Annotated in this window: 105 protein-coding genes, 1 other RNA gene, 2 pseudogenes and 1 riboswitch (2 of these 109 running past the window's edge); of the genes and pseudogenes, 60 read left to right on the top strand and 48 right to left on the bottom strand. The window is 71.2% G+C overall.

Annotated features, from left to right (window positions below; all coding sequences use genetic code 11):
* A protein-coding gene (locus tag EDD54_RS12250; RefSeq protein WP_126541442.1) for an SspB family protein crosses the window boundary here: on the bottom strand, positions 1-353 show its 5' portion. The gene continues 232 nt to the left of window position 1, outside the view; only the first 353 of its 585 coding nucleotides appear in the window; its start codon is at positions 351-353; the stop codon falls past the left edge of the window.
* Between the two features lie 430 nt (positions 354-783).
* Between EDD54_RS12250 and EDD54_RS12245 the strand changes: the two genes are divergently transcribed.
* From EDD54_RS12245 to EDD54_RS12190, 12 genes are all read left to right on the top strand, one after another.
* Entirely contained in the window at positions 784-1,089 is a 306-nt protein-coding gene (locus EDD54_RS12245; protein ID WP_126541441.1) for a hypothetical protein, read from the top strand.
* Positions 1,089-3,629, top strand: a complete 2,541-nt coding sequence (locus tag EDD54_RS12240; protein WP_126541440.1) for a DUF3987 domain-containing protein — start codon at positions 1,089-1,091, stop codon at positions 3,627-3,629. Before EDD54_RS12245 ends, EDD54_RS12240 begins: the two co-directional genes overlap by 1 nt.
* A 315-nt stretch (positions 3,630-3,944) precedes the next feature.
* The gene (locus EDD54_RS12235) at positions 3,945-5,117 is read left to right on the top strand and encodes a phage portal protein (protein ID WP_126541439.1); all 1,173 of its coding nucleotides are present in this window, start codon (positions 3,945-3,947) and stop codon (positions 5,115-5,117) included.
* Entirely contained in the window at positions 5,107-5,628 is a 522-nt protein-coding gene (locus tag EDD54_RS12230) for an HK97 family phage prohead protease (protein WP_126541438.1), read from the top strand. The genes EDD54_RS12235 and EDD54_RS12230 overlap by 11 nt, the downstream gene beginning before the upstream one ends.
* 2 nt (positions 5,629-5,630) lie before the next feature.
* The gene (locus EDD54_RS12225) at positions 5,631-6,827 is read left to right on the top strand and encodes a phage major capsid protein (RefSeq protein WP_126541437.1); all 1,197 of its coding nucleotides are present in this window, start codon (positions 5,631-5,633) and stop codon (positions 6,825-6,827) included.
* A gap of 61 nt (positions 6,828-6,888) precedes the next feature.
* Positions 6,889-7,299, top strand: coding sequence for a hypothetical protein (locus tag EDD54_RS12220; RefSeq protein ID WP_126541436.1), 411 nt, complete (start codon positions 6,889-6,891; stop codon positions 7,297-7,299).
* Positions 7,300-7,528: 229 nt separating this feature from the next.
* Positions 7,529-8,140, top strand: a complete 612-nt coding sequence (locus EDD54_RS12215; protein WP_126541435.1) for a hypothetical protein — start codon at positions 7,529-7,531, stop codon at positions 8,138-8,140.
* On the top strand, positions 8,140-8,499 hold the full coding sequence (locus EDD54_RS12210; RefSeq protein WP_126541434.1) for an HNH endonuclease: 360 nt from the start codon (positions 8,140-8,142) through the stop codon (positions 8,497-8,499). Before EDD54_RS12215 ends, EDD54_RS12210 begins: the two co-directional genes overlap by 1 nt.
* Before the next feature lie 158 nt (positions 8,500-8,657).
* The gene (locus EDD54_RS12205; protein WP_126541433.1) at positions 8,658-9,218 is read left to right on the top strand and encodes a head-tail connector protein; all 561 of its coding nucleotides are present in this window, start codon (positions 8,658-8,660) and stop codon (positions 9,216-9,218) included.
* A gap of 28 nt (positions 9,219-9,246) precedes the next feature.
* Positions 9,247-9,609, top strand: a complete 363-nt coding sequence (locus EDD54_RS12200) for a phage terminase small subunit P27 family (protein ID WP_245515735.1) — start codon at positions 9,247-9,249, stop codon at positions 9,607-9,609.
* Complete coding sequence (locus EDD54_RS12195; RefSeq protein ID WP_126541431.1) at positions 9,584-11,176, top strand: terminase large subunit; 1,593 nt, start codon at positions 9,584-9,586, stop codon at positions 11,174-11,176. Before EDD54_RS12200 ends, EDD54_RS12195 begins: the two co-directional genes overlap by 26 nt.
* Positions 11,173-11,469 (top strand): hypothetical protein, encoded by a 297-nt coding sequence (locus EDD54_RS12190; protein WP_126541430.1) that lies wholly within the window; start codon positions 11,173-11,175, stop codon positions 11,467-11,469. Before EDD54_RS12195 ends, EDD54_RS12190 begins: the two co-directional genes overlap by 4 nt.
* 164 nt (positions 11,470-11,633) lie before the next feature.
* Here EDD54_RS12190 and EDD54_RS23800 read toward each other — a convergent pair whose 3' ends face one another.
* From EDD54_RS23800 to EDD54_RS12170, 4 genes are all read right to left on the bottom strand, one after another.
* Positions 11,634-12,062 carry a type II toxin-antitoxin system PemK/MazF family toxin gene (locus EDD54_RS23800; RefSeq protein WP_126541429.1) on the bottom strand — a complete coding sequence of 143 codons (429 nt, stop codon included), beginning with the start codon at positions 12,060-12,062 and terminating at the stop codon, positions 11,634-11,636.
* A 23-nt stretch (positions 12,063-12,085) separates the two neighbouring features.
* A complete protein-coding gene (locus EDD54_RS12180) occupies positions 12,086-12,271 on the bottom strand; it encodes a YodC family protein (RefSeq protein WP_126541428.1) in 186 nt (61 codons plus the stop codon).
* Positions 12,272-12,475: 204 nt separating this feature from the next.
* Positions 12,476-13,150 carry a hypothetical protein gene (locus tag EDD54_RS12175; RefSeq protein WP_126541427.1) on the bottom strand — a complete coding sequence of 225 codons (675 nt, stop codon included), beginning with the start codon at positions 13,148-13,150 and terminating at the stop codon, positions 12,476-12,478.
* A 23-nt stretch (positions 13,151-13,173) separates the two neighbouring features.
* Positions 13,174-13,434: a helix-turn-helix domain-containing protein gene (locus tag EDD54_RS12170; RefSeq protein ID WP_126541426.1), complete on the bottom strand. Its 261-nt coding sequence runs from the start codon at positions 13,432-13,434 to the stop codon at positions 13,174-13,176.
* Between the two features lie 73 nt (positions 13,435-13,507).
* Here EDD54_RS12170 and EDD54_RS12165 point away from each other — a divergent pair, with 73 nt between their 5' ends.
* The 6 genes from EDD54_RS12165 (at position 13,508) to EDD54_RS12145 (ending at position 17,182) form a co-directional block, all read left to right on the top strand.
* Positions 13,508-14,053 carry a hypothetical protein gene (locus tag EDD54_RS12165; RefSeq protein WP_126541425.1) on the top strand — a complete coding sequence of 182 codons (546 nt, stop codon included), beginning with the start codon at positions 13,508-13,510 and terminating at the stop codon, positions 14,051-14,053.
* A 41-nt stretch (positions 14,054-14,094) separates the two neighbouring features.
* Positions 14,095-14,850, top strand: a complete 756-nt coding sequence (locus tag EDD54_RS12160; protein ID WP_126541424.1) for a hypothetical protein — start codon at positions 14,095-14,097, stop codon at positions 14,848-14,850.
* A gap of 100 nt (positions 14,851-14,950) precedes the next feature.
* Positions 14,951-15,706 (top strand): hypothetical protein, encoded by a 756-nt coding sequence (locus tag EDD54_RS23005; protein WP_165644330.1) that lies wholly within the window; start codon positions 14,951-14,953, stop codon positions 15,704-15,706.
* A complete protein-coding gene (locus EDD54_RS23795; RefSeq protein ID WP_165644331.1) occupies positions 15,696-15,875 on the top strand; it encodes a helix-turn-helix domain-containing protein in 180 nt (59 codons plus the stop codon). The genes EDD54_RS23005 and EDD54_RS23795 overlap by 11 nt, the downstream gene beginning before the upstream one ends.
* 4 nt (positions 15,876-15,879) lie before the next feature.
* On the top strand, positions 15,880-16,137 hold the full coding sequence (locus tag EDD54_RS23210; protein WP_207620237.1) for a helix-turn-helix transcriptional regulator: 258 nt from the start codon (positions 15,880-15,882) through the stop codon (positions 16,135-16,137).
* Between the two features lie 37 nt (positions 16,138-16,174).
* Positions 16,175-17,182, top strand: coding sequence for a tyrosine-type recombinase/integrase (locus tag EDD54_RS12145; RefSeq protein WP_245515734.1), 1,008 nt, complete (start codon positions 16,175-16,177; stop codon positions 17,180-17,182).
* Between the two features lie 54 nt (positions 17,183-17,236).
* Here EDD54_RS12145 and ssrA read toward each other — a convergent pair.
* Together ssrA and EDD54_RS12135 are read right to left on the bottom strand one after the other, a co-directional pair.
* Positions 17,237-17,593, bottom strand: a transfer-messenger RNA (tmRNA) gene (ssrA, locus tag EDD54_RS12140).
* Positions 17,594-17,595: 2 nt separating this feature from the next.
* A complete protein-coding gene (locus tag EDD54_RS12135; RefSeq protein ID WP_126541421.1) occupies positions 17,596-18,099 on the bottom strand; it encodes a hypothetical protein in 504 nt (167 codons plus the stop codon).
* A 104-nt stretch (positions 18,100-18,203) separates the two neighbouring features.
* Here EDD54_RS12135 and EDD54_RS12130 point away from each other — a divergent pair, with 104 nt between their 5' ends.
* Genes EDD54_RS12130 through EDD54_RS12115 form a run of 4 tightly spaced genes read left to right on the top strand, consistent with a single transcriptional unit; the run spans position 18,204 to position 21,225 of the window.
* Positions 18,204-18,425, top strand: coding sequence for a SlyX family protein (locus EDD54_RS12130; protein WP_126541420.1), 222 nt, complete (start codon positions 18,204-18,206; stop codon positions 18,423-18,425).
* A 9-nt stretch (positions 18,426-18,434) separates the two neighbouring features.
* Positions 18,435-18,914, top strand: coding sequence for a transcription elongation factor GreA (greA, locus tag EDD54_RS12125; RefSeq protein ID WP_126541419.1), 480 nt, complete (start codon positions 18,435-18,437; stop codon positions 18,912-18,914).
* A 23-nt stretch (positions 18,915-18,937) separates the two neighbouring features.
* Positions 18,938-20,752, top strand: coding sequence for a methanol/ethanol family PQQ-dependent dehydrogenase (locus EDD54_RS12120; RefSeq protein ID WP_126541418.1), 1,815 nt, complete (start codon positions 18,938-18,940; stop codon positions 20,750-20,752).
* A 32-nt stretch (positions 20,753-20,784) separates the two neighbouring features.
* Complete coding sequence (locus tag EDD54_RS12115; protein WP_126541417.1) at positions 20,785-21,225, top strand: lysozyme inhibitor LprI family protein; 441 nt, start codon at positions 20,785-20,787, stop codon at positions 21,223-21,225.
* A gap of 35 nt (positions 21,226-21,260) precedes the next feature.
* Here the strand turns inward: EDD54_RS12115 and EDD54_RS12110 are convergent, their stop codons facing one another.
* A complete protein-coding gene (locus tag EDD54_RS12110) occupies positions 21,261-21,713 on the bottom strand; it encodes a hypothetical protein (protein ID WP_126541416.1) in 453 nt (150 codons plus the stop codon).
* Positions 21,714-21,858: 145 nt separating this feature from the next.
* Here EDD54_RS12110 and EDD54_RS12105 point away from each other — a divergent pair, with 145 nt between their 5' ends.
* The 10 genes and pseudogenes from EDD54_RS12105 to EDD54_RS12060 all read left to right on the top strand — a co-directional run bounded on the left by EDD54_RS12105 (position 21,859) and on the right by EDD54_RS12060 (position 30,516).
* Positions 21,859-22,653: a thymidylate synthase gene (locus EDD54_RS12105; RefSeq protein ID WP_126541964.1), complete on the top strand. Its 795-nt coding sequence runs from the start codon at positions 21,859-21,861 to the stop codon at positions 22,651-22,653.
* A 271-nt stretch (positions 22,654-22,924) separates the two neighbouring features.
* The gene (locus EDD54_RS22995; RefSeq protein WP_165644332.1) at positions 22,925-23,134 is read left to right on the top strand and encodes a hypothetical protein; all 210 of its coding nucleotides are present in this window, start codon (positions 22,925-22,927) and stop codon (positions 23,132-23,134) included.
* Positions 23,131-24,108 carry a magnesium transporter CorA family protein gene (locus EDD54_RS12095; protein WP_126541415.1) on the top strand — a complete coding sequence of 326 codons (978 nt, stop codon included), beginning with the start codon at positions 23,131-23,133 and terminating at the stop codon, positions 24,106-24,108. Before EDD54_RS22995 ends, EDD54_RS12095 begins: the two co-directional genes overlap by 4 nt.
* A 105-nt stretch (positions 24,109-24,213) precedes the next feature.
* Positions 24,214-25,224, top strand: a complete 1,011-nt coding sequence (locus EDD54_RS12090) for a DUF4424 domain-containing protein (RefSeq protein ID WP_126541414.1) — start codon at positions 24,214-24,216, stop codon at positions 25,222-25,224.
* A gap of 76 nt (positions 25,225-25,300) precedes the next feature.
* Positions 25,301-25,813 (top strand): annotated as a pseudogene (locus tag EDD54_RS12085) (N-acetyltransferase family protein); the annotation flags it as partial.
* Positions 25,810-26,343: a dihydrofolate reductase gene (locus EDD54_RS12080; RefSeq protein WP_126541412.1), complete on the top strand. Its 534-nt coding sequence runs from the start codon at positions 25,810-25,812 to the stop codon at positions 26,341-26,343. The pseudogene EDD54_RS12085 and the gene EDD54_RS12080, both read left to right, overlap by 4 nt.
* A 180-nt stretch (positions 26,344-26,523) precedes the next feature.
* Positions 26,524-27,672 (top strand): FtsH protease activity modulator HflK, encoded by a 1,149-nt coding sequence (hflK, locus tag EDD54_RS12075; RefSeq protein ID WP_126541411.1) that lies wholly within the window; start codon positions 26,524-26,526, stop codon positions 27,670-27,672.
* The gene (gene hflC, locus EDD54_RS12070) at positions 27,672-28,625 is read left to right on the top strand and encodes a protease modulator HflC (protein ID WP_126541410.1); all 954 of its coding nucleotides are present in this window, start codon (positions 27,672-27,674) and stop codon (positions 28,623-28,625) included. Before hflK ends, hflC begins: the two co-directional genes overlap by 1 nt.
* Before the next feature lie 26 nt (positions 28,626-28,651).
* Positions 28,652-28,837, top strand: coding sequence for a DUF2065 domain-containing protein (locus EDD54_RS12065; protein ID WP_126541409.1), 186 nt, complete (start codon positions 28,652-28,654; stop codon positions 28,835-28,837).
* A gap of 176 nt (positions 28,838-29,013) precedes the next feature.
* Complete coding sequence (locus EDD54_RS12060; RefSeq protein WP_126541408.1) at positions 29,014-30,516, top strand: DegQ family serine endoprotease; 1,503 nt, start codon at positions 29,014-29,016, stop codon at positions 30,514-30,516.
* A gap of 668 nt (positions 30,517-31,184) precedes the next feature.
* On the opposite strand, the gene EDD54_RS12055 is transcribed toward EDD54_RS12060, so the two are convergent.
* Positions 31,185-34,877 (bottom strand): AsmA family protein, encoded by a 3,693-nt coding sequence (locus EDD54_RS12055; protein ID WP_483466549.1) that lies wholly within the window; start codon positions 34,875-34,877, stop codon positions 31,185-31,187.
* Positions 34,878-34,906: 29 nt separating this feature from the next.
* Entirely contained in the window at positions 34,907-36,346 is a 1,440-nt protein-coding gene (locus EDD54_RS12050) for an FAD-binding oxidoreductase (protein ID WP_126541406.1), read from the bottom strand.
* Positions 36,347-36,458: 112 nt separating this feature from the next.
* Between EDD54_RS12050 and EDD54_RS12045 the strand changes: the two genes are divergently transcribed.
* The 6 genes from EDD54_RS12045 to EDD54_RS12020 all read left to right on the top strand — a co-directional run bounded on the left by EDD54_RS12045 (position 36,459) and on the right by EDD54_RS12020 (position 43,377).
* Complete coding sequence (locus tag EDD54_RS12045; RefSeq protein ID WP_165644576.1) at positions 36,459-37,352, top strand: TraB/GumN family protein; 894 nt, start codon at positions 36,459-36,461, stop codon at positions 37,350-37,352.
* A gap of 89 nt (positions 37,353-37,441) precedes the next feature.
* The gene (locus EDD54_RS12040; RefSeq protein WP_126541404.1) at positions 37,442-38,344 is read left to right on the top strand and encodes a TraB/GumN family protein; all 903 of its coding nucleotides are present in this window, start codon (positions 37,442-37,444) and stop codon (positions 38,342-38,344) included.
* A 213-nt stretch (positions 38,345-38,557) separates the two neighbouring features.
* Positions 38,558-39,055 carry a thioesterase family protein gene (locus EDD54_RS12035; RefSeq protein ID WP_126541403.1) on the top strand — a complete coding sequence of 166 codons (498 nt, stop codon included), beginning with the start codon at positions 38,558-38,560 and terminating at the stop codon, positions 39,053-39,055.
* Positions 39,052-40,671 (top strand): chloride channel protein, encoded by a 1,620-nt coding sequence (locus tag EDD54_RS12030; RefSeq protein WP_126541402.1) that lies wholly within the window; start codon positions 39,052-39,054, stop codon positions 40,669-40,671. The genes EDD54_RS12035 and EDD54_RS12030 overlap by 4 nt, the downstream gene beginning before the upstream one ends.
* Before the next feature lie 100 nt (positions 40,672-40,771).
* Positions 40,772-43,162, top strand: a complete 2,391-nt coding sequence (locus EDD54_RS12025; protein WP_245515733.1) for an ATP-dependent helicase — start codon at positions 40,772-40,774, stop codon at positions 43,160-43,162.
* Complete coding sequence (locus EDD54_RS12020) at positions 43,159-43,377, top strand: cysteine-rich CWC family protein (protein WP_126541400.1); 219 nt, start codon at positions 43,159-43,161, stop codon at positions 43,375-43,377. Before EDD54_RS12025 ends, EDD54_RS12020 begins: the two co-directional genes overlap by 4 nt.
* Before the next feature lie 13 nt (positions 43,378-43,390).
* Here the strand turns inward: EDD54_RS12020 and EDD54_RS12015 are convergent, their stop codons facing one another.
* On the bottom strand, positions 43,391-43,987 hold the full coding sequence (locus EDD54_RS12015; RefSeq protein WP_126541399.1) for a LysE family transporter: 597 nt from the start codon (positions 43,985-43,987) through the stop codon (positions 43,391-43,393).
* A 121-nt stretch (positions 43,988-44,108) separates the two neighbouring features.
* On the opposite strand from EDD54_RS12015, the gene EDD54_RS12010 reads away from it, so the two are divergent.
* The gene (locus EDD54_RS12010) at positions 44,109-44,978 is read left to right on the top strand and encodes a 50S ribosomal protein L11 methyltransferase (protein ID WP_126541398.1); all 870 of its coding nucleotides are present in this window, start codon (positions 44,109-44,111) and stop codon (positions 44,976-44,978) included.
* A gap of 47 nt (positions 44,979-45,025) precedes the next feature.
* Here the strand turns inward: EDD54_RS12010 and EDD54_RS12005 are convergent, their stop codons facing one another.
* Positions 45,026-45,238, bottom strand: coding sequence for a hypothetical protein (locus EDD54_RS12005; RefSeq protein WP_126541397.1), 213 nt, complete (start codon positions 45,236-45,238; stop codon positions 45,026-45,028).
* A 256-nt stretch (positions 45,239-45,494) separates the two neighbouring features.
* Between EDD54_RS12005 and EDD54_RS12000 the strand changes: the two genes are divergently transcribed.
* From EDD54_RS12000 to ligA, 6 genes are all read left to right on the top strand, one after another.
* The gene (locus tag EDD54_RS12000) at positions 45,495-47,312 is read left to right on the top strand and encodes an aminopeptidase P family protein (protein ID WP_126541396.1); all 1,818 of its coding nucleotides are present in this window, start codon (positions 45,495-45,497) and stop codon (positions 47,310-47,312) included.
* 86 nt (positions 47,313-47,398) lie between these two features.
* Positions 47,399-48,043, top strand: coding sequence for a LysE family translocator (locus EDD54_RS11995; RefSeq protein WP_126541395.1), 645 nt, complete (start codon positions 47,399-47,401; stop codon positions 48,041-48,043).
* Positions 48,044-48,245: 202 nt separating this feature from the next.
* Positions 48,246-49,178, top strand: coding sequence for a UDP-3-O-acyl-N-acetylglucosamine deacetylase (lpxC, locus tag EDD54_RS11990; RefSeq protein WP_126541394.1), 933 nt, complete (start codon positions 48,246-48,248; stop codon positions 49,176-49,178).
* A gap of 169 nt (positions 49,179-49,347) precedes the next feature.
* On the top strand, positions 49,348-50,175 hold the full coding sequence (locus EDD54_RS11985) for an outer membrane protein assembly factor BamD (protein WP_126541393.1): 828 nt from the start codon (positions 49,348-49,350) through the stop codon (positions 50,173-50,175).
* A 34-nt stretch (positions 50,176-50,209) separates the two neighbouring features.
* Positions 50,210-51,874, top strand: a complete 1,665-nt coding sequence (gene recN / locus EDD54_RS11980) for a DNA repair protein RecN (RefSeq protein ID WP_126541392.1) — start codon at positions 50,210-50,212, stop codon at positions 51,872-51,874.
* A gap of 452 nt (positions 51,875-52,326) precedes the next feature.
* Positions 52,327-54,495: an NAD-dependent DNA ligase LigA gene (gene ligA, locus EDD54_RS11975; RefSeq protein WP_126541391.1), complete on the top strand. Its 2,169-nt coding sequence runs from the start codon at positions 52,327-52,329 to the stop codon at positions 54,493-54,495.
* 23 nt (positions 54,496-54,518) lie between these two features.
* Here ligA and EDD54_RS11970 read toward each other — a convergent pair whose 3' ends face one another.
* Positions 54,519-55,145, bottom strand: a complete 627-nt coding sequence (locus tag EDD54_RS11970; RefSeq protein WP_126541390.1) for a hypothetical protein — start codon at positions 55,143-55,145, stop codon at positions 54,519-54,521.
* A gap of 246 nt (positions 55,146-55,391) precedes the next feature.
* On the opposite strand from EDD54_RS11970, the gene pncA reads away from it, so the two are divergent.
* From pncA to EDD54_RS11950, 4 genes are all read left to right on the top strand, one after another.
* Positions 55,392-56,018 (top strand): bifunctional nicotinamidase/pyrazinamidase, encoded by a 627-nt coding sequence (gene pncA, locus EDD54_RS11965; RefSeq protein ID WP_126541389.1) that lies wholly within the window; start codon positions 55,392-55,394, stop codon positions 56,016-56,018.
* 71 nt (positions 56,019-56,089) lie between these two features.
* Entirely contained in the window at positions 56,090-56,935 is an 846-nt protein-coding gene (locus EDD54_RS11960) for an AraC family transcriptional regulator (protein ID WP_126541388.1), read from the top strand.
* An 80-nt stretch (positions 56,936-57,015) separates the two neighbouring features.
* The gene (locus EDD54_RS11955; RefSeq protein WP_126541387.1) at positions 57,016-57,723 is read left to right on the top strand and encodes an AzlC family ABC transporter permease; all 708 of its coding nucleotides are present in this window, start codon (positions 57,016-57,018) and stop codon (positions 57,721-57,723) included.
* Complete coding sequence (locus EDD54_RS11950; RefSeq protein ID WP_126541386.1) at positions 57,720-58,019, top strand: AzlD family protein; 300 nt, start codon at positions 57,720-57,722, stop codon at positions 58,017-58,019. Before EDD54_RS11955 ends, EDD54_RS11950 begins: the two co-directional genes overlap by 4 nt.
* Before the next feature lie 12 nt (positions 58,020-58,031).
* Here EDD54_RS11950 and EDD54_RS11945 read toward each other — a convergent pair whose 3' ends face one another.
* From EDD54_RS11945 to mraZ, 22 genes and pseudogenes are all read right to left on the bottom strand, one after another.
* Complete coding sequence (locus tag EDD54_RS11945) at positions 58,032-58,880, bottom strand: alpha/beta fold hydrolase (protein WP_245515732.1); 849 nt, start codon at positions 58,878-58,880, stop codon at positions 58,032-58,034.
* A gap of 100 nt (positions 58,881-58,980) precedes the next feature.
* Positions 58,981-59,523 (bottom strand): chromate transporter, encoded by a 543-nt coding sequence (locus tag EDD54_RS11940; RefSeq protein WP_126541384.1) that lies wholly within the window; start codon positions 59,521-59,523, stop codon positions 58,981-58,983.
* A complete protein-coding gene (locus tag EDD54_RS11935) occupies positions 59,520-60,104 on the bottom strand; it encodes a chromate transporter (RefSeq protein ID WP_126541383.1) in 585 nt (194 codons plus the stop codon). The genes EDD54_RS11940 and EDD54_RS11935 overlap by 4 nt, the downstream gene beginning before the upstream one ends.
* A complete protein-coding gene (locus EDD54_RS11930; RefSeq protein ID WP_126541382.1) occupies positions 60,101-60,934 on the bottom strand; it encodes a hypothetical protein in 834 nt (277 codons plus the stop codon). Before EDD54_RS11930 ends, EDD54_RS11935 begins: the two co-directional genes overlap by 4 nt.
* A gap of 230 nt (positions 60,935-61,164) precedes the next feature.
* On the bottom strand, positions 61,165-62,940 hold the full coding sequence (gene ftsZ / locus EDD54_RS11925; protein ID WP_126541381.1) for a cell division protein FtsZ: 1,776 nt from the start codon (positions 62,938-62,940) through the stop codon (positions 61,165-61,167).
* 106 nt (positions 62,941-63,046) lie between these two features.
* On the bottom strand, positions 63,047-64,330 hold the full coding sequence (gene ftsA / locus EDD54_RS11920) for a cell division protein FtsA (protein ID WP_245515750.1): 1,284 nt from the start codon (positions 64,328-64,330) through the stop codon (positions 63,047-63,049).
* Between the two features lie 29 nt (positions 64,331-64,359).
* On the bottom strand, positions 64,360-65,283 hold the full coding sequence (locus EDD54_RS11915) for a cell division protein FtsQ/DivIB (RefSeq protein ID WP_126541379.1): 924 nt from the start codon (positions 65,281-65,283) through the stop codon (positions 64,360-64,362).
* The gene (locus EDD54_RS11910; RefSeq protein WP_126541378.1) at positions 65,271-66,194 is read right to left on the bottom strand and encodes a D-alanine--D-alanine ligase; all 924 of its coding nucleotides are present in this window, start codon (positions 66,192-66,194) and stop codon (positions 65,271-65,273) included. The genes EDD54_RS11915 and EDD54_RS11910 overlap by 13 nt, the downstream gene beginning before the upstream one ends.
* Positions 66,195-66,259: 65 nt before the next feature.
* Positions 66,260-66,613, bottom strand: coding sequence for an HVO_A0114 family putative DNA-binding protein (locus tag EDD54_RS11905; RefSeq protein WP_126541377.1), 354 nt, complete (start codon positions 66,611-66,613; stop codon positions 66,260-66,262).
* Positions 66,610-66,909, bottom strand: a complete 300-nt coding sequence (locus tag EDD54_RS11900) for a toxin-antitoxin system TumE family protein (RefSeq protein WP_245515731.1) — start codon at positions 66,907-66,909, stop codon at positions 66,610-66,612. Before EDD54_RS11900 ends, EDD54_RS11905 begins: the two co-directional genes overlap by 4 nt.
* A gap of 42 nt (positions 66,910-66,951) precedes the next feature.
* Positions 66,952-67,905 carry a UDP-N-acetylmuramate dehydrogenase gene (murB, locus tag EDD54_RS11895; RefSeq protein ID WP_126541376.1) on the bottom strand — a complete coding sequence of 318 codons (954 nt, stop codon included), beginning with the start codon at positions 67,903-67,905 and terminating at the stop codon, positions 66,952-66,954.
* A complete protein-coding gene (gene murC / locus EDD54_RS11890) occupies positions 67,902-69,326 on the bottom strand; it encodes a UDP-N-acetylmuramate--L-alanine ligase (protein WP_126541375.1) in 1,425 nt (474 codons plus the stop codon). Before murC ends, murB begins: the two co-directional genes overlap by 4 nt.
* A complete protein-coding gene (gene murG / locus EDD54_RS11885; RefSeq protein WP_126541374.1) occupies positions 69,323-70,447 on the bottom strand; it encodes an undecaprenyldiphospho-muramoylpentapeptide beta-N-acetylglucosaminyltransferase in 1,125 nt (374 codons plus the stop codon). Before murG ends, murC begins: the two co-directional genes overlap by 4 nt.
* A gap of 7 nt (positions 70,448-70,454) precedes the next feature.
* On the bottom strand, positions 70,455-71,612 hold the full coding sequence (gene ftsW, locus EDD54_RS11880) for a putative lipid II flippase FtsW (RefSeq protein WP_126541373.1): 1,158 nt from the start codon (positions 71,610-71,612) through the stop codon (positions 70,455-70,457).
* Positions 71,613-71,624: 12 nt separating this feature from the next.
* A complete protein-coding gene (gene murD, locus EDD54_RS11875) occupies positions 71,625-73,013 on the bottom strand; it encodes a UDP-N-acetylmuramoyl-L-alanine--D-glutamate ligase (RefSeq protein WP_126541372.1) in 1,389 nt (462 codons plus the stop codon).
* Positions 73,014-73,027: 14 nt separating this feature from the next.
* Positions 73,028-74,110, bottom strand: coding sequence for a phospho-N-acetylmuramoyl-pentapeptide-transferase (gene mraY / locus EDD54_RS11870; RefSeq protein ID WP_126541371.1), 1,083 nt, complete (start codon positions 74,108-74,110; stop codon positions 73,028-73,030).
* A gap of 35 nt (positions 74,111-74,145) precedes the next feature.
* On the bottom strand, positions 74,146-75,567 hold the full coding sequence (locus EDD54_RS23790) for a UDP-N-acetylmuramoylalanyl-D-glutamyl-2,6-diaminopimelate--D-alanyl-D-alanine ligase (RefSeq protein ID WP_284288342.1): 1,422 nt from the start codon (positions 75,565-75,567) through the stop codon (positions 74,146-74,148).
* A gap of 18 nt (positions 75,568-75,585) precedes the next feature.
* Positions 75,586-76,962: pseudogene (locus EDD54_RS23785) on the bottom strand (UDP-N-acetylmuramoyl-L-alanyl-D-glutamate--2,6-diaminopimelate ligase); the annotation flags it as partial.
* Between the two features lie 209 nt (positions 76,963-77,171).
* A complete protein-coding gene (locus tag EDD54_RS11860; protein WP_126541369.1) occupies positions 77,172-78,899 on the bottom strand; it encodes a peptidoglycan D,D-transpeptidase FtsI family protein in 1,728 nt (575 codons plus the stop codon).
* A gap of 11 nt (positions 78,900-78,910) precedes the next feature.
* Positions 78,911-79,300 carry a cell division protein FtsL gene (gene ftsL, locus EDD54_RS11855; protein ID WP_126541368.1) on the bottom strand — a complete coding sequence of 130 codons (390 nt, stop codon included), beginning with the start codon at positions 79,298-79,300 and terminating at the stop codon, positions 78,911-78,913.
* Positions 79,297-80,301 carry a 16S rRNA (cytosine(1402)-N(4))-methyltransferase RsmH gene (gene rsmH / locus EDD54_RS11850; protein ID WP_126541367.1) on the bottom strand — a complete coding sequence of 335 codons (1,005 nt, stop codon included), beginning with the start codon at positions 80,299-80,301 and terminating at the stop codon, positions 79,297-79,299. The genes ftsL and rsmH overlap by 4 nt, the downstream gene beginning before the upstream one ends.
* A complete protein-coding gene (gene mraZ / locus EDD54_RS11845; protein ID WP_126541366.1) occupies positions 80,298-80,768 on the bottom strand; it encodes a division/cell wall cluster transcriptional repressor MraZ in 471 nt (156 codons plus the stop codon). The genes rsmH and mraZ overlap by 4 nt, the downstream gene beginning before the upstream one ends.
* A 548-nt stretch (positions 80,769-81,316) precedes the next feature.
* On the opposite strand from mraZ, the gene EDD54_RS11840 reads away from it, so the two are divergent.
* Both EDD54_RS11840 and EDD54_RS11835 read left to right on the top strand, forming a co-directional pair.
* A complete protein-coding gene (locus EDD54_RS11840; RefSeq protein ID WP_126541365.1) occupies positions 81,317-81,787 on the top strand; it encodes a MaoC family dehydratase in 471 nt (156 codons plus the stop codon).
* Positions 81,788-81,792: 5 nt separating this feature from the next.
* Entirely contained in the window at positions 81,793-82,233 is a 441-nt protein-coding gene (locus EDD54_RS11835) for a MaoC family dehydratase (protein ID WP_126541364.1), read from the top strand.
* Positions 82,234-82,438: 205 nt separating this feature from the next.
* Here the strand turns inward: EDD54_RS11835 and efp are convergent, their stop codons facing one another.
* Positions 82,439-83,008: an elongation factor P gene (gene efp, locus EDD54_RS11830; protein WP_126541363.1), complete on the bottom strand. Its 570-nt coding sequence runs from the start codon at positions 83,006-83,008 to the stop codon at positions 82,439-82,441.
* A 108-nt stretch (positions 83,009-83,116) separates the two neighbouring features.
* On the opposite strand from efp, the gene epmA reads away from it, so the two are divergent.
* On the top strand, positions 83,117-84,175 hold the full coding sequence (gene epmA, locus EDD54_RS11825) for an EF-P lysine aminoacylase EpmA (RefSeq protein WP_126541362.1): 1,059 nt from the start codon (positions 83,117-83,119) through the stop codon (positions 84,173-84,175).
* Between the two features lie 522 nt (positions 84,176-84,697).
* Here epmA and EDD54_RS11820 read toward each other — a convergent pair.
* The 6 genes from EDD54_RS11820 to EDD54_RS11795 all read right to left on the bottom strand — a co-directional run bounded on the left by EDD54_RS11820 (position 84,698) and on the right by EDD54_RS11795 (position 91,867).
* Positions 84,698-85,225, bottom strand: coding sequence for an adenine phosphoribosyltransferase (locus EDD54_RS11820; protein ID WP_126541361.1), 528 nt, complete (start codon positions 85,223-85,225; stop codon positions 84,698-84,700).
* A 250-nt stretch (positions 85,226-85,475) separates the two neighbouring features.
* A complete protein-coding gene (locus EDD54_RS11815; protein ID WP_126541360.1) occupies positions 85,476-86,531 on the bottom strand; it encodes a dienelactone hydrolase family protein in 1,056 nt (351 codons plus the stop codon).
* A 305-nt stretch (positions 86,532-86,836) separates the two neighbouring features.
* Positions 86,837-87,697, bottom strand: a complete 861-nt coding sequence (locus EDD54_RS11810; RefSeq protein WP_126541359.1) for a cytochrome c1 — start codon at positions 87,695-87,697, stop codon at positions 86,837-86,839.
* A 22-nt stretch (positions 87,698-87,719) separates the two neighbouring features.
* Positions 87,720-89,015 (bottom strand): cytochrome b, encoded by a 1,296-nt coding sequence (locus tag EDD54_RS11805; RefSeq protein WP_126541358.1) that lies wholly within the window; start codon positions 89,013-89,015, stop codon positions 87,720-87,722.
* Positions 89,016-89,043: 28 nt separating this feature from the next.
* A complete protein-coding gene (gene petA, locus EDD54_RS23435; protein ID WP_165644429.1) occupies positions 89,044-89,610 on the bottom strand; it encodes a ubiquinol-cytochrome c reductase iron-sulfur subunit in 567 nt (188 codons plus the stop codon).
* A gap of 358 nt (positions 89,611-89,968) precedes the next feature.
* The gene (locus EDD54_RS11795) at positions 89,969-91,867 is read right to left on the bottom strand and encodes an ABC transporter ATP-binding protein (protein ID WP_126541356.1); all 1,899 of its coding nucleotides are present in this window, start codon (positions 91,865-91,867) and stop codon (positions 89,969-89,971) included.
* 448 nt (positions 91,868-92,315) lie between these two features.
* On the opposite strand from EDD54_RS11795, the gene EDD54_RS11790 reads away from it, so the two are divergent.
* Positions 92,316-93,173: a DeoR/GlpR family DNA-binding transcription regulator gene (locus EDD54_RS11790; RefSeq protein ID WP_126541355.1), complete on the top strand. Its 858-nt coding sequence runs from the start codon at positions 92,316-92,318 to the stop codon at positions 93,171-93,173.
* Between the two features lie 17 nt (positions 93,174-93,190).
* On the top strand, positions 93,191-94,075 hold the full coding sequence (locus EDD54_RS11785; protein WP_245515730.1) for a helix-turn-helix domain-containing protein: 885 nt from the start codon (positions 93,191-93,193) through the stop codon (positions 94,073-94,075).
* Positions 94,076-94,310: 235 nt separating this feature from the next.
* On the opposite strand, the gene EDD54_RS11780 is transcribed toward EDD54_RS11785, so the two are convergent.
* The 4 genes from EDD54_RS11780 to EDD54_RS11765 form a co-directional block, all read right to left on the bottom strand.
* A complete protein-coding gene (locus EDD54_RS11780; RefSeq protein WP_126541353.1) occupies positions 94,311-96,125 on the bottom strand; it encodes an ABC transporter ATP-binding protein in 1,815 nt (604 codons plus the stop codon).
* 1 nt (position 96,126) lies between these two features.
* On the bottom strand, positions 96,127-97,038 hold the full coding sequence (locus EDD54_RS11775; RefSeq protein WP_165644535.1) for an ABC transporter permease: 912 nt from the start codon (positions 97,036-97,038) through the stop codon (positions 96,127-96,129).
* Between the two features lie 2 nt (positions 97,039-97,040).
* Positions 97,041-98,021 (bottom strand): ABC transporter permease, encoded by a 981-nt coding sequence (locus EDD54_RS11770; RefSeq protein ID WP_126541352.1) that lies wholly within the window; start codon positions 98,019-98,021, stop codon positions 97,041-97,043.
* A gap of 219 nt (positions 98,022-98,240) precedes the next feature.
* Positions 98,241-99,803 carry an ABC transporter substrate-binding protein gene (locus EDD54_RS11765; protein ID WP_126541351.1) on the bottom strand — a complete coding sequence of 521 codons (1,563 nt, stop codon included), beginning with the start codon at positions 99,801-99,803 and terminating at the stop codon, positions 98,241-98,243.
* A 320-nt stretch (positions 99,804-100,123) separates the two neighbouring features.
* On the opposite strand from EDD54_RS11765, the gene EDD54_RS11760 reads away from it, so the two are divergent.
* Together EDD54_RS11760 and cbiB are read left to right on the top strand one after the other, a co-directional pair.
* Positions 100,124-100,927 carry an HAD-IIA family hydrolase gene (locus tag EDD54_RS11760; RefSeq protein ID WP_126541350.1) on the top strand — a complete coding sequence of 268 codons (804 nt, stop codon included), beginning with the start codon at positions 100,124-100,126 and terminating at the stop codon, positions 100,925-100,927.
* Between the two features lie 367 nt (positions 100,928-101,294).
* On the top strand, positions 101,295-102,278 hold the full coding sequence (gene cbiB / locus EDD54_RS11755) for an adenosylcobinamide-phosphate synthase CbiB (RefSeq protein WP_126541961.1): 984 nt from the start codon (positions 101,295-101,297) through the stop codon (positions 102,276-102,278).
* A gap of 134 nt (positions 102,279-102,412) precedes the next feature.
* On the opposite strand, the gene EDD54_RS11750 is transcribed toward cbiB, so the two are convergent.
* Both EDD54_RS11750 and cobO read right to left on the bottom strand, forming a co-directional pair.
* On the bottom strand, positions 102,413-103,846 hold the full coding sequence (locus tag EDD54_RS11750) for a cobyric acid synthase (protein WP_207620532.1): 1,434 nt from the start codon (positions 103,844-103,846) through the stop codon (positions 102,413-102,415).
* 330 nt (positions 103,847-104,176) lie between these two features.
* A complete protein-coding gene (cobO, locus tag EDD54_RS11745; protein WP_126541960.1) occupies positions 104,177-104,860 on the bottom strand; it encodes a cob(I)yrinic acid a,c-diamide adenosyltransferase in 684 nt (227 codons plus the stop codon).
* A gap of 137 nt (positions 104,861-104,997) precedes the next feature.
* On the opposite strand from cobO, the gene EDD54_RS11740 reads away from it, so the two are divergent.
* From EDD54_RS11740 to cobN, 4 genes are all read left to right on the top strand, one after another.
* Positions 104,998-106,344, top strand: coding sequence for a Fic family protein (locus EDD54_RS11740; RefSeq protein ID WP_245515729.1), 1,347 nt, complete (start codon positions 104,998-105,000; stop codon positions 106,342-106,344).
* Positions 106,345-106,422: 78 nt separating this feature from the next.
* Positions 106,423-106,644: riboswitch (cobalamin riboswitch) on the top strand.
* A 110-nt stretch (positions 106,645-106,754) separates the two neighbouring features.
* Positions 106,755-107,120: a DUF1636 family protein gene (locus tag EDD54_RS11735; protein ID WP_126541348.1), complete on the top strand. Its 366-nt coding sequence runs from the start codon at positions 106,755-106,757 to the stop codon at positions 107,118-107,120.
* A complete protein-coding gene (gene cobW / locus EDD54_RS11730; protein WP_126541347.1) occupies positions 107,117-108,133 on the top strand; it encodes a cobalamin biosynthesis protein CobW in 1,017 nt (338 codons plus the stop codon). Before EDD54_RS11735 ends, cobW begins: the two co-directional genes overlap by 4 nt.
* A protein-coding gene (cobN, locus tag EDD54_RS11725) for a cobaltochelatase subunit CobN (protein ID WP_126541346.1) crosses the window boundary here: on the top strand, positions 108,133-111,206 show its 5' portion. The gene runs 187 nt beyond the window's last position; 3,074 of the gene's 3,261 nt are visible here — the first part of the coding sequence; its start codon is at positions 108,133-108,135; its stop codon lies off the right edge, out of view. Before cobW ends, cobN begins: the two co-directional genes overlap by 1 nt.

Raw genomic sequence — 111,206 nt, 5'->3', positions numbered from 1 at the left:
ACGACGTTGAAAGTCACGGCGAACTCGACGGACGGGTCGAAGAAGCCCTTCAGCGCGGTATAGGGCACCACCAGCTTTTCGGCGATGCCGGAGAAGGACAGCGACACCTCGAAGGCGTGGTCGTTGGCCGAGAGGTCCCAGTACTGGTGCTGCAGCACGATGGTCATCTCCTCCGGATAGCGCTCGCGCAGGCGCGAGGAGATCCGGACACCCGGGGCACGGGTGTCGAAGGAGATGAAGAAGTGGTGGTCGCCGGGCAGCCCGGCGTGCGCGACCTCGGTCAGCACCTTGCGGACGAGGCCGCGGAAGGCTTCCTGCGCGAGGACGTCGTATCGGATCAGGTCCTGGGCCATGGCTGCCACCCCGCTCGGGCGTCGTCGTTCCCGGGTCATATAGCCCCGGCCCCGGACGCTGTCGAGCCGCGCCGGGCAAGCGCTTGCGCCGCAACGGAAAGCCGTAGCGCGACGGCCCTGCGGCGGACGGAATCGGCGAGGAAGGGAAGTGGAGGTTTCTCCCGTTATACGGGAATACCTTGTCGGCGCAAGCGGATAGGTTTTTCAGCGCGACCGGGAACGGATGCGAACCGGACAAGAACAATCCGGGAGAGTGTAAAACCGCTGTCGCCGCAAAGAAAAGCGCCGTCCCGGCTGGTCCCCGGAACGGCGCTATGTGTCCCCACGTCCTGCCGAGGCATAGGCTGAACGGGTGCGCGGATGATATCCGCCGCGAGTCCGAAACGCCAGTGCTCGGCGGCCCGCCCCCTCTCATCCGGAGGGCCGCGGCATGACGTCGAAAGCGGCCCGCACCACCAAGCGCCCGGCGCCCAAACCGCCGGCCACGCCGATCCCGGATCACGCCCCCCGCGCTGCGGACGGGCGGCCCTTCACCTTCACGTTCGACAATATCGGCTGCCGCGCCGGCCCGAGCGATCGTCGCTGGTTGGTCGCCATCTGGCTCTCGGAGCCCGGCGCCAAGCCGAGCGAGGGCTTGGCCATCGAGGACTACGATGACGACGTTCGCGCGTTGCTTCGTGCCAACGAGATCGGCGTGATCGTCCAGCCGCGCCCGCGCAAGGGAGGGCCGGCTTGATGGTGGCCCTCTCGACTCGCTTCAACCCCGACGACCATCTCGAGCCGGCGGCGATGACCTGCGATCCGCCCAACCTCGCGGCGGCCCTGCGGCACGCCGAAGCCGGAATCCCGGTGTTCCCCGCGTTAGTGTCTCCCGGCGAGACTTCGTGGAACAAGCGCCCCGCCATCGCCGGGTGGCAGGCCGGCGCGTCGATTGATCCCGAGCGCATCCGCGCGTGGTGGCGGCAGTTCCCCCACGCCCTACCCGGCATCGAACTCGGCCGCGCCGGGCTGGTGGTGATCGACGCCGACCGCCACGGCGACGGCCCGGACGGCATCGCAGCGCTTGCCGAGTTGGCGGCACTCCATGGCGGGCTTCCCGTCGGCCCGATCGTCGAAACGGCCGGCGGCGGGCTGCACTACGTCTTCCGGAACGTGCCGGCCGATCCGCTCGGGAACTCGCCGGGCGCGCTTCCGGCCGGAGTCGACGTCCGCGGGGCCGGGGGGTGGATCGTCGCACCTGGCGCTGTTCGCTCCGACGGCGCGGCGTATCGGGAGGTCGACGGCGCGCCGTCGCTCGCCGAGGCGTTTGCCGAAGATGGCGCCGGTGACGAGCTGCCGACCATCCCGGCTTGGTTGGCCGAGATCATCAGACGGCCGAAGGCCCCGGCGAAGCCAGAGACGTGGCGCGCCCCGGCGCGTCCGGTGGCGGCCCCGGCCACCGTCGGCGATCGGGAACGCCGCTACGCGGCCAAGGCCCTTGCCGCCGAGGCCGCGAAGCTGGCGAGCGTGACGAGCGGCAGGAATTCCGCACTCAACGCGGCGGCCGTCAAGGTCGGGCACTACGTCGGAGCCGGGTGGATCGGCGAGGCCGAGGCGAGCGACGCCCTCGCCGAGGCCGCGACGGCAAACGGCTACGTCGCGAAGGACGGTTCCCGCGCGATGCTGGCGACGCTCGCCAGCGGGCTGCGGGCCGGCATGGCTGAACCGGCGGCGCCGCTCCCGGACCGGATCGACGACGACGCCGAGTTCGGGGCGGCCATCGTGGCGGGCCTGAAGCGCGGCGAGCGGATCGACCCGAAGACGGCCGAGGCCAATGCAGGTGAAGGACGTCCCCTCAGATCCGAGGGGGCATCGGCACCGGAGGCACTTTTCGACCCGTGGGAAGCCTACATCGTCCCGAGCTTCCCGCTCGACGTGCTGCCGCCGGCCATCCGGGGCTTCGTCGAAGAAAAGGCCGTTCACCTCGGGACGTGCCGCAGCGCGCTCGCCATGGCGGCGCTGGGGGCTTGCTCCGGCGCGATCGATCATCGGTGGAAGCTGCGGCCACGGCAGCACGGCGAGTGGAGCGTGTCGCCGCGACTGTGGGTCCTGCTGGTCGGCGATCCCAGCCGGGGAAAAACTCCCGCGATCAATGCGGCCTTGGCGCCGATCGAAGCCGAGGAGGCCGCGCGCCGGCAAGCCTATCTCAACGCAGTCGGCGAGCACGAGCGCGCGCCGGTGACCTCGCCGGAGCCGGAGAAACCGGACCGTCTCGTTGTCGGGGACGTCACCGTCGAAAAGCTCGGCGAAATCCTGTCGAGGCAGTCGCGCGGCGTCCTGGTGAAGCGCGACGAAATCGCCGGCTGGGTCGGCGCCATGGAGAAGTACAGCGGCGGCCGCGGGTCCGCGGTCGACCGGGCGTTTTGGCTTCAGGCGTACAACGGCGGCACGTTCACGGTCGATCGGCAGACGCGCGGCGAGCTTTACGTGTCAAACTTGTCGGTTTCGCTCATCGGCGGCATCCAGCCGGCACGCCTCGCCCAGCTTCGGGACCTCGAGGCGGACGGGCTGCTGCAGCGCTTCCTCCCCGTCATGATGGCCGCGCGAACCTATCCGGAAGACCGGCCGTTCCACCGCGACGGCGACCCGTATGGCCGGCTGGTGACCGCCCTGCTGCACGTGCATCCGGAATGGTCGGCGAGCGGCCCGGTGCCGCTCAAGGTACACGCCGACGGCGCGCGGATCGTCGAGGCGCTGATGCGGCATTTGTTCGACCTTGAACAGGTCGCCGACGTCTACGCGGCGGGCTTCCAAGCTTTCGTCGGGAAGCTCGGCGGCGTGTTCGGGTCGCTCGCCCTGGTGCTCCACTTGGCGCACCATCCCGAGGCGCCCCCGAGCTACGTCCCGGCCGACATCGTCGAGAAGGCGGCCCGGATCATCCGCGAGTTCATCATTCCGCACGCACAAGAGTTCTACCGCACGGCGGCGACGGTGACGGACGGCGATCGGACGGCGAAGGTGGCGAGCTGGATCTTGACGAGCGGCAAGACGCAGTTCGTGCCGTCCGACTTCGTGCGCAACGTCGCCCATTTCAAGAACTTGGGCGTGTGGGAGGTCAACAAGGCGCTGTCGCCCCTGGTGGCCGGCGGATGGTTGGTGCCGGCAGAGGTCGGCCCGCTGGCGAGGAAATGGACCCTCTCGCCGGCAGTCCCCGTGTTCTTCGCAGCGCGGGCCGCCGAGGAAGATCGACGGAAGGCCGTGCTCGCGGACTTGATGCGGAGCCCCCGCAAGCGCTGAACTCGGAACGACCTCTCGACGGCGCGCTCATTGGTTGCACCATTGGCGCGCCGTCTCTTTTTGAGTGAATTTCTCGATAATCTCGATACGCGCGTACGGAGACAGACGACATCTCTTTTTCCATACAAATACCTATGTCCTCATCCCTCGCGCGCGCGTATCGAGATCGTCGAGAAATGCTCCTTTAGATTGCACATCTTCAGACTTGTCGTCAGTGGTTGAAGGCGCCTGCCCCCCATGGCCGGCTGAAATGCGCCTAGTTGATCCGAGTTGCACACTCCCGGACGCGCTGCGAACGGCATGACAATCCCGGTCATGCTCGACCGCATCCGCGCCATCTTCGCCCGCGAGGGCCGCAGCCTCGCCGCCCCGTCGGAGGAGATCTTGCGGATCTTCGGCGTGCCGGCTGACGGCGCGTACCTTTCGGCCGAGGCGGCCCTCCGGGTGCCCGCTGTGGCATGCGCGGTGCGGATCCTCGCCGAGGCCGTGGCGACGCTCCCGATCAAGCTCTACCGGCAGGGTGACCAGGAGCCGGCGTTCGACCACCCGGCCTACACGCTCTTGCACGATGACGCGTCGGACTGGTGTTCCGCCTATGACCTGAAGCTCGCCGTCACGATCGACGCGCTCACGAACGACAAGGGCGGGTTCGCCTATGTGAATCGCCTCGCCGGCCGGCCCGTCGAGCTGCTGCGGCTCGACCCGGCGGCCGTGACGGTCACCACCGGCGCAGGCGGCGAACCGTCCTATGTCCTCGCCGAGGCCGGCGGCCCGCGCGAGCTCGACCGCCGAGACGTGATCCACATACGCGCCTTCGGCCATGTCGATCGCTGCCCATTGAGCTTGGCGCGCGAAGCGATCGCCACCGCAGCGGCCCAGGATCGGCACGCCCGCCGGCTCTTCACCCGGGGTGGCCGGCCGAGCGGCGTCCTGAAGGTGCCCGGCAAGCTCGCCCCCGACGCGGTGCGGCGCATCCGGGACTCCTGGCATGCTGCCCATTCCGGAGAAGAATCGGGCCGGACCGCAGTCCTGGAGGGCGGCGCCGAGTTCTCGCCCCTGACCTTCTCGGCCGTGGACCTTCAATTCGTCGAGGCGAGGACGTTCCAGATCCTGGAGATTGCCCGCGCGTTTCGCGTCCCGCCCCACATGCTCTACGAACTCGGCCGCGCAACGTGGTCGAATACTTCGGAGATGGGTCAGGATTTCTTGACCTATAGCCTTCTCCCATGGCTGGAAGTGTGGACCGGCGCGATCCGGCGCACGCTCCTCACTCCCGAGGAGCGCGCGACGATGAAGGTGGAGTTCATCACCGACGACCTTGTCCGCGCCGACCTCGCCGCGCGGATGAACGCGTATAGCGTCGCCATCGCCGCCCGGATCCTCAACCCGAACGAGGTGCGGGCGATGGAAAACCGGGCGCCGTACGACGGCGGCGAAGCGTTCGTTAACCCGAACACGACGTCCGGAGGGTCGCCGAATGCAGCGTGAGACCTCCGACATCGAAGTCCGCTTCGCCGCGCCCGGCGAGGACGGCACCATCGAGGGCGTCGCGATCCGCTTCGGCGTGGTCGACTCCTATGGTTCGCAGTTCGCGCCCTCGGCCTTCGCCGGCATGGAAGGGCGCACGGTGCCGATGCTGTGGAGTCACGACCGGGCGGACGTCATCGGTTCTTGGACCGTCACCCGGATCTCGCCGACGGACATGAAGGTCCGTGGCCGGCTGAACTTGGACGTCCAGCGGGCGCGCGAGGCGCGCGCGATGATCCAGGCCGGCGACGTCCGCGGCCTCAGCGTCGGCTTCTCTACCGTCAAGGACGAACGCCGCGGCGCGGTCCGCACCATCCTCCGGGCGACGCTCCACGAGGTCAGCATCACCGCCTTCGCGGCCGTGCCCGGTTCGGCCGTGACGTCCATTCGATCCGACCGCGCCGGCGCCGCGGTTCGACTCGCCGAGGCCGCGCTGTCGGCCGCTCGCGCCATCCGCAACCCGAGGCCTTGACCATGACCAACCATTCCCCGATCGAGACCCGCTCGGCGCTGCCGATCGAGACCCGCGACGACCCCGGCACCGGCGGCACCGGCGATCCGATCGCCGCGGCCGTCGCCGCGGTGGAGGAGATCCGCTCGGCCGTCACCGGCTCGGCGGCCGAAACGCGCACCGCCGTCGAGGGCCTGCGCACCGACCTCGCCGCCTTCCGCACCCGCCTGGAGGCCGTCGAGGTCCGCGCCAACCGTCCCGGCGCGACGGCCGCGAACCCCGCCGAACCGCCGATCGAACGGCGCGCCTTCACCGGCTTCCTGCGGGGTGGCCGGGAGATCCTGACCCCGGAGGAGGTCCGCACCCTGCGCGTCGCCGACGACACGGCCGGCGGCTATCTCGCCCCCACCGAGTTCGTCTCCGAGGTGATCAAGGGCATCGTCCAGTTCTCGCCCGTGCGGCAGGTCGCCACCGTCCGCACCACGGGCAGTGGGTCCGTCACGCTGCCGAAGCGCTCCGGCACCATCACCGGCCGCTGGGTCGACGAGACGGAGGATCGCACCGGCACCGAGGGCACCTACGGCGCGGCCGTGATCCCGGTCCGCGAGGCGGCGTTCTACATCGACGTCTCGACGCGCCTCCTGGAAGACGCCGCCGTCAACATCGAGGCCGAGCTCGCCGCCGACGCCGCCGAGGAAGCCGGCCGGCTGGAAGGCGCGGCCTTCGTCACCGGCGACGGCGTGAAGGCGCCGATGGGGTTCATGTCCGATACGGGCGTCGGCTACACCGCCAACGGCCACGCGACGACGCTCGGCGCCGACGCGCTGATCTCGCTCATGTACGCCATGCCGGCGGCGTATCGGAACGCCGGAACGTGGGTCATGAACGGCACGACCCTGGCGACGATCCGCAAGCTCAAGGACGGGCAGAACAACTATCTGTGGCAGCCGAGCTACACGGCCGGGCAGCCGGAGACGATCCTCGGCCGGCCCGTCGTGGAATCCCCCGACATGCCCGACATCGCCTCGGGTGCCTACCCGATCGCCTTCGGCGACTTCGCGCGCGGCTACCGGATCTACGACCGCCTGGCACTGTCGGTGCTCCGCGACCCCTACTCGCTCGCCACCGCCGGCAAGGTCCGCTTCCACTTCCGCCGGCGCACCGGCGGCGGCGTGGTGCTCGCCGAGGCCCTGCGCAAGCTGAAAATGGCGACCTCCTGACGATCCCGCCGGGCGGCTTCCTGCCGCCCGTCCTCTCCCCTCGTGACGAAGGAACCTCCCCATGCGGGACCTCATCCATTCCATCAAGCCGACCAAGGTCATCGCGCCGATCGTCGTCTCGGACAACACCGCGGCCGTCGGCGCCATCGTCGATCGCCTCGGTTACGACAGCGTCAGCTACGTCATCCAGACCGGCGTGCTCGCTGATGCTGACGCGACCTTCGCCGTGCTCCTCGAGGAATCCGACGCTTCGGACATGACCGGCGCCGCGGCCGTCGCCGATGCCGATCTTCTCGGCACGGAGGCCGCGGCCTCCTTCACCTACGCCGATGACGGCGCCGTCAAGACGCTCGGGTACATCGGGTCGAAGCGCTACACGAGGCTCACGGTGACGCCGACGGGCAACAGCGGCTCCGCACCGATCTCCGCACTGGCGATCCTCGGCCATCCGGCGAGCGCGCCGGTCACCTGAACCCGGGGGCCTCATTGACGGCGCGGCGTGGCGCCGAACAACCGCAAGGGACCTCGGCGCCCCCGGGTAGCTTCGGCGACCTGCAAGCCGTGAAGGTCTCGACCACGCGAGAACCGGCCGTGAACACCTGCGCGGCGCGGACTCCCCGAGCGCGATGCTCGGCGCACTGGCGGGCCGGCGAGCGCGACGCTAGGCCGGCCCGTCACACCCTCGGCGAGGTCCCGACAACATGATCCGCACAAGCACCATCACCGTCGCCGCGTCGGCTGCATTGGTCGAACTCGACGACGTGCGCGACGATCTCGGCATCTCCGGCACCGACGCCGACACCTTCCTCACCCGCGCAATTGCCCGCGCCTCCGGCGCCGTCACCGGCTACCTCGGCTTCAATCCGCTCGCCGAAACGGTGGTTGATCGGTTCGACGCCGAGACGGGATCATGCGGCGGCGCGCTCGTGCTGCTGCTGTCCAAGATCCCCGTGTCCGCCGTCGCGGCCGTCGTGGAAGGCGGCGTCAACCTCACGGCCGAAGACTACCGGCTCGACGCCCGAAGCGGCAGCCTGTACCGCCTCAACACGAGCGGCCGGACCTCGCGGTGGTCGGTCCTGCCCATCGTCGTCACCTTCACCGCAGGCCACGCAACCGTGCCCGGCGACATCGCCGCCGCGGTGCTGCAGATGGTCCGCGCCGACTACCACGGTCACGACGTCGACCCGGCGATGAAGAGCGAGGCCGTCGAGGGCGTCAGCGCTCGCAGCTTCTACGACCGCAGCCGCGGCCCGTCGCTCGGCCCGGACGTCGCCGCCGCGCTCGACCGCTACCGCATCCCGGGCGTGGCGTGATGGCGCGCCGGCCGGCTTCCATCTGCGGCTGCGGCCTCCGCATCGCCAGCGGCGAGCGGTGCCCGTGCGCCAAGCGCCGCAAGGCCGCGGCCGACGCCGCCCGGCCCTCGGCCGCAGCGCGAGGCTATGACGCCGAGTGGCGGAAACTGCGGTCCCGCTTCCTCGCGGCTCACCCGCGCTGTGAAGCCTGCGGCGCTGCGGCGCACGAGGTCGACCACGTCCAATCGGTCGCCGAGCGGCCCGACCTGCGGCTCGCGTGGCCGAACCTTCGGGCGCTCTGCAAGTCGTGCCACTCGCGGCGCACCGCTCGGGATCAGGCATTCGGACGCGGAAGCCCGATCGCCGGGCGCGGGACATGACGACGGCGCCGACGCGAACGCCCGCCAGCGGGGCGCGGACGGGCCGGCGCGCACCACCCCGGGGGTGGTCGACGACTTTCCCCGAGGGGGCCGGGACCGGTCGGGGTCAATCGCGCGAGATCGGGCCGAATTGGGCACTTACATAGGGAATTTCCTCAATGTCCGTTACGATCGTGACGCCGCCGACCGAAACGCCGGTCACCCTCGCCGACATCAAGGCGCATCTCCGGATCGACTTCGACGACGAAGACGCGCTTCTCGTGTCGCTCATCGAGGCGGCGACGGGGCAGATCGAAGCGCGCCTCGGCCGGGCGCTGGTGATGCGGACGGTGCGGCAGACGTTCAAGCGCTTCTCGCCCGTGCTCCGGCTCTCGGCCTCGCCCGTCCAGTCGGTGGCGAGCGTCGCCTATCTCGACGCGGCGAACGTGGATCGGACGCTCTCGGCCTCGGCCTATCGCGTCGAAGGCGTCGGCGACGTGGCGACGATCGCGCCCGTGACGCCGTGGCCGGCCACGGGAAGTGAACCGGATGCGGTCGCGGTGACCTACGTGGCGGGATACGGCGACGCCGAGGAAGTGCCGGGCGCGATCCGCAACGCGGTCAAGATGCTCGCCGGTGGCCTGTACAACCACCGCGAAAGCACGACGGCCGCGGACCTGATGCCGGCGATCGAAGGCGTCGAGGATGTCATCACCGCCAACCGCGAATGGGCGTTCTGAGATGCGTGGCAGAAAACCCGAGCTGCAGGTGATCGCCGGCGGCATGGCGAAGGCACCGCGCCCGCCCGCGTGGTTGCCGGAGGAGGCGCGCGCCGAGTGGCGACGGGTGGTTCCCGGCCTCGTGTCGCGGCGGGTGCTGACGGCGGACATGGTGAGCATCCTGGAGACATACTGCCTTCACGTCGGGCTGGTGAAGCGCGCATGGGCCGCCATCGCCGCCGAGGGCGAGTACGTCGAGGGCAAGCGCCACGCCGCTTTCACGACCCTCACGCAATCCACGGCCGAGGTGCGCCGCGGCGCGGCCGAGCTGGGTCTCACGCCGACGTCGCGGCCGAAGCTCCCGAACTTGCCGGAGGAGGAGGTGGATGCCTTCGCCGAGCTGGATATTTGATGATTCCCCGATCGACGACCCGTTCGGCTACGGCGAGCGGGCCGTCAGGTTCCTGCGGATCTTGAAGCACCCGAAGTCGACGGCGCCGGGCAAGGCGTTCACGCTCGACGCGTGGCAAGAGCGGATCGTCCGGCGGATCTACGGCCCGGCGCACCCGGATGGCCGGCGCATCGTGCGCACTGTGTTCATGCTGCTGCCGCGCGGGAACAGGAAGACGTCGCTCGGCGCCGGCCTCGCGCTGCTCCACGCCATCGGCCCCGAGCGGGTGGCCGGCGGGCAGGTCATTTCGGCTGCGGCCGACCGCAAGCAAGCCCGCATCGCCTATGAGGAAGCCCTCGGCATTATCCGCGAGGAACCGCGCATCTCGGCCGCGGTGCGGCTGCTTGACTATAAAAACCGGGTCAGCCATCCGAAGTCCGGCGCGGTCTACGAAGCCATCTCGTGCGACGCCGGCACGCAGCACGGCCGCACTCCGACGTTCGTGCTCGCCGACGAACTCCACGCGTGGAAGAAACGCGACCTGTGGGACGTGCTCCGGACCGGCCTCGTGAAGGTCCCGGGTGCGCTTCAGGTCATCATTACGACCGCCGGCCGGGGGCAAGAGAACGTCGCCTTCGACCTCTACGACTACGCACGGCGGGTCGCCTCCGGCGAGGTCGACGACCCCGGCTTCCTGCCGATCCTTTTCGAGGCGCCGCGGGATTGCGACTGGCGGGACGAAGCCATTTGGCACGACGTCAACCCGGGCCTCGCCAGCGGCTACCCGGATCTTGAGGGGCTTCGCCAGCTTGCGCGCGAGGCCGAGGCGCGGCCGGCGGACCGCGAGGCGTTCCGGCAACTTCACTTGAACGTGTGGTTGGATCACTCGGCCGACCCGTTCCTCGATATGACCGTCTATGACGAAGGCGCCGCGGCGATCGACGAAGCCGACCTTGAAGGGCTGCCCTGCTGGGTCGCCATCGACGCGTCGTCGACCACCGACCTTACCGCCGTCGTCGCGTGCTTTCGCGATGGCGACACGAACTTCGTCCTCGCCTGGTTCTTCGTCCCCGAGGACAACCTTCGTGCCCGTGCCGATCGCGACGGCGTGCCGTATCCCCGGTGGCGCGACGAGGGCCACATCACCGCCACGCCCGGGAACGTGATCGACTATCGCGCCGTCGAGGCACATATCCGCGACCTCTGCTCGCGCTTCGACGTCCAGGAGATCACCGCCGACCCGGCCTATAGCCGGCAGATCACGGGTCCTCTGGTCGATGACGGCTTCACGGTCACCGAATTCCGGCAGGGCTGGCGATCGATGGGGCCGGCCATCGCCGAGCTTGAGCGTGCCATCCTCGGCCGTCAGTTCGTCCACGGTGGCAATCCCGTGCTCCGCTGGTGCTTCGACAACGTCGCCGTCCAGGACGACGGCCGGGGCAACCGCAGTTTCCACAAGGGGAAGTCTCGCGACCGCATCGACGGCGCCGTTGCCGCGGCGATGGCCGTGGCGCGTGCGGCCCTCGCCGAGGGCGGGTCCGTCTACGACGACGTCACCGATCGGCCGGAGGGGCTGCTGTTCCTATGAGCGCGCCCGCCATCGCCGACGATGCCGGCCGGGCGCTGGTCAATGTGACCGTGGTGACCTTGCTGCGGGTCGACGGGCCGGGGCGCCTCGTTGCCCTGGCGAATGCCGAGATCGAAATCGATGGCGTTCCGATTCTCGTTCAAGGGGTTCGGGCGCTTCGGTCCGGCGCGGTCTTGACCGTCGAGGCGCCGCAGTTTCGCGACCGGGATGGCCGGTGGTGCCCTGGCGTCGTTCTGCCCGATCCCGTGCTCGCCGAGATCGCGGCGCAGATCCGCGAGGCGTTGGCGCAATAGCATGAATACATGAAGAAAAAGCTCCGCCCTTTAAGGGCGGAGCTTTCCAAACATGCTAGGATCTCGCGAGCTTGTTATCGCCTACGCGAGATCCGCTGCCTCCCGTAGAGACAGTCTCCAAGCCCGATGCCGAAGCAGCGCGGGAACGATACTTCATATAGGATTTAGACGTGAACCGTCAATGAACCTAGCCCGAGACCATGGAGCATCGCACTACGAATCTCCCGAAGCTGGTCGGCGGTCACCATCCCAGTTCTGAACCTGCGAGGTCCGCCGCCTGGCATCCGGCCGTCACGAAAACGATCGAGACGCGACAGCGCTACCGTTGCGATCATGTCGCACTTTGCCCACATCTGTGCATTGTCGAATGGCGCCGGCAACGGCACTGCCAAGGTCAGGCTACAATGGTACATCTCCAATGGCACCGGAGGTGTAGTGCTGAGCGGAACAACAGCAACCAAGTCATTTCTCCGCCGAAGTCTTGGAGATATAACTACGACGGGGCGCCGCTTCACCATTTCAGGCGGCACAAAACCAGTGCCATAGTCGCAAAGAACAATTTCTCCAGTTGCCGGATGATAACTAAGAGGCATTTAACCGACTCAAAGAATGATTTTCAATCCTTCAAAGGGGCCGACATAATCAATACATCAGCCCTAAAGGACGCCATCTCCCGACTAGAACCCTTAAACCAAACACATATATATGAACCTTCATCATAGATATCAGGCCGTTCAACTGTCATGGCGGGGCCACCAGATTTTAATTGAACTATGTCTCCTGCATTGAATTTCTGAGACATTCGACTCACCTCCATTGACCCAGAAGCTTAAGCTTCTCCTATTCGCCTGCATCCTTCAAGCGTATACCGCCTCCGCCACCGTTCTACAGATTGAATCAGACATCTACCACCATGACGCCAGTAGCTTCGTCCGCTCGTTGTGAACGAGGCTCACGTCTAGGGCCTTCAGTTATCGAGATGCATGCAGTTCTTCATACTCGACAATCAAAATTCCTCCGACTTCCATTGCAGTTCAAAATTCTTCATCTTAAGATCTTCCTGTTTCTTGTTTAGACATGGAAAAATATCCAAAGCAAATATATTAACTTCATTCTGTTCAAACAGACTAACTTCAAGCAGAATAGTCAATGCTCTGCGCAGTAATTCGTAGCCGAAAGAACCAACCCTCTCAATTGTCTCTTTCATAAGATTTACCTGCATAACAAAATAGCTATTCATAAACTCGGCATCATCGGATAAACTCTGACATTCAGCAATGGCATTAGAATAATTATCAAAATCTCGCAAATCGATAATCGGATTACGGCAATACAATATCAATAAATCTAAAGGCAACTTATCTATTGCACTATCGATTATAGATATGTAATTGCCACTAATAATTGAAAATACCTCCGATGGCCCCACCAAAGGATCATTTAATACAACCTGTTCAAGCATCATAGCTTTAGCTGTTGAATTTAGGAATATTATAGGCGCAACTCTATGCCTATATGAGCGTATGAGTTCTCCTCCAAAAGAATGATTGATTACTTTATAATCTATTTCAGACGCCTCAAATGCGCGCGATGAGCAAGGCACAAAAGAAACATTCGTCTTTCCATTCAATTGAAGTTCCTTATGCCGTGCGTACTCTGAATTCTCATGGATGTTCGACATAGGAACAATCTCCTAAAAACATATCAACTAACATTTGATACAGGAATACTATTACTTCGCTTCAGCCGCACCCCCGCACCTCCCCCGTTCTCCGGGATGAACTCGACGCCGGCCGCTTCGAGCGCGGCGCGGATGGCGGTGACGGCTTCCGCCGAGGCAGCTGGCTTTCCCGACCCTTCCGCGCGCTTAACGGTCATGGTGGACACACCGGCCGCTGTAGCTACGTCAGGCTGCGAAAGCCCCAAGAGGGAGCGCGCGGCCCTCAACTGCGCGGGTGTCGTCATTCCGACTTGACCTAATTAGAACAGCGTTGCTATGTTCTAATTGTATCACACGGGTTCAACGGAGCAACCCCACATGACGACGAACCATCGCGGTTCGGCGAACGCCGAACGCTTGCCGGCCTTCAGGCATCAACCCGAGCTGCGAGCGTTGATGCTGCTCGACGCCCTGCCGCCGGGATGCATTACCATTCACGTTCCCGACGACCGCTTCGGCCCGCACCTGCGGGAAGGCGAGCTGGCCATCGTCGACACCACCGACGTCGAGCCGACCATCGGCGAGTTCTTCGTGATCGCGTACGACGACCGGAGGCGTGCCAGCGGATACGTCCTCAAGTTCGTGGAACCCATTTGCCGCATGGTCAACTACGTCGTGTCCGGCAAGGACGGCGAGCGCGACTATTGGACAAGTGATCCGTCCAAGGGGACGCCGCGCGAGTTCTGGGAAGTGCTTCACGAACCGCTGGCGAATGTCGTTCTCGCCCGCCGCATGGGCCGCCCTTCGATGCTACCCAAGGAAGGACCTTTCACAACATACCACTTTCGGTCGAAGTTGCTCGGCCGCGTGGTCGGCATTTTTCGCCCCCAGCCGGGCGGCACGGCTCCCGCCCGCCACGGCTGACGGCCGCGCATACCACACGCACACGATCACGAGGAACCACAATGCTCGCCACCTCCTCCCCCATGCAGTCGCGCGACGTCGCGCCCCCGCTCGCCGGCACCTCCGCCGCCGAGACCGTCGCCGAGCTTGCCGAGGCATGGCAGGCGCAGATCGCCGCCGAGGCCACGCTCGACGCGCTCGACGTCCACGTCATCGGGCGCAATGCCGCCAACGCCGCCGAAGCAGAGTGGGCCGGCGAGATGAACCGCATCGAACGCGCGATCCTCTCGGCGCCGATCGCCTCGCCGGCCGATGGCGTCGCCGTTCTCGACGTGCTCGCCCGCCGCTTGGACGACCTCGATAGCGCCGAGGCCGGCGCCCTCGCGAACCTGAGGCGGTTCCTCGCCGGCACGCCGCCCATGGCCGGCCACCACGGGAAGTCGGCCCGCGTCCGCGCCGCACTGGCGGAACTGCGGGCTGCTGTCACCGACGCCGAACCGGCCCTGACCCGGTGGCACGTCGAGGGCACCGCGGCGATTCCGCTCGGCGCCGAGGACAACGAGACCGGCCGATCCTTCGTCGTCATCGCGTCTACGCCCAAGGCGCCGGCGCCGGCTTTCGAGGGGGCCGGCGTGTACGAGGTGGAACTCGTTCGCCCCGACGGGCGCCGCATCAGGCCAATTTTGTTCGTGGAATCGTCGCCGCGGAAACCCGGTTTCCTCCGGATGAAGCACTATTGGGGCGGCAAGCCGCACGGGCACTGGAAGCGCTTCCCGGCTGCTGACGTCCGGATCGTGCGGCGCGTCTCCGAGGCGTAGGGGTGCGAATTTCCGTGTAGGGGAATCAGGCACCGTTGACGCGGTGATGCTTTGAGGGCACGAATAGCGCATGGCTTACTCACGCGAAGCATGACGGCGCATGAAGCTCTCGCACTACACACCAAACCTCACGGTCGCAGAGGCGGATCGGTTCTGGATGACGCCGGCCGAGGTCTGCGAGCTGGCGGCGATCGGCGAATCCGAGGCCGCGGACGTTCGGAAGTTTCTGAGCAACCTGTCCGACCGCGGCTACATCCCTTGCGTCAAGTCCGGAACGGCCAAGACGAGCCCGAAGCTCTATTCGCTGGTCTCGGCCATTTGCCTCCGGGCTTTCAAGGAAATCACACGATCGGGACGAACCTACGACTTCGCCGCCCCGATCGTTGCCCACGTCGCCGACCTGTCCAGGGAGTTGATCGTCACTCACGACAATATCAATGACCTGGATACGGGGCCGGATTGGCTCGTTGTGTACGAAGCCAACCACAGAGGCGAGCCCAAGGTGAAGTCGACGGTTCGCGGTGACAACATCAAGTCGGAGCACTTCTATTCCGGCGGCGGGTACGACTTCGGAGTGTTTTCGTCTGGCGAAGTGATTTGGAACGTCGTCCGTCACTATGCCGATTATTGGGCAAATGACCGGATCCTGAAGGGGTTGGATCAGGTCGGACGATACGAGGGATGCGACGACAACGGTCGTCCGTTGGACCCGTCGCACCCGTGGAATGCGAACCTGCCGCCGCTGCAGCGAGCCAAGCGGATGGTCGAAATCGAGGAATACATCATCGAGCGCGATCGCCGGCACCTCGCCTCTGTCCTGGAATCGCAGGGAAAGAAGGTCGGCGATGACGAGTGAACTCCGCACCAGAAAGCAGATCGCGCACGAGGCCGGCGTCTCTGTGGCGACCGTGTCGCGGTGGGTCCGCAGGGGCATCCTCCCGGCGGCCAAGCCCGGTGGCGCCACGTCCCCGCTCCGCGTCGAGCGCGCGGACCTCGCGGCACTCATGCGCAACAAGAAGGGGTGAAACGGTGACCGCTCCCGACCGTCTCGATCGTCCGCCGGCCTACATGTCCGCCGCGACCTTGGCGCGGGAACTCGATGTGTCGGAAGAGACGGTGTACGCCATGGTCCGTCGCGGGTTGTTGCCGAAACCGATCAAGCTGTCCGCCGGGTGCGCGCGATACTCCTGGAACGACGTCCAGCGTGCGCTCGCCTCGATGACGCCGGAGCACGACGCCACGGCAGATCCGTTCCTCGTCGGGATCAAGAATGTCGCCGCGCCGTAAGGGACCCTCGGTCCCCCTCCCCGCGCACGTTCACCGCGTGGTTTCCAAGGCCCGCGAGTATTTCTACTACCAAGAGGGCCGCGGATCGAAGAACCCTGGCCAGCGGATCAAGCTGCCGAACGATCCGCACTCACCGGAGTTTTGGGCCGCGGTTCGGCAGGCGCAGGGGATCATGGGGAACCCCGCGGCCGACACCATCAACGCCCTCGCCGATGCCTACGAAGCGGCATGGCCGACCCTGCAACGCCGGCTCACCGAAAGCACGCGCGCCAAGTACCGCGGCTCGCTCAAGGTGGTCCGCAAGGCGTGGGGGAACCTGCCCGCCGCCGCCCTGCGGCCGTCTCACGTCCAGGCACTCATGGACAGCCTCGCGGCCAAGCCCGGTTCGGCGAACAACGTGCTCGACGCGCTCCGCTCCATGTGCCGATGGGCGATGGGGCCGCGCGAACTGCTCACCCGCGATCCGACGCAAGGCGTGCCGCACTTCGACCCGGGCGAGGGGCACAAGCCGTGGACGCCGGAACAACTGGCCATCGCCGACGCGAACTTCGCCGGCATGGTGCGGCGCGGCTACGTCCTGATGCGCTATACCGGACAGCGGATTTCCGACGTGGTCCGCATGGGCTGGACGGACCTGGACGAAGGCGGAATCAGCCTGCCGCAGAAAAAGACCGGCGTGCGGCCCTGGTGCCCGATCTTCCCCGAGCTGGAAGCCGAGATGGCCGGCTGGGAGAAGCGGCCGGGGCCGTTCCTCCTCCAGGACAACGGCAAGCCCTTCACGACCAACGGATGGTGGAAGGCGTTCGACGCGGTGCGAGCGGATCACCCTGCCCTCGCCGACGCTGTCCCTCACGGCCTTCGCGCCGTCGCCGCGATCGGCCTGCGGCAGCACGGCCTTTCGATCCCGCAGATCAGCGACATGGTCGGCATGTCGCCCGCCATGGTGGAGCGCTACTGCCGCCACGCCGACCGCAAGGCCGGGGGCAAGGCCGTCCTGCACTCCATCACCGAAGGGAGGAACAAGAACAGAACTGTAAAACCGTGAAAAACTGCAAAACCATTGTGCAGCGTTTTCAACAAATTAGGAGACATGAAATGAAGTGGAGGTTTCTGTTGCCAGGTACCTCCGAACCCCGCCTGAAAGTGCTACCCCTCAGGACTTGATTTCCGTTACCGGCACCGCATTACGCGGCGACGGCCACCGGAGCATAGTTGTCATTCGCAACTATAGGATCGGCCCGATGACGGCGGAACCATGCCGAGCGACCGCACTGCCTTTACGCCCTCGTCGATCCTATTTCGCCCCCGCCGGAACCCGCGTCGCGCGCGGGCTCGGGTGGAGGCGCCGGGTACCGCCCCCGGGTCCGATAGGTTTATTGCGCAGCCAGTTTATCGCCATATCCGGGTTGCCCCGGCACGGTCAGATATAGGCGATGGCGACGGTCTTGTGAAGGCGCCTCAGCCCGCATTCGACAGGATGCCGGACAGCGCGCAGTCGACGCGGGTGACCAGCGTGCCGGAGCCGCTGTAGACCACCTCGATGGTGGTGTCGGCCGGCACGAAGAAGTCGGGATTGCCCTCGACGACCCACCAGTTGTTGCCGTCGAGTTTCGCCTTCAGCGTGAACGGCTGCTGGAAGATCATGGTCTCGGCGGTCTTCCTCGAGGTGAGGCGCAGGTAGATCTGGCGGGTCTGGCGTGCGTCGGCGGCGACGAGGCCGCAGGAGAAGTGGCGCACCTGCATCACCTTGCCGGCCGGCACGTCCGGGAACGCCTTGGCGCATTCCGGCGTGCTGGTGCAGAAGCGGTTGACCTTCTCCTGGTAGACGTTGCCGAACGACCACGCGGAAGCGAGCGCGGTGCCCGCGGCGAGGAAGCCGGCGGCGAGGACGAGACGGGTGGCGAGGCGGGCGGCGGGACGCATGTCGAGGCGGATCCTGGTGATCGGGGCGATGCGGCGCATCGGGTCGGCGGGCCCTTACGGTCCGCTCCGTGCCGCCGCGGACTTCCCCTCGTCGCTCGGATGCGCCATCTAGTCGGCCGGACGGGAACGGGAGGCCCGACGCCATGACCGAAGACGCCACGGACCTCGTCGCCCGCATCGACGACCTCGAGATCCGCATCGCCCACCAGGACGGCGTCATCGCCGACCTCGACAAGGTCGTCACCGCCCAGTGGGCGGAGATCGACCGGCTGAAGCGCCTCGTCGGCAACCTCGCCGACCGCCTCGGCGAGGCCGAATCGCGGGTCGACGAGTTCATGCCGCAGAAGCGGCCCCCGCATTACTGAGAGACGATCATGAGCGTCGCCTTCACACGCGAGGAGGACCTCGAGTCCCGCGCGGCCCACCTGCCGGACCGTCCGGTCTCGCCGCACCGCAACCTCGTCACCGCCGAGGGCCTCGCCGCCATCGACGCCGCCCTCGCCGCCGCGCGCGAGGCCTATGCGGCCGCCCAGGCCGCCGGCGACGTCTCGGCCGACCGCATGGCCATGGCGGTCGCGACCCGCGACCTGCGCTACTGGACCGCCCGCCGCCGCACCGCCGAGTTGGTCGAGGCGAGCGCCGAACCCGGCGTCGTCGCCTTCGGCCGCCGCGTCACCTTCGAGCGCGAGGACGGCCGCCGCCAGACCTACCGCATCGTCGGCGAGGACGAGGCCGACCCGGCCAAGGGCTCGGTCAGCCACGTTTCGCCCGCCGCGGTGGCGCTGATGGGCCGCCGCGTCGGCGACCTCGCCAGCTTCGGCGGCCACGAAGTCGAGATCGTCGCGGTCACCTGAGCGCAACCGAACGGATCCCGCCGATGTCCCGCCGCCCGTCCACCGTTCTCGCCGCCGCGCTCGTCCTCGCCGCGGCGACCCCGCCGGCCGCCGCCAACGGCGATCTCCTGCGCCGCAGCGCCGATTCGGCCGAGTGGGCGCTGCCGACCGGCGACTACGCCGGCACGCGCTGGTCGGCGCTCGACGAGATCACGACGGCCAACGTCAAGGACCTCCGGCCGGCCTGGAGCTTCTCCACCGGCGTGCTGCGGGGCCACGAGGGCGCACCGCTGGTGGTCGACGGCGTGATGTATCTGGTGACGCCGTTTCCGAACGTCGTCTACGCCCTCGACCTCGCCCACGACGGCACCGTGCTCTGGCGCTACGAGCCGCGCCAGGACGCCCAGGCGGTGGCGGTGATGTGCTGCGACACCGTCCACAAGGGCCTCGCCTACGCCGACGGCGCCATCGTGTTCGAACAGGCCGACGCCACACTGGTCGCCCTCGACGCGCTGACCGGCGCGCTGCGCTGGAGCGTCCGCAACGGCGACGTCGGCCGCGGCGAGACCAACACGGCCGCGGTGATGCCGGTCAAGGACATGGTGATCGTCGGCATGGCCGGCGGCGAGATGGGCGCGCGCTGCCACCTCTCGGCCTACGAGGCGGCCACCGGCCGGCTGCGCTGGCGGGCGTGGTCGACCGGACCCGACGCCGACACGCTGATCGATCCCGCGAAGACCACCGAACTCGGCCGCCCGGTCGGCCCGGACTCCGGCACCGCCGGCTGGGACGGCGAGACCTGGACGATCGGCGGCGGCTGCACCTGGGGCTGGTTCACCTACGACCCCGACCTCGACCTCGTCTACTACGGCACCGGCAACCCGGCGAACTGGAACCCGGTGCAGCGGCCCGGCGACAACCGCTGGACCGACGCGCTGATCGCCCGCGACGCCGACACCGGCGTCGCCCGCTGGGTCTACCAGATGACCCCGCACGACGAATGGGACTACGACGGCGTCAACGAGCTGATCCTGACCGACCACGAGATCGACGGGACGCGGCGCAAGCTCGTCACCCACTTCGACCGCAACGGCTTCGCCTACACCCTCGACCGCGCCACCGGCGCATTGATCCGCGCCGACAAGTTCGATCCGTCGGTCAACTGGGCCCGCGCCGTCGACCTCGACCCGGCGAGCCCCGGCTACGGACGGCCGATCCTCGACCCCGCCTTCTCCACCGACGACGGCGGGGCCGGCGAGGACGTCAACCACGAGGGCATCTGCCCCGGCTCGCTCGGCGCCAAGAACCAGCAGCCTGCCGCCTACTCGCCGCGCACCGGCCTGTTCTACGTGCCGCTCACCCACGTCTGCATGGACTTCGAGCCGTTCCAGGTGAACTACACCGCCGGCCAGCCCTATGTCGGCGCGACGCTGAAGCTCTACCCCGATCCAGCACGGCCCGGCGCCATGGGCGGCCTGATGGCCTTCGACCCCGCCACCGGCAAGGCCGCCTTCGAGATCGACGAGCGCTTCTCGGTCTGGTCCGGCGCCCTCGCCACCGCCGGCGGCCTCGTGTTCTACGGCACGCTCGAGGGCTGGCTGAAGGCGATCGACGCCCGCACCGGCGAGGAGCTCTGGCGCTTCAAGACCCCGAGCGGCATCGTCGGCAACGTGATGACCTACGCCTTCGGCGGCCGGCAATACGTGGCGGTGCTCTCCGGCGTCGGCGGCTGGGCCGGCATCGGCCTCGCCGCCGGCCTGACCGACCCACTCGACGGCTCCGGCGCGGTCGGCGCCTACGAGGCCCTGTCCAAGTACACCACGACGGGGGGTGTCCTGACCGTGTTCTCCCTGCCATGATATTCCGATTGTAAACAGGGAGTTACAGAACCTTGACCCGCACCGCCGCCCTCCTCCTTGCGCTCGCCCTCGCCACCCCCGCCGCCGCCGGCGCGCGCGAGGACGTCGACGCCGTCGAAGCCACCGAGAAGGCCTGTATGGCCAAGGCCGGGTCCGATCCCGAATACGCCGACTGCGAGGCGACCGCCCACGCGGACGCCGACGCCGTCCTCAACGCCGCCTACAAGGTCATCGTCGGCGAACTGCCAACGAACACCGGCGACGCGTCCATCGACGCCGAAAACGGCGAGACGCTGCGCCGGCTGAAGGCCGCCCAGCGCGCCTGGGTCGCCTTCCGCGACGCCGAATGCGACCTCGAGGGCGCCGAGATGCTCGGCGGCACCGGCGAGAACCTGATGATCGAGGGCTGCCTCTTCCAGCTCACGGTCGACCGCGTCCGCGCCCTCGCGGACCGGTTCGACAGTGGGCGCTGAACGGGGTGGCGCAGGGCGCGGCGCGTCGGGATCGCTCAGGGCGTGGAGGCCAAGAGAGTGCCGGCGAGGACGCAGGCCGGAAAGAAGGGTCCCGTCGCGCTCGCATAGATGTCCACCTTCGGCGTCATGCCGGGCGGGATGATGAAGCCGGTTTCGCCACGCACGTACCAATAGGAGCTCGCCGAGTCACGGCCGACCAGTTCCGGACGCTGGTAGACGCTCTGCTGGACGGTGCCGGCACCCCAACTCACGCGAACGGTGAGAACGGCGCGTGTGGGCGATGCCGAGATCTCGCAAGAGAAGTGATCGACTTTCAAAGTGCTGCCCGCCGGCACGGGCTGAAAGGTCATGCCGCAACTGGCGGCGGAGCAGCCAGCCGGAAAATTGGCGGCGCTCTGATAGACGGTACTTGGCAAAGCGGCGGCGAATGCGGCGGTCGGCAGCAGGGAAAGCGCGGCGGCCGCGATGAAACGGCGGGTGATCGTCATGGCTGTCTCCCGTTGGGGGCAGACGGCGTCACCGCTGCCGCCGCAACTTTACGGTCTGCCTGTGGGCGACGGAAGGATGGGCCCCGAGAGCCTTGCATAATCGTGGAGATGGATCATGGATGAGCTCGACAGGGACGATGAGCCGATGAAGCAGTACCACGATCTCCTGGAGCGCATCCTCGCCACCGGCACGCGCAAGCACGACCGCACCGGCACCGGGACGCTGTCCGTCTTCGGCCACCAGATGCGCTTCGACCTCGCCGAGGGCTTTCCCCTGGTGACGACCAAGAAGCTGCACCTGAAGTCGATCGTGCACGAGCTGATCTGGTTCCTGGCCGGCGACACCAACGTCCGCTACCTCCGCGACAACGGCGTCACCATCTGGGACGAGTGGGCCGACGAGAACGGCGACCTCGGCCCCGTCTACGGCCGGCAGTGGCGGTCCTGGCCGGACGGCCGCGGCGGCGCGATCGACCAGATCGCCTGGGTCCAGGACGAGATCCGCCGCAACCCGGACAGCCGCCGCCTCGTCGTCAGCGCCTGGAACCCGGCCGAGGTCGCCGAGATGGCACTGCCGCCGTGCCACTGCCTGTTCCAGTTCTACGTGCTGGACGGCCGCCTGTCCTGCCAGCTCTACCAGCGCTCCGGCGACGTCTTCCTCGGCGTGCCCTTCAACATCGCCTCCTACGCCCTCCTCACCGTCATGATGGCGCAGGCGACCGGCCTCGCCCCCGGCGAGTTCGTCCACACGCTCGGCGACGCCCACCTCTACGTCAACCACGTCGAGCAGGCGGAGCTGCAGCTCTCGCGTCCGCACCGGCCGCTGCCGACGCTGGTGCTCGACCCCTCCGTGCGCGACGTCCGCGACTTCCGCTACGAGCACGTCCGCTTCGAGGGCTACGACCCGCACCCGGCGATCCGCGCCGCCGTCGCGGTCTGACCGCGGCCGGTCCACCGCGTCGTGCATGGCTGCGTCGCGGAACGCTTTTTCGCTCGAATCCGCTTGACGGCATCGGCGGTTTCGACGATCTACACCTCATCGTTCGGCGAGGAGTGTGCTCCATGCCCGACGACCCAACCGGAACACCGAAGGCCAATGCCAACCGACCCCGACAGTAGTCGCAGGGACGCGCCGTCGCCGACCGGGTTCAGGATCTGATCGTTCGATCGGGTCCCGGACCGGCCGATGCGGCCGTCCGAGGAGACCCGACATGACCAACACCCTCGCTGCCGGCCGCAAGGCCCGTGCCATGGCTCCCCGCCGCCGCGTCTCCGACGTCGGCGTCGTGCTGTGGCTGAGCTTCGTCGTCGTCTTCGGACCGATCGTGGTCCTCGACGTCGCCGCCATCGCCACCGGAATCGGCACCGCCTCCGCCTCCACCGAGGCGCCGGCCAAGGCCGCGCGGACCGCGGCCGAATGATTGGCTGCCACCGCCTCGTCGGCGGCCGGCTCGAGCGTCGCGAGATCGCCGAGGCCGCCGACGACCCGCTGTGGATCGACCTCTGCGACCCCTCCCGCGAGGAGGAGCTCGAGGTCGAGCGCATCCTCGGCTTCCAGGTGCCGACCCGCCAGGAGATGGCGGAAATCGAGGAGTCCGCCCGGCTCTACACCGAGGGCGGCGCCCTCGTCATGACCGCCGTCGTGCTCGACGGCGTCGCCGAGGGGCGCCCGAAGCGCACCGAGGTAACCTTCCTGCTCACCCGCGAGCGGCTGGTCACGGTGCGCTATTCCAACCCGATGCCGTTCCGCACCTTCGACGCGCGGGTCGCCAAGCAACCCGAGGACAACGGCAGCGCCCAGGCGGTGTTCGTTTCGCTGTTGGAGAGCTTCGTCGAGCGCATCGCCGACGTGCTGGAGATCGTCGCCGGCGACCTCAACCGCATCGCCGACACCGTCTTCTACGAGGAGGAGGACGCCGCCGACGGCACGCCCGGCGCGAAGACCGACCTCCAGGCCCTGATCCGCCTGCTCGGCCGCAAGAACAGCATGCTCGCCGTGCTGCGCGAGAGCCTGCTCTCCTTCGGTCGCATCGTGCCCTTCGTGCGCCAGGGCGCGTCCGAGTGGGTCAAGAACGGCCCGTCCGTGCGCCTCAAGGCGGTGGAGCGCGACATCAAGTCGCTCGCCGCCTTCGAGACCCAGCTCGAGCAGCAGATCTCGTTCCTGCACGAGGCGACCCTCGGCCTGATCAACATCGAGCAGAACGCCATCATCAAGGTGTTCTCGATCGCGGCCGTGCTGTTCCTGCCGCCGACCCTGGTCGGCACCGTCTACGGCATGAACTTCAACTTCATGCCCGAGCTGTCCTGGAAGTTCGGCTATCCCTTCGCCATCGCCACCATGGTGCTGTCGGCCTTCGTGCCCTACTGGTGGTTCAAGCGCCGCGGCTGGCTCTGAGGCCCGCCTTCCCCTGAGAAAGGCCGCCCCCGAACGGGCGGTGACGGCGCCGTGCCGGCCGGGTAGGCTGCGCCCGGTTCCGATCCAGGGGGAAGCCGCCAGCCCATGTTCCGCGCGCTCGTCATCGCCGCCGCCGTCGGTCTCTCGACGCTCCCGGCCCTCGCCAACGATTCGATGGCCGAGCTCCGCCCGGGCGGGCTGATCTTCGTCCAGACCGGCGACGTCGCCATGGTTTCGGAGGATCTGGCGATCTCCACCAACGACGTCCGGGTCGACTACGTCTTCCGCAACGAGACCGACAAGGACGTCAGCACGGTCGTCGCCTTCCCGATGCCGGATCTCGACGCCTCGCCCTTCTCGCCGGTGGCGGTGCCGGACACCGAGAGCGACAACTTCCTCGACTTCTCCGTCGCCGTCGACGGCAAGCTGGTCGAGCCGAAGCTGCAGATGCGCGCCGTCGTCGCCGGTATCGACGTCACCGACGACCTCGTCGGCCACGGCGTGCCGCTGATGCCCTTCTCCGACAAGGCGATGGCCGCCACCGACGCGCTGCCGCGCGAGGTCCAGGAGGACATGGCCCGCCGCGGCATCCTGCTGCGCGACGAGTACGACCAGGGCAACGGCCCCGAGACCCACTTCGTGCCCTATTGGACGCTGCGCGCCACCTACTGGTGGGAGATGACCTTCCCGGCCGGACGCGAGGTCCGCGTCCAGCACCGCTACAAGCCGAGCGTCGGCGGCACCGTCGGCCTGACCTTCCTCGAGGAAGGCAAGATGAAGGGCGAGCAATACGATCTCTACCGCGAGCGCTACTGCTTCGACGCCGGCTTCGAGAAGGCGGTCCTGAAGACGGTGCCCGCCGACAATCCCTACGGCGCGCCCTATTTCGAGCAGCGCCTCGCCTACGTGCTGAAGACCGGCGGCAACTGGGCAGGCACCATCGGCAAGTTCCACCTGACGATCGACAAGGGCGACCCGAAGAACCTCGTCAGCTTCTGCGGCACCGGCGTGAAGAAGACCGGCCCGACCACCTTCGAGATCGAGGCGACCGACTTCTACCCGCGCCGCGACCTCGACATCCTGATCCTCGACTTCCAGGAGCCCCAGCCGCAGTGAGGCGGCCGCCGACGCGGACGGCGACCCTGGCGCGGCCGGCCCCGCCGGGTTAGTCAGGCCCGACCGCCGGCGCCCGCGCCGGCCATACGGACGAGCCCGACCCATGACGCTGACCATCCGCCCGGCGACCCCGGACGACGCCGAGACGATCGCCGCCTTCGTACGGGCCCTCGCCGCCTACGAGAAGCTCGCCGACGAGGCGCGCGCGACCGGCGCCGACTTCGCCGCCGCCCTGTTCTGCGAGGCGCCGAAGGTATTCTGCGACATCGCCGACGTCGACGGCCGCCCGGCCGGCATGGCGCTCTGGTTCTATTCCTTCTCCACCTTCGCCGGCCGCCACGGCCTCTACCTCGAGGACCTGTTCGTGCTGCCCGAGCACCGCGGCGCCGGCGTCGGCAAGGCGCTGCTGGCGCGGCTGGCGAAGCGCTGCGTCGACGAGGGCCTGCCGCGCTTCGAGTGGGAGGTGCTCGACTGGAACCGCCCGGCCATCGACTTCTACGAGGCCAAGGGCGCCGTGCTGATGCGCGGCTGGGAACAGGTGCGGCTGTCCGGCGAGGCGCTCCGCCGGCTCGCGGAGGAGGCGCCGTGACCGCGCCGAAGATGACCATCGTGGTCGCTCTCGGCGAGAACGGCGTGATCGGCCGCGACGGCGATATGCCCTGGCAGCTGCCGAGCGACCTCCGGCGCTTCAAGGCGATCACCCTCGGCAAGCCGGTGGTGATGGGCCGGCGCACGCTCGAATCGATCGGCCGCCCCCTGCCCGGCCGCGACAACCTGATCGTCTCGCGCGATCCGGACTACCGCCCGGACGGCGTCACGGTGTTCGCCGACCTCGACGCCGCCGTCGCGGCGGCCCGGCGCATCGCCACCGACAAGGGCCTCGACGAGTTCGTCGTCGGGGGCGGCGGCACGCTCTACGCCGCCCTGATCGGCCGCGCCGACCGCCTGCGCGTCACCCGCGTCGCGGCGAGCCCGGACGGCGACACCCGCTTCCCGGCGATCGATCCGGCCGACTGGGACCTCGTCCACGAGGAGCCGATGCCGCGCGGCGAGCGCGACAGCACCGACGCGCTCTGGCAGGACTACGAGCGCCGCGCGCCGAAAGCGGCGGATCGGTGACCGCCCGCGGTTGACTTCGCCCCGGCCGAGCCCCACCTGACGGCGGCGCGCCCGACGCCTTGGAAGCGTTACCCATGCCGCCCGACGGCCGGGAACGGCGGTTTCCAAGGCCGCGGCGACCCCGTATAAGCCGAGAGGCCACAGCGGGAATTCCCCACTCGACCGGAGGACCAGGACCTCATGCCTTGGAGCAACCAGAGCGGCGGCGGATGGAAGGGCGGCGGAAACGGGCCCTGGGGCCAGCCGCCGCGCGGCGGCGGCGGTGGCGGTGGCGGCAACAATCCCCCCGACCTCGAGGAACTGCTCCGGCGCAGCCAGGACAAGCTCCGGCGCCTGTTGCCCGGCGGCTCGCGCGGGCCGGGCGGCCCCGGCGGTCAGGGCGGCGCGCGTCTGTTCGCGCCGCTGGTGCTGGCCGTGGTCGGCGCCTTCTGGATCTACGAGTGCGTCTACGTCGTCCAGCCGGACGAGGTCGGCGTCGAACTGCGCTTCGGCGAGGTCAAGCCCGAAATCAACGAGCCGGGCATCCACTTCATGTTCTGGCCGATCGAATCGGTCGAGAAGCCGCCGCTGCGCAAGGAGAACCAGGAGAACATCGGTTCGGCCGCCCGCGCCACAAGCGACGGCTCGATCATGCTGTCCGGCGACCAGAACCTCGTCAACGTCGAGTTCTCGGTGCTCTGGCAGATCGACGACCCGATCAAGTACCTGTTCAACATCGCCGATCAGCAGAACCTCGTCCGCGTCGTCTCCGAATCGGCGATGCGCGAATACGTCGGCCGCACCCGTGCCGACGAGTTCCGCACCACCGGCCGCGACGCCGCCCAGGTCGCCGTCGCGCAGCTGATCCAGTCGACGCTGAACACCTATCAGGCCGGCGTGCGCGTCAAGGGCGTCAACGTCACCCGCGCCGACCCGCCGCGCGAGGTGTCCGACGCCTTCGGCGAGGTCCAGCGCGCCCAGCAGGACCAGGACAAGGTCAAGCAGGACGCCCAGGCCTACGCCAACAAGCGTCTCGGCGACGCCCGCGGCGAGGCGAGCCAGATCCGCGAGAACGCCATCGGTTACCGCGACCGCGTCATCGCCGAGGCAACCGGTGCGGCCCAGCGCTTCCGCGACGTCTACGAGCAGTACGCCAAGGCGCCGGAGGTGATCCGCAAGCGCATCTACCTCGAAACCATGGAAGGCGTGTTGTCCAAGTCCGACAAGGTCATCCTCGGCGAGAACGCCGGCAACGGCGTCGTGCCCTACCTGCCGCTGCCGGAGCTGCGCCGTGGCGCCGCGGCGGCCGCCGCCGCTCAGGGCACCACCACCGAAGGCGAGGTCCGCTGATGCGCCAGATCGCCCTGCCCTTCGTCCTGATCGTCGCCGCCGTCCTCGCGCTGATCGCCTATTCGGCGACCTTCGTCGTCACCGAGCGCGACCAGGCCATCCAGCTGCGCTTCGGCGAGATCCAGCGCGTCATCACCCGACCCGGCATCTACTTCAAGGTGCCGACCAACGTGGTCGACACCGTCCAGATCATCGACAAACGCCTGCAGACCCTCGAGCTCGACAACAACATCGTCCAGGTCAAGGACAGCCGTCAGTACGTCGTGGACGCCTTCACGACCTACCGCATCACCGATCCCCGCGCCTTCAGGGAATCGGTCGCCGGCAACCTGACCTTCGCCGAGGAGCGCCTCAAGACCCGCCTCGACGCCGCCCTCAAGCGCGTCTACGGCAACCGCACCTTCGACGCCGCCCTCTCCGACGCCCGCTCGGAGATGATGAAGGAGGTCAGCGACCTCGTCCGTCCGGAGGCGGCCACGCTCGGCATCGAGATCGTCGAGCTGCGCATCCGCCGCACCGAGCTGCCCGAGAACGTGCTCGACCGCACCTTCGACCGCATGCGCTCCGAACGCCTCGCCGAGGCCTCGGAACTGCGCGCGGAGGGCACCCAGGAGGCGCGCCGGATCACCGCCGAGGCGGACCGTCAGGCCACCGTGCTCGTCGCCGAGGCCAACCGCGACGCCGACATCCTGCACGGCGAGGGCGACGCGGAACGCAACCGCATCTTCGCCGACGCCTACACGCTCGACACCGAGTTCTTCGAGTTCTACCGCTCGATGCAGGCCTACGCGGACGCGCTCGGCACCGGTACCACCATGGTGCTGACGCCGGACACGGAGTTCTTCCGCTACTTCCGCGACAGCGGCAAGTCCGCGGTGCCTCCGGCGACCGTGCCGACCGCACCGTCGGTGGCGCCGCCGGCCGCGGCGGCCCCCGCCGCCCCGGCGCCCTGAGGCGCCGGCGGACCGAGGGCGACGCCATGACCGATTTCCTCGTCGCCCTCGGGCTGATGGCCGTGGTGGAAGGCGTGCTCTACGCCGCCGCCCCGGCCGCCATGAAACGGGCGCTGCGCCACGTCCTCGACATGCCCGACGCCACCATCCGGATCGGCGGGCTGGCGGCGATGGCGATCGGCGTCGCGCTGGTCTGGGCCGCGCGCGGCTGAGCACGACGGGAGCCTCGCGAATCCGACAAGGGATCGCCGCGGTGTCGCGGGGGGCTTTCCCCGCCGCCGCGGCGCCACACTTTCGTCCGCAGCGTGGTGTCGCTATTGCTTGAGCGACAGGGATCGACGGCTGCCCGGGCGAGGTCCGGCGGCCACCATTCGGAGGGTGCCGGCCCATGGCCATCGACGTCAAGAGAGCCTTTCTCGCCCGCGGCTTCGCCGTGGCGGTCGCCGCGGTGGTCGCGGTCGGCGGCCTCGCCGGGCCGCTGGCGCCTTCGCCGGCCTTCGCCCGCGGCCCGGAATCGGTCGCCGACCTCGCCGACGGCCTGATCGACGCCGTGGTCAACATCTCGACCTCGCAGAACGTCGCCGAGCAGCGCCAGGTGCCGGTGCCGCAGATGCCGGAGGGCTCGCCCTTCCAGGACTATTTCGACGAGTTCTTCGGCGACAAGAACGGCGGCGGCGAGGGTCGCGGCGGCGGCGAGCCGCGCAAGGTGCAGTCGCTCGGCTCGGGCTTCGTGATCGATTCCTCCGGCATCATCATCACCAACAACCACGTCATCGAGGACGCCGACGAGATCGTCGCCAACTTCAACGACGGCTCCAAGCTGAAGGCCGAGATCGTCGGCCGCGACCTGAAGACCGACCTCGCGGTGCTGCGCGTCAAGCCGGACAAGCCGCTGAAGGCGGTCAAGTTCGGCGATTCGATGCACCTGCGCGTCGGCGACTGGGTGATGGCGATCGGCAACCCGTTCGGCCTCGGCGGCACCGTCACCGTCGGCATCGTCTCGGCCCGCAACCGCGACATCAACTCCGGGCCCTACGACAACTTCATCCAGACCGACGCCGCCATCAACCGCGGCAACTCCGGCGGTCCGCTGTTCAACATGGACGGCGACGTCGTCGGCATCAACACGGCGATCATCTCGCCGTCGGGCGGCTCGATCGGCATCGGCTTCGCGATCCCCTCCGAGATCGCCGCCGGCGTCGTCGACCAGCTGCGCAACTTCGGCGAGACCCGCCGTGGCTGGCTCGGTGTCAACATCCAGCAGGTCACCGACGACCTCGCCGAGAGCCTCGGCCTCGACCGCGCCAAGGGCGCGCTCGTCGCCGGCGTCACCGAGGGCGGCCCCGCCGCCGCGGCCAAGATCGAGCCGGGCGACGTCATCGTCTCCTTCGACGGCAAGCCGATCCACGAGATGCGCGAGCTGCCGCGCCTCGTCGCCAACACCCCCGTCGGCAAGGCGGTCGACGTCACCGTCGTCCGCAAGGGCAAGGAGGAGAAGCTCTCCGTCACCCTCGGCAGGCTCGAGGAGGGCGAGAAGCTCGCCGCCGCCGCCGGCGACCAGGGTGCCGCCGAACCGGCGCCGGTGAAGGTGCCCGAGAAGGTGCTCGGCCTCACCCTCGGCGCCCTCGACGACGACGCCAAGGCCAAGTTCAAGATCGGCGCCGACGTCAAGGGCGTCGTCGTCACCGACGTCGAGAGCGGCAGCCCCGCCGCCGACAAACGCATCCAGGCCGGCGACACCATCGTCGAAGTGGCCCAGGAGCCGGTCTCCAAGCCCGAGGACGTCGCCGCCGCGGTGAAGAAGCTGAAGGACCAGGACCGCAAGTCCGCCCTCCTCCTCCTCGCCAACCCCGCCGGCGAACTCCGCTTCGTCGCGGTCAAGATCGACTGACGGGACGGCCTCCCACCCTCCTCCTCGCGGGGGAGGGCCAGGTCACGGCTCGCGCCGGTGCGACCTCCTACCCTCCCCCTCGTGGGGAGGGTCGGCGGCCGAAGGCCGGCGGGGTGGGGTCGCGCCCGCGCTTTCGGCGAACCTCTCTCCCCGCCGAAGAGAGCGCTTCCCACGACCCGACGCGCCACCCCACCCCGGCCCTTCGGGCCGACCCTCCCCACGAGGGGGAGGGTAATTCCCCTGTCCGCGACGGTGCGACCTCCTACCCTCCCCCTCGTGGGGAAGGCAAAATCCCTGCACGAGGCGGCGCGACCTCCTACCCTCCCCCTCGTGGGGAAGGCAAAATCCCGGTCCGCAGCGGTGCTACCTCCTACCCTCCCCCTCGTGGGGGTGAGGCGAAGCCGAACGCCGAGGAGGCACGTGACTCCGAGGCAGGCCGGTCGACGGCCGAAGGCCGGCGGTGTGGGGTGGTGCCGACGCCTTTCGCCGAACCTCCTTCGCCGCCGAAGAGCGCGCTTCCCCCAACCCGCCGCGCCACCCTACCCCGGCGCTCCGCGCCGACCCTCCCCACGAGAGGGAAGGTAAAAATCCCCGCCGGCGTCGGCCTTCGCGCCTCAGCCCGACGGCGACCTCGCCCGCTCTCAGCCCGACGGCGGCCTCGCCCGCCCTCAGCCCGGCGGCGGCTGCACCGAGACGCCGGGGAGCGCGCCGGGATCCGGCGTCGCGGGTGCGGGCGTCGTCGCCGGGATCCGTTGCAGCCGCTGCTCGATCTGGCGGGTGAAGTCGTCGGGCGCCGCGGTGGCCCCGCCGCCCGCCCGGCGGCGCTCCGCCTCTGCGGCCTTGGCGGCGGCCTTCTCGGCCTCGGCGGCGAGGCGCGCTGCTTCTTCAGCCGCGGCCTTCTCCGCCTCGGCGCGCCGGCGCGCCTCCTCCTCGGCCCGGGCGCGCCGTTCGGCCGCCTCGCGGCCGCGCAGCACCGTACGGGTCAGAAGCTCGCGCTCCAGGATGTCGGCCTGCATCAGCAGCACGCGCTGGGTCTCGCGCTCGAAGCTGCGGATGCCGAGGAAGTTGGAGAAGGCGGCGACGTCGATCTTGCGCGTCGGCGCGTCGAGGGCCCCGCGGAACAGGATCTCGGCCTGCGGCGGCGGCGAGCCCGCCGAACGCTCGACGTCCGCGGCGACCAGGGTCCAGTCGCTGGCGAGGCTGTCGTGCGGCAGGTCGACGGTGGCGGTGCCGGTCAGGTCGGCCGGGCCGCCGGAGACCTGGACGGCCGGCGCGCGCAGCGTGCCGCCGGCGAGCGTGAACGTGCCCTCGAGCCGTGCGAACGGCAGGTCGGCGGCGTCGACGGCGGCGGTGAACTGCTCGGCGATGCGATCGTCGGTCATCGGTTGGCCGGCGTCGGCGGCGCGGATCACCGCGGCGAAGGCGTTCGGGTTGAACGAGCGGACGCGGCCGTCCGCGACCGCGAAGCTGCCGCCGCCGCTCGCCGACGCCATCAGCCCGGCGACGGTCCGCCCCGACGCGGCGACCTCGAGTTCGGCCGTCGCGGTGCCGGTCACCACCGGCCGGTCGCCCGATCGCCAGACCAGCGCACCGACGTCGGCGCCGTCGAGCCTGAGGGTGCCGTTCAGCGCCGCGGTGCCCTCGAGATCCTGCTTGACCACGAGGTTGCCGGTGAGCGTGCCGCCGGCGAGGCGGGCCGAGATGCCGTCGAAGCCGACGCCGGAGGCCGAGGCGCGCAACGCGAAGCGGGCGTCGTCGGCGACCAGCCCGTCGGCGAGGTCGACCCGGCCGATCGAAAGCGCGAGGTCGGCGTCGACGCCGTCGAGGACGGTCGGCCCGAACGGCGCCTCCGGCCACGGACTGCGGCTCGCCACGATCGGCATGTCGAGCGTGCCGGGGCCGAGCGCGAGCTCGCCGAGCCCGACGAGGCTCGCGGTCTCGAGCGCCAGCGTGCCCTTCAGCGCCGGCACCGCCGGCGAAAAATCGGCCGCGACGTCGCCCTCGACCCGCTGGCCGGCGACGACGCCCTTCAGGCCCCCGACCGCGATCCGCGGGCCGTCGACCGCGACCTCGGCGGAAAGATCGGCCGGGGTCGAGGCGAGCAGGTCGCCCATCACGCCGCCGCCGAGCGCCAGGATCGGCCCGACGTCCGGGCTCGCCAGCGACACCTTCAGCGCCGCCGTCGCGTCGGCGTCCGGCGCCGCGCGGGCGGTGCCGGCGACCGCGACGCGGGTCGGCCCGAGGTTGCCGTCGAGGTTGACGGCGAGGCCGTCCGCCGGCCGGCCCTTGGCGGCAACGGCGAGGCTGCCGACCGTGGCGGCGCCGGCGTCGGAGAGGCCCGGCACGTCGATGCCGAGCTGGCGCATCAGCCGGACGCCGTCCGGCCCGCGCACGCCGGCCTTGAGGTCGACCGTCGCCTCGCGCCAGCGGTCGACCCGACCGTCGAAGGCGAGGCTGCCGTCGAGCGAGGAGCCCCCGGCGTCGCCGGTCACGGTCACGCTCGCGCGGGTGCGGTCGGACGCGCGCTGCGCCGTCACGGTCGCCTCCACCATCGCCGGGGCGAGCACCGGCGCGGCGACGGCGAGCATCCGCGCCGCCTCCGAATCGGGCGCCAGTGCCGCCACCAGCCGGGCGACACCGTCGAGCTTCTCGGCCGACAGCCGCGCCTGGATCGAACCGTCGGGCGTCGAGGCGACGTCGCGGATCTCGCCGGAGACCGCGACGCGCGCGCCGGCGAGGTCGCCGATCGAGAGCCGATCGACGCGGAGCACGCCGTCGGCGAGGCCGGCGGCGACGTCGATCTTGCGGGCGGTGGCGTCGCCGGCGGCGAGCGCCTCGGCGGTCAGCGACAGCGTCAGGTCGGCTCCGCCGAGCGCTCCGCCGTCGCCGGCGACGAAGCCGGCGACCGCCGCCACCTGGTCGGCGTCGACCGAACCGGCGGACAGGTCGAGCGAGACCCGCGACCGCTTGGTCCCGACCGCCGGCACGTAGCCGACCGCGCCGGTGACGCGGGCCTCGCGCAGGCGTGCGTCGAGGTTGGCGAGCGTCAGGCCGGCGGCGGAGGCCGAGACCTGGGCGCGTGCGGAAAAGGCGTCGAGCGTGGTCTTCGGCCGCTCGGGCAGCCACCAGCCGACCAGCGTCGCCGGCTGTTCCGACTGCACCGCGAGACTGCCCTCGAAGGCGATCGGGCCGTCGGTGACGAGGTCGCCGGTAGCGACCACGGTGGTGCGGCCGGGCAGGCCGGCCTCCAGCGTCTCCACCGTCCAGCCGGTCTCGGCGACGGCGACGTCGAGCCGGAGGTCGGAGACGATGCCGCCGCCGACCACCACGCCCGGGATGTCGAAGCCGATCCGCCCGTCGATCGGCGGCCGCGGCAGCGTCGCCAGCGTGTCGCGCATGGCGGCGAGCACCGCCTGGAACGACACCGGCGCCTCAGGCCCCTTGCCGAGCGTGCGGTCGAGGTCGATCTGTCGGGCCGAGAGGACCGCCTCGAAATAGGGGGGATCGACGAGGTCGACCGTGGTCGCCCCGGTGATCGAGAACGGCCGGTCCTCCGGGCCGTAGCGGAAGTCGAGGTCCTTGGCGAGCAGGCGCGCCGGATCGAGTTCGACGTCGGCCGCGAGCGCCCAGGGCATGGTCTCGCGGTCGTCCTTGGCGATCGCGCGCTCCACCCTCGCCTTGCCTGCGAAGCGCGGTACGCCGGCCGCCGCCGACAGCTTGCCGTCGAGCGCGATCGACACCGGCCGGTCGGCAGGCGTCGCCGCGAGCTTCAGCACCACCGAGCCGTCGGCCTCGCGGGTGCCGGTGGAGGCGCGCACGCTCACCGCCTCGCCGTCCACCACCATGGCGCCGTCGATCTTGTAGGGCCCGACCAGCGAGCGGGCGTCGAGCCGGGCGTCGATGCCGGTGATCACGAGCGGCGCCGGCCTGCGCGCGTCGGCGACGACGACGCGGCCGTCGACGATCTCGACGTTGGCGAGCGTCACCCGCGCCGGGTCGAGCACACCGTCGGCCCGCCCGGCGGCGGCCCAGCCGGTCGCGCCGCCGGCGTCGAGCGAGACGGTCACCTCCGGCCGCTGCAGCCGCATGCTGGTGACGTTGACCTCGCCCGAGAGCAGCGGGAACAGCTCGACCTCGAGCTCGAAGCGCGCCACCTTCATCATCGGCCGCTTCGGGTCCGGGCCGATTTCGACGTCGGTGAAGTCGAGGGTCGGGATCGGGATCAGGCGCATGTCGGCCGTGCCGGCGACGTGGACCGGCTGGCCGAGGATTTCGCCGGCGCGCGCCTCGAAGGCCGCGCGATAGGTGGTCCAGTCGACGAACAGCGGCCCGACCAGCGCCGCGGCGAGCGCCAGGATGATCGCGAAGCCGATGCTGAAGTAGAGCGAATTCAGGGCCCCGGCTCCTCTGCGGCGACAGGCTTCGGCATCGCGAAGATCTTGCCGGGGTTCATGATGCCGTCCGGGTCGAGCGCGGCCTTGATGGCGCGCATCAGCGCCATCGCCCCGCCGTGCTCGCGGTCGAGATACTGCGTCTTGCCCTGACCGACGCCGTGTTCGCCGGTGCAGGTGCCGCCCATCTCGATCGCCCTCAGCGCAAGCCGCTCGACGACGCCGTCGACCGCCGCGTCCATGGCGGGATCGTCCGGGTCGATCATCGGCTGGAGGTGGAAGTTGCCGTCGCCGACGTGACCGACGATCGGCGCCACGAGGCCGTGACGCTCGACGTCGGCGATGGTCTCGTCGACGAGGTCGGCGAGCCGCGAGATCGGCACGCAGACGTCGGTCGCCATGCCGACCCAGCCGGGCCGGAGCGCGTTGCAGGACCAGTAGACGTCGTGCCTGGCCTGCCAGAGCCGGGTGCGCTCCTCGGGCCTGGTCGCGAAGGTGAAGCCGGTGCCGCCGAAGTCCGCCGCGATCGCACCGAAGCGGCGGGCCTGCTCGGCGACGCCCTCCGGCGTGCCGTGGAACTCGAGGAACAGCGTCGGCGCCTCGACGAGGCCGAGCTTGGAGTAGTTGTTGACCGCGTGGACCTGCAGGGTGTCGAGCAGTTCGATCCGCGCCACCGGGATCGCCGACTGGATCGTGGCGATCACGGTCTCGCAGGCGGCGCGCACGGTCGGGAAGGTGCAGACGCCGGCGGCGATCTCCTCGGGGATGCCGAACAGCTTCAACGTGATCTCGGTGACGACGCCGAGCGTGCCCTCGGCGCCGACGAAGAGCCGCGTCAGGTCGTAGCCGGCCGACGACTTCTTGGCGCGCGAGCCGGTGTGGACGATCTCGCCGCTCGCCGTCACCACCGTCAGCGCCAGCACGAGGTCCTTCATGGTGCCGTAGCGCACCGCGTTGGTGCCGGAGGCGCGCGTCGAGGTCATGCCGCCGATCGAGGCGTCGGCGCCGGGATCGACGGGGAAGAACAGTCCGGTGTCGCGCAGGTGCTCGTTGAGGCGCTTGCGGGTGACGCCGGCCTCGACGGTGCAGTCGAGGTCCTCCGGGTTGACCGCGACGATGCGGTCCATCCGCGACAGGTCGATCGAGATGCCGCCGCCCGGCGCGTTGACGTGGCCCTCGAGCGAGGTGCCGGTGCCGAACGGGATCACCGGCACACGGTGGGCGGCGCAGATCCGCACGGTCTCGGCGACCTCGGCGGTGGAGGTGGCGAACACGACGCCGTCCGGCGGCTGGTTCGGAATCCGCGAGGTGGTATGGCCGTGCTGCAGGCGCACCGCCATGGCGCGGCTGAAGCGGTCGCCGAACCGGGCCGCCAGCGCGTCCACCGCGGCGGCGATGCCCGCCTCGTTGCGCTCGACCGCGATGATGCCGCTGCCCATGTCCCGCCCTTTACCACTCGTATACGCTTCGCCCGGGACCGTATCAAAGGACCGGCCGCCGATCCAAGGGCGCGCCGCGTGTTTTCCCAATCGAACCGGGAGAATGGCTGGGATGCAGAACCGCCCGGGCCGTGCCGCGGCGCCTCACCGCTGGCGCACCCTCGCCGCCGCCGCCGCGATCGTCGCCGGTGTCGCGCCGGCCGCCGCCGATCCGGCGCTCTGGGTGGCGCGCGACGCCGATTCCACCGTCTGGCTGCTCGGCACCGTCCACGTCCTCGAGACCACGCGCGAGTGGCACACCGCCGCGATCGACGACGCCTTCGACGCATCCGACGAGCTCTGGCTCGAGATCGACCTCCTGAACGACGACAGCGCCGGGTTCCTCGCCATGGCGAAGCACGGCACCAGCCCGGACCGCAGCCTGACGAGCCGGCTCTCCGCCGCCGAGCGCGCGAAGCTCGACCGGGTCGCCGCCGCGGCGGGGATGACGGTCGCCTCGCTCGAAGGGCTCAGGCCCTGGCTGGCGGCGGTGCAGCTCACCGTCGGCCTCGCCAAGGGCGCCGGCCTCGACGGCCCCGGCACCGACCTCCAGCTCGCCCGCCTCGCCGCCATGCGCGACAAGCCGATCCGCGCCTTCGAGACCGGCGAGGCGCAATTGAAGCTGTTCTCCTCCCTGACCGACGAGCAGGAGCTCGCGCTGTTGCGCCAGACCCTCGACGAGGCCGAGGGTGGCGCCGCCACCCTGCGCCGGCTGGTCGCGGCCTGGGCCTCCGGCGACGTCGACACCCTCGAGACGATCGGCGACGGGGCCATCCGCGACAGCGACCCCGGCGCCTACGAGGCCCTGATCGTGCGCCGCAACCGCGCCTTCGCCGACCGCATCGCCGCGCTGATGGCCGGCTCCGGCACCGCCTTCGTCGCCGTCGGCGCCGCCCACCTCGGCGGCCCGGACAGCGTCCAGCGCCTGCTCGCCGACAAGGGCGTCGCGACCGAACGGGTGGAGTGAGCGACGCCCGCCGGCGTGGAACGGGACGGCCGTTCGCGCCGACGCGATCCCTGGTTGCGACCATCGCCGGATGGTGATTTCCTGCGGCCATGGACAACCCTCGCGCGTTCCTCCGCTCCCTCCTCCGCCTCGCGATCCTCGCCCTCGCCACCCTGTCGCCGCACGCGGCCGGGGCCGTGGAGCCCGGATCGCCGCCGCTCTGGCGCATCCGCGACGCCGACACGACGATCGTGGTCCATGCCCTGCCGATGGCGATCGAACCCGGCATGGAGATCCTCGGCACCGCCGCCCGCGCCGCGATCCGCGCGGCCGACGAGGTCGCCGTCGTCGACTTCACGGACGCCGGCAGCGCCGGCCTTCTCACCGGGCTGACTGCGCTCGCCGCCGGATCGAAGGCCAGTGGAACCCTCGCCGACGACCTGCCGCCCGATCTCCTGGACCGGCTGAAGCGGCGTTGCGGCGAGATCGGGCTCGACTTCGCCACGATCGAGCGCGCGCGCGGCTGGATGGCGGCACTGACGCTCCTCGACCGGGCCGTGCGTCACGCCGGCCTGGAGAGAGCCGGGATCCGCGCGGCCGTGCGCCGCTTCTCGCGCGAGGTCGGCACGCCCGTCGTCACCGTCTCCAACGGCGCGGCGTATCTCGCCTTCGCCAAGGACATGACCATCGACGAGGACGTCGCCGGCCTCGAGCAGGTGCTCGCGGTGACCGCCGACGACGGTGCCGCGATCCGGCTGCAGGCCCGGGCGTGGTGGAGCGGCGACGTCGCGCGCTGGAGCGCCGTCGCGCCCTCGTTCCAGGTCCGCGGCTCCAAGCTCGAGACCTTCGACCGCCGGCAACCGCTGATCATCGCCGGCTGGATCGTCGAGCGCCTCGAACGACCCGGCCTGGCCGTCCTGGTGGTGGACCTCGATTCCTTCGTCGGCGCCGGCGACGTCCCGGCCCTCCTGGCGCGGAGCGGCCTTGCCGTCGAACGGGTTTTCAGCCGCTGAGAGCCTGCTTCAAAAGTCGGCGACCGAGGGGCGCCTGGGGGTTTTTCGTCGTCGGCAGGAGCCAAACGCAGCCGATGCCGGAAGCATCGGCGAGGATTGGCGACGAACCGACGGCGGAAAAGCACCGGCGGACCGACCCGGCCGGCTTTTGAAACAGGCTCTGAGACGATCGGGGTGCTTCAACGGCGGGCGCCGCTCCTGTATCCCGGAGGCATGTCCCACGCCGTGCCCTTCACCACCCCGCCCACCGGTCTCGAACCCGGGTGGATCGACTACAACGGCCATCTCAACATGGCCTATTACAACGTGCTGTTCGACCGCGCGGTCGACCTCGCGCTCGACGCGGCCGGCCTCGGCGAGAGCTGGCGCACGGCCGGCGGCGGCACCTTCTTCACCGTCGAGGTGCACCTGCGCTACCTCGCCGAGGTCCCGCCCGACGGCATCGTGCGCACCTCGGTGCGGCTGGTCGGCCACGACGCCAAGCGCGTCCACCTCTTCCTCGAGATGCGCGACGCCGTCTCCGGCCTCCTGCACGCCACCTCCGAGCAGTTGCTGCTCCACGTCGATCCCGCGACCCGCCGCGTCGCCCGCTTCCCCGACGAGGCGGCGGTGAGCCTCGCGGCCTGGGAGCTGGCGGAGTCCGGCCTCGCGCCGGTCGAGGACATCGGCCGCCGCATCGCGCTGTCGTCCGCCCGGCCCGCCTCGGCATGAACGCGGTCCGCCGCTTCCTGTCGGGCTCGGTCGGCGTCCATCTCGCCGCCTTCCGGCGCGAGCGGAGGCCGCAACTCGCCGCTCTCGCCCTCCTCGTCGGCCTCGCCGCCTGCGGCGCGGCGCTCGCCTTCCACGCCGGCGTCGAGGCGCTGCAACGGCTCTGGCTCGGCACCGACACGGCCGGCTTCCTCGCCGCCGCCTCCGCCGCGCCGTGGTGGCGGGTGATGGCCGGGCCGGTGCTCGGCGGCCTCGCCGTCGGCCTGTTCCTCACCGTCTTCCTGCCGAACCAGCGCACCTCCTCGATCGCCGACGTCGTCGAGGCCCGCAGCACCGGCAGCGCCGACCGGCTCGCCTTCTGGCCGGGCGTCGCCAGCGCGGTCGCCACCGTGGTCTCGCTCGGCGCCGGCGCCTCGGCCGGCCGCGAGGGGCCGATGGTCCACCTCGGCGGCACCATCGCGACCTCGCTCGGCAACCGCTTCCGGCTGCCGCCGGACGGCGCACGGACCTTGATCGCCGCGGGCGCGGCGGGTGCCATCGCCGCCTCGTTCAACACCCCGCTCGCCGGCGTGCTGTTCGCCCACGAGGTCATCCTCGGCCACTACGCCCTCGGCGCCTTCGTGCCGACGGTGATCGCGGCGGCCGCCGCCGTGGTGCCCTACCGCGCCCTCCACGGCGACGTCTCGGCCTTCGCCATGCCCGACGTCGCGGTCGCCTCGCTGGCGGAGTTCCCGGCCTTCGCGCTGCTCGGCGTCGCCGCCGGCGCGGCCGCGGTATTGTTCCAGTGGACGCTGGTCGGCACCGACCTCGCCGCCCGCCGCCTGCCGCTGCCGCTGTGGGCGCGGCCCGTGCTCGGCGGCGTCGTGGTCGGCGCCATGGGCCTCGCCTTCCCGCAGGTGCTCGGCATCGGCTACGCCGCCGTCGACGCGGCGCTGCGCTCCGACATGGCGGTGCCGCTGCTGCTCGCCCTGATCGCGGCCAAGATCGTCGCGACCGCGGTGACGCTCGCCTCGCGCTTCGGCGGCGGCATCGTGTTCCCCTCGCTCTACGTCGGCGCCATGACCGGCGGTGCCTTCGGGCGGATCGCGTCGTCGCTGGTGCCGTCGCTGGCGTCGAGCCACCCGGTCTATGCCGTGCTCGGCATGGCCGCGGTCGGCTCGGCCATGCTCGGCGCGCCGATCTCGACGGCGGTGATGGTGTTCGAGCTGACCGGCGGTTTCCAGCTCTCGATCGCGCTGCTGCTCTGCGTCGCCATGGCCAACGCCACCACCCACGCGCTGCACGGCCGTTCGCTGATCGACTGGCAGCTCGAGATGCGCGGCATCCTGCTGCGCGACGGCGCCCACCGCCACACCATGCGCGCGCTCAAGGTCGAGCGCTTCATGAGCCCGCTGGTGACGCCGGCGCCGCTGCCCGAGGACTATCCGCGTGGCACGGTGCTGCACCCGGGCGACAGCCTCGCCCGGGCGCTCAAGCTGTTCGACTTCACCCGCGCCGCCGAGATCGCCGTGGTCGATCCCGCCGCGCCCGACCGGATGATCGCCTGGGCGACCCACGTCGAGGCGCTCCGGATCTACAACGAGGCGCTGGTGGCCGAGGCCGCCGAACGGGTCCGCTGACGCCGCAGCGCACCTGTGCTTCGCCGCGACGTGCCTCGCCGTCGCCGCGGCGTTGCTATATCGTTCTTCCATGCAGCTTCCGAAGAATCAGTCCGCCGCCATGTCCGCATCCGAGTTCCAGGGTCCCCGTCCCGGCGGCATCGCCGCCCGCGCGATGGGTGCGGCGGCGGCCCCCGCGGCCGGCGGCTATCTCGCCGGCATGAATCCCGAGCAGCGCGAAGCGGTCGAAACCCTCGACGGTCCGGTCCTGGTGCTGGCCGGTGCCGGCACCGGCAAGACGCGCGTGCTCACCACCCGCATCGCCCACATCCTGGCGACGCGCCGCGCCTTTCCCTCCGAGATCCTCGCGGTCACCTTCACCAACAAGGCCGCGCGCGAGATGAAGGAGCGCATCGGCCATCTGGTCGGCGGGGCGGTCGAGGGCATGCCCTGGCTCGGCACATTCCACTCGATCGGCGTCAAGATGCTGCGCCGCCACGCCGAGCTCGCCGGGCTCCGCTCCGACTTCACCATCCTCGACACCGACGACCAGCTGCGCCTGATGAAGCAGCTGATCCAGGCCGAGGGCATCGACGAGAAGCGCTGGCCGGCGCGCCAGCTCGCCTCCGCCATCGACGGCTGGAAGAACAAGGGCCTCCGGCCCCACGAGATCCCCGAGGGCGAGGCGCGCGCCTACGTCAACGGCCAGGGCCGCAAGCTCTACGCCGACTATCAGGCCCGCCTGAAGGTGCTGAACGCCTGCGACTTCGGCGACCTGCTGCTCGAGACGCTCGCCGTCCTGCGCGACCACCCGGACGTGCTCGCCGAGTACCACCGCCGTTTCAAGTTCATCCTGGTCGACGAGTACCAGGACACCAACGTGGTGCAGTATCTCTGGCTGCGCCTGCTCGCCCAGGGCGCGCGCAACATCTGCTGCGTCGGCGACGACGACCAGTCGATCTACGGCTGGCGCGGCGCCGAGGTCGACAACATCCTGCGCTACGAGCGCGACTTCCCGGGCGCCAAGGTGATCCGGCTCGAGCGCAACTACCGTTCGACCGGGCACATCCTCGCCGCCGCCTCGCACCTGATCGCCCACAACGAGGCCCGCCTCGGCAAGACGCTGTTCACCGACGCCGCCGGCGATCCCGAGGATCCCAAGGTCTCGGTCGCCTCGTCCTGGGATTCGGAGGAGGAGGCCCGCGCGATCGGCGAGGAGATCGAGCGCTGCCAGCGCCGCGGCGTCGGCCTCGACGACGTCGCGATCCTGGTGCGCGCCTCGTTCCAGATGCGCGAGTTCGAGGACCGCTTCATCACCATGGGCCTGCCCTACCGGGTGATCGGCGGCCCGCGCTTCTACGAGCGCCTCGAGATCCGCGACGCCCTTGCCTATTTCCGCCTCGTCTCGCAGCCGGCCGACGACCTCGCCTTCGAGCGCATCGTCAACACCCCGCGCCGCGGCCTCGGCGACGCCACGCTGCGGGTGCTGCACGAGTTCGGCCGCCGCGAGCGGGTGCCGCTGACCGAGGCGACGCGCCAGCTGATCGCCACCGAGGAGTTCAAGGGCCGCACCCGCGTCGCGCTGCGCGACTTCGTCGAGAGCATCGACCGCTGGCGCGACCAGCTTCCCACCATGAAGCACACCGATCTCGCCGAGCTGATCCTCGAGGAGAGCGGCTATACCGAGATGTGGCAGAACGACCGCTCGGCGGAGGCGCCCGGCCGGCTGGAGAACCTCAAGGAGCTGATCCGCTCCATGGAGGAGTTCGACGGCATGGCCGGCTTCCTCGAGCACATCTCGCTGGTGATGGACCGCGACTCCGGCGACGCCGGCGAGGCGGTGTCGATCATGACGCTGCACTCGGCCAAGGGCCTCGAGTTCGACACCGTGTTCCTGCCCGGCTGGGAGGAGGGCCTGTTCCCGCACCAGCGCGCCCTCGACGAGGGCGGCCGCTCCGGCCTCGAGGAGGAGCGCCGGCTCGCCTATGTCGGCATCACCCGGGCCAAGAAGCGCTGCGCCATCTGGTTCGCCTCCAACCGACGCATCCACGGATCCTGGCAGTCCTCGATCCCCTCGCGCTTCCTCGACGAGCTGCCCGAGGCCCACGTCGAGATCGCCGAGACCGGCTCCAACTACGGCGGCTACGGCCGCCAGAACCCCTACGGCGCCTCGCGCTTCGATCAGGTCGAGCGCTTCTCGTCCAACTACGAGACGCCCGGCTGGCAGCGCGCCCAGAAGGCGCGCGCCGCGGCGGGCGGCGCCGGCGGCGGGCGCGGCGGCTTCGCCTCGCCCGGTCAGGCGCCCTACGGCCGCGCGCCGCGGACGATCGAGGGCGAACTGGTCGCCAAGTCCGTCACCACCGGCGAGGCCCGCTTTTCGATCGGCGACCGGGTGTTCCACCTGAAGTTCGGCGGCGGCACCGTGTCGGCGGTCGAGGGCAACAAGCTCACCGTCGAGTTCGACAAGGCCGGCCAGAAGCGCGTCGTCGAGAGCTTCGTGGAGAAGAAGTGACGACGCCCCCGCCCCCGCCGCGTCCGATGGTCTGCGAGACCTGCGGCGCGCCCTTCGAATGCCTGAGCGGGCGCGGCCCGGACGCCTGCTGGTGCGCCGGCCTGCCGTTCCGCCTGCCGATGCCGCTGCCACCGGAGGCCGGCCCGGTCGCCGACTGCCTGTGCCCGCGCTGCCTCGCGGCCCTCGCCGAACGCCTCGCCGCGACGCGGGACTGACGGCTCGGGCGTTTCAGCCCGCGAGCACCGCCGCCGAGGCGTCCGCGACCAGCAGCACAGAGAACAGCGCCAGCACCGCCGCGGCCACCCGCGACACCCGCGCCGGCGTAACCACACCGCCCGGGCTGCGCGCGATCGCGGCGCCCGCCGCGATCCATCCCGTGGACACCGCCACCACCGCCGCCGCGAAGGCGAAGAAATGGAGCGCGAAGGAGGCCGGCGATCCCGCCGGGAAGATCGCGAAGGCGAAGACGAGGGCCTTGGGGTTGAGAAGCGTCGTCGCGAACACCCGCGCCGCCGTCGCCGGTGCCGGTACGCCCGCGAGCGCCGCGCCACCGGCCCGCCACAGCCGCGCCGCCGACCACGCCAGATACACCGCCGCCGCGGCCTTCAGCGCCGCCGGCAGCAGCGGCGCCGCCACCGCGGCCGGACCGACCACCGCCGTCAGCAGCCCGATCGCGAGGCCGTAGCCCGCGATCTCCGCCGGCACGAGGCGCAGCGAGCGCGGAAGCCCGGCGGCGGCGCCGGAGGCGGCGAGCAGGGTGTTGGTGGGGCCGGGGGTCGCGAGCAGCGTGACGACGGCGAGGAGGAAGGCGACGGGATCGGTCATGGTCCGCCGGTGATGGCGTCTTCGCTGCGTCGCCGCCTTGATCGAACGCAATCGACGTCTGGACAAGGATGCCCGGGGCACCCTACACCACCGCGCGCCGCCGCCGAAACGGGATCCGTCCATGCCGCAGTTCCAGGTCCGTCTCCTCGCCGGCCGCGAGGAAGCCGAACGCATCGCCACCCTGATGGAGGCGGCCTTCGAGGACGAGGGGCCGGTGTCCTGGTTCGAGGACGGCGACGACTGGGCCGTCGAGGCGTGGTACTTCGCCGACGACGCCGAGGAACTGGAAGCCCGCGTCAAGGACGCGCTCGGCTCCGACGCCTTCGCCGCGCCGCTGTCGGTCACCGAGGTGCCTGATGTCGACTGGGTCGCGCTGAGTCTGGCCGGCCTGAAGCCGGTGGTCGCCGGCCGCTTCGTCGTCCACGGCGCCCACGACCGCGCCAACCTGCCCGCCGGCCTGATCGGGCTCGAGATCGAGGCCAACCAGGCCTTCGGCACCGGCCATCACCCGACCACCTGGGGCTGCCTCGTCGCGCTGTCTCGGCTCCTGCGCACCCGCCGCTACCGGGAGGTGTTCGATCTCGGCTGCGGCTCGGGCGTGCTCGCCATCGCCGTCGCCAAGGACGGCCGCCGGCCGGTGCTCGCCAGCGACATCGACCCGCTCGCTGTCGGCATCGCGCTCGAGAACGCCGAACTCAACGGCGTCGGCGGGCTGTTCCGCTGCGTCACCGCCGCCGGCTTCGACCACGCCGCGATCCGCGGCCGGATCTTCGACCTCGTCGTCGCCAACATCCTGGCCGGGCCGCTGAAGCAGCTGTCGCCGCGCTTCCGCGCGCAGACCCGCCCGGGCGCGACCGTCGTGCTGTCGGGCATCCTGACGACCCAGGCGCCGAGCGTGCTCGCCGCCTTCCGCGCCCAGGGCTTCGCCCGCGAGCGCGAGATCCGCCGCGAGGGTTGGTCGACCCTGGTGCTACGCCGCATCGCCGGCTGAGGGCGAACCCCGGCGAACCGGGGCTCGCCGCAACCTGCGCGACGAGATCAGAGCGGGTGCAGGTAACCCTGCGCCTCGAGCGTCGGCCGGTCGTAGCCGAGCCGGTCGAGGGCGACGTCGTCGAGGGCGAGGATGTAGCGGCTCGCGACCTGCCGGGCCTGACGCTCGCGGGCGCCCAGCATGGCTTCGTAGGTGCGGCGGAAAAGACCGGCACCGCGGCTGTTGGAGACGACGCGCGGACCGTGATCGTAGCGGAACATGGCGAAATCCTCGTGGATGTGAACGGCGAAGACCGTTCCCGACGGCGATTCCTCCTCCCGATGTTCGCCATCATGGCGAAGGCGTCGCCGCACCGCCAGCCCCGTCGCGGCGGGGCAGACCCGCGCGCTCCGCATGAGAACCGACATGATCGCGCCATGTGATGCGCACGGCGCGCATCACCGTTCGGCCGTCTTGACCCCCGCCCGGCCCGGGGTCTTGATACGCGCCCCTGAGGTCCGCCTGCGGAGACGTTCCATGTTCCAGACCTTCGAGACGGTGGGCGATCCGACCGCCGGCCCGGCTCGTCTGAAGGCGCTGCGCGCCGAGCTGTCGCGCCGCGGCCTCGACGGGTTCCTGGTCCCGCTCGCCGACGAGCACCAGGGCGAGTACATCCCGGACTCGGCCAAGCGCCTGCAGTGGCTGACCGGCTTCGCCGGTTCGGCCGGCATCGCCGTCGTGCTCGCCGGCGAGGCCGCGATCTTCGTCGACGGCCGCTACACCCTCCAGGTCCGCACCCAGGTCGACACCGCCGCCTTCGTGCCGCACCACCTCACCGACGAGCCGCCGCACGCCTGGCTGAAGACCCGCGTCGGCGCCGGCGCCCGCGTGGGCTACGACGCGTGGCTGCACACCGCCGCCGAGGTCGAGCGCTTCGAGAAGGCGCTCGCCGAGGTCGGCGCCACGCTGGTCCCGGTCGAGGGCAATCCGGTCGACGCCGTCTGGGCCGACCGGCCGGAGCCGCCGCTCGGCGCCGTCACCGTCTACCCCGCCGCGCTCGCCGGCGAGGAGGTCGCCGACAAGCTCGCCCGGGTCGGCCGCGCCATCGCCGAGGCCGGCGCCGACGCCGCCGTGATCACCCAGCCCGATTCGATCGCCTGGGCCTTCAACATCCGCGGCGCCGACGTCGCCCACACCCCGCTGCCGCTGTCCTTCGCGATCCTGCGCGCCGACGGCCGCCCCACCCTGTTCGTCGACGGCCGCAAGCTCTCCAACGCCGTTCGCGACACCCTCGCGGAAGTCGCCGACGTCGAGGCGCCCGCGGCGCTCGAGCCGGCCCTCGCCGCCCTCGGCGCCGGCGGCGCCCGCGTGCTGGTCGACCGCGCCACCGCCGCCGCCCGCGTCGCGGCGCTGGTCGCCGGGGCCGGCGGGCGGATCGTCGACGGCCGCGATCCCGTCGTGCTGCCGAAGGCGCGCAAGAACGCCGCCGAACTCGCCGGCACCCGCGGCGCCCACGTCCGCGACGGCGCCGCCATGGTCCGCTTCCTCGCCTGGTTCGACCGCGAGGCGCCGAAGGGCGGCCTCGACGAGATCGCCGCCGCGACCGCGCTGGAGGGTTTCCGCGCCGAGACCGGCGCGCTGCGCGAGATCTCCTTCGACACCATCTCCGGTGCCGGCCCCAACGGCGCCATCGTCCACTACCGCGTCACCACCGAGACCAACCGGGCGATCAGGCCGGGCGAACTCTACCTGATCGATTCCGGCGCCCAGTACGAGGACGGCACCACCGACATCACCCGCACCCTCGCCGTCGGCGAGCCGACCGCCGAGATGCGCGACCGTTTCACCCGCGTCCTGCAGGGCCACGTCCGCATCGCCCGCGCCGTGTTCCCGAAGGGCACCCACGGCGGCCATCTCGACATCCTCGCCCGTCAGGCGCTGTGGGAGGCCGGCCTCGACTTCGACCACGGCACCGGCCACGGCGTCGGCGTGTTCCTGTCGGTGCACGAGGGCCCGCAGCGGATCTCGCGCATCGCCAACGTGCCGCTCGAGCCGGGCATGATCCTCTCCAACGAGCCCGGCTACTACCGCACCGGCGCCTACGGCATCCGGATCGAGAATCTCGTCGTGGTCGGCGAGCCGCAGACGCCGCCCGGCGGCGAGCGGCCGATGATGGCCTTCGAGACCATTACCTTCGCCCCGATCGACCGCCGGCTGATCGAGCCGGCGCTGCTCGCCCCGGTCGAGCGCGCCTGGGTCGACGACTACCACGCCCGCGTCCGCGACACGCTGATGCCGCACCTCGCCGAGGCCGACGACCGCGCGTGGCTCGCCGCCGCCACCGCCCCGCTCTGAACGCCCCACCCGCGCGAATCGGGTGGCGCGCGCCCGTCGACGCGCCATCCTCTCCCCGCCCCTTCCCCGACCTTCCCGGATCCGAGATGACCTTCCTGCCCGACTGGCCGACGCTCGCCACCTTCACCGTCGCCGTCTGGCTGCTCGCCGCGACGCCCGGGCCGGACATGACGCTCTCGGTCGGCCGCGCCATCGCCGACGGCAAGGGCGCGGGCATGATGGTGGTGCTCGGCACCTCCACCGGCATCGTCCTGCACACGCTGCTGGTCGCCTTCGGCGTCTCGGCGCTGATCGTCGCCTCGCCGACCGCCTTCACGCTCCTGAAGACCGGCGGCGCCGCCTACCTCGTCTGGCTGGCGATCGGCGCGATCCGCCACGGCTCGACCTTCACGCTGGGCAGGGAAGAGTTCGGGCGGCGCAACTCGATGGCCTCGAACTACCTGACCGGCCTCTGGGTCAACCTCCTCAACCCCAAGGTCGTGATCTTCGTCATGACCTTCCTGCCGCAGTTCGTCGACGCCGCCGACCCGCACGTCACCGGCAAGCTGATCTTCCTCGGCCTCTGGATGATCGTGATGGCGATGCCCTTCAACGCCGCCGCCGTGCTGCTCGCCGAACGCCTCGCCGGCTGGCTGCAGTCGAACCGGCGGGTGATGCGCGCGGTCGACTACGTCTTCGCCGGCGTGTTCTCGCTGTTCGCGGTCAAGGTGCTCACCGCCCACGCCCGCTGAGCCGCGCCGCGCCGCGCCGCGCCGGCAGGCGTAACATTGGGTTACCAAGAGTGATTTTTCCTTGCGGGAGGCCCGTGGTCTAACGGATCCGACTTCAACGGTCTTCGTTAACGTGACCGTTCGATTCTGACAGGCGAGCGGGCGCCCCGCGGCGAACGCCCTCCGGAACCGGACAACGGAGACCCCGCAGGTGATTTCGCGAATGCGCTTCGATCTCGGCAGGCAGACCACGCTGGCGCGGCGCGCCGTGCTCTCGGGCGTCGGCGTCCACTCCGGCAAGCCGGCGACCATCGCCGTCTCCCCGGCCGAGGCCGACCGCGGTATCGTCTTCGTGCGCGCCGACGGCGCCCGCGAGGTCGAGATCCCCGCCCGCTTCGACCGCGTCGTCGCCACCGAACTCTGCACCGTGATCGGTGCCGAGGGCCTTTCGGTCGCCACCATCGAGCACCTGATGGCCGCCTTCCGCGGCGCCGGCGTCGACAACGCCCTCGTCGAGATCGACGGGCCGGAGATGCCGATCACCGACGGCTGCTCGGAGGCCTTCCTCGGCCTGATCGAGGAGGCCGGCGTCGTCCGCCTGAAGGCCGGCCGCCGCGCCGTCCGCGTGCTGCGCCCGGTCCGGATCGAGCAGGGCGACGCCTACGCCGAGTTCCTGCCCTTCGACGGCACCCGCTACGACGTCACCATCGACTTCACCTCGCCGCTGATCGGCCGCCAGGGCTACGTGTTCGACCTCGTCCCCGGCGCCTTCCGCCGCGAGATCGCCCGCGCCCGCACCTTCGGCTTCATGAGCGACGTCGAGAAGCTGTGGAAGCTCGGCTACGCGCTCGGCTCCTCGCTCGAGAACTCCGTCGCCATCGGCGAGGACCGCATCCTCAACCCCGAGGGCCTGCGCTGGACCGACGAGTTCGTCCGCCACAAGACCCTCGACGCCGTCGGCGACCTCGCGCTCGCCGGCATGCCCTTCCTCGGCCATTTCCGCTCCTACAAGGGCGGCCACAAGTTGAACTGGATGGCGCTGAAGGCCCTGATGGCCGACGCCTCGGCCCACGAGATCGTCCGCGACGCCGAGACGCGCAGCGCCGGCGAGGCCACCGCCTTCGCCGCCGCCGTGCTCGCCCCCGCCAAGATCTGACCGGCCGCGCGTCGCCCCGTTCGCGGGGCGCCCGCCTGCCTTATTGTCGTCAGAGACCGCGGGCACGTAGCGTGCGGGATCGGTTTGCGCTAGAACCGCAGCGGATTCACGATACCAGGATCGGGCGGGGCCGCGTCGGGCCGCCGCGCGGGACCATCACGGGGTCTTCATGAGGCAGTCCTTCGTTCGCTCCGTCGCCGCCGTCGTCCTCCTCGCCGGCGCCTCTGCGCTCGCGGGCTGCTCCTCCGACGAACCGCTGGAGCCCTTCGTCGAAATCCCCGCCGAGGTCTCCTACAACGCGGGCATCGCCTACCTGCAGCAGGGCGACTACAAGAACGCGACGAAGAAGTTCGAGGAAGTCGACACGCAGCACCCCTATTCGGAGTGGGCGCGCAAGTCGCTGATCCTGACCGCCTACACCAACTACACCCGCGGCAACTTCACCGAGGCGGTCACCTCGGCCAAGCGCTACGTTACGCTCTATCCCGGCTCCGAGGACGCGGCCTACGCCCAGTTCATCATCGGCCAGTCCTATTTCGCCCAGATCCCGGACGTCACCCGCGACCAGGACATGACGAAGAAGGCGATGGACGCCATGTCGGAGCTGGTCCAGCGCTATCCCGACAGCCCCTATGCCGGCGAGGGCCGCAAGAAGCTCGACGTCGCCCGCGACCAGCTCGGCGGCAAGGAGATGGAGATCGGGCGCTACTACCTGAACCGTCGCCAGTACATCGGCGCGATCAACCGCTTCCGCGTCGTCGTCACCGAGTACCAGACCACCCGCCACGTCGAGGAAGCGCTGGAGCGCCTGACCGAGGCCTATTACGCCATGGGCGTGGTCGACGAGGCGCAGACCGCCGCCGCGGTGCTCGGTCACAACTACCCCGAGAGCCGCTGGTACAAGGACGCCTACAAGCTCCTGCAGACGCAGGGCCTGGAGCCGCGCGAGAACACCTCGTCGTGGATTTCCAAGGCGTTCCGCGCCGCCATCCTCTGACCGGCCGCCCGCCGGCCCGACCTGCGGACGAGCCATGCTGCAGACGCTTTCGATCCGCGACATCGTCCTGATCGAACGGCTGGAGATCGAGTTCTCGCCCGGCCTCACCGTGCTCACGGGCGAGACCGGCGCCGGCAAGTCGATCCTCCTCGACGCCCTGTCGCTCGCCCTCGGCGGGCGCGGCGACGCCGGGCTCGTGCGCCACGGCGCCGATCAGGGCCAGGTCACCGCCGTCTTCGCGCTCCGCCCCGACCATCCGGTCCGCGCCGTCCTCGCCGACAACGACATCGACGACGACGGCGACCTGATCCTGCGCCGCGTCCAGTCGGCCGACGGCCGCACCCGCGCCTTCGTCAACGACCAGGCCGTCGGCGCCGCGCTGTTGCGCCGGATCGGCGCCGGACTCGTCGAGATCCACGGCCAGCACGACGACCGCGCCCTCGTCGACGCCGCGATGCACCGCAGCCTGATCGACGCCTTCGGCGGCCTCGAGGCCGACGCCGTCGCGGTCGCCGCCGCCCACGGCGAGTGGCGACGGGCCGAGCGCGCCGTCTCCGAGCTCGAGCGGCGGATCGAATCGGCCCGCCGCGAGGCCGACTACCTGCGCGGCGCGGTCGAGGACCTCACCAAGCTCTCCCCCGAGCCCGGCGAGGAGACCGACCTCGCCGCCCGGCGCCAGGGCATGATGCGCGCCGAGAAGGTCGCGGTCGACCTGCGCGAAGCCTGGGACCAGCTGAACGGCTCCGGCTCGCCGATCCCCGAACTGTCGTCGCTGATGCGCCGGCTGGAGCGCAAGGGCGAGGTCGCGGCGCTGGTCGGCGGCGCGCTCGCCGCGCTCTCCGGCGCGCTCGACCAGCTCGAGGAGGCCCGCGCCGGCTTCGAGCAGGCGCTGCGCGCCGCCGACTACGACCCCGCCGAACTCGAGCGCGTCGAGGAGCGGCTGTTCGCCATCCGCGCCGCCGCCCGCAAGTTCTCGGTCCAGCCCGACGACCTCGCCGCCCTCGCCGCCCGCATGGCCGCCGACCTCGCCGACCTCGACGCCGGCGAGGACCGGCTCGGCGAACTCGCCCGCGCCGCCGCCGCCGCCCGCGCCACCTACGACGCCCGCGCCGCGGCGCTGTCGCGCGCCCGCGAAAAGGCCGCCCGCCAGCTCGAGGCCGCGGTCGCCGCCGAACTGCCCGCGCTGAAGCTCGAACGCGCCCGCTTCATCGTCACCACCACCACCGACCCGGAGGCGCGTGCCGCCGAGGGCATCGACGTCGTCGAATTCTGGGTCCAGACCAACCCCGGCACCCGCCCCGGCCCGATGCTGAAGGTCGCCTCCGGCGGCGAGCTGTCGCGCTTCCTCCTGGCGCTGAAGGTGTCGCTGGCCGACAAGGGCTCGGCGCCGACGCTCGTCTTCGACGAGATCGACACCGGCGTCGGCGGCGCCGTCGCCGAGGCGATCGGCACCCGCCTCGCCCGCCTCGCCGGTGGCGTCCAGGTGCTCTCGGTCACCCACGCCCCCCAGGTCGCCGCCCGCGCCGGCAACCACCTCTTGATCGCCAAGGAAGCCGTCGAGGGCGGCGCCCGCGTCGCCACCAGCGTCCAGCCGATCGGCGCCGACCGCCGCCGCGAGGAGATCGCCCGCATGCTCGCCGGCAGCCGCATCACCCCCGAGGCCCGCGCCGCCGCCGACAAGCTGATCGCCGGGGAGTGATCGGCGGAGGGGCCGAAGCCGACTTGTCCCCCCAAGGCCGACTTGGTCCGCGTGAGGCTGACCATCCACGTCCCGACGGGGCCGCCCGGCCGGGAGGGGAAGGCGCGAGCGGAACCCCGTGGATGGCCCGCCTCCGCGGACCAAGCCGGGTCGGGAGCGGAATGGCCGCCGCACCTAGCTGTCATCCGCGCACCGACCGGCGCTCCCCTTGCTGGCACAGAGAACGAGGCGCGACTCCTTCGGTGACCTGGTCCGCGCAGGCGGGCCATCCACGGGAGTCCGGGCGCAACGGCGACATGCCGCCGTGGGCATGGCAAGTCGTGGGTGGTACGCCCTGACGAACCAAGCCGGCGGCACCCGGCGGCGCATCCACCATTCCCCCCCGCCCCGCTCTTGATCCCCAGCCCCGGCCGTCGTCTAAATCCCCGCTCGCAGAGGACCCGGAAGGCACGATGGCGGACAACTCCCTGGCGCTGAAACCCGTGGACGAGCTGACCTTCGAGGAGGCGGCCGCCGAACTGGCGCGGCTCGCCGCCGAGATCGCGCACCACGACGCGCTCTACCACGGCGAGGACGCGCCGGAGATCTCCGACGCCGCCTACGACGCGTTGCGCGCCCGCAACCTCGCCGTCGAGACCCGCTTCCCCGACCTCGTGCGCGACGACAGCCCGTCGCGGCGGGTCGGCGCCGAACCGTCGGGCGCCTTCGACGAGGTGCGGCACGTCCGGCCGATGCTGTCGCTCGACAACCTGTTCAAGGACGCCGACGTCGTCGACTTCGTCGACACCATCCGCCGCTTCCTCGGCCTCGCCGCCGACGAGATGCCCGTGATGACCGCCGAGCCGAAGATCGACGGCCTGTCGCTGTCGATCCGCTACGTCGGCCGCCGGCTCGAGGTCGCCGCCACCCGCGGCGACGGCTTCACCGGCGAGAACGTCACCGCCAACGTCCGCACCATCGCCGACGTGCCGCAGCTGCTGCCGGCCGACGCGCCGGACGTCGTCGAGGTGCGCGGCGAGGTTTACATGGCCCGGCCGGACTTCTTCGCCCTCAACGAGCGCATGCGCGCCGAGGGCGGCAAGGTCTTCGCCAATCCGCGCAACGCCGCCGCCGGCTCGCTGCGCCAGCTCGATCCCGAGGTCACCGCCAAGCGCCCGCTGCGCTTCTTCGCCTACGCCTGGGGCGACCTGTCGGCCCCTCTGGCCGCCACCCAGTACGACACCGTCCGGCGCTTCGCCGACTGGGGCTTCCCGGTCAACCCGAGGATGGTGCGCTGCGCCTCGGTCGCAGACCTGATCGCCCACTACCACGGCATCGAGGCCGACCGCGCCGCGCTCGACTACGACATCGACGGCGTGGTCTACAAGGTCGACGACCTCGCCCTGCAGGAGCGCCTCGGCTTCCGCTCGCGCAGCCCGCGCTGGGCCACCGCCCACAAGTTCCCGGCCGAGAAGGCCTTCACGGTCCTGCGCGACATCGAGATTCAGGTCGGCCGCACCGGCAGCCTGACGCCGGTCGCCAAACTCGAGCCGGTCACCGTCGGCGGTGTCGTGGTCTCCAACGCCACGCTGCACAACGAGGACTACATCCGCGGCCTCGACCAGTCGGGCCTGCCGATCCGCGAGGGCCGCGACATCCGCGTCGGCGACACCGTGATCGTCCAGCGCGCCGGCGACGTCATCCCGCAGATCGTCGACGTGGTGCTGGAGAAGCGCCCCGCGGACGCCGAGCCCTACCGCTTCCCGGACGTCTGCCCCGCCTGCGGCAGCCACGCCGTCCGCGAGCAGAACGAGAAGACCGGCCGGCTCGACGCCCGCCGCCGCTGCACCGGCGGCCTCGTCTGCCCGGCGCAGCAAGTGGAGAAGCTCAAGCACTTCGCCTCCCGCAACGCCTTCGACATCGAGGGCCTCGGCGATCGCCAGATCGAGTTCTTCCACGCGGTCGACGACCCCAACCTCTGGATCCGCACCCCCGCCGACATCTTCACGCTGAAGCGCCGCGAGGAGGCCGGCGGCATCCGCCGGCTCCAGAACATCCCCGGCTTCGGCGCCGTCTCGGTGCGCAACCTCTTCGCCGCCATCGACGCCCGCCGCACGATCGCGCTGCACCGCTTTGTCTTCGCCCTCGGCATCCGCCACGTCGGAGAGCAGAACGCCAAGCTGCTCGCCCGCGCCTACGGCACGTGGGAGCACCTCCAGGAGGCGATGATCGCCGCCGCCGACCCTGCCTCCGACGCCCGGCGCGAGTTCGACGCCGTCGACGGCATCGGCGACGTCGTCGCCAACGCGGTGATCACGTTCTTCGCCGAGGCGCACAACCGCGAGGCCGTCGCCGCCCTCCTCGCCGAGGTCACGGTCGAACCCGACGTGCCGCCGGTCGCCACCGACAGCCCGGTCGCCGGCAAGACGGTCGTCTTCACCGGCACGCTCGACAAGATGACCCGCGACGAGGCCAAGGCCACCGCCGAGCGCCTCGGCGCCAAGGTCGCCGGCTCGGTCTCGAAGAAGACCGACCTCGTCGTCGCCGGCCGCGACGCCGGCTCCAAGCTCGCCAAGGCCACCGAACTCGGGATCGCCGTGATCGACGAGGACGGCTGGCTCGCCATGATCCGGGGCCTCTGAGCCCCGCCGCCCCCGACCGGCACTCAGGGATCGCCGATCCGAACCTCCAGCTTGAGCGCGGTGCTGTCGAAGAGCCAGTTGCCGAGGGCGTTGACGCCGAAATAGACCGGCTGGCCGGCCTTCAGGGTCCGGGTGAAGGTGAAGGCCTTCGAGCCGCCCGGCTTCTTCTTGGCGAGCACCGCCCCGGGACCGGTGAGCGCGACGTCGATCTTGCTCCCGAACGCGGCCTTGGTCACGTCGGTCGCCCCGACGAAGATCTTCGGCGCGATGCCGGTCGGGCTCGTGTCCATGATCGCGTACGAACCCTTGAAGGTGTAGGTCCCCGCCCGCGGCGCCCGGAAGCGCACGATCGCGTCGACGCCGTCCGCCGGATGCAGCATCAGCACGTTGTCGCCCACCAGCACCGTCCCCGACCCGGGGTCGGCGAAGGCGTTGCCCGACGTGTTGATGTACACGATCGCGTTCCCGACCCTGAAGCAGTCGGTGCGGCCCCCGGGCGTGCCGCAGCCGTCCGTGATGGACGGGACGAGCGTGAACGAGCGTCCCGTGTCGCCGGACCCGTAGGACCACACGCCGCCCGGGTTCAGGTAGGAGAAGTCGCGCACGACCTTGTAGGTCTCGGCGGCCGCGGGCAACGGCGAGGCGAGCAACGCGAGAAATCCCAAGACGAATGCATTGGTCCGGCAATTCATGACGATCCTCCAATGTATGAGTCACTCTCATCCACGAACCCGGACGGGTCAAGCGACCGCCGGGAATCGGCGCGAGCGCGCATCGTGGCGGTCGGCGAGCGCCCGGAGGCGGAACGACGTCCGCCCGCGGGGACGGGTTGAGCCGATCCAGCGCCTGCATTACCAACGAGATCGCCCTGCCCCGCCTGCGACCGGAGGACCGCCATGTCGCCCAGACCCACCGACGCCCTGATCGTCGTCGACGTCCAGAACGACTTCTGCCCGGGCGGCGCCCTCGCCGTCGCCGACGGCGACGCCGTCGTGCCGGTCGTCAACGCCCTCGCGCGGCGCTTCGCCAACGTGGTGCTGACGCAGGACTGGCACCCCGCCGGGCACGCCTCCTTCGCCTCGGCCCATCCCGGCAAGGCACCGTTCGAGACGACCGAACTCGCCTACGGCACCCAGGTGCTCTGGCCCGACCACTGCGTTCAGGGCACGCCCGGTGCCGAACTCCACGCCGGCCTCGAGGTGCCCCATGCCCAACTGGTGATCCGCAAGGGCTGGAACGCCGGCGTCGACAGCTACTCGGCCTTCCGCGAGGCCGACCGCGCCACCCGCACCGGCCTCGCCGGCTACTTGCGCGAACGCGGCGTCGAGCGCGTCTTCGTCGTCGGCCTCGCCACCGACTATTGCGTCGGCTGGACCGCGATCGACGCCCGCGCCGCCGGCTTCGCCGCCGTGGTGATCGAGGACGCCTGCCGCGGCATCGACCTCGGCGGCTCGCTGGCGCGGGCGTGGGCGGACATGGCGGCCGCCGGCGTCGAGCGCGTCACGTCCGCGGCGCTCGGCTGAGCATTTTCGTCCAAGACGGCCGGCACGGGATCGGTCACCACGGGCAGAGTGCGGACGGAACGGAACCGAGGATGGACCAGCAGGCCTCGATCGACCTCGACAGCTTCGGCGGCGGCGACCGCGCGCGCTTCTTTCGCGCGACCCGCCACGGCGGGCTCGAGTGCCTGACCGCGTCCTTCCGCGAGCACCGCTACGCCCCGCACAGCCACGAGACCTTCGTGGTCGGCGTGATCGAGGCCGGCTGCGAGGCCTACCGGCTCGGCGGCGTGCGCCACTACGCCGGCCCCGGCGAGGTCTGCTTCGTCAACCCCGGCGAGGTCCACGACGGCGAGCCCGCCGACACCGGCTACGCCTACCGCATGACCTACCCGTCCGAGGACATGATGCGCGCCGTCGCCGCCGAGGTCACCGGCCGCGACCGCGTCCCGCGCTTCCGGAGCCCGCTGGCCGCCGACGCCGAGGCGGCGGCGCTGTTCTCGCTCGCCCACCGCCGGCTCGAATCGGGCGTCTCCGCCCTCGGCGCCGACGAGGCGCTGGTCGGCGCCTACGCCGTCCTGATCGCCCGCCACGCCGACGTCGGCGTCACCCGCACATCCGTCGCCGACGCGCCCGACGCCGTCGCCCGCGCGCGCGACTATCTCGACGCCCACCACGGCGACGACGTCGATCTCGACACGCTCGCCCGCGTCGCCGGGCTGTCGCGCCACCACCTGATCCGCGCCTTCAAGCGTGCCACCGGCCTGACGCCGCACGCCTTCCTGACCGACCGCAGAGTCCGGGCCGCCCGCCGCCTGCTCGCCGGGGGCAGGCCACCGGCCGAGGTCGCGGCGCTCTGCGGCTTCTGCGACCAGAGCCACCTCAACCGCGCCTTCAAGGCGCGGGTCGGCGTCGCCCCCGGCGCTTTCCGGGTGGCGTGACGGCGTCACTTTCGTCCAAGACGGCCATGGGCGCGCCGGGTTATCCCGCCGCGGCGAAACCCGGAGAGCCGATCGGACCGATGCGAGACCTTGCCCGAAGACCCGCCGCCGAGATCCGCGCCGGCATGCTCGCCATCCTGCCGGCGATCGTCGCCATGGTGCCCTTCGGCCTGCTGCTCGGCCAGCAGGCCGCCGCCAAGGGCCTGACGCCGCTCGAGATGCTGGCGATGTCCTCGATCGTGTTCGCCGGCTCCTCGCAGTTCCTGGCGGTGAGCCTGTGGACCTTCCCCGCCCAGGCCTCGGCGCTGGCGCTCGCCGCGCTGCTGATCAACCTCCGCCACGTGCTGATGGGCGCCTCGCTGTCGGCCAAGATCGAGCATTTCGGCTGGCTGCGCTTCCCGGCCGTCCACGTCATGGCCGACGAGGTCTGGGCGGTCGGCGAGCGCCGGGCCCTGGAAGGACCGCTGACGGTGCCGTTCTGGTTCGGCGCCGGCCTGTTCCTGTTCCTCTCCTGGCAGTGCATGACCGTGCTCGGCACGCTGCTCGGCTCGCTGATCCGCGAGCCCGAGCGCTTCGGCTTCGACTTCGCCTTCCCGGCGATCTTCATCGCCCTCGCGCTCGGCTTCTGGAAGGGCTGGCGCACCGCCCCGGTGATGGCGGCCTCGGCGCTGGTCGCGGTCGCGGTCCACGCCGCGGTGCCGGGCGCGTGGTACGTCGTCGCCGGCGCCGGGGCCGGCATCCTCGCCGCGGTCCTCGCCGCCCCCGCCGACGCGGAGGTCCGGCCGTGACGATCGATCCGCACAACCTCCTCGCCATCCTGGCGATGGGCCTCGCGACCTACGCCACCCGCGTCGCCGGCCTGTTCCTCGCCGGCCGCCTGCCGCGCACCGGACGCGTCCGGATCGCGCTCGACGCCCTGCCGCCGGCCGTGCTCACCGCGGTGATCGCCCCGGCCCTGGTCGAGGGTCCGGCCGAGGCGGTCGCGGGCGCCGTCACCGCCCTCCTCGCCTTCCGCCTGCCGCTGATCGCGACCGTCGCGATCGGCGTCGCCGTGGTGGCCGGGCTGAGAGCGATCGGCTGGTGACGGCCGCGCTCCTCACGGCGCGTCGATGAAGTCCCGGATCGCCTGGGTGTAACCGGCGGGGTCCTGCAACATGGCGAAGTGGCTGGCGTCCTCGAGGATCAGTTCCTTCGCGCCGGGGATGGTCGCGGCGAGGTAATCGGTGTGCTCGCGGGTGATCGCCTCGTCGTGGTCGCCGAGCACGATCAGCGTCGGCGTCCGGATCGTCTTCAGCTGGTCGGCGGTCCAGGCCGGCTCGCTCTCCCACATGTGGGAGATCTGGGCGACGAAGGCGTCGTACTCGCCGGGCGTCGGCGACATCTTGGCGTAGGCCTTGCCCATGCGCTCGATGTAGGCGCCGAACACCGGGTCGGTCGCCACCGACGGCTTGACGCCGTCGACCGTGGCGTTGGCCGCGTGGGCGAACAGGTGCTTCAGCCGCTCCGGGTGCTTCATGGCGATGTCGAGGCCGATGATGCCGCCGTCGCTCCAGCCGACGAGGTCGACCGCGTCGATCTTCAGGTGGTCGAGCAGCGCCACGTAGTCGGAGGCCATCAGGTCGTAGCCGAACGGCGCCTCGGTGCGGGTCGAGCGGCCGTGGCCGCGGCTGTCGGCGACGATCACCTGGTGATCGCGCGCGAGGTCGGCGACCTGGTTGGCCCAGATGTCGCCGTGGCCGAGGCCGCCGTGGATCAGCAGCACGGGCGCGCCCTTGCCGTAGACCGCGTAGTACATCCGGATGCCGTTCACCTCGGCGTTGCCGGTCTCGACCGCGGCGGGCATCGCCGGCGGCTCGGGGATCTCCATCCAGCGCTCCGCCGCCCGGGCGGGCAGGGCGGCGAGCACGACGAAGGCGGCGGCGGCGATCTTGGCGACGAGGGACATGGCAACGGGATCCGTCGAATTGGCGACGGCGGAGTTCATCACGGCCCCGGCGCCCTGTCGAGACGTCCCCGCTCGCCCCGGAACTCTCGCGACCACCGTATCACCCCCCGAGACCGAGACCCAGCCCCACCACCCCGGCGGCCAGCACCAGGAGCGCCGGATTGAGCCGGCGCAGCCCGAGCACCCCGGCGAAGACCGCGACGGCGATCGCCACCGTGGCGGCGCCGTCGATCGCGGTGCGGGCGACGGCGATCGTGCCGGCCGCCATCAGCCCCACCACCAGCGGTGCCAGCCCGCGCTCGACCGCGGCGCGCCAGGGCGATCCGGCGAAGCGGTTCCAGAGCCGGCCCGCACCCCAGGCGATCGCCGACGACGGCCCGAAGAAGCCGGCGATGGCGGCGAGCGCCCCCGCGAGACCGGCGACCTGGTGGCCGATCACCATCACCATCAGCATGTTCGGCCCGGGCACCACCTGCCCGAGGCCGTAGGCGTCGCGGAAGGCGTCCGCGGTCATCCAGTGGTGGCGCTCGACCACCAGCGCGTGGGTCTCCGGCAACACGGCGGCGCCGCCGCCGACCGCCATCACCGAGAGCAGCGCGAACACGGCGAAGACGGCACCGGCGCCGCCGTTGTCGTCCGTCATGGCCGGCCCTCCCCGCCGGTCGGCCGCGGCCGGTGCAGCAGTACCGCGACCGGGCCGAGGGTGACGAGCACCAGCGGCAGCGGCAGCTTCAGCCAGGCGACCGCCGCCACGGTGGCGAGCGCGAGCACGACGTCGGTCGCGCCGTGCACCGTCCGCCGGCCGATCTGCACCACGGTCGCCGCCAACAGCCCGACCGCCGCCGCGCCGACGCCGATCAGCGCGGCGTTGACGCGCGGGTCGCCGGAATGGGCGGCGTAGACCGCGGCGAGGCCGGTGACCGCCACCGCGCCCGGCAGCACCAGCGCCACCAGCGCCACCACCGCGCCGATCGGCCCGCGCAGCCGGTCGCCGACGATCACCGCGAGATTGGTCGCGTTCAGCCCCGGCAGCGCCTGCGCCACCTCGAGGGCGGAGATGAAGCCGTCGTCGTCGACCCAGCCGCGCCGCGCCACCAGGGCATGGCGGAGATAGGCGACCACGCCGCCGCCGAAGGACGTCGCGCCGACGCCGAGGAAGGTCAGGAACATCGCCCCGAGGCCGACGGTCTCGGCGCGGGCGGGTGCTGCGGCGGCCTCGCTCATTCGTGCCCCCCGACCGCACGGCCGGCGATGCCGTAGACCAGCGCGGTCTTGGTGGTGCCGAGCTGGATCCACTCGGCGGTGCCGTCCTGGGCGGCGAGGAAGAACTCCTCGGCCCGGCGCCGCGCCTTGCGGCCGAGGTCGTCGAGCTGCTCGAACTTGGCCTGGAAGGCGAATTCGCCGACCAGCGTGCGTTCGCTCGCCCGGTCGCGCCAGACCGCCACGGTCGCCTTCGCGGTCATGCCCTTGCCGAAGTCGAGCCGGCCGGGGGCGACCTCGACCTCCTCGACCGCGAGGTTGTTGACGAGCGCCACCGGCTTGTCGCCGCAGGCGAGCGGCGCCAGCGCCGGGAACACCCCTGCCACCCGGTCGAGGCCCTCGTCGAGCACGATGCCCGGCGTCGTCAGCACGCAATTGTGGGAGTAGAGCCGGCGGGCGGCGCCGACCCGGTCGGCGAGCGGCAGGATCTCGCACTTGAACTTGATCTCGGCCGCGCCCGACAGCCGCGGCGTCACGTCGACCTTCGCCGCCTCCGCGAGGTCCGGGTGGCGGAACTTGAAGGTCAGTTCGTGCTCCGGCGCCGGCCAGCCGTCGTCGTAGAAGGTGCGACGGCGCAGGATGAAGGCGTTGCGGTAGAGGTCGAAGTCGGGCGTGTCGTAGAACAGCACCTCGCGGACGTGGCGTTTGAACGGCCGGTCCGCTGTCTCGACCGCGACGCCGTGCTCGGCGGCGATCCGCGCGATCTTCTTCCAGTAGACCTCGAACTGGTCGGGATGGAAGAAGCGCTCGGGCCGCAAGAGGATCTTGTACTCGAGGTATCGGATGTCGTCCATGGCGCCCCCCGGCCGCTCGGGGGAACCCGCGTTCGCCGCACCGCGGCGCGCCCTTCCCCTCGCCCGTCGGCCAGCGTGGGCCCGATCCGTGAAAATTTCGGGCCGGCTCGCCGCTCGTCCGCCGCGCCGTCGCGATCACGGTGAACGAATTCCAACACGCGGAAAACGAAGCGGCCCGCGGCGTCTCCGCCGCGGGCCGTTCCCGTGTCGTGTCTCCGCTCGTGCGCCGCTCAGTTCTGGCGGCGCAGGAAGGCGGGGATCTCGAGCTGCTCGTCGTCGCTCATGCGCGCCTGCTGCGGGGCGACGCGGCCCTGCGGGTCGAGACGGCCGGCGGCGCCCTGCGGCTGCGGGTTGGCGCGCTTGGCGTACTCGTTGACGGCCGGGCGGGCGGCGGGCGCCTGCGGCACCGCCGGGCGGGCCACCGGCGCCGGCTCGTCCTCGCGGCGACCGAGGCCGACGCTGGCGAGGCGGCGCAGGATGCTCATCGGGCGGTTCGGCTCGGCGTGCTCCTCCGGAGCGGCCTGGGCGCGGGCCTCGCGCTGGACCACCGGCGGGAAGTCCTCGATCGAGGGCATCCGCGGACGCTGGGCCGCGGCCGGACGCTCGGCCACCGGCGGCACGTAGGGGGCCGGGGCGGGCTCGGGATCGTGCGGCACCATCGGCTGGGCGACGGCCTCGGGCGCGCGGGGCGCCTCGTAGGCCGCCATCGGCGGATGGTAGGGCTCGATCGTCACGCGCGGATCCTGCGCGGACTGCACCGGGCGCATCGGCTCGGCTTCGGGCTTCGGCAGGTCGAGCGCGGCCTCGATGGCGGCCGTGGCGACGGAAACCGGGGTCGCCGGCACGTACGTCGGAGCCGGGGCGGGTGCCGGGGCCGGCTCACGCACCGCCGCCGGCCGCACGGCCGGCTGGGTAAAAGACGAGCGCATCTCCTGCGCGGCCACGGCGGCCGGCGAAGCGGCCTGCGTCGGGCGGACGGCGGCGGCGCGGCTGGAGATGTCCGCGAGGCGGCTCTCCTGGGTGTTGCCGGCCTGGATCGCCTCCTGGTCGATGCCGGTGGCGACCACCGACACGCGGATCACGCCCTCGAGGCTGTCGTCGAAGGTAGCGCCGAGGATGATGTTGGCGTCGCTGTCGACCTCCTCGCGGATCCTCGTCGCGGCCTCGTCGACCTCGAACAGGGTGAGGTCCTTGCCGCCGGTGATCGAAATCAGCAGGCCGCGCGAGCCCTTCATCGAGACTTCGTCGAGCAGCGGGTTGGCGATCGCCGCCTCGGCCGCCTGCAGGGCGCGGCGGTCGCCGGAGGCCTCGCCGGTGCCCATCATCGCCTTGCCCATGCCGCGCATGATCGAGCGGACGTCGGCGAAGTCGAGGTTGATGAGGCCCTCCTTCACCATCAGGTCGGTGATGCAGGCGACGCCCGAGTAGAGCACCTGGTCGGCCATCGCGAAGGCGTCGGCGAAGGTGGTGCGCTCGTTGGCGATCCGGAACAGGTTCTGGTTCGGGATGCAGATCAGCGTGTCGACGGCGGCCTGCAGTTCCTGGATGCCGGCGTCGGCGATCCGCATGCGGCGCGCGCCCTCGAACTGGAACGGCTTGGTGACGACGCCGACCGTGAGGATGCCGTGCTCACGGGCCGCGCGGGCGATCACCGGCGCGGCGCCGGTGCCGGTGCCGCCGCCCATGCCGGCGGTGATGAACACCATGTGCGAGCCGGCGAGGTGGTCGTTGATCTCGTCGATCACCTCTTCGGCGGCGGCGCGGCCGACCTCGGGCTGCGAGCCGGCGCCGAGACCCTCGGTGACGGCGACGCCCATCTGCACGAGCCGCTCGGCCCGCGAGGACGCCAGCGCCTGCGCGTCGGTGTTGGCGACGACGAACTCCACGCCCTGCAACCCGGCGTTGATCATGTTGTTCACGGCGTTGCCGCCGGCGCCGCCGACACCGAACACGGTGATCCGGGGCTTCAATTCCGTCAGATCGGGCATCTTCAGGTTGATAGACATGGCATCCTCGTCAATTCAGCCGGTCGCCGCCGGTTTTGACCTTCTTCAACGCACCGGTCGTTTGAGCGACCGCACTTTCGACGCCTCCGTCGGCTCCCGAGGGGGCCTAGAAGCTTTCCCTGAACCACTGCCCGACCCGCGAGACGAAGCCGCCGTTGGCGGCGAGCGTCAGTCCCTTGCGCCGGGAGGAGAATTGTTCGATCTGCGCCACCTGCGGATAGATCAGCAGGCCGACCGCCGAGGCGAAGGCGGCGCCGCGCGCCGCCTCGGGCAGACCGGTGATCCCGACCGGACGCCCGAGCCGCACGTTGCGGCCGAGGATGCGGCGGGCGAGTTCGGTGAGGCCGGTCAGCTGGCTGGCGCCGCCGGTCAGCACGATGCGGCGGCCGACGCGGCCGGCGAAGCCGGAGCCGTGCAGGCGGTCGCGCACCACCTCGAGGATCTCCTCCACCCGCGGGCGGATGATCTGGACGATCTGCGAACGCGGCACGTGGTTGGCGACGTCGTCGTCGCCGACCGGCTCGACCGTGACCATGTCGCGGTCGTCGCTGTCGGTCCCGATCACCGAGCCGTGCAGCGTCTTGATCCGCTCGGCGTCGACCAGCTTGGTCGAGAGCCCGCGGGCGAGGTCCATGGTGACGTGGTGGCCGCCGACGGCGAAGCCGTCGACGTGGACGAACTGGCCGTCGGCGAAGACGGCGATCTTGGTGGTGCCGCCGCCGATGTCGACGCAGGCGACGCCGAGTTGGGCCTCGTCGTCGACCAGCGTGGCGATGCCCGAGGCGTAGGGCGAGGCCACCATGGTCTCGACCTCGAGATGGGCGCGGTTGATGCAGATCTCGAGGTTGCGCAAGGGGGCGGCATCGGCGGTGACGACGTGGGTGTCGACCGCGAGCCGCTCGCCGAGCATGCCCTTGGGGTCGCGGATGCCGCGGTTGCCGTCGAGCGCGTAGCCGATCGGCAGCGCGTGCACGACGGCGCGGCCCTCCTTGACGGAGTGCTGGCTGCCGACCTCGAGCACGCGCTGGATGTCGGCCTCGCCGACCTCGCGGCCGGAGAGCTCGAAGCCGGCCGAGAAGGTCTCGCTGCCGAGCCGGCCGCAGGACACCGACACGATCAGCGATTCCACCGTCAGGCCGGCCATCCGCTCGGCGGCGTCGACGGCGAGGCGGATCGACTTCTCCGCCTGGTCGAGGTCGACCACGGCGCCGGCCTTGATCCCGCGCGAGCGCTGGTAGCCGAAGCCGAGCACCTCGATGGCGTGAGTGCGGCCGGGCAGCACGTCGCCGACCGGCCGCGGGGTCAGCCGCGCGATGACCGAGCAGATCTTGGAGGTGCCGACGTCGAGCACCGACACGATCACCGGCCGCTTCGGCGGCAGCGGGCGCATGCGCTGGACGCGGTTCTCGGGAGCCTGGGTCATGCGTCCCTCGCCCGCTGCTTCATCGCCTTGGTGCGCGCCTGGACGAGTTCGTCGCGCGCGGCCTTGGCCGTGTCGGTGAGGCGGACCACGAGGCGGTCCGAGAGGCGCAGGTCGACCAGCGTCAGGTCGCGGTCGAGCAGGCCGCCGTCGTGCTCGAGCCGCTGCAGTTCGGCGAGCGCGGCCTCCGGGTTCCGCTCGGGCAGCATGACCTGGACCCCGTTGTCGAGGAACAGGTCCCAGCGCCGGTGCGACACCAGCATGGACGCGCGCACGCGCTTCTGGACGTCGGGGGCGTCGTCGAGCAGGCCGGTGATCTCGTGGACGCGCGTCTCGGCGCCGTCGCCGATCACGCGCGGCAGCTTGACGAAGCGCGCTTCCAGGTGGTCGGTGATGACCTTGCCGGCGCCGTCGACGATCTCGACGGGCTCGTCGAGCGACTTCTGCCACAGCGCGGCGGGGGTGCGTTCCTCGATGATGACCCGGAGCTTGTCCGGATAGAACTTCATCACCGAGACGTTGGAGATCCAGGGATTTCCGGCGAGCCGGTCGCGCGCGCCCTGCGCGTCGTAGAAGAACAGCGATTGGCCGGAGTGGATCGACAGCGTGTCGAGCACGTCGATCTCGTCGAGTTCGCGCTGGCCGGTGATGCGCACGGCCGAGACACGGAATCCGAGCTCCGAGGTGGTGTCGTTGAACACTTCCTCGGTCTTGCCCGAGTAGACCATGCCGTAGGCGCCGCAGGCGATCAGGTAGAGCACCGAGGCCGTCAGGCCGGCGCCGCGCGGCAGGCGTCCGAGGAAGCCCGCCGCCCGCCACACCGGCTGCCGATGGAGCCGGGCGACGCCGCGTCGTCCGGGGATCAGGCCGGAAAGGCCCTGTCCCCTGGCGCGCCCGAACCACCGTGACGTCAGCGCTTGCAACTCGCGTCCTCCACGATCCAACTCACCAGGGCCCCGAACTCGATGCCGGCGTGCGCCGCCATCTCCGGAACCAGCGACGTCGCGGTCATGCCCGGCTGGGTGTTGACTTCCAGGCAGTAGACCTCGCCGGTCCCGTCGCCGCGGTCGTCGAACCGGAAGTCGGCCCGGCTCACTCCGCGACACCCGAGGGCCCGATGCGCCTCTAAGGCCAGTCTTTGGACATTTTGGTAAATAAAGGGTGAAAGCGGGGCCGGCAGGATGTGCCGGGATCCGCCCGGCCGGTATTTCGCGTCGTAGTCGTAGAAGCCCTCGCCGGTCGGCACCACCTCGATGATCCCGAGGGCGTCGTCGCCCATCACGCCGCAGGTCAGCTCGCGGCCGGGAATGTAGCGTTCCACCATGACGTTGTCGCCGTAGGGCCAGGCGTCGGTGCCGAGCTGCTGCGGCGGCGCGGGCGAGTCGGCCGGCACGATCAGCACGCCGAAGCTGGAGCCCTCCGCCGGCGGCTTGACAACGTAGGGTGGCTTCAGGACATGCGCTTTCACCGCATCGAAACGGTTAACGAGCGCGTGCTCGACCACAGGAATTCCCGCGGCCTTCAACACGTGTTTCGCCTTGGGCTTGTTCATGGCCAGCGCAGAGGCGAGGACGCCCGAGTGCGTATACGGAATGTCCAGGATTTCCAGGATCCCCTGGATGGTTCCGTCCTCGCCGTAGGGGCCGTGCAGGGCGTTGAAGCAGACGTCGGGTCGGAGTTCGTCGAGCAGCGTCCCGATCCCGCGGTCGACGTCGATGCGGGTGACGCGGTAGCCGCGCTCCTCGAGCGCGTCGGCGCAGGCCTTGCCCGAGTTGAGGCTGACCGGTCGCTCGGACGACCAGCCTCCCATCAGGACGGCGACGTGCTTGGTCATGAATGGAATCCTTCTGCGGCCCGGGAGGGGCGTGATGTGGTCGATCGTCGAAGTGGCGCGTCGCCTCAGGCGGCGTTCTCGGTGGATCTCAGGCCGAAGTTGAACCGGACCTCGTCGTAGGGGCAGACGACACGGCCCTCGTCGGTCTTCTCGAGCACGCCGGTCTGGAGCAGCTTCTGCACGTCGCCGTGGACGGCCTTGACGTCGCGATCGACACGGCGGGCGACCTCGCGGATCGAGAGGGCTCCCTGCCCCATCATCGTCTGCACGATCTCCACCCGCTTCGGGTTCATGACCGTGGCCAGCCGTTCGTAGGTTGGAAAGCAGATGAACTCGCCCTGGACCTCGCCGGCGAAGGCGGCCATGGCCCTGGCGCGGTTGATCTCCGGGGGAGCGACTTCGATCGTGATCGTCCTCATGTGCGCCGCCTCCAGGCTTCCACGTCGAGATCGAAGTCGAGGAACAGTTGCCGCAGCCCTCGAAACGTATAGGCGAGCTCCAGATCTCCGACGTGCTTGTGGTCGCCCTTGCCCGCCTCGTTGTCGTACCGGATCACGCAGACGCCATCTTCGATGTAGGCGATCCGGTACTTGAAGAGATGCCCGCTGCCGCGGAGCGGTTCGGGCACCTGCCAGATCACGTATTCGGTGAAGGCGTCGTCGCCGACCTCGTCGCGCGCCCTCAGGACCAGCCGCGCCTTCATGTTGGAGATCATACCAACACCCCCGCGTGTTGTCGACCGATCCAACGGGCCCCGCTACCGCCCCAGGAACGGCTCCACCGCCCGCCCCGGCTCGAACACGCCCAGCCGCTTGATCTCCCATTCCAACCGCACGCCGCTCGTCTCCAGCACCCGCGCCCTGACGGTCTCGCCGAGCAGCTCGATATCGTGCGCACTCGCCGCGTCGGTGTTGATGAGGAAGTTGCAGTGCATCTGCGAGACCTCGGCGTCGCCGATGCGGAGGCCCCGGCAGCCGGCGGCGTCGACCAGCTTCCAGGCCGAATGCCCCGGCGGGTTCTTGAAGGTGGAGCCGCCGGTACGCGAGCGGATCGGCTGCGACTTCTCGCGGTGCTCCTGCACCGCGTCCATCTCGGCGCGGATCGCGTCGCGCTCGGCCGGCACGCCCTCGTAGACGGCAGCGGTGAAGATCAGCTCCGCCGGCGCGTCCGAATGGCGGTAGGAATAGCCCATGCCTTCGTTGGAGAGCGTCACCGCCTCGCCGGCACGCGTCACCGCGCGGACCTCGACGACCCGCTCGCGCGTCTCGGCACCGTGGGCACCGGCGTTCATCCTGAGCGCGCCGCCGATGCCACCGGGGATGCCGTGGTAGAAGGCGAAACCGGAGAGCCCGGCGTCGAGCGCGGTCGCCGCGAGATGCTTGTCCGGCACGCCGGCACCGACCTTCAGCCGCGTCGCGCCCAGCCGCTCGACCCCGCCGAAGCCGCGCACCGACAGCCGGATCACCACGCCCGGCACGCCGCCGTCGCGGACGATGAGGTTGGAGCCGAGGCCGATCACGGTCACCGGCACGTCGGCCGGCACCTTCGGCAGGAAGGCGCGGAGGTCATCCTCGTCGGCCGGCTGGTAGAGCACCTCGGCCGGACCGCCGGCGCGGAACCACACGAGGTCCTTCAGCGCCCGCTCCGGCTCGATCCGACCGCGGATGGCCGAGAGGTCGCCGAGCCGCGCGATCAGCGCCGCGCCGTTCATGCCGGTCCCCCGCGCGAGACCGACAGTTCGGAGAGCTGCTTCGGCAGGGCGTAGGCCCAGGTGGTGATGCTGCCGGCGCCGAGGCAGACCACGATGTCGCCGGGTCCGACCGTGCCGATCACCTGCGCGGCCAGCGTCTCCGGCCCCTCGAGCACGCGCGCGTCGCGGTGGCCGGCCGCCTTGGTGCCGGCGACCAGCGAGGCCTTGTCGGCCCCCTCGATCGGCTGCTCGCCGGCGGCGTAGACGTCGGCGACGAACACCGTGTCGGCGTCGTTGAAGCACTTGCAGAAGTCGGCGAACAGGCTGGCGAGGCGGCTGTAGCGGTGCGGCTGCACCACGGCGACCACGCGCCCCGTGGCGCTCTCGCGCGCGGCCCTCAGCACCGCCATGATCTCGACCGGGTGGTGGCCGTAGTCGTCGTAGACGGTGACGCCGTTCCAGACGCCGGTGCGGGTGAAGCGGCGCTTGACGCCGCCGAAGGCGGCGAGGCCGCGCCGGATCGCGTCGGCGGGAATGCCGAGCTGGCGCGCCACCGCCACCGCGGCGGTGGCGTTGGAGACGTTGTGGCGGCCCGGCATCGGCAGTTCCAGCGCCTGGATGATCTCCGAGGTGCCGGTGATGCGGTTGCGGATCTCCACCGAGAAGCGCGACGCCCCGCTCTCGAAGCGCAGGTCGGTGAAGCGCACGTCGGCCTGCGGGTTGGCGCCGTAGGTCAGGATGCGGCGGTCCTCGATCCGGCTGACCAGCGCCTGCACCTCGGGATGGTCGAGGCACATCACCGCGAAGCCGTAGAAGGGCACGTTCTCGACGAACTGCTTGAAGGCGGCGCGGGCGTTGTCGAACGAGCCGTAGTGGTCGAGGTGCTCGGGGTCGATGTTGGTGACGATGGCGACGTCGGCCGGCAGCTTGACGAAGGTGCCGTCGCTCTCGTCGGCCTCCACCACCATCCAGTCGCCGGCGCCCATGCGGGCGTTGGTGCCGTAGGCGTTGATGATGCCGCCGTTGATCACGGTCGGGTCGAGCCCGCCGGCGTCGAGCAGCGCGGCCACCATCGAGGTCGTGGTCGTCTTGCCGTGGGTGCCGCCGATCGCGATCGCCTGCTTGAAGCGCATCAGCTCGGCCAGCATCTCGGCGCGCCGCACGATGGCGAGGTGGCGCTCGCGCGCCGCGACCAGTTCGGGATTGTCGCGCTTGATCGCCGAGGACACCACCACCACCTCGGCGAGGCCGAGATTCTCGGCCTTGTGGCCGACGGTGACGGCGATGCCGGCCTTGCGCAGGCGCTCGAGGTTGTAGCCCTCGGCGACGTCCGAACCCTGGACGCGGTAGCCGAGGTTGTTCAGCACCTCGGCGATGCCGCTCATGCCGATGCCGCCGATGCCGACGAAATGCACGGGGCCGATGTCGTGGGGCATCTTCATGGGGTCGGGCGTCCTCGGGCGAAGTCGGCGGGGCGGCCGCCGGCGCCGACGTGCTCGACGAGGTCGGCGAGACGCTGCACCGCGTCGGGCCGTCCCTCGCCGCGCGCGGCGGTGGCCATGGCGGCGAGCCGGCCGGGGTCGTTCATCAGGGTGGAGAGGTGGCCGGCGAGCACGTCGGGCGTCAGGCTCGCCTGCTCGGCCATCAGCGCGCCGCCGGCGCGCTCCAGCTCGAGCGCGTTGGATTTCTGGTCGGCGTCGAGCGCGTGCGGCAGCGGCACCAGGATCGAGGGCCGGCCGATGACGGCGAGTTCCGACACCGACGACGCCCCGGAGCGGCACACCACCAGATGGGCGCCGGCGATGCGCTCGGGCAGGTCGGGGAAGAAGGACAGCAGTTCGGCTTCGATGCCGAGCTCGGAATAGCCCGCGCGCACCCGCGCCATGTCCTCCGGCCGGACCTGCTGCACCAGCCGGAGCCGGGCGCCGAGGTCGGGCGCGAGCAGCGCCAGCGCCGGCGGAACCAGTTCGGAGAACACCCGCGCGCCCTGGCTGCCGCCGAACACGACGAGGCGGAACGGCCCGGCCGCGGCCGGCACGTCGTAGGGGGAGGCGGCCGCGACCACGCGCGGGCGCACCGGGTTGCCGGTCGTCACCGCCTTGGCGGGATCGTCGAGCAGGCGCGTCGTCGCGAAGGACGTCGCCACCGCGGTGGTGCGGCGGGCGAGGAAGCGGTTGGCCCGGCCCATCACCGCGTTGGCCTCGTGCACGACGGTCGGCACGCCGCGCAGCGACGCCGCCAGCAGCGGCGGCAGGGTCGGATAGCCGCCGAAGCCGATCGCGGCCGCCGGCTTCAGCCGACCGACCAGTGCCAGCGACTGCAACTGGCCCGTGGCGATCCGCACGGCCGAGCGCGCGAGTCCGAGCGGCGAGCGGTCGCCGAAGGTGGCGGAGGCGACGACGTGCACGGCCGCGGCCGGGAAGTCGCGGCCGTAGTCGGTGGCGCGGTGGTCGGTGGCGAGGTGCACCACGTGGCCGCGGCGGCCGAGTTCGTGCGCGAGCGCCTCGGCCGGGAACAGGTGGCCGCCGGTGCCGCCGGCGGCGATCAGGAAGGTCGAGCCCATCGCCGGATCAGGCCTGCGTGCCGAGGGCGTGGTAGCGGATCGGCGCGACGTAGCGGGTCTGCTCGGGCCGGCGCCGGGTCAGCGCCAGCAGCATGCCCATCGACATCGCCACCGCGATCAGCGACGAACCGCCGTAGGAGATGAACGGCAGCGTCATGCCCTTGGCCGGCATCAGGTGCAGGTTCACCGCCATGTTGATGCAGGACTGCAGGCCGAACAGGATGGCGAGGCCGGCGGTCGAGAGCCGCACGTAGGCATCGCTCTCGCGGACCGCGTGGGAGAAGGCCCTCAGCACCGTGAAGGCGAACAGGCCGGCGAGCGCCATGCAGAGCACGAGGCCGAATTCCTCGCCGAGCACGGCGAACACGAAGTCGGTGTGGCTGTCGGGCAGGATGCGCTTGAAGGTGCCCTCGCCGGGGCCCGTGCCGAACCAGCCGCCGTTGACGAAGGCCTCCTGCGCGGTCGAGACCTGATAGGTGTCGCCCTGCTCCGGGTTGAGGAAGCGGTCGATGCGGCTCCTGACGTGCGGCACCAGCGAATAGGCCGCCAGGATGCCGCCGACGCCGGCCCCCGCGAGACCGAAGATCCAGAACCACGACATGCCCGCGAGGAACAGGAGGCCGGCCCAGGCGAGACAGGTCAGCATGGTCTGGCCGAAGTCCGGCTGCGCCACCAGCAGCGCCACCACGATGCCGAGCACCATGAAGGAGAACACCCGCCCCGGCACGTCCGGCCGCTTCTGCGCCTCGGCGAGCAGGAAGCCGATCACCACGGCGAACATCGGCTTCATGAACTCGGACGGCTGGATCGAGATCACCTTGAGGTCGAGCCAGCGCCGCGAGCCCTTGATCTCCGGGCCGATGAACAGCGTCGCCACCAAGAGCACCACGCAGATGCCGAAGCCGATCATGGCGAAGCGGCGGATCTGGCGGGCGTCCATGAACGACACCCCGATCATCGCGACGATGCCGGGCACGGCGAAGAAGGCCTGCCGCTTGACGAAGTAGTAGCTGTCCTGGATGCCGATGCGCTCGGCGACCGCCGGCGAGGCGGCCAGCGACAGCACGATGCCGCCGAAGATCAGCGCCAGGAAGGCGGTCAGCAGCAGCTTGTCGACGGTGAACCACCAGTCGGCGACACGGCTTCGTTCGGCACGGGAGACCATCGCACGCTCTCCTCAGAACGGACCGACCGCCGGATCGGCGGCGACCAGCGAGCGGAAGTGCTCGCCGCGGACCTCGAAGTTCCGGTACTGGTCGAAGGACGCGCAGGCCGGCGACAACAGCACCGTGCCCTCGCCGCCGTCGGCGACCGCGTCGGCGACCGCGGCGGCGACCGCCGCGTCCATCGTTCCGACGATCGCGTGCGGCACGCCCGCGGCCGCCAGCGTCGCGGCGAAGGCCTCGGCGGCGACGCCGATCAGGTAGGCCTTGCGGATCCGCGGGAAATACGGCGCCAGCGAGTCGATGCCGCCGGTCTTCGGCTTGCCGCCGGCGATCCACCAGATCCGCTCGAAGCTCGCCAGCGCCCGCGCCGCGGCGTCGGCGTTGGTGGCCTTGCTGTCGTTGACGACGACGATCCGGCCGGCCCGGCCGATCGGCTCCATTCGGTGGGCGAGGCCCGGGAAGCTCATCAGCCCGGAGCGGACCTCGTCGAGGCCGAGGCCGAGCGCGCGCACCGCGGCGACCGCGGCGGCGGCGTTCTGGGCGTTGTGGACGCCCTTCAGCACCGGATGGGTGTGCATGTCGGCGACCACCGTCTGGGCGAGGCCGCGCGGCTCGATCACCCGGCCGCCGACCGCCCAGACGCCGGTCTTGACCGCGCCCATGGTGGAGATCCGAAGCGTCTCGCCCCCCGCCGCCTCGCGCCGCTCGGCCATCGCGAGCGACCAGGGATCGTCGATGCCGACCACCGCGACGCGGGCGCCGGCGACGAGGCGCTCCTTGGCGGCGGCGTAGGCCTCGATCGAGCCGTGGCGGTCGAGGTGGTCCTCGGAGAGGTTGAGGTGGATGCCGACCGTCGGGTCGATCGTCGGGGCGAGGTCGAGCTGGAACGAGGAGCACTCGACGACGTAGGTCCGCTCCGGCGCCAGTTCGCGGAGGCCCAGCACCGCCGGCCCGAAGTTGCCGCCGATCTCGACGTCGCGGCCGGCGGCGCGCAGGATGTGCGCGATCAACGCCGTGGTGGTCGACTTGCCGTTGGTGCCGGTGATCGCCACGAAGGGCGAGGCCGGGCTGACCGCCCGCCGCTCGCGCGCGAACAGCTCGACGTCGCCGATCACCTCGACGCCGGCCTCGCGGGCGAGCTTGACCGACCAGTGCGGCTCGGGATGGGTCAGCGGCACGCCCGGCGCCAGCACCAGCGCGGCGAAGGCCGAGAACTCCGACTCGCGCCAGTCGGCGACCGTCAGCCCGCGCACGGCCGCGGCCTCGCGGGCCGCCTCGCCGTCGTCGTAGGCCACGACCTCGGCGCCGCCGGCGGCGAGCGCCTCCGCGGTGGCGAGGCCCGAGCCGCCGAGGCCGAACACCGCCACGCGCCGGCCGTTGTACGTGGTGATCGGAATCAACGGGCGATCCTTCCTCAACGCAGCTTCAGGGTGGCGAGACCGATCAGCGCCAGCACCACCGAGACGATCCAGAACCGGATCACCACCTGCGCCTCGGTCCAGCCGAGATGCTCGAAGTGGTGGTGGATCGGCGCCATCTTGAAGACGCGCTTGCCGGTCATCTTGAAGGAGCCGACCTGGATGATCACCGACAGCGCCTCCAGCACGAACAGGCCGCCGATGATCGCCAGCACGATCTCGTGCTTGGTGGCGACGGCGATGGTGCCGATCAGGCCGCCGAGTGCCAGCGAGCCGGTGTCGCCCATGAAGATCGCCGCCGGCGGGGCGTTGAACCACAGGAAGCCGAGGCCGGCGCCGAGCACGGCGCCGCAGATCACCGCCAGCTCGCCGGTGCCGGCGACGAAGTGGATCTGCAGGTAGGAGGCGAAAACCGCGTTGCCGGCGACGTAGGCGATCAGGCCGAACGAGGCGCAGGCGATCATCACCGGCACGATGGCGAGGCCGTCGAGGCCGTCGGTGAGGTTCACGGCGTTGCCGGCCGCCACCACCACGAAGGCGCCGAACGGGATGAAGAACCAGCCGAGGTCGAGCAGCACGTCCTTGAAGAACGGGAAGGCCAGCGAGGTCGCGAAATGCGGCTGGCCCGCCTCGGCGATCACCAGGCACGCGAGGCCGGCGATCAGCGCCTCGAGGCCGAGCCGGGCCTTGCCCGAGAAGCCCTTGTGCGACTGCTTGGTGACCTTGAGGTAGTCGTCGTAGAAGCCGATCGACCCGAAGGCGAAGGTGACGACGATAACGGTCCAGACGTAGGGGTTCCGAAGGTCGGCCCAGAGCAGGGTCGAGACCAGGAAGCCCGACAGGATCATCAGGCCGCCCATGGTGGGCGTGCCCTTCTTGGTGAGGTGGCTCTGCGGGCCGTCGGCGCGGATCGGCTGGCCCTTGCCCTGGCGCACGCGCAGGGAGGCGATGATGCCGGGGCCGAACAGGAAGACGAACAGCAGCGCGGTCATCACCGCGGCTCCGGTCCGGAAGGTGATGTACCGGAACACGTTCAGGACCGAGACCTGACCTGCCAGTTCGGCCAGATAGACCAGCATCTTTCGTCGTTCTCCGCGGCGTTCGTGGGCAGGCTTCAGCGACCGCTCGACGGTTCGCCGTGACGCTTGATCAGGGCCTCGACCAGCGGACCCATGCGGCTGCCGAGCGAGCCCTTGACCATGATCACGTCGCCGGCGCGAACGTCGTCGACCAGTGATTCGAGGCCCGCCGACGTCTCCGCATACGATCCCCGCATCGGGCGGGGCAAGAGTTTCCAGAGTTCGCGCATCTGCTGACCCGCGCAATACACGCGATCGACGCCGGCATCGGTGAGCGGACCGAGCAGGCCGGCGTGGAGGGCCGGCGACTCCGGTCCGAGTTCCAGCATGTCGCCGAGAACCGCGATGCGGCGGCCGCCCTCGGCGCGCGCCTGCTTCAGGAGCGCGATCGCCGCCCGCATCGAGGTCGGGTTGGCGTTGTAGCTCTCGTCGATCAGCGTCGCGGCGCCGCCGCCGATCCTGAGGGTGTGGCGCTTGCCGCGGCCCTTCGGCGGCTCCAGCCGCTGCAGCGCCATCATCGCGCGGCTCAAGTCCGCGCCGACCAGCTTGACGGCGGCCAGCACCGCCAGCGAGTTGTCGACCAGATGCCGGCCCGGCGCGCCGATCTTGTAGCTCACCGTCTCGCCGAGGATGTCGGCGGTCACCGCCGAGCACTCCTCGTGCAGGGCGAACTTGATCAGCCTCGCGTCGGCGTCCGCCACTTCGCCGAAGCGGATCACGGTGGCGCCCTGCTCGCGGGCGGCGTCGGCGAGCAGGCCGGCCCAGCGGTTGTCGCCGTTGACGATCGCGGTGCCGCCGGGCTCGAGCCCGGTGAAGATCTCCGCCTTGGCGCGCGCGATCCCGGCCTCGTCGGGGAAGTGCTCGAGGTGCACGGCCGCGACGTTGGTCACGATCGCCACGTGCGGGCGCACCAGCTGGGTCAGCGGGGTGATCTCGCCGGCGTGGTTCATGCCGATCTCGAACACGCCGTAGGCGACGTTCTTCGGCATCCGGGCGAGCGTCAGCGGCACGCCCCAGTGGTTGTTGAACGAGGCGACCGAGGCGTGGACCGCGCCCGAGCCCGACAGGGCGGCGCGCAGCGCCTCCTTGGTCGAGGTCTTGCCGACAGACCCGGTCACCGCGACCACCTTGGCCTTCGTCCGCAGCCGGGCGTAGGCGGCGAGGCGGCGCAGGCCCGCGAGCACGTCGTCGACCGCCACCAGCGCGCCGTCGGTCTCGACCTCGCCGCGTCGGTCCGCGGCGATCACGCCGACCGCCGCGCCGCGCCGCAGCGCGTCGGCGACGAAGGCGTGGCCGTCGAGCCGGTCGCCGGTGATGGCGAAGAAGGCGTCGCCCGGCTCGACCGAGCGGCTGTCGATCGAGATACCGGTGATCGCCGCCGGCAGCGCGCCGATCGCGGTGCCACCGACGCCGGCGAGGAAGGAGCGGCCCGGCCACAGCACGCGGTCGTCGGCCACGCCCTCGGGCAGGGAATGGCGCACCGTCTCCTGGTCGGAGAACGGCAGCACGGTGTCGCCGACGATCTGGCCGGTCTCGTGGCCCTTGCCGGCGACCAGGAACACGTCGCCGTCGCCGAGCAGCGCGATGCCGCGCCGGATCGCCTCGGCGCGGTCGCCGATCTCGATCGCCGACGGCGCGGCGGCGAGGATGGCGGCGCGGATCTCGGCCGGATCCTCCGAGCGCGGGTTGTCGTCGGTGACGATGGCAACGTCGGCGAGCCGCTCGGCCACCTCGCCCATCTGCGGGCGCTTGCCGCGGTCGCGGTCGCCCCCGGCGCCGAAGGCGACCACCAGCTTGCCCTCGACATAGGGCCGGAGCGTCGAGAGCGCGACTTCGAGCGCAGCCGGGGTGTGGGCGAAGTCGACGAAGATCGGCGCGCCGGACGGCGCGTGGGCGACGAGCTCGAGCCGGCCCTGGGCGCCCTCGATCGAGGACACCGCGTCGAGCGCCTCGGCCAGCGTCACCGCCCCGCCGGCGGCGGCGAGGCCGGCGGCGACCAGCGCGTTCGAGACCTGGAAGGCGCCGACCAGCGGCACCCGCACGGTGCGCGGTCCCGCGCCGACGTCGACCGTCACCACCTGCGCGAAGCCGTCGCGGGCGACGTCGAGGATGCGGATCGCCGCCCCCTGCGCGCCGACCGTCATCAGATCGAGGCCGGAGATCCGGGCCGCCGCGGCGAAGGCCTCGCCGTAACGGTCGTCGAGGTTGACCACGGCGCCCGCGCCCGGCTCCAGCACCGTGTCGAACAGGCGCATCTTGGCGGCCATGTAGCCGTCCATGGAGCCGTGGTAGTCGAGGTGGTCGCGCGAGAGGTTGGTGAAGGCGCCGGCGCAGATGGTCAGGCCGTCGAGCCGGCGCTGGATCAGCCCGTGCGAAGACGCCTCCATCGCGACGTGGTCGATGCCCTCGGCCCTGAGGTCCCGCAGCGTCCGGTGCAGCGTCACCGGGTCGGGCGTCGTCATGTTGCCGTAGCGGGTCTCGCCCTTGGCGACGACGCCGATGGTGCCGATCGAGGCGGCGGCCTTGCCGGTCTTCTCCCAGATCTGGCGGACGAAGGCGGCGACCGAGGTCTTGCCGTTGGTGCCGGTCACCGCCACCACCGTCTTCGGCTGCGGCGCGTAGAAGCGCGCGACCAAGCGGGAAAAGCGGCGCATCGGGTCGGGATCGCGCAGCACCGGCACCGGCAGTTCCAGCGGCACGTCGTCGTTCGAGCCGGTCAGGATCACCGCCGCGCCGCGCTCGACCGCCTGCGGGATGTAGGCGGAGCCCTGGACCTTGGTGCCCGGCAGCGCCGCGAACAGCGTGCCCGGCCGGACCTCGCGGCTGTCCGCGGTCACGCCGGTGATCACCATGCGCCGGAGCGCCGGGTCGGGCGTGAGGATGTCGGGGGCGAGTTCCGCAAGTTTCATCGGTGGTCCCTCGGAGCGGTTTGACGGCTCCCTGTCCGGAGCGGCCGGCACGCTGCCCGGCCTTCGTGATCGAAATGAGGACGTCGGCGACGCCCGAGCCCACGCAACGAAACGAGACGACGACGTCCGCCGGCCCCGGAGGACCGGCGGCGTCAGAACGAGACCATCAACGGCCGGTCGGCGTCGTCGAAGCGCGGCATGACGCCGAGCATCGGGGCGATGCGGCTGATGACGTTGGACGCGGTCGGCGCGGCGTTCAGGCCGGCGGTCGCGCCGACGCCGGGCTTCTCCGGATTCGGCTCGTCGAGCACCACCAGCACCAGGTACTGCGGGTCGTCGATCGGGAAGCTGGCGAGGAAGGCGTTGAAGCGCTTGTTGGCGGAATAGCGGCCGTTGACGACCTTCTCGGCCGTGCCGGTCTTGCCGCCGACCCGGTAGCCCGGGATGTTGGCGCGCGTGCCCGAGCCCTTCAGCACGTTGAGGCGCATCAGGTAGCGCATCTCGTCCGAGGTCTGCTGCTTGAGGACGCGCGTCGCCATCAGCCGCGCCTTCTCCTCCGAACGCGGGAAGAAGGTCGGCGGGATCAGGAGGCCGCCGTTCATCACCGCCGAGGCCGACATCGCGGTGGCGAGCGGCGACACCGAGATGCCGTGGCCGAACGAGACGGTCACGGTGACGAGGTCCGACCAGCGCTTCGGCAGGATCGGGCGGGCGATCTCCGGCAGTTCCGTCGGCACCTTGTCCATCAGGCCGATGCGGCGCAGGAACTCCTGCTGGCCGGCCTGCCCGACCCGGAGCGCCTCCTTGCCGGTGCCGACGTTGGAGGAATAGATGAACACCTCGGGCACCGTCAGCACGCGGTGCTTGCCATGGAAGTCGTGGATGGTGAAGCCGCCGATCCGGAGCGGCGCCGAGGCGTCGAAGCTGTCGGTCAGCCTGACCTTGCCCGAATCGAGCGCCATCGCGGTGGCGAACAGCTTGAAGGTCGAGCCCATCTCGAACACGGCGGCCGAGGCCCGGTTCATCTTGTTCGGGTCGAGCGCCTCGACGGGGTTGTTCGGGTCGTAGTCCGGCATGGAGGCCATCGCCACCACCTCGCCGGTCTTGACGTTCATCACCACGCCGGCGGCGCCGATCGCGGTGTAGCGCTCCATCGCCGACGACAGTTCGTCGTGCAGCACGTGCTGGACGCGCAGGTCGAGCGTCAGCTTGATCGGCTCGAGGTTCGGCGTCATCGCGAAGCCGAGCTTGTGCAGGTCGCCGAGCCACTGGTCGTCGATGTACTTCTCGATCCCGGCGATGCCCTGGTTGTCGATGTTGACGTGGCCGACCACGTAGCCGACCGACCGGCCCGAGGGATAGAAGCGCTTGCTCTCCGACAGGAAGCCGATGCCCGGCAGGCCGAGCTTGTGCACCGCCTCCTGCTGCTGCGGCGTGATCTCGCGCTTCAGCCAGACGAAGCCCTGGCGCGAGGCCAGCTTCTGGCGCGTCGCATCGGTGCCGAGTTCGGGGAACACGGTGCCGAGCAGTTCGGTCGCCTCGTCGGGGTCGACGATGCGGCGCGGCTCGGCGTAGAGCGAGGCGGTCTTGATGTCGGTGGCGAGGATCTCGCCGTTGCGGTCGACGATGTCCGGCCGCGCCGCCGCGATCGCGGCCTGGGCGTTGCCGAGCACTGCCGGGTCGGCCGGCTCGGCGAGGCCGAACTGCACCAGCCGTGCCCCGATCGTGCCGTAGACCAGCACGAAGGCGCCCATCGCCAGGATCAGCCGGCTGCGCGTGGTGTCGCCCGGCGACGGCTTCTCGCGGCGCACGGCGCGGCGGCGCCAGGGCAGCAGCGCCCGCAGTTTGCTCGCGGTCGGCAGGGAGGGAGCGTTCGGCATCGGCGGCCTCCTCAGCGGATCTTGTCGTGGCCGGGACGGCCGGCGGAGGCGGAGCGCTGCGCCGGCCCGTGCGGCACGGCGTCGTCGGTGCCCGAGACGTCGGGCGCCGGTTCGACCGGCTTGGCGGGAATGTCGGCGAGGGTGACGATGTGGTCGGCCGTCATCGGCGTCAGCTTCAGGATGTCGGCGTGGCGCTCGGCGAGGTCCTGCAGGCGGCCCGGCTGGGTCAGGACGCTCCACTCGGCCTTGAGCAGGCTCAGCGCGGCGCGCTCGCGCTCGATGTCGCGTTCGACCTTGTGGACGTTCTCGGCGGCGAGTTCGGCCTCGTATTTCATGTCGTAGACGGCGGCCGCCGACAGGACCATCAGGGCGACCAGCAGGGCGTTGACGGTGCGCTTCATCCCCGCCCCCTCCGGCGTTCGGTTTCGAGCACGGGCAGGCCGAGCGCCGCGCCGTCGAGGTCGCGCGCCGGCGCCGCGGTGCGCAGGCCGAAGCGCAGCTTGGCCGAGCGGGCGCGCGGGTTGGCGTCGGTCTCGGCCGGACCCGGCTCCACCGGCTGGCGCGCCTCGAGGCGGAAGGTCGGCGGCGGCACCGCGACGTCGGGCAGGTGGCGCGACCCCTGGGCGTGGGTACGGCTGCGCTCGGCGAAGAAGCGCTTGACGATGCGGTCCTCGAGCGAATGGAAGGTCACCACCGCGAGCCGCCCGCCCTCGGGCAGCAGCCGCTCGGCGGCGGCGAGCGCCCCGACCAGTTCGTCGAGCTCGCCGTTGACGTGGATGCGGATCGCCTGGAACGTCCGCGTCGCCGGATGGGCCTCGCCGAAGCGCTTGCCGCCGAGCACGCCTTCGCAGACCGCGACGAGGTCGCGCGTGCGCGTCAGCGGTTCCTCGGCGCGCCGCCTGAGGATCGCGCGGGCGATCCGGCCGGCCTGGCGCTCCTCGCCGTAGACCTGGAGGATGCGGGCGAGCGTGCGCTCGTCGGCCGTGTTGACCACGTCCGCCGCACTCGGGCCCGCGAGGCTCATGCGCATGTCGAGCGGGCCGTCGGTGCGGAACGAGAAGCCGCGCTCGGCCTCGTCGAGCTGCATCGAGGAGACGCCGATGTCGAGCACGACGCCGTCGACCGCCCCCGCGTCGGCGGCATGGGCGTCGAGTTCGGAGAAGCGGCCCTCGACGATCGCGAAGCGGCCGGCCTCGGCCGCCGCCAGGTCGCGGCCGCGCGCCACCGCCGTCGGGTCGCGGTCGATGCCGATCACGCGGGCGGCGCCAGCGGCGAGTATGGCGCGGGTGTAGCCGCCGGCGCCGAAGGTGCCGTCGACGAAGGTGCCGCCGGCGACCGGCTGCAGGGCGTCGAGGACTTCGGCGAGGAGGACGGGGACGTGCGGGGCGGCGACGTCGGTCATTCCGCGCCCTCCCCGGCCGGCCGGGGTGCCGCGCCCGGACGCCTCAGCGCCAGCGCACGCCGGCGCGCCTCGGCCTCGTGCTCGAGGTAGCGCTTCGGCTCCCAGATCTGGAACTTGTAGCCCTGGCCGACGAAGGTGACCTCCTCGCCGATCCCGGCGAATTCGATCAGCGTGTCGGTCAGGCCGATGCGGCCCTCCGGGTCCATCGTCAGCCGCTCCGACAGACCGTAGAAGGCCGTCGAGAGATAGTCGTGCTCTTCCGTGAAGGGCTCGAAGCGGGCGAGCCGCTTCTCGATCTCGCCGAGCAGGCCGTTGCCGCCGGCGTCCACCGCCATCATGTCGAGCGAGGGATAGCAGTAGAGCCCTTCGAAGCCGTCGCGCGACAGCACCTGACGGAACGACGCCGGCACGGAAACCCGTCCCTTCCGGTCGATCCGATTGGTGAAGCGCGACACGAACCCGTTCATCGTTCCCCTCGGCCCCCGCGGCGGCGGCGGAACTCGAAACCCGGCACAACGTCGACGCGCGCCGGACCGTGTCGGCGCCACGCTCGCACCCGGCGCGATCCGCGCGGGCTGGTGGACTGGAACTCCGGCCGTCCGGGCTGCGCCCGCCCGCGTCGACCCCTGCCCTGTTCGGGAGGCCGCGACGCGCCGTCCGGTAGGTTTGGGATAACATGGGCATCTATGGGCGTCAACGCGACCGACCGGCGCCCCGGACCTGTTCCGGGACCTCGTCGCATTCAACCTTGGTTAGCGTTAACAAGAGGTTCACGAATCCGGCGCCGCCCGGAACGCCGCGGTTTTCCACAGGGCGAATTGCGGATGGTGCAATGCCGGATGCGGCGGCAGCGGCGGCTTTCCAGGCTGCGCCCGCCTCGCCCATGCCGTCCCATGGCACACCCACCCGATCACCCCCGGGCGATCAACCTTCCGCGAACGTCACCTATACGTCTGGCCGGCCCCCGGGCGCTCTGCTATGGCGGTGGGAAGGTGCCGAACCGGGGAAGGACCACATGGACGACAGACCCGAACCCGCAACCGCCGCCCCAGGGTTGCGCGGCTACGACAGCTTTGCCGCCGGCGAGACCGGATCGCTCGGCACCGTCCCGATCGAGCGCGACGAGGTCGTCGCCTTCGCCTCCGCCTGGGATCCCCAGCCGTTCCATCTCGACGAGGCCGCCGGCCGCGCCTCCCCGCTCGGCGGCCACGCCGCCTCCGGCTGGCACACCGCCTCGCTGCTGATGCGCCAGCTGGTAGACCATCTGCTCGCCGGCGCGAAGTCGATGGGTTCGGGCGCCGTCACCGACCTGAAATGGGCGAAGCCGGTCCTGGTCGGCGACGTGCTCGCCGGGACCTACGCGGTGAAGGAGGTCCGGCCCTCCTCGCGCGGCGACCGCGGCTACGTCGAGACCGCCTTCGCGGTGACCAACCAGCACGGCGACACCGTGCTCACCATGAACGCCACGCTGATCGTCGGGAGGTGACCGCCATGCGCTTCGACGACATCGCCCTCGACGCCCCGACCACCGTCGGCAGCCACCATTTCACCGAGGCGGCCATCCTCGACTTCGCCCGCCGCTACGACCCGCAGCCCTTCCATCTCGACCGTGACGCCGCCGCCGCCAGCCACTTCGGCGGCCTCGTCGCCTCCGGCTGGCACACGGCGGCGGCCTGGATGCGGGTGACGGTCGACTACGTGAAGGCCATGGGCACGCTCGCCGGCATCTCGCCCGGCCTCGACGAGATCCGCTGGACCCGGCCCGTCCGCCCCGGCGACACCGTCACCTACGTCAACACCTGGCGCGCCAAGCGCCGCCTGAAGAGCCGGCCCGGCTGGGCGATCGTCGAGAACGAGGCCGTCGGCACCAACCAGGACGGCGCGGTCGTGTTCACGATGCGCGGCCCGGTGCTGGTGCCGATCGAGGACTGATACCGAGCTCGCAACGCTCCGATCCGTGGTCGGAGCGTTGGGGGCGAGAAGCGCCCGACCGGGCGCCGGCCGCAAGGCCGAAACCTCGTGAAGTCCAGACCAGTCGGGACTTTACGAGACAGGTACGACCCCCTCGAAAACGGAAACGGGCGGCGGCCCCTCGGCCACCGCCCGTCGCGTTCGATCGTATCGATCGGCCGACCGGTCAGTCCTTGGCGCGCTCGACGTAGGAGGCGTCCTCGGTCATCACCACGATGCGGGTGCCGGCGGTGACGAAGGGCGGCACCATGGTGCGCACGCCGTTCGAGAGCAGCGCGGGCTTGTAGGACGAGGCCGCCGTCTGGCCCTTCACGACCGGCTCGGTCTCGGTGACCTCGAGGATCACGCGCGCCGGCAGCTCGATCGAGATCGGCACGTCGTTGTAGACGCCGACGTGGCATTCCATGTTCTCGGCCAGGAACGGCGCGCGGTCGCCGACGACGTCCTTCGGCACCGAGATCTGCTCGTAGCTCGCCATGTTCATGAAGGCGAAGCCCTCGTCGTCCTCGTAGAGGAAGGTGTAGGGCCGCTCGTCGATGAAGGCGCGCTCGACCTGCTCGGTGGTCTTGTAGCGCACCGACACCTTCACGCCGTCGGCGATGCGGCGCATGTCGATCTGCGTCGTCGGGGTGCCCTTGCCCGGGTGGAAGTTCTCGGAGGTGAGGACCACGTGGAGCTTGTCGTCGAGTTCGACGATGTTGCCCTTGCGGATCTGGCTGGCGATGACCTTGACCATTGTGTATCGGGGTCCGTGCAATGGATGTCGTTCGGGTCCGGGATCGCCCCGGCCGCGGATGGCGTCTCTCCTTGCATTTTCGGCTCGGAAAAGGAAGAGGCGACATCGATGCCGACGCTCCCGCCCGCCCCCTCGCCCTGGTGGGGCGCCGAGCGCCACCGCGCCCGCCGTCCGTTCCTCGCGGCGCGCGGCCGGATCAAGGCGGCACTGCGCGGCTGGTTCGAGGCGCGCGGCTTCACCGAGGTCGAGTGCCCGGCGCTCCAGGTCTCGCCCGGCAACGAGGCCCATCTCCACGCCTTCGCCACCGACCTCGTCGGCCCCGACCTGACGGTCGCCCGCCGCTACCTGCACACCTCGCCGGAGTTCACCGCCAAGAAGCTGCTCGCCGCCGGCGAGACGGCGATCTTCGACTTCGCCCGCGTCTTCCGCAACCGCGAGGGCGGGCCGTTGCATTCGCCCGAGTTCACGCTGCTCGAGTGGTACCGCGCCGGCGCGCCCTACGAGACGCTGATGGACGACTGCGCCGCCCTGCTCGCGCTCGCCACCGAGGCGGCCGGCACCACGACGCTGTCCTGGCGCGGCCGCACCGCCGATCCCTTCGCCGAACCGGAGCGGCTCACCGTCGCCGACGCCTTCGCCCGCTTCGCCGGCATCGACCTCCTCGCCACGCTCTCCGACGATCCGACCGCCGCACCGGACCGCGACGGCCTCGCCGCGCAGGCCGCCACCCGCGGCTACCGCGTCGTCGTCGACGACAGTTGGACCGACATCTACTCCCGCGTCCTCGTCCAGGACGTCGAGCCCCGGCTCGGCTTCGGCCGCGCCACGGTGCTGTGCGAATACCCGGTCTGCGAGGCCGCGCTGTCGCGCCCGGTCGCCCGCGACCCGCGCGTCGCCGAGCGCTTCGAGCTCTACGCCTGCGGCGTCGAACTCGCCAACGCCTTCGGCGAACTCACCGACCCGGTCGAGCAACGCCGCCGCTTCGAGGAGGAAATGGCGATCAAGGAGGCCGTCTACGGCGACCGCTACCCCATCGACGAAGACTTCCTCGCCGCCCTTGGCCAGATGCCCGCCGCCAGCGGTATCGCCATGGGCTTCGAGCGGCTGGTCATCGTGGCGATGGGAGCGCGGGGGATCGACGACGTGGTGTGGGCGCCGGTGCGGTGAGGGGGCAGTCGGCAGTAGGCAGTCGGCAGTAGGCAGTAGGCAGTCGGCAGTCGGCAGTCGGCAGTCGGCAGTCGGCAGTCGATGCGCTCGCTACTAACGTCATCCGGCGCAAGCCCGTTCCCCCCTGGCGCAAGCCCGTTCCCCCTGGCGCAAGCCCGTCCCCACCCGTCACGAGCCCCCTCCCCCCTGGAGGGGGAGGGTTGGGGAGAGGGGGCAGACGCGCCGAGCTCTCAACGAGTCGGCTCGCGGATTGGGCCGAATGCGGCGCGCGGCACGGCGTCGGCCCCCCTCTCCCTGTCCCTCCCCTTCCAGGGGGGAGGGGACGCGGTGGAGGCGGTGCGGTAGTAGGCAGTAGGCAGTAGGCAGTAGGCAGTAGGCAGTAGGCAGTCGAAGTCTCGGGCGTCGGCTGCCACGCAGCAAGGCACCGGGCACGCGGCTCCAACCGCCACCCTACTGCCTACTGCCTACTGCCGAAGCCCGACTGCCTACTGCCGACTGCCGAAGCCCGACTGCCCCTCCCCCTCAATGCCCCTCGAACGCGATCAGCGTGCGGACCGGCACGTCCATCGCCGTCAGCTTCGCCGCGCCGCCCAGCTCCGGCAGGTCGACGATGAAGCAGGCGGCCTCGATCACGGCGCCCATGGAGCGGATCAGGGTGGCGGCGGCGGTGGCGGTGCCGCCGGTGGCGATCAGATCGTCGACCAGGAGGACGCGCTCGCCGGGCAGGATGGCGTCCTTGTGCATCTCCATCTCGTCGACGCCGTATTCCAGACTGTAGGCGATCGAGACGGTCTCGTGCGGCAGCTTGCCCTTCTTGCGCACCGGCACGAAGCCGGCGGAGAGCTGGTGCGCGACCGCGCCGCCGAGGATGAAGCCGCGCGCCTCGATGCCGGCGACCTTGTCGATCTTGCCGCCGGCCCAGGGCTGCACCAGCTCGTCGATCGCCCGGCGGAAGGCGCGGGCGTTGCCGAGCAGCGTGGTGATGTCGCGGAAGACGATGCCGGGCTTGGGATAGTCCGGGATCGAGCGGATGGCGTCGGAAAGGTTCATCGGGGGCTCCGTCGGGCGGGCTCGCCGCCCCGGCGGAGCCGGCGGCAGGCACCCGCGTCGGTCGGACCACCTAGCGCGTTTTCGCCGCCGGCGCGACCCCGTCGCGCGGGGCCGCCGCGCCGCCGGTCGGAGGGTCCGTCCGGCGGCGGGATCTCGTACCGAGCGCCCGAGGAGCGCCCGACCGGGCGCCGGCCGGATGGCCGAAACCCCGCACGAGTCCCGACGAGTCGGGACTCGTGCCGGACAGCTGTCACAGCAGCGACTGGACGTAGCTGCCGACCTTCGCGCGCCAGTCGGCGCGGGCGGCGAAGTCCGCGGCGGTGTAGGTGGTCTCCCAGGAGTGGGTCGCGCCCTGGTAGTTCCACCAGTCGATCTTGTAGAGCGAGGGGTTGGCGGCCACCGCCGTCTTGGCGGCGTCGTAGCGCTTGCGGCAACCGCCGCCGTCGGAGGCCGTGCCCGGCATCGTGCCCGGCGGGGTGTCGGTGTCGGCGCTGCCGGTGGCGATCGACAGCGGCACCACCGCGCCCGAGTTGACGTAGTTGGTGTTGGTGCCGCCCATCAGGCAGCCCGGATAGGTCGCGAACACGCGCTTGAACAGCTTGCCGCCGCTGGCGGGGTTGTTGATGTTCATCGGGTGCTGCGAGAAGGTCGCCGCCATCGCCGCGGTGCCGCCGTGGGAATAGCCGAGCGCCACCAGCTTGGCCGGATCGGCCCAGGTCAGCTGCGCCGGCACCGCCAGCGCCGCGCCGAACAGGTCGTAGGGGCGCGAGGCGTGGTCGGACACCATGGCGTCGCGGTTGGCGCCGAGGCCCTTCGGATAGACCGCCCACGAGGTGTCGCCGGCGTGCAGCGACACGATCTTCGCGCTGCGGGTGGCGGTGAAGCTGTTGACCAGCATCACGCCGACGCCGCGGGCGAGCAGTTCCTGCGCCAGCGTGGCGTACTGGGTCGAAAGCTTGACGTAGCAGGTGCCGACCTGGGCGAGCGCGCCGTCGGCGTCGGTGTCGCAGGTGAAGAGGCCGGTGTGGCCGTGGGCGACGATCACCAGCGGCACCTTCTTCGCCGACGAGGCGCCGGCCGGCTTGAACACGTAGGCCTCGATGTTGTTCCAGGCGTCGGCCGACAGCTTGCTCTGGAAGGTGATCAGCGTCGGCGTCGGCAGCACGTCGGCGATCGTCAGCGTCTCCGCCGGCTCGGGGGCGGCGTGCTGCACGGTCTGCGCCGCGCCGGCGGTACCCGCCGAGAGTGCGAAGAGGGAGACCGCGAGGGCGGCGGCGGTCGCGAGGGTCTTGAACGGGCGGTGCATCTCGAACTCCGGTGTCTCTGGGCGCGCGGGGGCCCAGCCCGCCGCCACGATGGCGGCGGGCGAGTGATGGCCCGCGGGTCTTTCTGGGGGCCCCGGCGGCGCTGCCGCGTCGGAGCCGACACCTCTCGATTACGGTCGAACGGGGGACGGTTTCCAGGCCCGTCCGTCCCGCGCCGGTGTCACGATCGAAACACGGCTGAAACAATCGCGGCGCCGGACGGCCCTCGCCGCGGCGCGGAATGCGAAACGGCCCCCGTCCGGGAGGACGGGGGCCGTTGCGGTCGTCGTCGAAGGCTGCGGCGCGCTCAGTGCGGCACGTCGGCCCAGACCTTGCGCTTCACGAAGCCGAGCAGGCAGCCGAAGACGATCAGGAAGATCATCGCCTTGAAGCCGGTCTGCTTGCGCGCCTCGAGGTGCGGCTCGGCGGCCCACATCAGGAAGGCCGAGACGTCCTTGGCGTATTGGTCCACCGTCTGCGGCGTGCCGTCGGTGTAGGTCACCTGGTCGGCCGAGAGCGGCGGCGGCATCGCCAGCGCGTTGCCGGCGATGAAATACGGGTTGTAGTACTTGCCCTCCGGCACCTCGACGCCGGCGGGGGCGTCCTGGTAGCCGGTCAGCAGCGCGTGGATGTAGTCCGGACCCTGCTCCTGGTAGGGCCAGACCACGTCGAACAGGAACCACGGGAAGCCGCGCTCGACCGCGCGGGCCTTGGCGATCAGCGACAGATCCGGCGGATAGGCGCCGCCGTTGGCCGCGCGCGCCGCCTTCTCGTTGGCGAACGGCGAGGGGAAGGAATCCTTCGGCTCGCGCGGACGCTCGAACATCTCGCCGTCGTCGCCGGGGCCGTCCTGGACGGTGTAGCCGGCCGCCAGCACCTTGGCCTGCTCGGCGGTGAAGCCCGGGCCGCCCTCGTCCGCGAGGTTGCGGAACTTGACGAGGCTCATCGCGTGGCAGGCGGAGCAGACTTCCTTGTAGACCTGATAGCCGCGCTGCAGCTGCGCCCGGTCGTAGTGACCGAACAGGCCGGCGAAGCTCCAGCTCTGGTACTCGGGGTGGTGGATCGGGAAGTGGGCCGGAGCCGCCTCCCCTTCCGCCGCCACCGCGCCCGCCGTGGTGGCGAGACCGACGACAGCGGCCGCCGCCCAGCGGATGATCGTGTTCTTCATGGGTCGAACCTCCGAAAGGCGGTCAGTGCTTGTCGGCCGCGGCGGTCGCACCGGCGGGATGGCCGTGGCCGCCCCCGTTCTTGGCGAGGATCGCGTCCGAGATGGAGAGCGGCCGTTCCTTCGGCGTCTCGACGAAGCCGAGCAGCGGCAGGATGATGACGAAGAAGGCGAAGTAGTAGGCCGTGCAGATCTGCGCGGCGAGCACGTAGCCGCCCTCCGCCGGACGCGAGCCGAGCCAGCCGAGCAGCACCGTCACGACCGCGAAGATCGCGAAGAAGATGCGAAACATCGGGCGGTAGCGGCCGGAGCGGACCTTCGAGGTGTCGAGCCAGGGCAGGAACGCCAGGATCGCGATCGAGGCGAACATGGCGATGACGCCGCCGAGCTTGGAGTCGATCGGCCCGATGTTGAAGGTGATGGCGCGCAGGATCGCGTAGAACGGCAGGAAGTACCATTCCGGGACGATGTGCGCCGGCGTCACCAGCGGGTTGGCCTCGACGTAGTTGTCGGGGTGACCGAGGAAGTTCGGCTGGTAGAACACGAACCAGGCGTAGAACACCATGAACCACACCAGCGCCAGCGAGTCCTTGGCGGTCGCGTAGGGCGTGAAGGGCACGGTGTCCTTGTCGGACTTGACGTCGACGCCGGTCGGGTTGTTCTGGCCGGTCACGTGCAGCGCCCAGATGTGCAGGATCACGATCCCGAACAGCACGAAGGGCAGCAGGTAGTGCAGCGAGAAGAAGCGGTTGAGCGTGGCGTTGTCGACCGCGAAGCCGCCGATCAGCAGCGTCTGGATCGGCTGGCCGACGATCGGGATCGCCGTGAAGAAGTTGGTGATGACCGTCGCGCCCCAGAAGGACATCTGGCCCCAGGGCAGCACGTAGCCCATGAACGCCGTGCCCATCATCACCAGGAGGATGATGACGCCGAGGATCCAGAGCAGCTCGCGCGGCTCTTTGTAGGAGCCGTAGTAGAGGCCGCGGAAGATGTGGATGTAGACCGCGATGAAGAACATCGAGGCGCCGTTGGCGTGGAGGTAGCGCATCAGCCACCCCCAGTTCACGTCGCGCATGATGAGCTCGACCGAGTTGAACGCGACCTGGGTGTTGGCGGCGTAGTGCATGGCGAGCACGACGCCGGTCAGGATCTGCGCCACCAGCATGAACGTCAGGATGCCGCCGAACGTCCAGAGGTAGTTGAGATTGCGCGGGGTCGGGTAGGACACACCGGTGTCGTGCAGCAGGCGGACGATCGGCAGCCGCCGCTCGAGCCACTTCTCGACGCCCGTCTTGGGCTCGTAGGTCGAATGACCGGACATGAACGACTCCTCGAGGAGAATGGCGGGGTCAGCCGATGCGGACCTTGGTGTCGGACAGGAAGGAGTACACCGGGACCGGCAGGTTCTGCGGCGCGGGGCCCTTCCTGATGCGGCCGGCCGTGTCGTAGTGCGAGCCGTGGCACGGGCAGAACCAGCCGCCGAAGTCGCCCTGCTGGCCGAGCGGGATGCAGCCGAGGTGGGTGCACACGCTGACCATGACGAGGATGTTCTCCTTGCCGTTCGCGGCGCGGTTCTCGTCGGTCGCCGGAGCCTCGGCGTCCGGCAGGTTGGCGTTGCGCGCGATCGGATCCTTGAGGTCCTCGAGCTTGACCGCCTTGCCGGCCTCGATCTCTTCCGGCGTGCGGTTGCGGATCGTCACCGGCTTGCCGCGCCACAGCATCGAGATCGACTGGCCCGGCTCGATCGCCGAGATGTCGACCTCGATCGAGGCGAGGGCGCGCGTCGAGGCGTCGGGATTCATCTGGTCGATGAACGGCCACGCGACGGCCGCGACGCCGACCACGCCGAACGCGCCGGTGGTCAGCATCAGGAAGTCGCGTCGCGTCGGTTCGGCCGAGGGTGCGGTGTGGGCCAAGGTCGGTTCCTTTCGATCGGGCCGCCCGGTCCGTCCGCCGCCGCGGGCGCTCCGGGAGACATGAACCAACCCGCCCGCGGCCCCTCCCCGCCCCAGGGGCGGCGGCGGCGTCGACGGACGGGCAGACTGCCATACGAATTCGAGCGGCCGCGCGGCAGACTCGGGAAGAGGAGCCCGACCCGACCGGCTGCCGGATCGGCGATCTTTTTGCACCAACCCGCTGCGATGTCTAGCAGGGCGAACCCTCGAATCCGCCGCATTGCAAACTCGACCTTCGGCGGAGGAAGCAGCCGTGCCCGCGCTGCAACATCGCATCCGGCGCGACGCGACCGCGGCGAGATAAAGATGAGTTCTATACTCAGCATTTCTCGGCGAGGAATCCGCCGGTCTGCCGGGCCCAGAGCGCGGCGTAGAGGCCGCCGCGGGCGACCAGTTCGGCGTGGCTACCGGCCTCGACCACGCGGCCGGCGTCCATCACCACCAGCCGGTCCATCCGGGCGATGGTGGAGAGCCGATGGGCGATCGCGATCACGGTCTTGCCGGCCATCAGCGTCTCGAGGCTGTCCTGGATCGCGGCCTCGACCTCGCTGTCGAGGGCGCTGGTCGCCTCGTCGAGCACCAGGATCGGGGCGTCCTTGAGCAGCACCCGGGCGATCGCGACGCGCTGGCGCTGGCCGCCGGACAGCTTGACGCCGCGCTCGCCGACGTGGGCGTCGAGCCCGCGCCGGCCGCGGGCGTCGACGAGGTCGGCGACGAAGTCGTCCGCCCGCGCCCGCCGCGCCGCCGCCAGCACCGCCGCGTCGTCGGCGTCCGGACGGCCGTAGCGGATGTTGTCGCGGATCGAGCGGTGCAGCAGCGAGGTGTCCTGCGTCACGACGCCGATCGCCCGCCGGAGCGAATCCTGCGTCACCGCCGAAATGTCGTGGCCGTCGATCATGATCCGGCCGGCCTCGACGTCGTAGAGCCGGAGCAGCACGTTGACGAGCGTCGACTTTCCGGCACCCGACGGCCCCACCAGCCCGATCCGCTCGCCCGGCCGGATCGCGAGCGTCACCCCGTCGAGGGCGCGCCGGCGGCCCGAGCCGTCGTCGGCGCGGCCGTAGTCGAAGCGGACGTCCTCGAAGGCGATCGCGCCGGCGGTGGCCGCCAGCGCCGGCGCACCCGGCCGGTCGGTCACCGTCTGCGGCTTGGCGAGCGAGCGCACGCTGTCCTCGAGCGTGCCGATCGAATCGTAGACGTCGCCGAGGTTGAAGGTCGCCATCCGCGACAGCCCGTTGATCTGCACCAGCAGCGCCAGCACCGCGGCGATGTCGCCGGCGCTGACGAAGCCGCGGTCCCACAGCACCACGCCGACCACGCCCCCGGCGGCGACCAGCGCGCCGTTGAGCAGCGACAGCGTGATCGTCAGGCTGGTCAGGTAGCGCTGCTGCGCGCCGGTGGTGGCGACGTTGTCGGCGAGCGCCTCGCGCACGTGGGCGTCCTCGCGGCCGATGCCGGAGAACAGCCGCACGGTCATGTAGTTGGAATAGCCGTCGACCATGCGGCCGGTGAACACCGAGGCCGCCTCCGAGACCTTGCGCGCCGCCCGCCGGCTCGCCGGCAGGTAGAGCCGCAGCACCACGCCGTAGGCGATCGCCCAGGCCACCACGGGCACCGCGAACAGCGGATGGCTCCAGAGCAGCACCGCGACGGTGCCGATCAGGAACAGCACCGCGTAGAGCAGCTGGTCGGCGACGTTGCGCACCAGCGAGCGCACCGCCTGTCCGGTCTGGCCGACCTTGGTGGCGATCCGTCCGACGAAGTCGTTCTGGAAGAAGGCGACGTCGGCGCGCGAGACGTATTCGTGGGTCCGCCAGCGCACGAGGACGCCGAGGTTGCGGTTGAGCGTCTGGTTGCGCACCAGCGTGAACAGCACCGTCACCCCGGGCCGCACCAGCACCAGCACCGCGACGAACAGCGCGAGGTCGCCGGCGTGGCGGGCGAGGAAGCCCTCGGCCGGCTCGTGGGCGACGAGGTCGACCAGATGCCCGATCATCCAGGGCACCGAGATCTCCACCGCGGTCAGCACCGAGGTCAGCACCACCAGCACCGCCACCGCCGGGCCCGCGTCGGCGAACACCGAGGCGACGAGCCGCCGGGTCGAGGCCGGCGGCGTCAGCGGATGGCGCCCGGCGGTCGGGCGGAGGGGATCGATTCGGGTCTCGAACCAAGAGAACAGCCGGTCGAGCGGCGAGGACGGCGGGGCGGTGGAGGTCATGGCCGAGATCATGGGGCACGAAAGCGCCGGTGCAAGGGCGTGCCGCCGAGGATGCGGCGCCCGGACCGGTCGTCGGCCCTCCGCTCCGGCCCGCGCGACGGCAGCCCCGTGCGATCCGTTCCAGATCGGGTGGAACGCCTGTGGAATGTTCCACACGCTACATCCACGGCGTCGACGCCGCCCACCGCGACGGCATCCGCGGCGCCCGTTCGCACCGCACCGCGGAAAACCAATGCCGCACGGCACAATCGCTTGGCATCGCGCTGCGATTCTAGGCAGTGGGAAGCCGCGGATTGGGGCTTCCCCACATGAGGGATTTCCCACATGATGGTTGGAGGTCCACGGAACCCACACACCAGCTCCACATTCGGGGTTCCATGTCGGAGGTTCCACGTCCGCCTCGAGTCGCGGAGGCGGATCGTAGGCCGGGGACGAGGGGGGAGGTTCTATGAGCGAGGACGCCGGGATCGCCGAGGCCGACGCGGGTCGCGCCGCCGCCGCGCCCGACCGCGACCGCCTCTCCAAGGCCGACCGCCACCAGCGCATCCTGGCCCAGCTCGCCGCCGCGCCGTCGCTGCGCGCCTCCGAACTGGCGGTGGCGCTGCAGGTCTCGGGCGAGACGATCCGGCGCGACCTCCTCGAGCTCAACGAGCAGGGCCTGATCAACCGCACCTACGGCGGCGCCTCGCGACCCTTCGCCCAGGAGGCCTCGCGGCGCGACCGCCGCGCCGTGATGATCGCCGAGCGCGAGACGATCGCGGCGGCGGTGTCGGCGATGGTTCTCCCGAAGGAGGTCGTCATGCTCGGCGGCGGGGCGACCACCTACCACGTCGCCCGCTTCCTCTCCGCGCGCAACCGCGACATCACCGTCATCACCCATGACTTCGCCGCCGCCGCCGCCCTCGGCACCAACCCGACGATCCGGGTGCTGTTCTGCGCCGGCCGGCTCCAGCCCGGCGAAGGTTACCTGCTCGGCTCGCAGACCATCGCCAGCATCAACGGCTACGAGGCCAACCGCGCCATCGTCGGCGCCACCGGCATCGGCGTCCGCGGCCTCTACGACGCCGACGAGGAGGCCGGCGCGGTCTATGCCGCGATGATCCACCGCGCCGCCGAGGCGATCCTCGTCGCCGACCACTCCAAATTCGACCAGCTCGCCGTGTCGATCTGCGCGCCCTGGAGCGCGATCGACCGCTTCGTCACCGACCGCGCCCCCACCGGCGCGCTCGCCGCCGCGATCCGCGAGGCCGGCACCGACCTGGTCGTCGCCGACCGCGCGGCCGGCGCCGCACCCCTCGCCCGATGAGACCGGAGGCTTCCCCCGTGCACGACCGCGTCCCGCCGACCGAGCCGCTCCACCGCATCCGCCTCGGCCGCCTCGTCCTCGACGTCGCCGCCGGCGGCCTGCCCGCCCCCGCCGCCGGGGCCGACGACGGCTACCTCCTCGTCGTGCCCGTCGAGGGCCGGCTCGGCTTCGGCCGCGGCGGGCGCGCCCGCACGGTCGAGGCCGGCGAATACGTGCTGTTCGGCCGGCTCGACGGCCAGTCGGTCGAGGCCGCCGGGGCGCGTCTCCTGGTGCTGCGCATCCCCGCCGAGGACCTGCGCGGCCGCGTCGTCAGCGTCGACGACCACGTCGAGCGCCGCTTCCCGGCCAACGAGCGCATGACGCGTCTGCTGGTCGGTCTCCTCGGCAGCATCGCCGAACTGTTCGCCGACCACCCGCCGCCGACGCCGGAGGCGCTCGCCACCGAACTCCTCAGCTTCGTCGCGCTGGCGATCGGCGCCGAGGACCGCGGCGCCACCCTCGCGGTCCGCAACGCCCGCTACCGGCTGCGCCGCCGCATCTTCGACTACATCGACCGCAACCTCGCCGACCCCGAGCTCAACCCGCGCCGGATCGCCGACGAGGCCAGGATCTCGCTCAGCTACCTCTACAGCCTGTTCTCCGACGACGACACCACGGTCGGCCAGTTCATGCAGTCGCGCCGGCTGCAGCGCGCCTACGAGATCCTGGTCGCCGACCCGAAGAAGCACCTGACGGTGTCGGAGATCGCCTATCAGGTCGGCTTCAAGAACGTCTCGCACTTCTCGCGCAGCTTCAGCCGCCACTTCGGCATGGCCCCGCGCGAGGCCCGCCCCGAGCCGACCCGCCCGGCCGCGCCGGTGCGCGCCGGCGCCCGGGCCTACACCGAGGCCCCGCTCGCCTGAGCGGGCGGGACGGATCGTCGAACGTCGCGGTTCCCCCTCGTCCGCCGGCCAAGGCCGGCACCTTCTCCCGCAGGGGGAGAAGGACGCGGCGCGCGTTCTTCTTCAGGTCTGCGCAGTTCAAAAAAGTGCTGCGTCTCCTTCTCCCCTTGCGGGAGAAGGTGGCCCGGCAGGGCCGGATGAGGGGGATCCGCCGACGTCCGACGCGGGGAATCCGCCGCCCACGCCCCCGCCCCGCTCACGCCGCCGCGGCGGCCGCCTCCGTCTCGACCAGATGACACGCCGCAAAGGCGCCCGGGCGCCATTCGCGCAGTTCCGGCGTCTCGGCGCGGCAGCGGGCGAAGGCGAGCGGGCAGCGCGAAGCGAAGCTGCAGCCGGGCGGGATGTCGATCGGGCTCGGCGGCTCGCCCTCGAGCAGGTATTCGCCGGCGTCGAAGGGCTTGTCCTCGAGCGTCGGCGCCGCCGACAGCAGCGCCTTGGTGTAGGGATGGCGCGGCGCGAAGAACAGGTCGTGGTTGTCGGCGATCTCGACGATCTTGCCGAGGTACATCACCGCGATGCGCGTGCACACCTTCCGGACCATGGCGAGGTCGTGCGAGATGAACACGTAGGTGAGATCGTTCTTCTTCTGCAGTCCGGCGAAGAGGTCGATCAGCTTGGCCTGTTCGCGCTGGTCGATCGAGGACAGCGTCTCGTCGAGGATCAGGAGCCGCGGCGACAGGATCAGCGCCCGGGCGATCGAGATGCGCTGGCGGTCGCCGGTCGAGAGCGTGTTGGGCAGCTGGTCGTAGAGCCGGGCGGGCAGGCCGACCTCGGCCATCGCCGCCAGCACCTTGTCGCGCAGGCCCTTGCCGCCCTCGCCGCGGATCCGGAGGCCCTCCTCGATCATCCGCCCGACGGTGGTGCGCGGCGGAAGCGCGTTGTAGGGGTCCTGGAGCAGGAGCTGGAACTCGGCCCTCTTGGCGAGCAGATCGCGCGACGACAGCGCCGCCAGCGACACGCCGGCGAGTTCGATCGCGCCGGCGTCGGGCGTCTCCAGCCAGGCGAGCAGGCGCGTCAGCGTGGACTTGCCGCAGCCGCTCTCGCCGACGATGCCGAAATTCTCGCCGGTCAGGATGTCGAACGAGACGCCGCGCACCGCCTGGACGGCGTTGTAGCTGTTGAAGGTGCCGCGGCGGCGGATCCGGTAGGTCCGGGTCGCCTCGCGGATCCGCATCAGCGGCACCGGCGCGACCGCCGGGGCCGGCGGCTTCTCGCCGACCGCCCAGATCTTCGGCACCGCCTCGATGGCGCGGCGGGTCGTCTCGGTCCTCGGATCGGCGATCAGGTCGGCGAACGGCCGTTCCTCGACGATCCTCCCCTCGCCGAGCACGGCGGTGCGGCCGCCGAACTGCGACAGCGTCGCCAGCGAGGAGGCGAGGTAGACCGTGCCCATGCGGTGCCGGTGCGCGAGGTCGCCGAGCAGGGCGACGATCTGCGCCCCGATGGTGACGTCGAGCGGCTGCGTCACGTTGTCGGCGATCAGCACCGCCGGCTCGGCGGCGATGGCGTCGACGATCATGACGCGCTGCATCATGCCGCCGGAGAACTTGGAGGGATAGTCGTGGAAGCGCTCCTCCGGCGAGGGGATGCGCACCTCGGTGAGCAACTGGATCACCCGGTCGCGGCAGGTCGCCGGCGACCATTCCGGCCGAACGGCGCGCAGCTTCTCGACGATCTGGACGCCGACCGGCAGGGTCGGGTCCATCGCGCTCTGCGGCTTGGAGCCGATGTAGGCGATGTCGCGGCCGATCACCGCCTTGCCCGCGCCGGCGCGGCGGTCGAGGATGTCGTGGCCGGCGAACAGCACCTTGCCGGAGCGGTAGGAGAGGCCCGGCGGCAGCCAGTCGGCGAGCGCGCGCGACAGCACGGTCTTGCCCGCGCCGGTCTCGCCGTAGACGCCGACGATCTCGCCCGCGTGCAGCTTCAGGCCGACGCCTTCCAGCACCGGGCGCGCGCCGTCGGCGGTGCCGACGGTGAGGTTCTCGACCTCGAGGATCAGCTTCAGATCCACGTCAGTGTCCTCCGTAGACCTTGTTGCGGGCCTTCTCGAGCGCCGAGCCCATCAGGTTGATCGCGGTCAGCACCACGGCGAGGAAGACGCCGGGGCTGGTGGCGATCCACCACGCGTTGATCAGGTACTTGCGGCTGTCGGAGATGATGCTGCCGAAGCTCGGCGTCGGCGGCTGGATGCCGAGGCCGAGGAAGCCGAGGATCGCCTCGAAGATCATCATGCGAGCGACGTCGAGCACGGCGACGAAGGCGATCGGGGGCAGGATGTTCGGCGCGGCGTAAAGCAGCATGATCCGCCAGTCGCCGGCGCCGAGCACGCGCAGGCCGCGGACGTATTCGCGGCCGCGCTCGGCCACGGCGGCGCTGCGGGCGACGCGGGCGTAGAGCGGCCAGCCCGACAGCGCCAGCACCGCGATGATCGTCCACACCTCCGGCTTGGAGACGCCGAGGATGGTGATCGCCAGGATGATCATCGGCACCGACAGCTGGGCGTCGGTGACGCGCATGATGGAAAGGTCCCACCAGCCGCCGCGAAAGCCCGCGAGCAGGCCGAGGCCGCAGCCGATCAGGAACACCAGCACCACGGTGACGACGCCGATGATCAGCGAGTAGCGCAGGCCGATCAGGCAGCGCATCAGCATGTCGCGGCCGAGCTGGTCGGTGCCGAGCGGGTGGATCCAGGTCCACTTGTCGCCGAGGAACAGCGGCGGCAGGAACTTGTCCTTCACCACCATCTTGGTGGCGCTGACCGTGGAGAGTTCCGGCCAGATCACCGAGACCGCGAGCAGCACGACGAAGACGTAGAAGCCGACGCGGAAGCCGCGGTTCGACCACGCCTCGGCGAGGATGCGGCGGGCGATCGAGCGCGGCGCGTCCGCCGGGACGAGCGGCGAGGGAGAGGCGATCGAGGTCATCGTCAGATCTCCACGCGCGGGTCGATCAGGTAGGCGACCAGGTCGACCAGGATGTTGACGAAGACGAACACCGCGCTCGTCGTGATGGCGATGCCCTGGATGGTCGGGAAGTCGCGGCCGAGCACGGAGACGACCGTGAGGTTGCCGAGGCCGGGGTAGTCGAAGATGTACTCGATCACCAGCACGCCGCCGATCAGCGTCGAGAGCTGGATGCCGAGCAGGTTGACCAGCGGCACCGCGGCGTTGCGCAGGGCGTGGGCGAACACGATGCGCCGGCGCGGCAGGCCGCGCACCCTGGCCTCGTCGATGAAGGGCGCCTGCATCACCTCGCCGAGCGAGGTGGTCAGCGTGCGGATGATGAAGGGCGAGATCTCCACCGCCAGCACGAAGGCGGGCAGCAGCACGTAGCCGAAGCCCTTGTAGCCGAGCGCCGGCACCAGTTGCAGCTTCACCGACAGGAACAGGATGAGAACGATCGCCAGCCAGAAGTTCGGGATCGACACGAACAGCGACTGCACCCCGAAGGCGAGCGAGCCCTGCCACTTGTTCGGGTGCAGGCCGCCGGCGATCCCGATCGGGAAGGAGATCAGCAGCGCGAACACCAGCGCGACGCCGCCGAGCTGCAGCGTCAGCGGCAGGCGCTCGAGGATCAGGTCGGCGACCGGCGCCATGTCCGACTTGGAGGGGTCGACGTACTGGCCGCCGGCGGCGACGCCGCCGGTGCGCGGGCGGATGTAGGAGTTGCCGAGGTCGCCGCGGGCGACGCCGGCCATGTAGCGGGCGTATTGCACCACGATCGGGTCGCGCAGGCCCATGCGGGCGGCGACCTCCTCGACCACGTTCTGGGGCGCCATGCCGCCGACGATCAGTCGGACCGGGTCGCCCGGCACCACGCGCAGCAGCGTGAAGATGAGGAAGGAGGTCAGGGCGACGATCAGGACGCCCTGGGCGATGCGCTTGACGAGGAATTCCAGGATCAGCATGGGCCGGGCGACACCGCTTGCCTCGGGGGCGACGAAAGGACCCCGGCGCCCGCGAGGGGCCACGCGCGCCGGGGCGAGTGCGTCGATCCGGACGGCACGGCGGCCGGCCCCGGAAACGTCGAAGGCGACGTCGAACGAAACGTCGAAGCACCATGGAAGCCCGACGGCACCGGCACGTGCCCGGGAAGGGTCGCGCGCCGGTGCCGTCGGTGGTCGTCGTCAGGCGAGCGTCGCCTTGCTCATGTCCTGCATGCCGTTCGGGTAGATGTAGAGACCCTCGAGCTTCTTGTCGTAGGCGTGGATGAACACCGAGGTGAACAGCGCCAGCGCCGGGGCCTTGCGGGCGATCGTCGGCAGCGTCTCTTCCTGGAGCACCTTCTTGCGCTCCTCGATCGTGCCGGCGTTGCGCTCCTTGTCGAGCACGGCGTCGATCTCGGGGTCGACGATGCCGGTGATGCGCTTCGAGGACGAGTGGAAGTGGGTGCGGATCACGAGGTCGGGCTCCGGCGAACCGGTGCACCAGCCGCAGTCGATCATGTTGCCCTCGCCGCCGCCCGGCTTGTCGTAGAGCAGGTTGCCCCAGGCCGCGACCTCGAGCGTCTGCAGGTTCACCTTGAAGCCCTGCTCCTGCAGCATGCCGGTGATCAGCTCGGCGTATTCCTTGGTCTTCGGGTAGAAGCCGACCGAGGTGTAGTAGGTCAGCTCCGGAAGGCCCTCGCCGTTCGGGAAGCCGGCCTCGGCCAAGAGTGCCTGCGCCTTCTCCGGGTCGTATTCCGGATAGTCGGCGACCTCGGTGTAGCCGAACTTGACCGGCGAGATGTGCGCCTTGGAGAACGTGCCGGAGACGCCGAGGATCTCGAGCACCTGGCTGCGGTCGATCGAGTGGCAGGCGGCGAGGCGGATGCGCGGGTCGTCGAACGGCGGCTTGGAGCAGCGGAAGAACAGGTACTTGTTCTCCACCGACACCGCCTTGTGGATGGCGAAGCGCTCGTCCTTGGAGATCGTCTCGACCTGCTCGGCCTCGAGGCGCTCGATGATGTCGGCCTCGCCGTTGAGCAGCGACAGCGTGCGCGTCGTGGTGTCGCCGACGAAGTGGTACTCGACGCCCGGGATCTTCGGCGCACCCAGGTAGAAGTCCGGGTTGGCGGCGAGGATGGTGGTGTCGCCCTTCTGGTCGACGTACTTGAACGGGCCGGTGCCGTTCATGCGCGCCGACAGCGTCTTCTTGTCGGCGACGTCCTTGGCCGCCATGATCGGCAGGAAGGACGACAGGTAGTAGTAGAGGCCGGCCGGGTAGCCGTGCGCCTTGGTGTTGATGCGGCAGGTGTGGTCGTCGACGATGTCGACGGTCACCTGACCCGGGTACCACTGCGCCGGGCGGTCGGGCTGCGAGCCGTATTCGTAGGTCGCCTTGACGTCGGCCGAGGTGAACGGCGTGCCGTCGTGGAACTTGATGCCCTGCCGCAGCTTGACCTCAAGGGTGTACTCGTCGATCGGCGTCAGCGATTCCGCCAGTTCGAACACCAGCTCGTCCGGCTTCTCCGGCGTCATCGGCGCGCGGGTGAGGTAGCCGAACACGAAGCCCTCGACGATCAGCTGGCCGAGGTTGGTGTGGGTGGTCGGGTCCCAGTTGCCGGTCAGCGCCTCGGCGGCGAGGAAGCGCAGCGGGCGGTTCTCGGCCGCGAAGGCCGAGGAGACGAGGAAGTCGGGGTTGACCCGTCCGAAGCCGTAGGCACCGGCCCCGGCGAGGCCGGCGAGCAGGAGATCCCGTCTGTTCATCATGTGCGTAAGGCCCCTCGATGATCGCTGGAAGGTGTCGTTGTTCTCGCCGGTCCGGCCCGGGCGACGACGCCCCGGTCCGCCGGCCACCGTTGTCGTCCGGTGATCCGTGACCCGGACTGTAGACCAGTTGCCGGGCCCGGCTGGATACCTGCCGCTCCACGATTCCATTGCTGACGCTCCCCGCCGCCCGGCCCGGCCGAACCGCCTCGGGCAAGGAAGACTGGACGGCCGGAGATGGGGCCGGCCGCCCGCCTCCCCTATGGTCCGCGCGGGGCGACGGCGCCGGCCGCGAACCGGCGCCAACGGACGGAGGACGGCACATGACGGCGACGGCGGACGGGCTTCCCGCGGGGGTGATCTGCGATCTCGACGGCGTCGTCTACCGCGGCGGCACGCCGATCCCGGACGCGGTCGCCGCCCTCAACCGCTGGCACGAGGCCGGCGTCGCCATCGCCTTCGTCACCAACAACTCGGTGCGCACCGCCGCCGCGGTCGCCGCCAAGCTGGTCCGCATGGGCGTTCCGGCCGCGCCCGACCGCGTCTTCGACGCCGCCACCGCCACCGCCGACCTGATCGCCCGGCGCTGGCCGGCCGGCACCGGCGTCTTCGCCATCGGCGAGGCGCCGCTCCTCGACGTCCTCGCCGACCGCGGCCTCGCCCTCGCCGGCGAGGACGCCGCCGTGGTCGTGGTGGGCTTCGACTACGACCTCACCTACGCCAAGCTGCGCACCGCTACCCGCGCCGCCCTCGCCGGCGCCGCCGTCGTCGTCACCAACCCGGACGTCCTCACGCCCGACGAGACCGGCTTCGAGCCCTGCGTCGGCGCCACCCTCGCCGCCATCGCCGCCGCGGTGCCCGCGATCCGGCCGGTGATGGTCGGCAAGCCCGAGCCGCACATGGTGCTGGACGCCCTCGCCCGGCTCGGCACCGATCCCGCCCTGACCGTGATGATCGGCGACCAGCTCCGCACCGACGTCGCCGCCGGCAAGGCGGCGGGCGTGCGCACGATCCAGGTCACCACCGGCGTCCCCGCCGAGCCGCTGCCCGGCGATCCCGTCCCCGACTTCGTCGTCGCCAGCCTCGCCGAGATCGGCCACGGCGCCGTCCGCTTCCCGCGCGCCTGACAGGCACGGCCGGGACGGCCTCGCTGCATCCACCTCCGCGAGCCCTCGAACCACGGCGCGATCGCCCGAAGCCCGCCGTCTTCATCCTTCCCCTCCAGGGGGTGAGGCAGAGCCGAACGCCGAGGAGGCAAGCGACTCCGAGGCCGGTGTTGGCCCGGAAGGCCGGAAGGGGTCGCGGTTCCGTGGGTGCCTTGGTCGACGTGGCGGGCGGAACGGCCGGCTCCGCCGCCCGTCGCGACCCCTTCCGCCTCGCTCCGCTCGGCACCTTCCCCTGATGGGAAGGATGAATGGCGGCTTCGAGCCATCGCCCTACGGCGCCCCCGCCGCCGCTTTACGGCGCGCCTCCGACCGGGCTACAGGCACCGCCATGCCGGTCCCCGACGCCCCGCTCCTCCTCGCCGCCGCGCTCCTCGTCGAGGCCGCCGCCGGCTATCCCGACGCGCTCTATCGCCGGATCGGCCACCCGGTCACCTGGATCGGCGCCCTGATCGCCGCGCTCGACCGCACCCTCAACCGCCCGGCCGATCCCTTCGCCGTCCGCCGCGCCGCCGGCGTCGCCGCCCTCCTCGCCCTCGTCGCCGTGCCGGTCACCGCCGCGCTGGCGGTCGAGCGCGGCCTCGTCGCGCTCTTCGGCCCGGTCGCGGCGCTCGTCCCGCTCGCCGTCGTCGCCTCGAGTCTGCTCGCCCAGCGCAGCCTCCACGACCACGTCGCCGCCGTCCGCGACGGCCTGCGCGCCGGCGGGCTTCCCGCCGGGCGGCGGGCGGTGTCGATGATCGTCGGCCGCAACCCCGAGCGGCTCGACGAGGCCGGCGTCTGCCGCGCCGCCGTCGAGAGCCTCGCGGAGAACTACTCCGACGGCGTCGTCGCCCCGGCGCTCTGGCTCGGCGTCGGCGGTCTTGCCGGCGGGGTATTCTACAAGGCAGTCAACACCGCCGATTCGATGATCGGCCACAGGAGCGAGCGCCACCGCGCCTTCGGCTGGGCCGCCGCCCGGCTCGACGACCTCGTCAACCTGCCGGCCTCGCGGCTCGCCGCGCTCCTGGTGGTCCTCGCCGCACTCGGCCCCGGCACCTCGGCCCGCGGCGCCCTCGCCGCCGTCCACCGCGACGCCCGCCACCACCGTTCGCCCAACGCCGGCTGGCCCGAGGCCGCTTTCGCCGGCGCCCTCGGCTTCGCCCTCGCCGGCCCGCGCGTCTACGGCGACACCCTGGTCGACGACGGCTACATGGGGAACGGCCGCCGCGACCTCGGCGCCGACGACGTCGACCGCGCCCTCGTGCTCTACCGTCGCACCCTCGCCCTCCAGGCCGCCGTCGCCTTGGCGGTCGCCGCGGCCGTCGCGCTCGTCTGACACCGAACTCGCGACGGTCCGACCTCTGGTCGGGGCGTCGCGGGCGAGGAGCGCCCGACGGGGCGCCGGCCGTATGGCCGACACCTCGTGAAGCCCCGACGAGTCGGGGCTTCACGAGACAGGTTTGGTACCCCTCAGCGCGCCAGCGCCAGCAGCCCGGCGACGTCGACGTGGGCCTCGAGATGGTCCGCGAGCGCGTCGAGCGCCGCCTCCACCGCCGCGCCGTGCGTCGTTCCCGTCGAGGCGACGCCGAGGCCGGCGAGGAAGGCGGCGCGGAACTCCCCGGCCGCGAACAGCCCGTGCAGGTAGGTGCCGGCCACCCGCCCGTCCGCCGACAGCGCCCCCTCGGGCCGGCCCTCGACCGTGGCGAACGGCCGGGCGCGGTCGGGCCCGTCGGTGCGGCCGACGTGGATCTCGTAGCCCTCGATCGCCGTCCCGCTCGCCACGTGGCGCGCCGCCGTTGTCGCGAGGCGCTTTTCCGCCGTCATCACCGTGTCGACGTCGAGCATGCCGAGGCCGGCCGACGTGCCCGGCGCGCCGTCGATGCCGTCCGGGTCGACGATCGTCCGGCCCAGCATCTGGTAGCCGCCGCAGAGCCCGAGGATCCGCCCGCCGCGGCGGCGGTGCGCCGCGAGATCCACGTCCCAGCCCTCGGCGCGCAGGAAGGCGAGGTCGCCGCGGGTCGACTTCGTGCCCGGCAGCACCACCAGCGCCGCGTCGCCCGGGATCGCCGAGCCCGGCGTCACCATCACGAGGTCGACGCCCGGCTCGACCGCGAGCGGATCGAGGTCGTCGAAGTTGGCGATCCGCGACAGCGCGAGGCAGGCCACCTTGACCCCACCCGCCGCGCGGCCGGAGGAGAGGTCGAGCGCGTCCTCGGCCGGCAGCCGGCACGCCGCCGGGAACCACGGCACCACCCCGAAGCCCGGCCATCCCGTCCGCTGGGCGACGAAGGCGTAGCCGTCATCGAACAGGCGCGGGTCGCCGCGGAACTTGTTGACCAGGAAGCCGGCGATCATCGCGGCGTCCTCCGGGTCGATCACCGCCTTCGTGCCGACGATCTGGGCGATCACGCCGCCGCGGTCGATGTCGCCGACCAGCACCACCGGCACGCCTGCGGCGCGGGCGAAGCCCATGTTGGCGATGTCGCCCCGACGCAGGTTCACCTCGGCCGGGCTGCCCGCGCCCTCGACCACGACGAGGTCGTAGGCGGCTTCCAGGCGCCGGAAGCTCCCGAGCACCTCGCCGAGCAGCGTCGGCTTCAGGTCCGTGTAGTCGCGGGCGCGCACGCTGGCGATTCGCCGGCCGCGCAGGATCACCTGCGCGCCGACGTCGGTCTCGGGCTTCAGGAGCACCGGGTTCATGTCGACGGTCGGCGCGATCCCGGCGGCCAGCGCCTGCAACGCCTGCGCGCGCCCGATCTCGCCGCCGTCGGCGGTGACGGCGGCGTTGTTCGACATGTTCTGCGGCTTGAACGGCGCCACCGACAGCCCGCGCCGCCGCGCCGCCCGGCACAGCCCCGCCACCAGCATCGACTTGCCGGCGTTCGAGCCGGTCCCCTGGATCATGATCGCGGCCAAGGCCGGTTCCTCCGTTCACGCACTTGGGGACGGCGGGTTGCTCGCTGAGACACCGGCACCGCCACAACCCATCCAAACTCCTACGCCACAAACGCAATTCATCCTTCCCCTCAGGGGAAGGTGCCGAGCGGAGCGAGGCGGAAGCGGTCGCGACGGCCGGCCAAGCCGGCCGTTCCGCCCGCCGACGTCTGCCGCAGACCCCTCGGAACCCCGACCCCTTCCGGCCCTGCCGGGCCACCTTCCCCTGGAGGGGAAGGATGAAGGCCGTGGGCTTCCGCGCCCCGAAGACCAGCCCCGCCAATCCCCTTCACCACCCCCTCAGAACTCTACCCCCGGCTGTGCCTTCACCCCCTGCCGGAACGGGTGCTTCACCGCCACCATCTCCGTCACCAGGTCCGCCGCCTCCACCAGCGCGTCCTTGGCGTTCCGCCCGGTCAGCACCACGTGCGTCGTCGCCGGCTTCTCCGACTTCAGGAAGGCCACGACCTCGTCCACGTCGAGATAGTCGTAGCGCAGCGCCACGTTGATCTCGTCCAGGAGCACCATGCGGATCGCCGGGTCGCGGATCAGCGTCTTGGCGGTCTCCCAGCCGGCGCGGGCGGCGGCGACGTCGCGGTCGCGGTCGCCGGTCTCCCAGGTGAAGCCCTCGCCCATGGCGTGGAAGCGGCAGAGATCGCCGAAGCGCTCGGTCAAGAGGCGGCGCTCGCCGGTGTCCCAGGCGCCCTTGATGAACTGCACGACGGCGGAGGGCATGCCGTGGGCGATCGCGCGCAGGATCATCCCGAAGGCCGACGACGACTTGCCCTTGCCGGGGCCGGTCAGCACGATCACCAGCCCCTTCTCGACGGTCTTGCCCGCCATCATCCGGTCGCGCGCGGCCTTCTTCTTGGCCATCTTGGCCCTGTGCCGCGCCGCCCCGCCGTCGTCCGCCGGCGCCGTCTCGTCGCCCGCGCCGGCCGGAACCTCCGCCGCGCCCGCCTCCGCCTCGCCCTCCGACACCATCGCCACGACCCTTCCGTCCGAACGCCCACTCCGCCACCGCTCCAGCCGCCCTAGGCCGATTCGCTCCCCGCTTACCATGGGCCGCCGGTCGGGCACGTCGCCGCCCTCTGTTCCCCCGGGCCGAGATGTGCCGCAGGATGCACTGTCCGAGGGTCGGCAATCCAGATCGGCAAGCGCAATCGGCAACGAGCCTTCCAGATTTCCTTCAGTTCATTGTATTGAAAGAGAATGCGATACCGATTGGATCGGCAGGAATGATCGAGTCCCCCGCCCGGATGGAACCCTGCTTCTTCGAGGACGGGATTCCGAGGCCGTTGGCCGATCTCGCCGTCGAGATCCAGCGCGCGGCCGACGGCCTCGGCCGCGGCCTGCACCCGGACGCGGCAAGCGAGTTGGCGGATCTCGTCCGGGTGATGAACTGCTATTACTCCAACCTCATCGAGGGCCATCACACCCGCCCGCGCGACATCCTGCGCGCACTCGAGGACCTGCCGATCGAACCGGAGCGCCGTCCGTTGGCGCTGGAGGCGCGGGCTCATGTCCTGGTCCAGCGCGAGATCGATGCGCTTCACACCTGCGGCGCGTTGCCGCCGCCGACGTCGGCCGCCTTCGTGTCCTGGATACACCGACGATTCTACGAAGAGATGCCGGCGGAGTTTCACGCTCTGGACCATCCGGACGGTCGCCGGGTCGCGATCTCACCGGGTGCCTTCCGGGCGACGGACGCCGACGACGTCGCGGTCGGCCGACACCTGCCGCCGTCGTCGCACCGTGTCCCGGCATTCATGCAGCATTTCGAGCGCCGGTTCGGTGCGGCCGCGCAGTGGGCGAGCACGCGGATCATCGCCATCGCCTCGGCGCACCACCGGCTCTGCTACATCCATCCCTTCGTGGACGGCAACGGTCGCGTCGCCCGGCTGATGTCGCACGCCATGGCGCTTCAGGCCGGAATCGGCGGTGCCGGCCTGTGGTCGATCTCGCGCGGGCTCGCCCGCGGCTTGCGGGACCGCGGGGAGTACCGTCGGATGATGGACCACGCCGACAGCCCCCGACGCGGCGATCTCGACGGTCGCGGCAACCTCTCCGCCGCGGCGCTCGAGGACTTCTGCACCTGGTTCCTGACCGTCGCGCTCGATCAGATCCGCTTCTCCACCGCCCTGTTCGACCTCGGCGGGTTGGAAGCCCGTTACCGCACCCTCGTCGCCGATGTCGTCGGTGACCGGCGCGCTCCGGATCTCGTGTCCGCCGTTCTGAGAATGGGCGAAATGGCGCGCGGCGACGCGGCACTGGTGCTCCGCACGTCCGAGCGCACCGCCCGCAACACCGTCGCCGAACTCGCACGAGAGGGCTTCTTGAGGTCGCGCAGCCCGAAGGCGCCGGTCCGCATCGGTTTCCCCCTCGACTGGCGCGAGCGACTGTTCCCGAATCTCTTCACCGACGCGGAGTTCGCGCCACCCGTATCGCCGCCGTTCTCGCCGCCGTGACGACGGGCTTCGAGTGCGGCGATCGGCGGCGTTCGACTGTGCCCCATTTGCCGGACTTGACTTTCCCCCCGCGCCACGTGTCTCTGGAGGCACGCTGGTTCCCGCCCTCCGGGGTGGGCCAAGAGGGAATGCGACGGGCCGCCCGGATCGGGGGGCCGCGCACGCAGCCGCCCCCGCGACCGTGACCGGAGAGGTCTCCCAACGCCACTGGCCGAAAGGCTCGGGAAGGCGGGAGAGCGTGGAAGGGCCCGCCCTTCCGAATCCGGGAGCCGGGAGACCTGCCAGCCGAATCGAGAACGGGCGGACGGGGTGTGCCGCGACCGGTCGGCTGTCGGCGCGCGCCCGGTCCCGTCCCGTGTCCGCCCTTCGTCCGCATCGGCTCGCCATCCGCCACAGCGAAGAGGCGAGCCGTGGGAACCACGCTCTACGTCTGCGTCACGTGCCGGGCCGGCGAGCCGCCCGGCGAGGATCGCGCGCGCCCCGGCAAACGGCTGGCGGCGGCGCTCGCCGCGCTGCCCGCGCCGCCGGGCGTCCGCGTCGTCCCGGTCGAATGCCTGTCCGCCTGTTCCACCGGCTGCGCCGTCGCGCTCGCCGGACCGGGACGCTGGACCTACGTCTACGGCCGGCTCGGCGAGGCCGACGCCGCCGCCATCCTCGACGGCGCCGCGCGCCACGCCGCCACCGCCGACGGCCTCGTGCCCTGGCGCGAGCGGCCCGAGATCTTCCGCAAGCAGTCCATCGCCCGCATCCCGCCGCCGGAGATCCCCGCGCCGTGACCGATCTTTCCAAGATCCCCGTCACCGTCGTCACCGGCTTCCTCGGCGCCGGCAAGACCACGCTGATCCGCCACCTCCTCGCCAATCCCGGCGGCCGCCGGCTCGCCGTGCTCGTCAACGAGTTCGGCGCCGTCGGCGTCGACGGCGCCATCCTGAGGGACTGCGCCGACGACCTCTGCCCGGCCGAGAACATCGTCGAGCTCGCCAACGGCTGCCTCTGTTGCACCGTCGCCGACGAGTTCCTGCCGACCATGGAGGCGCTGCTCGCCCGCCCGGTCAGGCCCGACCACATCCTGATCGAGACCTCCGGCCTCGCACTGCCGAAGCCGCTCCTGAAGGCGTTCGACTGGCCGGCCGTGCGCTCGCGCGTCACCGTCGACGCGGTGGTCGCGGTCGCCGACGCCGAGGCGGTCGCCGCCGGCCGCTTCGCCCCCGACGCCGGCGCCGGCGCCGCCGGTCCCGACCACGACGCCCCGCTCGCCGAGGTGTTCGAGGACCAGATCGCCGCCGCCGACGTGGTGCTCCTGACCAAGCCCGACCTCGCCGGCGCGGCCGGCCTCGCCGCCGCCCGCGCCGCGGTCGCCGCCCTCGCGCCGCGGCCGCTGCCGGTGCTGGTGGTCGAGGAGGGCCGCGCCGACCCGCGCCTGCTGCTCGGCCTCTCCGCCGCCGCCGAGGACGACCTCGCCGCCCGCCCGTCGCACCACGACGGCGCCGACGACCACGAGCACGACGACTTCGCCACCACCGTGGTCGATCTCGCCGAGATCGACGATCCCGCCGCCCTCGCCGAGAGGATCCGCCGGCTCGCCCGCGAACAGGGCGTGCTCCGCGTCAAGGGCCACGTCGCCGTCGCCGGCAAGCCGATGCGGCTGCTGGTCCAGGCGGTCGGCGCGCGCGTCCGCCACCACTACGACCGGCCGTGGGGCGCGGACCCGCGCATCTCGCGGCTGGTGGTGATCGCCGAGACCGGCGACCTCGACCCCGCCGCCGTCCGCGCCGTGCTCGGCGCCTGATGCACGTCGTCGTCCGCGAAAGCCGTGGTCTCGGCGAGACCGCGGTGCCGCACGACCCCGCCCAGGACCCGGCGGACCTCGTCGCGCTGTCCTTCTCCGACAGCGACCTCGGCGCCCTCGCCGCGGGCTGGCGGGCCATGCGCGGGAGCCTGCCGACGCTCCGGCTCGCCAGCCTGGAGGCGCTGCGCCACCCGCTCGCGGTCGACCTCTACGCCGAGCGCACCCTCGCCGGCGCCAGGGCCGTGCTGGTCCGCCTCGTCGGCGGCGCCGGGGCTTGGCGACACGGACTCGACGCCCTCGCCGCCCTCGCCCGCGCCGGCGGACCCGTCGTCGCCGTGCTGCCCGGCGACGGCCGGCCGGACGCGGCCCTCGACGCCGCCTCGACCCTGCCGGTGCCCGTGCTGCGCCGTCTCGCCGCCCTCCTCGACCACGGTGGGCCCGACGCCGCCGCGCGCGCCCTCGCCGAACTCGCCGCCGCCGCCGGGCTCGCCGCCGCACCGCCTGCCGACGCGGCCGATCCCGAACCGCTGCCCGCCGCCGGCTTCTACCGGCCCGGCGCCGGCGCGCTCGCCGAACCTCCGGCCCCGGACGGCCGGCCGGAGGCGGTGGTGGTGTTCTACCGCTCCTATCTCCTCGCCGCCGACACCGCCCCGGTCGACGCCCTCCTCGCCGCCCTCGAAGCGCGCGGCTTCGCCGCCCACGGCCTGTTCGTGACCTCGCTCAAGGACCCCGCCGCCGCCGGCTTCGTCCGCACCCGGCTCGCCGGCAGGCCGGTCGCGGCGATCGTCTCGGCCACCGCCTTCTCCGCCCGCGGCGACGACGGCGCCACGCCCTTCGACGGCCTCGGGGCACCGGTGTTCCAGGTCGCGCTGTCGACGGCCCGCCGGCGCGACTGGGCGGCGTCGACGCGCGGCCTGTCGCCGGCCGACCTCGCCATGCACGTGGTGCTGCCCGAGGTCGACGGCCGGATCTTCGCCGGTGTCGCCAGCTTCAAGGCGCCGACCGCGCGCGACCCCGACACCCAGTATTCCCGCTTCGTCCACCGCCCCGATCCCGGTCGGATCGCCGCGATCGCCGACCGGATCGCCGCCCGCCGCCGCCTCGCCGCCACGCCGGCCGCGGCGCGCCGGATCGCGCTGGTGCTCTCGACCTACCCCGGCCGGCAGCACCTCGTCGCCCACGCCGTCGGCCTCGACGCCCTCGCCTCCGCCGCCGCTGTCCTCGAGGACCTCGCCGCCGCCGGCCATCGCACCGCCCCGGCCGGCGACCTCGTCGCCGACCTCTCGGCGCGCACGGGGACATGGCCCGTCGCCGCCTACGAGGCCACCCTCGCCGGCCTGCCGGAGGCCGCCCGCGCCGCCCTCGCCGCCGCCTGGGGCGATCCCGCGGCCGATCCCGCCGTCGCCGACGGCGCCTTCCGCTTCGCCGCCACGACGCGCGGCGACGTGCTCGTCGCGCTCCAGCCCGAGCGCGGCGCCCCCGCCTCGCGCGCCGCCGACTACCACGACCTCGCCCGCCCGCCCCGCCACGGCTACGTCGCCTTCCACCTCTGGCTCGCCGCCCGCGGCACCGACGCCCTCGTCCACATGGGCGCCCACGGCACGCTGGAATGGCTGCCCGGCAAGGCGGTCGCGCTCGGGCCGGACTGCTGGCCAGAGTTGCTCGTCGGGGCGCTGCCGGTGGTCTATCCCTTCGTCGTCAACGATCCCGGCGAGGCCGCCCAGGCGCGCCGGCGGATCGGCGCCGTCACCCTCGGCCACCTGCCGCCGCCGCTCGCCGACGCCGCGCTGCCGGCCGACCTCGCGGCGCTCGAACGTCTGCTCGACGAGTGGTCGACCGCCGACGGCCTCGACCCCGCCCGCCGCGATCGCCTGATCGCCGCCATCCGCGCCGAGGCCGAGGCGACCGGCGTCGCCGCCGACCTAGCCCTCGCCCCCGACGCCGCGCCGGCCGAGGCGCTGCCGGCGATCGACCGCTTCGTCTGCGACCTCAAGGAGAGCCGCTACGGCGACGGCCTGCACGTCTACGGCCGCGGCGCGTGCGGCCGCGAGGAGCGCGACGGCCTCCTCGCCGCCCTCACCGGCCGCCCGGTCGCGGCCGGCCCGTCCGGATCGCCCCATCGCGGCCGGACCGACGTGCTGCCGACCGGCCGCAACCTCTACGCCGTCGACCCGCGCGCGGTACCGACGCCGGCCGCCCATGCGCAGGGAATCCGCCTCGCCGAGGAACTGGTCCGCCGCCACCTCCAGGACGAGGGCGAGCTGCCGCGCTCGGTCGTCGTCGACCTCTGGGGCTCCTCGACCATGCGCACCGCTGGCGAGGACTTCGCCATGGCCCTCCACCTCGCCGGCCTGCGGCCGGTCTGGGACCACGGCACCGGCCGCGTCACCGGCGTCGAGACGGTCGCGCCGGCCCTCATCGGCCGGCCGCGGATCGACGTGACGCTGCGCGTCTCCGGCCTCTTCCGCGACATCTTCCCCGGCCTCGCCCAGCTGTTCGAGCTCGGCGCGGACCTCCTCGCCGGCCGCGACGAGGCCGACGGCGACAACCCCTATCGCCGCCGTGCCCCCCGCGTCTTCGCTCCCGCCCCCGGCCGCTACGGCGTCGGCCTCGACCCCGGCGCCGACCTGTCGCCCGAGGCCCGCGACCGCGCCGGCCGCGCCTGGCTCGCCGCCTCGTCCCACGCGATCGGCCTCGACGGCGACAGCCGGCCCGACCCCGCCGGCCTCGCCGCCCGCCTCGCCGGCGCCGACGCCTTCGTCCACGCCCACGACCTCACCGAGACGGACATCCTGCTCGCCGCCGACCACGCCGCCCACACCGGCGGCTTCGCCGCCGCCCGCGCCGTCCTCGGCCTCTCGCCGGCGCGGCTCTGGCACCTCGACGTCACGCGGGCCGACGATCCGCGCGTGCGCGCCCTGCCCGAGGAGATCGCCCGCATCGTCCGCGCCCGCGCCACCGCTCCCGGCTGGATCGCCGGCATGATGCGCCACGGCTTCCGCGGCGCCGCCGAGATCGTCGCCACCGTCGAGCACCTCGCCGCCTTCGCCCATCTCGCCGACGCCGTCCCCGC

The organism is Oharaeibacter diazotrophicus (genome assembly GCF_004362745.1).
In the GTDB taxonomy this organism is placed as follows: domain Bacteria; phylum Pseudomonadota; class Alphaproteobacteria; order Rhizobiales; family Pleomorphomonadaceae; genus Oharaeibacter; species Oharaeibacter diazotrophicus.
This window is presented reverse-complemented; position numbering and strand designations above follow the sequence as displayed.

What these genes read in the sequence shown, in the direction of transcription:
- EDD54_RS12245 (WP_126541441.1), top strand. Translation starts at nt 784, where the DNA reads ATGACGTCGAAAGCGGCCCGCACCACCAAGCGCCCGGCGCCCAAACCG.
- EDD54_RS12240 (WP_126541440.1), top strand. Translation starts at nt 1,089, where the DNA reads ATGGTGGCCCTCTCGACTCGCTTCAACCCCGACGACCATCTCGAGCCG.
- EDD54_RS12235 (WP_126541439.1), top strand. Translation starts at nt 3,945, where the DNA reads ATGCTCGACCGCATCCGCGCCATCTTCGCCCGCGAGGGCCGCAGCCTC.
- EDD54_RS12230 (WP_126541438.1), top strand. Translation starts at nt 5,107, where the DNA reads ATGCAGCGTGAGACCTCCGACATCGAAGTCCGCTTCGCCGCGCCCGGC.
- EDD54_RS12225 (WP_126541437.1), top strand. Translation starts at nt 5,631, where the DNA reads ATGACCAACCATTCCCCGATCGAGACCCGCTCGGCGCTGCCGATCGAG.
- EDD54_RS12220 (WP_126541436.1), top strand. Translation starts at nt 6,889, where the DNA reads ATGCGGGACCTCATCCATTCCATCAAGCCGACCAAGGTCATCGCGCCG.
- EDD54_RS12215 (WP_126541435.1), top strand. Translation starts at nt 7,529, where the DNA reads ATGATCCGCACAAGCACCATCACCGTCGCCGCGTCGGCTGCATTGGTC.
- EDD54_RS12210 (WP_126541434.1), top strand. Translation starts at nt 8,140, where the DNA reads ATGGCGCGCCGGCCGGCTTCCATCTGCGGCTGCGGCCTCCGCATCGCC.
- EDD54_RS12205 (WP_126541433.1), top strand. Translation starts at nt 8,658, where the DNA reads ATGTCCGTTACGATCGTGACGCCGCCGACCGAAACGCCGGTCACCCTC.
- EDD54_RS12195 (WP_126541431.1), top strand. Translation starts at nt 9,584, where the DNA reads ATGCCTTCGCCGAGCTGGATATTTGATGATTCCCCGATCGACGACCCG.
- EDD54_RS12190 (WP_126541430.1), top strand. Translation starts at nt 11,173, where the DNA reads ATGAGCGCGCCCGCCATCGCCGACGATGCCGGCCGGGCGCTGGTCAAT.
- EDD54_RS23800 (WP_126541429.1), bottom strand. Translation starts at nt 12,062, where the DNA reads ATGCCTCTTAGTTATCATCCGGCAACTGGAGAAATTGTTCTTTGCGAC.
- EDD54_RS12180 (WP_126541428.1), bottom strand. Translation starts at nt 12,271, where the DNA reads ATGTCTCAGAAATTCAATGCAGGAGACATAGTTCAATTAAAATCTGGT.
- EDD54_RS12175 (WP_126541427.1), bottom strand. Translation starts at nt 13,150, where the DNA reads ATGTCGAACATCCATGAGAATTCAGAGTACGCACGGCATAAGGAACTT.
- EDD54_RS12170 (WP_126541426.1), bottom strand. Translation starts at nt 13,434, where the DNA reads ATGACGACACCCGCGCAGTTGAGGGCCGCGCGCTCCCTCTTGGGGCTT.
- EDD54_RS12165 (WP_126541425.1), top strand. Translation starts at nt 13,508, where the DNA reads ATGACGACGAACCATCGCGGTTCGGCGAACGCCGAACGCTTGCCGGCC.
- EDD54_RS12160 (WP_126541424.1), top strand. Translation starts at nt 14,095, where the DNA reads ATGCTCGCCACCTCCTCCCCCATGCAGTCGCGCGACGTCGCGCCCCCG.
- EDD54_RS23005 (WP_165644330.1), top strand. Translation starts at nt 14,951, where the DNA reads ATGAAGCTCTCGCACTACACACCAAACCTCACGGTCGCAGAGGCGGAT.
- EDD54_RS23795 (WP_165644331.1), top strand. Translation starts at nt 15,696, where the DNA reads ATGACGAGTGAACTCCGCACCAGAAAGCAGATCGCGCACGAGGCCGGC.
- EDD54_RS12135 (WP_126541421.1), bottom strand. Translation starts at nt 18,099, where the DNA reads ATGCGCCGCATCGCCCCGATCACCAGGATCCGCCTCGACATGCGTCCC.
- EDD54_RS12130 (WP_126541420.1), top strand. Translation starts at nt 18,204, where the DNA reads ATGACCGAAGACGCCACGGACCTCGTCGCCCGCATCGACGACCTCGAG.
- greA (WP_126541419.1), top strand. Translation starts at nt 18,435, where the DNA reads ATGAGCGTCGCCTTCACACGCGAGGAGGACCTCGAGTCCCGCGCGGCC.
- EDD54_RS12120 (WP_126541418.1), top strand. Translation starts at nt 18,938, where the DNA reads ATGTCCCGCCGCCCGTCCACCGTTCTCGCCGCCGCGCTCGTCCTCGCC.
- EDD54_RS12110 (WP_126541416.1), bottom strand. Translation starts at nt 21,713, where the DNA reads ATGACGATCACCCGCCGTTTCATCGCGGCCGCCGCGCTTTCCCTGCTG.
- EDD54_RS12105 (WP_126541964.1), top strand. Translation starts at nt 21,859, where the DNA reads ATGAAGCAGTACCACGATCTCCTGGAGCGCATCCTCGCCACCGGCACG.
- EDD54_RS22995 (WP_165644332.1), top strand. Translation starts at nt 22,925, where the DNA reads ATGACCAACACCCTCGCTGCCGGCCGCAAGGCCCGTGCCATGGCTCCC.
- EDD54_RS12095 (WP_126541415.1), top strand. Translation starts at nt 23,131, where the DNA reads ATGATTGGCTGCCACCGCCTCGTCGGCGGCCGGCTCGAGCGTCGCGAG.
- EDD54_RS12090 (WP_126541414.1), top strand. Translation starts at nt 24,214, where the DNA reads ATGTTCCGCGCGCTCGTCATCGCCGCCGCCGTCGGTCTCTCGACGCTC.
- hflK (WP_126541411.1), top strand. Translation starts at nt 26,524, where the DNA reads ATGCCTTGGAGCAACCAGAGCGGCGGCGGATGGAAGGGCGGCGGAAAC.
- hflC (WP_126541410.1), top strand. Translation starts at nt 27,672, where the DNA reads ATGCGCCAGATCGCCCTGCCCTTCGTCCTGATCGTCGCCGCCGTCCTC.
- EDD54_RS12065 (WP_126541409.1), top strand. Translation starts at nt 28,652, where the DNA reads ATGACCGATTTCCTCGTCGCCCTCGGGCTGATGGCCGTGGTGGAAGGC.
- EDD54_RS12060 (WP_126541408.1), top strand. Translation starts at nt 29,014, where the DNA reads ATGGCCATCGACGTCAAGAGAGCCTTTCTCGCCCGCGGCTTCGCCGTG.
- EDD54_RS12050 (WP_126541406.1), bottom strand. Translation starts at nt 36,346, where the DNA reads ATGGGCAGCGGCATCATCGCGGTCGAGCGCAACGAGGCGGGCATCGCC.
- EDD54_RS12045 (WP_165644576.1), top strand. Translation starts at nt 36,459, where the DNA reads ATGCAGAACCGCCCGGGCCGTGCCGCGGCGCCTCACCGCTGGCGCACC.
- EDD54_RS12040 (WP_126541404.1), top strand. Translation starts at nt 37,442, where the DNA reads ATGGACAACCCTCGCGCGTTCCTCCGCTCCCTCCTCCGCCTCGCGATC.
- EDD54_RS12035 (WP_126541403.1), top strand. Translation starts at nt 38,558, where the DNA reads ATGTCCCACGCCGTGCCCTTCACCACCCCGCCCACCGGTCTCGAACCC.
- EDD54_RS12030 (WP_126541402.1), top strand. Translation starts at nt 39,052, where the DNA reads ATGAACGCGGTCCGCCGCTTCCTGTCGGGCTCGGTCGGCGTCCATCTC.
- EDD54_RS12025 (WP_245515733.1), top strand. Translation starts at nt 40,772, where the DNA reads ATGTCCGCATCCGAGTTCCAGGGTCCCCGTCCCGGCGGCATCGCCGCC.
- EDD54_RS12015 (WP_126541399.1), bottom strand. Translation starts at nt 43,987, where the DNA reads ATGACCGATCCCGTCGCCTTCCTCCTCGCCGTCGTCACGCTGCTCGCG.
- EDD54_RS12010 (WP_126541398.1), top strand. Translation starts at nt 44,109, where the DNA reads ATGCCGCAGTTCCAGGTCCGTCTCCTCGCCGGCCGCGAGGAAGCCGAA.
- EDD54_RS12005 (WP_126541397.1), bottom strand. Translation starts at nt 45,238, where the DNA reads ATGTTCCGCTACGATCACGGTCCGCGCGTCGTCTCCAACAGCCGCGGT.
- EDD54_RS12000 (WP_126541396.1), top strand. Translation starts at nt 45,495, where the DNA reads ATGTTCCAGACCTTCGAGACGGTGGGCGATCCGACCGCCGGCCCGGCT.
- EDD54_RS11995 (WP_126541395.1), top strand. Translation starts at nt 47,399, where the DNA reads ATGACCTTCCTGCCCGACTGGCCGACGCTCGCCACCTTCACCGTCGCC.
- lpxC (WP_126541394.1), top strand. Translation starts at nt 48,246, where the DNA reads ATGCGCTTCGATCTCGGCAGGCAGACCACGCTGGCGCGGCGCGCCGTG.
- EDD54_RS11985 (WP_126541393.1), top strand. Translation starts at nt 49,348, where the DNA reads ATGAGGCAGTCCTTCGTTCGCTCCGTCGCCGCCGTCGTCCTCCTCGCC.
- recN (WP_126541392.1), top strand. Translation starts at nt 50,210, where the DNA reads ATGCTGCAGACGCTTTCGATCCGCGACATCGTCCTGATCGAACGGCTG.
- ligA (WP_126541391.1), top strand. Translation starts at nt 52,327, where the DNA reads ATGGCGGACAACTCCCTGGCGCTGAAACCCGTGGACGAGCTGACCTTC.
- pncA (WP_126541389.1), top strand. Translation starts at nt 55,392, where the DNA reads ATGTCGCCCAGACCCACCGACGCCCTGATCGTCGTCGACGTCCAGAAC.
- EDD54_RS11960 (WP_126541388.1), top strand. Translation starts at nt 56,090, where the DNA reads ATGGACCAGCAGGCCTCGATCGACCTCGACAGCTTCGGCGGCGGCGAC.
- EDD54_RS11955 (WP_126541387.1), top strand. Translation starts at nt 57,016, where the DNA reads ATGCGAGACCTTGCCCGAAGACCCGCCGCCGAGATCCGCGCCGGCATG.
- EDD54_RS11945 (WP_245515732.1), bottom strand. Translation starts at nt 58,880, where the DNA reads ATGTCCCTCGTCGCCAAGATCGCCGCCGCCGCCTTCGTCGTGCTCGCC.
- EDD54_RS11940 (WP_126541384.1), bottom strand. Translation starts at nt 59,523, where the DNA reads ATGACGGACGACAACGGCGGCGCCGGTGCCGTCTTCGCCGTGTTCGCG.
- EDD54_RS11935 (WP_126541383.1), bottom strand. Translation starts at nt 60,104, where the DNA reads ATGAGCGAGGCCGCCGCAGCACCCGCCCGCGCCGAGACCGTCGGCCTC.
- EDD54_RS11930 (WP_126541382.1), bottom strand. Translation starts at nt 60,934, where the DNA reads ATGGACGACATCCGATACCTCGAGTACAAGATCCTCTTGCGGCCCGAG.
- ftsZ (WP_126541381.1), bottom strand. Translation starts at nt 62,940, where the DNA reads ATGTCTATCAACCTGAAGATGCCCGATCTGACGGAATTGAAGCCCCGG.
- ftsA (WP_245515750.1), bottom strand. Translation starts at nt 64,330, where the DNA reads ATGCGCCCGCTGCCGCCGAAGCGGCCGGTGATCGTGTCGGTGCTCGAC.
- EDD54_RS11910 (WP_126541378.1), bottom strand. Translation starts at nt 66,194, where the DNA reads ATGACCAAGCACGTCGCCGTCCTGATGGGAGGCTGGTCGTCCGAGCGA.
- EDD54_RS11905 (WP_126541377.1), bottom strand. Translation starts at nt 66,613, where the DNA reads ATGAGGACGATCACGATCGAAGTCGCTCCCCCGGAGATCAACCGCGCC.
- EDD54_RS11900 (WP_245515731.1), bottom strand. Translation starts at nt 66,909, where the DNA reads ATGATCTCCAACATGAAGGCGCGGCTGGTCCTGAGGGCGCGCGACGAG.
- murB (WP_126541376.1), bottom strand. Translation starts at nt 67,905, where the DNA reads ATGAACGGCGCGGCGCTGATCGCGCGGCTCGGCGACCTCTCGGCCATC.
- murC (WP_126541375.1), bottom strand. Translation starts at nt 69,326, where the DNA reads ATGAAGATGCCCCACGACATCGGCCCCGTGCATTTCGTCGGCATCGGC.
- murG (WP_126541374.1), bottom strand. Translation starts at nt 70,447, where the DNA reads ATGGGCTCGACCTTCCTGATCGCCGCCGGCGGCACCGGCGGCCACCTG.
- ftsW (WP_126541373.1), bottom strand. Translation starts at nt 71,612, where the DNA reads ATGGTCTCCCGTGCCGAACGAAGCCGTGTCGCCGACTGGTGGTTCACC.
- mraY (WP_126541371.1), bottom strand. Translation starts at nt 74,110, where the DNA reads ATGCTGGTCTATCTGGCCGAACTGGCAGGTCAGGTCTCGGTCCTGAAC.
- EDD54_RS11860 (WP_126541369.1), bottom strand. Translation starts at nt 78,899, where the DNA reads ATGCCGAACGCTCCCTCCCTGCCGACCGCGAGCAAACTGCGGGCGCTG.
- ftsL (WP_126541368.1), bottom strand. Translation starts at nt 79,300, where the DNA reads ATGAAGCGCACCGTCAACGCCCTGCTGGTCGCCCTGATGGTCCTGTCG.
- rsmH (WP_126541367.1), bottom strand. Translation starts at nt 80,301, where the DNA reads ATGACCGACGTCGCCGCCCCGCACGTCCCCGTCCTCCTCGCCGAAGTC.
- mraZ (WP_126541366.1), bottom strand. Translation starts at nt 80,768, where the DNA reads ATGAACGGGTTCGTGTCGCGCTTCACCAATCGGATCGACCGGAAGGGA.
- EDD54_RS11840 (WP_126541365.1), top strand. Translation starts at nt 81,317, where the DNA reads ATGGACGACAGACCCGAACCCGCAACCGCCGCCCCAGGGTTGCGCGGC.
- EDD54_RS11835 (WP_126541364.1), top strand. Translation starts at nt 81,793, where the DNA reads ATGCGCTTCGACGACATCGCCCTCGACGCCCCGACCACCGTCGGCAGC.
- efp (WP_126541363.1), bottom strand. Translation starts at nt 83,008, where the DNA reads ATGGTCAAGGTCATCGCCAGCCAGATCCGCAAGGGCAACATCGTCGAA.
- epmA (WP_126541362.1), top strand. Translation starts at nt 83,117, where the DNA reads ATGCCGACGCTCCCGCCCGCCCCCTCGCCCTGGTGGGGCGCCGAGCGC.
- EDD54_RS11820 (WP_126541361.1), bottom strand. Translation starts at nt 85,225, where the DNA reads ATGAACCTTTCCGACGCCATCCGCTCGATCCCGGACTATCCCAAGCCC.
- EDD54_RS11815 (WP_126541360.1), bottom strand. Translation starts at nt 86,531, where the DNA reads ATGCACCGCCCGTTCAAGACCCTCGCGACCGCCGCCGCCCTCGCGGTC.
- EDD54_RS11810 (WP_126541359.1), bottom strand. Translation starts at nt 87,697, where the DNA reads ATGAAGAACACGATCATCCGCTGGGCGGCGGCCGCTGTCGTCGGTCTC.
- EDD54_RS11805 (WP_126541358.1), bottom strand. Translation starts at nt 89,015, where the DNA reads ATGTCCGGTCATTCGACCTACGAGCCCAAGACGGGCGTCGAGAAGTGG.
- EDD54_RS11795 (WP_126541356.1), bottom strand. Translation starts at nt 91,867, where the DNA reads ATGACCTCCACCGCCCCGCCGTCCTCGCCGCTCGACCGGCTGTTCTCT.
- EDD54_RS11790 (WP_126541355.1), top strand. Translation starts at nt 92,316, where the DNA reads ATGAGCGAGGACGCCGGGATCGCCGAGGCCGACGCGGGTCGCGCCGCC.
- EDD54_RS11775 (WP_165644535.1), bottom strand. Translation starts at nt 97,038, where the DNA reads ATGACCTCGATCGCCTCTCCCTCGCCGCTCGTCCCGGCGGACGCGCCG.
- EDD54_RS11770 (WP_126541352.1), bottom strand. Translation starts at nt 98,021, where the DNA reads ATGCTGATCCTGGAATTCCTCGTCAAGCGCATCGCCCAGGGCGTCCTG.
- EDD54_RS11765 (WP_126541351.1), bottom strand. Translation starts at nt 99,803, where the DNA reads ATGATGAACAGACGGGATCTCCTGCTCGCCGGCCTCGCCGGGGCCGGT.
- EDD54_RS11760 (WP_126541350.1), top strand. Translation starts at nt 100,124, where the DNA reads ATGACGGCGACGGCGGACGGGCTTCCCGCGGGGGTGATCTGCGATCTC.
- cbiB (WP_126541961.1), top strand. Translation starts at nt 101,295, where the DNA reads ATGCCGGTCCCCGACGCCCCGCTCCTCCTCGCCGCCGCGCTCCTCGTC.
- EDD54_RS11750 (WP_207620532.1), bottom strand. Translation starts at nt 103,846, where the DNA reads ATGATCCAGGGGACCGGCTCGAACGCCGGCAAGTCGATGCTGGTGGCG.
- cobO (WP_126541960.1), bottom strand. Translation starts at nt 104,860, where the DNA reads ATGGTGTCGGAGGGCGAGGCGGAGGCGGGCGCGGCGGAGGTTCCGGCC.
- EDD54_RS11740 (WP_245515729.1), top strand. Translation starts at nt 104,998, where the DNA reads ATGCACTGTCCGAGGGTCGGCAATCCAGATCGGCAAGCGCAATCGGCA.